Source organism: Paenibacillus sp. NPDC056722 (genome assembly GCF_042790635.1).
In the GTDB taxonomy this organism is placed as follows: Bacteria; Bacillota; Bacilli; order Paenibacillales; family Paenibacillaceae; genus Paenibacillus_AQ; species Paenibacillus_AQ agri.
On the sequence record NZ_JBHTYV010000003.1, the window covers coordinates 519,044 to 625,494 of the forward strand.

Sequence of the window (106,451 nt, forward strand, 5' to 3'; positions counted from 1 at the left end):
CTGGGCTCGTAGCCTCCGGAGTGAACTGGATCAATGGCGCACAGCTCGGTGCAGAACCCGTGCAATGTGTAGCGAAGTTCCGCTACCGTCAGCCGGACCAAGGCGTAACACTGACTGCCCGCGAAGACGGAACTGTGCATGTAGCGTTTGACGTCGAGCAAAAGGCGATTACGCCTGGACAGGCTGTTGTGTTCTACCAAGGCGAAGAGTGCCTTGGCGGCGGAACGATTGAATATGCAGAGAAAGTTGTGCCTTTGGTGCAAAACGTTTAAGGGGCGCGAGTTACAACATATTGCATAGATTACAAATAGACGTGAAGGCTGCAAAAAAAGGTGACTACGGACAAATCCGTTTGGTCACCTTTTTGCATACCAAAGTCCTTACTTAAAGAATTATTATACAAACTCCCCCATTTTCCCCTCCTTGCATTTGTTATATTTTTGTTCAGCTTAGCTACCAAGAAAATATTACTGTATCTTCCAATCCTGAAGCATGTAGAATAGTTATTAAGAACATAAATCGTTCAATTGCTATTACAAATCAGCTTAGCGCCGACCACTATGGACTAACAACTTACAAAGTTCTACGCAAGGGAATTAATTTGCCTTGGATTTGTTTTATTAAAAGCACTAGAGGAGTGAGGGCTGTAATATGAAGAGGATAGCTATTATATTAGACAAAAATCTAGAAATAGGCGCTGCATCAAATGTAGCTGCTTTATTAATGGGGCAAGCCTCTCTTGTTGAGCCAAGTCTATATTCAGAGAGACCTGTTTTGGATAAAGACAATGTTCAACATGCAGGTATACAATATAGCACTGTAATTCTTAAGGCTGGAGAAAATCAACTTCATACATTGATCAAACTGTTACCGATAGATGCTGCTGAATTAAAAAGCATAGTGTTCTCACAAATCGGACAATCTCTTAATAATGTCTTTGATCAGTATTCGCTAGAAATATCTTCAAAAGAAACGGAGGAAACAAAAATTGTTGGGGTTATTGTTTGGGGAGAAGAAGAGTTAGTCCGAGTGGCTACAAAAAAATATAGTGTATTAAAATAAGTATCAACTCTTTGATAATCCATATACAAATTCAGCAAAGTGTCTCCCTTTTCTATGAATCATATTTCTCAGGCGAGCATGATGTTATCACCATCTGGACTTTGCGACGCTCGATGTTAGAACCAAACCCAGTGCCACAATAAAATAGAATAGAGTAGTAACTAATAAAATTTGCAATCGATCCCCCATTTGAATTGCCATCAAATAATTGAAAAGCTGATGAATTAATATTGGAATGACGAGACTTTGATTCAACTTATAAAACATAGCAGATTTCAAAGGACTGAATCTTTTTTGTAACTCATTCTGTACAAATCCTCTCCACCCTAGCTCTTCTCCAAGTGGTCCATAAATAAGATTATTACCAAATACGATAAACAGTGTAGTCCATGAAGCAACTAATTGTTGGAGTATCGATACATTCCATATAACTTGTCTTACATATAGACTTCCTCCAAAAATAAGAAATTGGAGCAGAACAACACAAATTACCGTAGATATGCTGAGACTTTAACACAATCATCGCCAATCCGATTAGAAGAAAAAAACATAAAATATCCCGTAAGTCAAAGCAATATATTTTAATAAGATTCGCTTCAATTCGCTCCCTCACCTATGGATAGTGTCATAATAAAAAACCAAAAGAACAATTGTGCACATGTTCCGTTGGTTTTAAACTATAAACTATGGTGTTACCCCCAGGTCAACAGATCTTGAACGATATCACTGTTTTTCTTCAACTGGAATATATGATTTTAAAATTTCCGAGCTGTCACAATAGGCTGATAATAGCCTGAATCTGCTGGGAGATGCCACTCAATATCCTTGAACCCAGTCGCACTTAATGCTTCGTTAATATCCTCTCGCAGCAATGCTCTGTACTCAATTCTGTTATGTTTTGTTACCCATTCACCGTTAATTTCCTGCACAATAAATTGGTTTGTCGTATACGTTTTTCCGTCCCCCGCCCAATCCCATACCTGAAAAACGATACGTTTACCCTCATCGAAAACACGTGGCTGTGTGGTTGTCAGCCTCTCTTGTACCAATGCATCGTAGTCTCTTATGGTAACTACAAGCAAGCCATTCTGATTAAGCTTTGTATGGATATTTTCAAACGCTTTATTTAAATCGCCGTCTGTAAGAAGATGAGGAATAGCATTATCCGCCGACAGAACGATATCAAAAGATCCCGACACATCTTTATCCAACGAGCGAAAATCTGCTACGCCAAAGTTGATGTTAACCCCGCGCGATACTGCTTCTTCTTCGGCTCTTTTTACGGAAGCGGGACTTAGATCAGTCGCACTTACGTTATACCCGTACTTCGCCAACCCAATTGCTTGTGTACCTATGCCGCACGAACAGTCCAAAAGTGAAATGTGATGCGGGGGAGAAATAGCCAACTTGGATTGGATGATTTTGTCGAGAACCTCACCTTGCTGCGAAATTGCTTGATTCCAATCAACAAATATAAGATGATAGTCTTCTGCAATCTCATCATAGAACTTTAGAACAGAATCATTCAATTCAAGTCCCCCTATCAAATTGGTTATATTATATTAATTGTATCTATCTGGAGGAATTACTATGTCGTCTTTTGTAAGAATTGCTGAACCTGATGATTTAACAAGTTTGACAGAGTTAATGTATGAGTATGTCGACTTTTATCAAAATCCCCACCCGCCTATCGATAAAATTCATCAATTGATTAGAACCCTTTTTGACAAACAATTTGGCATTCAATTCGTTGCAGAAGAAGAGGGTAGACTCGTCGGTTTTGCTACTCTCTACTTTACTTTTAGTTCAATGAGAGCAGATAAAATTGCTGTAATGAACGACCTCTTCCTCAAGGAGCCTTATAGAGATTCAGAACTGGAGTCCCAACTCTATTTGGCATGTGAAAATTATTGTAAGGATTCGGGATATGCCAATATGACATGGATAACTTCTCTTCATAATAAACGCGCCCAATCATTCTTCCATAAAATGAACGCAATTCAAGGTAAAGATTGGGTACACTTCTCCGTTAATTAAGTCATCTGCAGTCAATAGACGTTACGAAGGAGAAGTTAGCGACCACGAGTGAATGAAGAAGGTTGCGCCAATCCACGTATAGAGATTAGAAGCATTTCTTTTTCGTTACTCCTAGTCTCTTTATTGCTTCTCCTTCAACAACGCCAGCTTATTGGCTAGCATACGGGCAAGAAGTGCCTGGGCTTGCTCCAATTCAATTTTCCTGAAGTCCATTTCCAACATCTTCTCGCGTAACAATTCAATGGACCGGGAGATCTCAAGTTTGCTCCCCTCTTTTTCCTCCATAACGGCTTTGATTTCTTTAAGCGTAAATCCCACAGCCTGCACACGTTTTATCAATTGAAGGTGTTCGACCGCTGCTTCGGTATAATCCCGATAGTTATTATCACCACGCACAACGTGGCGCATATTCAGCAAGCCTTCCTTCTCATAATAACGAATGGTCGGCGGCGTTAATCCGGTCTTTTGGGCCAGCACATGAATTCTCATCCTAACCTCCCCGATACACTTGACCTTAAAGTATACTTTATAGTTTATACTCTAGAGGCCGAAAGGAACCTTGTCAAACAAGTTCCTACAACGATTAATCAAAATGGGAGGAATGGGCATGAACAGTCAGAACAACCAATCGATGACTCGAGCCGTCGTCTTGGGCGGCGGTGGTGTGACCGGCATAGCGTGGGAGGTTGGGGTCTTAACGGGATTGCTGGAGTCTGGGGTCGATCTGTATCAAGCTGAGACGATCATCGGAACGTCCGCCGGCTCTTTTGTCGGAGCAGCCCTGGCCAGTGGGTATGACGTTAACAAACTGTTTGCGGACCAGTTGGAACCGAACCCGAACGAGATACCGGTCTCCGCGTCCAAAGAATTGATGCAAGCGTGGTACAAGGCTTTCGTCACCGGAGGAAGCGATCCGCGAAAAGTCGGAGCAGAATTCGGTCTTATCGCCAAAAACAATTCCCCCTCCGTGTCGCCTGAACAGCGGCGCGCCTTAGTCGAGAGCCGCCTTGTGACCAAAGAATGGCCACAACAATTGCAGGTAACCGCCATCGATGCCGATACCGGGCATCTTCATACTTTCGATCATGAGTCTGGAATTCCTCTACCCGATGCCGTGTCGGCAAGCGGGGCCGTTCCAGGAATTTGGCCGCTCGTCTCCATCGGTGAGCGCAACTGGACTGACGGAGGCATGGTGTCCACAACCAATGCGCGGCTGGCGGAAGGCCACCAACGGATTATCATTCTCGCCCCGATGCCAAAAGGTTATGGTTCCATTCCGGGAGCCGCGGAAGAGGCGGAAGGCTTGCATACAAATGCAGACGTTTATCTCATAATCCCAGATGAACACAGTGTTGCGGCCATCGGCCTCAACCCCTACGATTCAACGCGCTGCGGCATAACGGCAACCGCCGGCCGGGAGCAGGGCCGCTCCATTGCCGAAGCAGTTCGGACTATGTGGGAATGACAGAGAGGAGATAAGTACTTCTATCTGAGAGAGGATGGGCACTGTAATATTGAATTCATATTGCGCCCCTGGTAACAGCTTCGCAAGTACTACCCTTGGTCGAGAAAAAGGGGTCCCATCCAGATTGGATGGGACCCTGCTTCATTTTCTTACGGTTTGACGGTTCCGTTTATCCCCAATGTCATAGGACCGTAGCCGTTGTATTGTTCCATCAGAAGAATACTTAGAAGAACCTTCCCTGCTCCCCTATGTTTCATTAACTAGTTTTGTGTTCAGGGCTATTGCGCCTTCTTCTTTCTCGGCCTGCCCTGTACGTTTAATGAAGAAAGAAAGCAACAAGCCGGCAATTCCGATTCCAATAATGACAAGGTACGCATCATTAATCCCCTGAATAGTCGCCTCCATTAGCATATGCTCCTTCGAACCTGAGCCGCCTGTTGCCATCATATCTTGCAAATGAGTCTTGGTTCTGCTCGTCATAACCGTAACAAGCAAAGAAGTACCTATCGCACCAGCCACCTGCTTAATGGTATTGGAGATAGCTGTTCCGTGCTCATTCAGTTTTGCAGGCAGTTGGTTCAGGCCCGCTGTTGTAATTGGCATCAGAAACATAGCCATCCCGAAGCGCCGTCCTGTGGACATCAGAAGTAAATACGTATAACTGGTGGTATCGGTCAGATTAATGAACCCGATTGTTGTTCCGATCGTAATAACCATACCGATAATGGACAGCCACTTCGCTCCAAACCGATCGAACAGTCTGCCTGTTATCGGCATCATAATTCCCATGAGAAGCGCGCCAGGGAGCATCAGCAGCCCAGATTCCAGGGCTGTATATCCACGTGCAGACTGCAAATACAGCGGAAGCAGCATCATATCCGCATACATAACCATCGTAACCGCAATATTAATAACGGTTGTCAAGGAGAACATGCCGTATTTGAACGCCCTGAGATCGAGAAGCGGGCTCTTGGAGACCAGCTGTCTCCAGGTAAACAAAATCAAGGAGATTACACCTACAACAATAGATAAGACCACTTCCGTGCTTGACCAGCCCTTGCTTCCAGCACTGCTGAAGCCATAAAGAACGGTACCGAAGCCGATAGTTGAGAGAATGATGCTCCAAACGTCAAGCTTCGGATATTTTCGTTCAGCCACATTTTTCAGATAAATAAAGGCGATCGCAATAACGATTACAGCAAGCGGAATCATTCCATAGAACATCGTACGCCAGGAATAATGCTCCATGATATAACCGGCGAGTGTAGGACCGATAGCAGGAGCAAAAATAATAGCGAAACCGACCATCCCCATCGCGGCTCCCCGTTTGTCAGGAGGAAATACAGTCAGAATGACAGTCATTAGCAACGGCATGATAATTCCAGCGCCAGCAGCTTGAATCAGACGGCCTAGCAGCAAAATATCGAAGTTAGGTGCTACCGCCGAAACAATAGTTCCACCGAGGAAAATAACCATCGCAGTCTGAAACAGCTCACGGGTCGTAAACCGTTGCATGAGATATGCGGTGATAGGAATAAGAACCCCGTTAACCAACATGTATCCGGTTGTCAGCCATTGGGCCGTAGATGCCCCAATATTAAAGTCGATCATCAGCTCCGGTGTCGCGACGCTCATAATCGTCTGGTTCAAAACAGCGATGAACGCCCCCAGAATCATGACAAACAATAGCGGACCTTTCTTAATGGAGCTGCTGGCTAAAGATAAATTATTGCTCAGTTTTCTCATTCCCTTCAAATTCAGTGCGAAACTAATAGACACTGTGTAGTATAATAAACTCAACGTAAAGAATTATAGCCACCCCTCTTACAATTCACAAGCAACACTTTTCAAAAAAATGTATGTTAGTTTACAGCTGAACAGGATCTGTCGTTTATTCAGAATATTATTTACAAATCGTATATTTTTGTCGTACAAATTATTTACAGGGAAAGGAAATGAAAGCGTATGTCAACAAAATCACCGCGTACGGACCCGCGTGTACTACGCACGCGACAATTGATTCGAAATGCATTTATCGATTTGCTGCAGGAGATTGATCTTGAGAAAATAACCGTGAATCGTATTGCGGAACGCGCCACCATCAATCGTGTTACCTTCTATCTTCATTACCGGGATATTCCGGATATGATGGAGAAGATGGCAGATGATATGATTAATGCAATTGTTGCTATCTTTGAAGATGTTCAGCGTCAATCCCGTGTTGACTTTGAGAGGTTCGTATTGGTCAGTGTGCTTGAACATATCGCGGAGAATTCAAGCTTTTACAAGGTGCTGCTCGCTTCAAAACGCATACCGATCTTCTCCGATCGCCTAATGCAGCTGATGGTTGATGTCATCTCCAGCAGAGCAGAGAATCGAGACGCTTCCTTATCCGGTTCGGTTGTGAGCGTTCCTAAAGATATTGCAATCTGGTATGGCTCTTCCGCATTCATCGGTACAATTGTCTTCTGGCTTCGCAATGATATGCCCTACACACCGAATTTTCTCGCCAATCAGCTTTCTCTGCTGTTCCGTTTACATCAAAATACGACCAGTTCATAGAAGCGTCATCATATTCAAAAAAATAAGACACAAGAGCACTCGGGCTCTTGCGTCTTATTTACAAGCAAATAGGAGTTCGGCCGATATCCGCAGTAAAGACCGTTCCGTTCACGAAGCTGGAATCGTCTGAAACCAATCCAATTACAAGGCAACCTTGGTGATTTCTTCGGCCGAACCCGCACGTGGAATCACGCCCTCCGCCAGCTACGACAAGCTGATACCAGCCACCCTTTCGGCTCACAGCTTTGTCAGCATGTGAATGTCCTCAGGTTCTTTCATGAAGAGTTCCTCATCGACTTCTGACGCGATAGAAGAACCAAAGCTCGAATAGAACTTCACTGCAGATTCAGTTTCGGTGGAGGATATATATAAGTATTCCGCTCCTTTTTTGATGGCAGCTTTACTTAATTGGGCGAAAATTTGGCGGCCAATACCCTGTCTTCGGTATTCCCAGGTAACGTACATCAGGTCGATTTGAAGTTGATTATGATCTTTTCCCCGCAGCTTATGAGCCAGGACTCCGAACCCCACCAACTTACTCCCGTCGAATGCTCCAAATGCCACCCCACCATGGGTAAGCTCATATTCATATCGTGAAATAATCTCCTGATATTGGTCTTCCATCCAGTTAGGGCACTCATGGGGTGTCTTTAATTCTTCAAGAGTCCCCTCCCGATATCGGTACGTTAGTTCTATGGTTTCTGAGCGATCTATATCACGGATTCTATTAGCATCCTCAAGTTTCATTTGCACGATTGTAACCATAGTTTACCTCCTAAAGCACAATGTATTATTCACATAAGCATCAGCGTTAAAAATGAAGCCCCGCCCGTTGGAAACATCCTGCTGTAGGTTAAGGAAATCCCCACTCAGGTCTACCGCTCCCGCCGCAGCGCCTGATTGTGACGAATCTTCGCCTCATTGCCCTGCTCGGTGGCCTGATAGAACACCCTGCGGGCAATCGCCTTGGGCAGGTAATCTTGCTTCACATAATGACCCGGAAAATCATGCGGGTACTGGTACCCGGCGTGCCCCAGTGCAGATGCGCCTTTGTAATGCGTGTCCCGCAGGTGCAGAGGCACCTCGGCCGATTTCAGCTCTTCGATGCTCGACATCGCCTTGGAAATGGCTGTGTATACAGCATTGGATTTGGGACTCTCCACCGCGAACAGAATCGCCTGGGCGATGTTCAGCTTCGCTTCCGGCCAGCCGTTGTTGCGATAAGCCTCCAGGGCGCTGACAGCCTGCACCATGGCCTGCGGATTGGCGAGCCCGATGTCCTCGCTGCTGGCCGCGATCAGGCGCCGGATGAAGGTCATCGGGTCCATGCCGAGCTTCTCGACGGCATAGAGGAACCAGAACAGAGCGGCGTCACTGGAGCCGCGAATGCTCTTGTGAAAAGCCGACAGCACATCGTACTGCGTCGATTCATCCGCCTTGACGATCGGGCGGCGGATCGACTCCTCCGCGACCTCCAGCGTGATATGCACGCTGCCGTCGCTCTGAGGCGCTGTCGTAAGCGCAGCTAACTCCAGCGCATTCAAGGCCCGCCGGATGTCGCCATTCGCCATCGTGGCGATATGCTGTAGGGCCTCCTCATCCACTCGGAGGTCCATGAACCCCAGGCCCCGTTCCTTATCGTCCAGGGCCCGCTTCATCGCCGTAAGGCTATGCTCCCTCGTCAGCGACTCCAACTGGAACAGCGTGGACCGACTCATCAAGGCCCCGTTCACATAATGGAACGGGTTCTCAGTCGTCGCCCCGATAAAGATAATCGTGCCCTTCTCCACCGCGGGCAGCAAAGCATCCTGGCGCGAGCTGTTGAAGCGATGCACCTCGTCCAGGAAGAGAATCGTCTTCGTCCCGTACAGGGACTTGTTACTCTGCGCTCGCTCGATCACTTCCCGCACATCCTTGACGGAAGCCTCTACGGCATTCAAGCGCACAAACTCGCCCTGCGTGTGATGGGAAATAATATGAGCCAGCGTCGTCTTGCCGCAGCCCGGCGGCCCGTAGAGCAGAATCGACGAGACCTGATCAGCCTCAATCGCCCGGCGCAGTAGCTTGCCTCGACCTATGATATGCTCCTGTCCGATATATTCATCCAGATTCTCCGGGCGCATGCGATCAGCCAGCAGCCGTCCGTCCCCTCTACTCTCTTCAAACGAAAATAAATCCATAATCTCCACTTCCTTGCGATATTCTATATAGGTTGAACCTGACTATTTTAGTTCTCCTATCATACCATATCAGAGAAAAACATAATAAAGAGCATGACCTCGTCAACGGGACGGGAGCCATGCTCTTTGTTCAAAGTGCAGCCTAGCGGCTCAACGCTAGCCGCATTTTTGATATAATTTTACGGATACTTTCTTCCGATAGATGATATCTTTGCTGAAGCTCCGATACAGAGCATCCACTGCGGTGAGAACAAAAAATCTCTTCGTTACGGTTCGCAATCTCCTGTCTTGAACCACTGTTCTCGCCCCATCTGACACGCTGTTCCGACTTCTTGGGGATGTATAACAGTTCTCCCTGGATGTATCCCTGAAGCTCCTCTAGAAGCCTAGGGGGAAGAACATCCCTCCCATTTACATAACTCACGTTTCGTATCCTCCTTAAGTAGGTGTGTTCCTTGAGTTCCTGCCAACTTCGTGTTAAAGATAATCATGTCACGCTCTCCTTTCTTATTCTCAAATTTGGTAAATACCGTAATTTCATTATATTAAACCAGCCGTTAGGCGTCTATATTCAGATACAACAATCTTGTAATCGTTTTTATGTTAGTGTTTACAAACTTGGAGCCGGTGTCTTTAAAATACATTATGTTTATTATTCGTTATGTTTTTTTAAATAAGGAGGCCTTGCGGCCTCCCCTTGTATTGCGGTTTCCGTCGTTAGACGGAAACCACCTCGTATACTGAAATCATCGTAATCAGCCTCCTTCCAGAAGTAATCTTGCCCGGCCGGACACTTATTATTAAGCCATAGCCCCAGTGGAGTTACAAGTGCAAGAACAGTTTAAAACATTCTCCACCAAAGATATCCTCCACGCGCAGATCATTCCACTCCCTGTTTCAAAGCGTTCAATAGCTCCAAAGCTTCTTCATATTCCGGCTCCAATTCCAGCGCTCTGGTCGTATAATCCAGGGTGGCCGCCTCATCGCCTAGTTCGTAGTTACAGATGGCAAGACTATACAAGACAGGCACGACAGGCTCATCCGGGTTGGCTAGCACAGAGCGTTCCAGGAACTCCCGCGCCTGCGCAAATTGATCCATCTCGAACAGCAGCAGCCCGCAATCCAAGGCGAGATCATAGCTGGCCTCCATCGCGTAATGATTGGCCCACATGATCTGAATCCCTCTTTGCAAGTCGAGCAGTTCCTCGTCACCGCAATCCTGAAGCAGGGCTGAGATGTGCTCAGCGCTGTGGATGAACAACTCGGCATCATAGCCGCCAAGCCGCCAAAAGGCCAAAAGCTGACGAAGCTCCATTTCACCCAAATGCTGATCTACAGATCCCTTCAGACAATAAAAATCATCCGGACCAAAGCGGTCGATGAACCGCCGATAGGCTAGACGGGTCTGTACATAACTAGCCGGCTCCTGAAGCATGAGAATACAGCCGGCATTGATGTCTTTATAGTGGTGTTGTGTGAACAGCGACACGGCTCCTTTTTGCTCAAAAGCATGCTGGATCGCATGATAGTTCGCCGTCAGAGAGAAACATCCGTGGTGAATCAGTTCAGGGGGTGGTGCGAACTCCCAGTTCTCCAGCCGGTGATCGCCTTTATCTGCCGTGATCAGTAGAAAACCAGCCTGGGACAAGGCATTCAGACGCTCCATACACATAAGTCCTGCCGCAGGGAACAGAATATGCGAGTCCTCCAGCTTGTCCTGATATATTTGTATAACCCCTTGATAAGGGTGCGTATCCTCTTCATAGCTGGCTGCACGGCGGTATTGGAACTCGGGAACCACTTTTTTGAGCAGCTCAGATTGGCTAAGCCCTTCCACTTCCTCTGGAAATTTCAGTGCCACCTCGCACTCGAAAATTTTCCCTTCATCCACGTAAAGCAATTCTTGCGGGATACTGCAAAAAAAGTAATTGGCGATCACCAGCAAGGGCTGCTCCAAATCCCCTGGACGGATGACCACTTTACTCTGAGTCAGATGCAGCTCCGTATCATTGACAGCATCAAAACGGGCAAAATCCAGCAGCCCCTCATCTACCAACGACAGCAGGCCAGGATGCCGCTGCCAGGAGGCGACGTTTTTGGCAGCCAAATCACTCATAACATAACGAACGGGAGGCAAGGTAAGCCCTGCGTAATTCCTAATTTCGCGTAATTGACGAACGATATGAAAGGCCAGCCGGCCGGCGCCCGCTCCAAGCTCCAGAATGGTAACCGGCTCCGATACATGCCCTTGTGCGGCCCGATCCTGAAGAAATCCGAAAATCATCTCTGCGTAAGCTTCCGCAATCATAGGATTGCTCGTAATATACTGTGGTACTTCATCGTCTTCCCAAGCTTTCATACCCTTTTCTTCAAAATAAGCACGCTGCAGCTCCCAGATCGGGGCTTCACTGAAGCGGTAGAACTGTTGTCCATTGGTTGTCATTGATGTGTTACCTGCTCTCTATCATATTCCACTTATACCTACTTCTAAGGATTGATGATCCCGGCCGGCATGTCAACCGGTTCTTTTAGGATTTTAGTTTTATTTATATATAAGACAAGCGTACGGTTTGAATTTAAGATCTCAATTTAAGATCTGAACTTAGAATTTGAACTTAAAATTTGAACTTAAAATTTGAACTTAAAATCTTCACTTAGGATCTGCACTTAGGATCCGCACTTAGGATCTGAACCCAGAATCCGAACGTTTGGCGCGGTCATTCCTACGGTGGAAGGTATTAACTTCCGGTCAATGTTGTCTCAAGATTCCCTCTGTATCGCCGCTTCTATGTGGACGCATTAAAATAACAAACAAAGCCAAGAAAAAGGAGAATTTATATTTCGGCTTCCCGATCTGTAATTTAACGGCATTTTTGTACCTTAAATAATCTGTATTTAAGGGTTAGAGTTAATTAAAGGCAATTTTGTACCTTAATTATTCCATAATACCCCTTTAAAGCTAATTTTATCGAAAATAAGATACAAAAATGCCTCTATCTCCCTTATTTTCCTTCATCCAATAAATTCAAGGTACAAAAATGCTCTTAGTTGGGCGAGGGGACCTTTTTTCACAGTTAAACAGTTAAGAAGAAGGAGAAAGTAAGCGAGCGATTAGATTTGTGTTCTGAAACCCTGGCGACAGTTTCTTTTATTCGTCTTATATACAAAAAGGAACTAGCCGGGGCAATCTCCCCGGTAGTTCCTTGATAATTCACTTCTGCGGCGACGTCTCCGTCGGCCAGCCGATCAGGACCTCTCCTTCAGACGCCTGCACATAGGCCGGGAGTTCCCCGTCATGCAGCAGCCACAGCTCATGCAGCGCGCGTGTGCAGCCAACATACATCAGCTTCGCATCCCAGGCTGCTTCCCCATAGTGACCACGGTCCGCATCCGCCAGGATAACGGCGTCGAACTCCAGTCCCTTGGACAGGTACACCGGCAGTATGGATAGCCCGCCTTGATAAGCTGTCATGCTGCCGTCGATGAGATGGATGTCGCTAAAATGCTCTGCGAGCGCCGTATACAGCTCCGTGGCTTCCCGCAAACTACGTGTCAGCACAGCAACCGTACGATACTCCCGGCCAGACAGCGCAGCCAGCGCGGCTCTCAGGTCCTGGACGCGTGGATCCAGGTGCAGCTCATTTGTCTTCAACAAGTTGCCTGCATCAGGGACTCCTGCTTCTGAGTCACGTACTTCAGAACCGTCTGCTTTAGATCTGCCTGCATCAGTGGCACCTGCCTCAGATCTGCCCACTTCAGAGCCACCTACCTCAGAGCCGTCTACCTCAGACCTGCCTGCTTCTGAGCCACCTACTTTAGAACTCTGCACTTCAGGGCGGCCTGCTTCACCATAGGCAATGAGACGCACCGGGTTACCGCTACGGAAGACCGGCACGGCCAGCAGCGGGCTGTTCACACCTGCAGACAGGATGCCGTTCGCGAACTCGATGATCTCCATCGTCGAGCGATAACTGCGTGTAAGCGCATGGTAGGCCGTGTGCTCGGGATCGAAGAGCTTCTGCATCTCTTCCCAGCCATGTACACCCTTGTAGGCATGTATGCCCTGCGACAGATCGCCCAGGATTGTGAAGGAGTGACCGCGCACGTACAGATCCAGAATCGCGATCTGGAACGGCGAGAAGTCCTGCGCCTCATCAATCACGACATGGTCGAAGCGGCTGATGCCTTCGTTGCCGTTCAGAAGATAATGAATATACAGCAGAGGCGGCAAATCCTCTTCCCGAATAATACCCTTCTTCAGTTCCTTTGCCGTTTCCTTAAGAACACCAGCCGGAATGATCTCGGGTGGTTCTGCAGGCCAACTCTCCGGGGTCTTTGCCGCCCGGAAGATCTGCTTGTAGATGGTCAGAGGATCGTACTTGGACCATTTAGCGCTGTACGCTTTTTCCCGCTGAGCGCCCTTCTTCTTGCGTTCCTTCATAGCTGCTGCAGACGGGCTCTTCTTCAACTCCATCTCAATCCAGCGGTGGATCCGTGCCATCACCCGCTCCTTGCGCTTCGCCGGAGGGTACGGTGCGTACTCCTCATTATGCCAGCGCAGAATCATGGAGCGGCGCAGTACCGTACCTTCCCAAGGGATGAAATCTCCTTCTGGGACAGCGTCTGCTTCCAACAACTTAATGGAGTCCTCGATAAGACCCATCAGCGCAGTGGAACCTTTGAAGCGGCCCGGCGTCTCTTCCGTGATTTCCGGCATGCCGCCGGAAGTCTCGAACCAGCGGTTCAGCGTCTGCGTCGCATCCTGCTGCGGCAGCTCCAGCCCCAGCACCTCTGCCGCCCAGTCCGGGAACGTGTTCTGTGCAATGTTGCCCACACCAAGCTCTGGAAGCACATCAGAGATGTAATCAAGGAACATGCGGTTCGGAGCGAAAATAATCATTTTCTCCGCTGAGACCTGATCCTTGTATTGATAGAGCAAGAAGGCCAGACGGTGCAGGGCTACCGTCGTCTTCCCACTGCCCGCAACACCCTGAATAATCAGCGCGGTGTTCTTCGCTGCCCGGATGATCTTGTCCTGCTCTTCCTGAATTGTCGACACAATATCCCGCAGACGGTTATCCTTGTTCTCGCCAAGGCGGTAGACGAGGAATTCGTCCGATACCGCGGGACCGTCACTCTCCCGGTTAAAGGTGTCCGCTACCCGTTCGAGAATCTGCTTGCGGATCACCACGTTGCGCTTGAGGTAGACCAGCCCTTCTACCAATCCGTCCGGTGCTTCATAGGAAGCAGGCTCCGTCCCGCCGGTAAACGAATAGAACAGGCTTGCTACCGGTGCGCGCCAGTCGATGACTAGCGGACGGTCGCTTACCTGTTCGCGGTCTGCACCGATTTTGCCAATGTAAAGCGCCTTGCGTTCGTGCTCATCTGTACCTTGAAAATCAAGCCGTCCGAAATAAGGCTCCTGCCTTAGCTTGGTCAAATCCCTGCGTCTCTGCTCTCTGGAGGCCTCCAGAGCTTGCTCCGTGTAATCATGTCCAGTGTATACCGGCGTATTGCGGAGCTTCTCCAGCACAGCATCAATTTCTACAAGTGTTTTGTCCAGCCTGTCTTCTTCCTCTTGATAGGCACTTTGAAGATTGTCTTCCAATTTCAGTTACCTCCTAAAAGTATTATCGAGCCATGGTTGCCTTATTCCTCTTCTACATACAAAAAGGATTCTCATTGTAGCATAACCAAGGCCCGAAATCCATATGTTTCAAGCTGGACAAGTTGATTGAGGGATTATAACAGTGCGTGCAGGATAAAATTCGCTACAAATAGGGCCGCTATGGCGTACAAGGCTGGTGGGACATCTTTGCCTTTGCCCATCGACAGTTTTAGGATCGGGTAGGTAATGAAGCCAAACGCCATCCCGTCAACAATACTGTAAGTGAACGGAATCATGACCATAACCAGGAACGCCGGGAACAGCTCTGTCATGTCGCTAAAGTCCATCTCACGTACACTCTGCACCATCAATCCCCCAATAACCATCAGAATCGGGGCAATCGCGCTATCCGGCACATAAGCCAGCAGTGGAATGAACAAGAAGGTTGCACCGAACAGGATACCTGTGACCAGGGAGGTCAGACCGGAGCGGCCACCTGCCGCAATTCCGGCATTGGATTCTGCAGCAGCCACCACCGGACTACTGCCGAAGATACCTGCCGCAATGTTGGCGATGGAAAGCGCACGCAGGCTGCTTTTAAAGCGTTCTGGACGGTTTGCCAGCTGAGTCTGGGAGGCGATCAGACCGATATTTTCAAAGACAACAATCAATAGCAACAGGAAAATGGCAATCCAGAATACCAAACTAAGCAGGCCAGTCCACTGCATGCCGAAAAATACATTACTGTATCCGCTGAAAACATGTCCAGATTCCACATTCTCCGGTCCTTTGGTGGCACCCAGCAGATAAGCTAGTCCGGTACCTACCGCCATACTGATCAGCAGACCGCCGCTCGTACCACGGATGAACAGTACCAGTGCGAGCAGCAAAGTAATACATGACGTGATTACTGCCGGGTCACTGAAGTGGCCGATGGCCACGAAGGTCGTCTGATGGGCAATAACGATCCCACTCTTCTGCAGCCCGATAAAGGTCAGGAACAAACCGATGCCGACTGTGATGGCATGCTGCAGATTGTGCGGAATCGCTTCGCTCAAGATACGATAGAGCGAAGTGAACGCCACGATCGCAAACAATACGCCGGTTACGACAACTACAGCCAGCGCCTCCCGCCAATCCAGCTTCATGGAATGCACAAGGGTGTACGTGAAAAAAGCGTTGATCCCCATCCCCGGCACCACTATGATCGGCGTCTTGCCGGCAAAAGCCATCAAGAGGCAGCCTGTAATAGCCGTCAGCAATGTAGCTACCATCCCTGCCCGCAGCGGCATGCCCGCATCGTGCAGAATGGCCGCGTTGACCATTACAATATATACTGAAGCAAAATAGGAGAGAATACCGGCCGCCCATTCCCGTTTCCAGTCATGTTCAGGCAGTAAACCTACGCTATTTCGCCAAAAATTCGATTTCATTATTTATAAACCTCCGCTAATGTCAAGTCAGGTCCATCTCTATGCATTGCAAAAAAAGTCCTCAAGCCCTGACAAAAGGGCGTCAGCAGCCAGAAACCGGCTGTACGCCCTTTTGTCCATTTACTTTGATAATATTTAGTCTACCCTTTATTCACAGAAATCTTTCGGCCTAGATGCAGCTTCCTGGTAAGTAAGGAAATTAGAAGCTGACGCCTCCGGCCTCCAGCAGATCCTTCACGGTTACGCTGACCATAATAAGACCGGCTACAGGCGGCACGAATGAGTTACTGGCAGGCGGCTGCTTCGCTTTGCGTCTGTCCGGCGCGTTCTCGGGAACAATTTTATCCGTAACATCCTGACGCGGTTTCACTGGAGTCTCTGTAGAGAATACAACCTTAACACCCTTTTTGATGCCCTCTTTACGCAGCTTCTGACGGATAATCCGGGCGATAGGGTCATAGGTAGTCTTGGAGATGTCAGCAACCTGGAACCGGGTAGGATCCATCTTGTTGGCTGCGCCCATACTTGAGATCATCGGAATTCCCCGGGCCAGACATTCTTTGATCAGGTGGACTTTGTAGATGATCGTATCCGAAGCATCAATTACATAATCCAGCTTATATTTAAACAATTCTTCATATGTTTCTTCCGTATAGAACATATTCAGCGCAATAGCATCACAGTCCGGGTTGATCAACTTGATGCGGTCCACCATCAGCTCGGCTTTCTTCTGGCCTACAGTGGTAGTGAGTGCGTGGATCTGGCGGTTCACATTGGTGATATCCACCACGTCCTTATCAATCAGGATAATCCGCCCAACCCCGCTACGGGCCAGCGCCTCTGCCGCTATACCGCCGACACCACCGATACCTAGCACTGCTACGGTGCTGTTTTTCATAATATCCAGGCCTTCCGGCCCAATGGCAAGTTCTGTACGCGAGAACTGGTGCAACATATTTTTAACCTCCTTAACTAGCACTACGAAGCGCAAGATGCGCTTCGCAGTGAATGAATAATATGATTATTCTTTGTCTTTTTCCTTCTTCGGTTTCAGAGCCAGCTTGATGTGCAAATCTTCCAATTGCGAGCCTTCCACTGGAGATGGAGCATCCATTAGCAGATCGGTTGCACTTGCTGTTTTCGGGAATGCGATCGTTTCCCGCAGGTTGGTGCGTCCTGCGAGCAGCATCACGAGACGGTCAAGGCCGAAGGCAATTCCGCCGTGCGGAGGCGTACCGTATTCAAACGCGTCGAGCAGGTAACCGAATTTTTCGTAAGCAACTTCCTCAGAGAAGCCGAGCGCTTTGAACATTTGCTCTTGCACTTCACGTTTGTAGATCCGCATCGAGCCGCCACCGACTTCGTAGCCGTTCAGCACGATATCGTAGGCTTGGGCACGAATGGCACCCGGATCAGTCTCGAACAGGTGCAGATCCTCTTCACGCGGACGTGTGAACGGATGGTGCTCAGCAACATAACGTTTTTGATCTTCATCATAGCCCAGCAGCGGGAAGTCTGTTACCCAAGCGAATTTGAAGACGTTGTCGTCGATCAGGCCGAGCTGGCGTCCGATTTTGAGACGCAGCGCACCAAGAACATCTGCAACCACTTTTTTGTTATCTGCGGAGAAGAGCAGCAAGTCGCCTTCCTCAGCGCCAGTACGTTCCTTAACAGCAGCAATCTCTTCTTCGGAGAAGAACTTAACGATTGGCCCCTTGAATTCGCCATCCTTCACTTGAATCCATGCCAACCCTTTCGCGCCGTAACGCGCGGCATACGGTCCAAGATCGTCGATTTCTTTACGAGTCCAAGTACCACAGCCCTTAGCGTTAAGGCACTTCACTTCTCCGCCTTTTTCGATAACGGACGCGAATACCTTCACGCCGCTGGTCGCTACGATATCATTCATCTCGATCAGTTCCAGACCAAAGCGCAGGTCCGGCTTGTCGGAGCCGTATTTACCAATAGCATCAGCATATGTCAACCGTTGGAACGGAAGAGCGAGATCTGCACCAACAGTTTCCTTGAAGAGACGCTGCAAAAGCTTCTCCATCATGCCCAGCAGATCATCCTGGGACAGGAAGGAGGTCTCAATGTCGACCTGGGTGAATTCCGGCTGACGGTCAGCACGTAGATCCTCATCGCGGAAACAACGGGCGATTTGATAGTAACGCTCTATACCGCCCACCATCAACAACTGTTTGTAGATTTGCGGGGATTGCGGCAGACCGAAGAATTCCCCTTCATGCACCCGGCTCGGTACAAGATAGTCACGCGCGCCTTCCGGTGAGCTTTTAGTTAGAATCGGTGTTTCTACATCGATGAAACCTTCGCTGTCCAGGAAGTCACGGAATATTTTAGATGCTTTGGAGCGCAACAGCAGCGTCTTTTGCATCTCAGGACGACGCAGGTCGAGGTAACGGTATTTCAGACGCAAAGATTCGTCCACTTCTACACCATCTTCGATAAAGAACGGAGGTGTCTTCGCTGCGTTCAGCACTTCAATATCCGTGATTTGCACTTCAATCTCACCGGTAGGCAGATTCTTATTCACGGTTTCGTCATCGCGCTTAACCACTTTACCTTTAACAGCCACAACGTATTCGCTGCGTACTTTGTCAGCGATTTGCAGCGCTTCACCCGAATAATCCGGATTGAAAACAACTTGCACAATTCCGCTGCGGTCACGGAGATCAATGAAAAGTACGCCCCCGAGATCGCGGCGGGTCTGTACCCAGCCGTTAAGGGTAACGGTTTGTCCAATATGGTCCTGCGTTAATTGTCCACAATGATGACTTCTTTGCATGATTTGATCATATCCTTTCATGATTGAAATATCTCTTGTACTATGCTATTGCCTCAGACTATACGATGGACTGAGCAAGTTCATCCAGCTTGACGTTACGCTGTTCTCCTGTGTCCATCGACTTCAAGGCAATCACACCGGCCTTCAGCTCGTCTTCGCCCAAGATCGCGGTGTATCTGGCTGCCATGCGGTCTGCCGACTTCATTTGCGCCTTCATTTTCCGGCCCAGATAATCTCGTTCGGCAGAGTAGCCCTTGCTGCGCAGATGATACAGCTGCTTCGTAATCTCGAGATCAGCTTCTTCACTCAGCGCTACGAAATAGACATCCAGCGGTTTGGAAGATTCCAGTTCCACCTTCTGGTGTTCCAGAATGAGCAGAATACGCTCCAGACCGATCCCGAAACCGATACCCGGTTGATCCGGCCCGCCGATTTGTTCCACGAGCCCGTTGTAGCGCCCGCCGCCGCCTACTGTATCGATGGAACCGATACCGGCTGCTTTATATTCAAACGCAGTATGCGTGTAATAATCGAGTCCGCGCACAAGACGCGTATTGATGGAATAGTCAACGCCCATTGTATCCAGGTGCTGCTTAACCTTGGCAAAATGCACGGTGCACTCTTCATCCAGACTATTCAAAATGGACGGTGCATCAGTGAACTTATCCTGATCTACCTTGCAGTCCAGTACCCGCAGCGGGTTGCGCTCCATGCGCCGCTGGCAGTCACCGCAAAGATTGTCCTTCATTGGTCGCAGGAAGTTCAGAAGCTCCTCCCGATAGGCCGCACGGCTTGGCGCGTTACCCACAGAGTTGATCTCCACCCGCACATCCTTCAGACCCAATTCCTTATAGAACTCGTAACCCAAGGAAATGACCTCAGCATCAATCGCTGGATCCACGGCTCCGAACGCTTCTACTCCAAACTGGTGGAACTGACGGTATCTTCCGGCTTGTGGACGTTCATAACGGAACATCGGCCCGATATAATACAGCTTGCTGACATCCGGCTCGCCATAGAGCTTGTTCTGCACATAAGCGCGTACAACGCCTGCTGTGCCTTCTGGACGAAGCGCCAGATCCCGGTCGCCCTTGTCCTTGAACGTATACATCTCGCCTTCTACAATGTCCGTAGTTTCGCCTACGCCTCTTTCAAACAATCCGGTATGCTCGAACATAGGTGTGCGGATCTCCCGGTAGTTAAAACGGTGGCACAGCTCTCTGGCCTTCGCCTCTACAAACTGCCATTTCTCCACCGCGCCTGGCAGCACATCCTGTGTGCCTGTGGGTTTCTCGAATCTTTCTTTAGCCACTGCCTATCCCTCCTGAAAAAATACCCCTTATAGCCTTAATTTCTGCGTTAGTGCGCAGCATAACAAAAAATCCCTCGCCCTGTTTATCACAAACAGGGACGAGGGATTATCATAACCAATAATTCACCCGTGGTACCACCCACATTCCGGAGCAGGAGATTACTCTCACCACATCCGCTTCAAGCGGTTAACGCCCGCCTACGCGCAAACGGCTACTGATTGCAGCAGTTGTCAAATCCTGCCGATGTTCGCCGTGCGTTCTCGGGGAGGTCATTCATTCGCTCATCAACAGAATCCTTGCAGCCAGACGTAGCGACTTAATCGTCCTTGGTATGGACAATACCGACTCGTCAGGGGATTCCTCTCTGGGGTTGTGGGGGCCCGAATTACTTATTCCCGTCATCAAAGCACTATAATATAACTGTTATTGTTAGATTCTACTGAACCACTGCGCTAAAGTCAAGAAGGGAAATTAATAATTTTAAGATGAATGAGGGCGGAAAGTGAGCTTAATCGGCAAATTTCTCCTGTTACAAAAAAAATGACCCACAGCCGGTTGCTGCGGGTCCATCATCATATATTATTAAAAAGGGGGTCATGTCTTTATTATAAACACGCTATATTAAGGAATCATGTATGAAATGTTACGAGTACATTACAGAAAAGAAAGCGCTTAATTTTCAGGGACATACCCGTCTCTTTATCATAGCTTTAGCCTGACGTGACGGCAACCCTTGAGGGCCCTATTTTCAACCGAACCGACTTATAATCCAATTCAAAAGCGCCGGATAGCCCACAAAGGCCATCCGACGCTATATTGCTCATCACTCTAGAATGCAGCCGTTAATCAAACCGCTCCACATAAGCTTGCTTGCCTCGCAGGATTTGAATAACTTCGTTATATCGATCCTCATCCACCTTCAGCTCCATGATATAGCGGAGTTCCCCAAGCTCTTCGTCGCTAAGTTCAGCTTCTTCCCCAGTGCTTCCCTCAATCCCGCGGCTTTCAACATCGTCCACAGACTCTGGAATTCCAGTACTAGCAACCAGTGCAGCTCCGGCACCCGGTGACCCAGAGGTACCCGATGTACTGAATCCACCGGCTGCCAAGGCGGAATTCCCAAGTGGAATCACCGGTAGCAGAAAACGGCGGTCCTGTTCCAACCGATCATTGAGCGGCCATACCTCCAGCCCTTCCACGTTATAGGCGATAAGTGCTGTTTTGGCTCCTAGCGCATCATCTTCTGTCTTAAAATAAGCCTGTATTCTTCTAGGCATTGTTAATCCCTCCTTGAATATATGTTCAAGTCAGTCTGTAGTCTATAGCACTTTCAGCAGCTCACGCACGAATGCCGGCTCGTCTTTCGGTGTACGTGAAGTGATATAATTGTGGTCGACGACCACTTCTTCATCTTTAAATTCCGCTCCTGCATTGACAACATCATCCTTCAGTGGAGGATAGGAGGTTACCGTACGTCCTTTGAGCAGCTCAGCGCTGATCAGAATCTGCGGGCCATGACAGATGGCGGCAATAGGCTTGCCTGCGTTGTTGGTCTCTTTTACAAATCGAAGCACTTCCGGACTTAGTCGCAGGTTCTCTGGAGATGATCCGCCGGGAATAACCACAGCGTCATAATCGCCTGCGCGGACTTTTGAGATCGCCTTGTCGACTGTATACGAAGCTTTGCCCTGCTTACCCACCAGTGTCTCATTTTCCTTCAGACCTATGATCTCCGCCTGATGTCCTGCTTTTATCACTTCATCGTAAGGAACCTTCATTTCGGAATCTTCAAAATCACTCGCCAATAGAAATGCAACTCTACTCATGAGACAACTTCTCCCTTCTGCTTGTTCTTATGCAGCTGAACGGAACGATTGCGCTTGAAAGATTCTTGCTCTTCTACTATTACCCGGTCGATATGTTTTCTAACCCTGTCTTACAGAATGAACCTGTTATTAACCCCTTCGTGCGCCTCTATAGCCTCATAGAAAAAGCCGACTTACTACCCGTCTCAGGTACGCGGCAGCAGGTCACGACTTCTTCCCTTCAATACCTGAATCTCAGCCGGAGCTTCAGCTCCTTTTACAATTGCGCCTGCTTCAGCAGGGCTTCCTGTCGCCAATGTCGGGTTGCTTCTCCATACCCATGCCTTTTGAGATTGTCTCATTGCCGTAGCTCCTTGCAACTTGCCGTAATATCCATCCGCTTCTAGTCTAACCATACGAACAATGCCCTATCCGTACAAAAAAAGATGCCGCACACGGCTCCCAAAGGAACAGTAATGCGGCATCCGTCGATATTTTACTCGTCTCAAATGAAACAAAATTGTAGCGCTTGATTTAACCCCGGCTATCAAGGATTAACGTGACAGGCCCCCAGTTGACGAGCGACACATCCATCATCGCCCCGAACACCCCGGTTCCAACCTGCAGACCGCGGGCAACCAGCTCACGGTTAAAATAATCATATAACTGCTCGGCCTCAGCCGGCGCAGCGGCGGCCATGAAATTAGGGCGTCTGCCCTTACGGCAGTCCCCGTAGAGCGTAAACTGCGACACAGACAGAATCGCACCGCCAGTGTCAGTGACGCTGAAGTTCATTTTCCCAGCTTCATCCTCAAAAATCCGCAGTCCCGCGATCTTCTCCGCCAGATACGCCGCATCCTTCTCTGTATCACCATGGGTCACGCCGACCAGTAACATCAAGCCTTCACCAATCGCGCCGGTCACTTCGCCATTAACCGTTACCTTAGCTTCCTTGCAGCGCTGTACTACTACTCTCATTGCAGCTTTCAGCTCCTTGCCTTATTGCATGATCCGGTGGACCGTGTAGACATCCTTGACACGTTTGACCCGATCCACTACCGATTGCAAATGTTCAGTATTGCGGATCAAGACTGTCATATGAACCATGGCCATCTTGTTCTTATCGGATCGTCCGGTCACCGCCGAGATGTTGGTCTTGCTCTCTGCGACAGCCTGCAGTACTTCATTGAGCAGCCCGTTACGATCATGACCTGTAATCTCAATATCGACGCTATAATTGGCCTCGACGCTGCCTTCCCAGTCTACCTCAATCACCCGTGCCGCTTCTTCGCCCTCACCGTCGCCCGGAATATTCGGACAGTCTTGGCGGTGAACAGATACCCCGCGGCCGCGAGTCACATACCCGACAATGTCATCGCCTGGCACGGGATTACAACATCGGGCAAAACGTACAAGCAAGTTATCAATGCCTTTGACACGCACACCGTTAGTCGGCTGATTCCGCTTCTCGCCCGAGGATTTGATCTCCTTCATCTCAGAGGTCAGCTCCAGATGATTAGCAGTCTCTTCCTGCTCCTTGCGCAGCTTCTCGGTCAGCTTGGAGGCGATCTGCGCGGCCGTAATGCCGCCGAAACCTACAGCAGAGAGCATATCTTCAATATCGTTGAAGGCGAATTTCTTCGCAGCCTCAAGCAGCTTATCGTCGGAGATGTATTCAGACACTTCAACGTTCAAACGCTTCAGCTCACGTTCAATCGCTTCACGGCCCTTCTCGACATTCTCCTCACGCTTCTCCTTCTTGAACCACTGCTTGATCTTGCTCCGGGCATGGGAGGACTGGGCAATCTTCAGCCAGTCGCGACTCGGACCATACGAATGCTTCGAGGTCAGAATCTCCACGATGTCCCCGGTCTTCAGCTTATGATCAAGCGGTACAATTCTTCCGTTCACCTTGGCGCCAATGGTCCGGTTACCGACCTCCGTATGAATACGGAAGGCAAAATCAAGCGGAACAGAGCCGGCAGGCAGTTCAATAACCTCGCCTTTGGGAGTAAATACGAAGACGAGGTCCGAGAAAAAGTCCATTTTCAGCGATTCGACGAATTCTTCCGCATCCTTAGCCTCATGTTGAAGCTCAAGAATTTCCCGGAAGAATGGCATCCGGTTCTCGGGATTGCCGTTGTTGCCGGTGCCTTCCTTATACGCCCAGTGCGCCGCGATACCGAATTCTGCGGTACGATGCATCTCCCAGGTACGGATCTGAACCTCTGTAGGCTCCCCTCCTGGCCCAACCACCGTGGTGTGAAGCGATTGGTACATGTTCGCTTTGGGCATAGCAATATAATCCTTGAAACGGCCAGGCATCGGCTTCCAAAGGGTATGAATAATGCCTAGTGTGGCATAACAGTCTTTAATGTTATCGACAATGATACGAATAGCCAGCAGATCATAGATCTCGTTAAACTGCTTGTTCTTCGTGCTCATTTTATTATAAACGCTGTAGATATGCTTCGGCCGTCCGGACAGGTCACCTTCGATACCCATCTCGTCCAGCTTGGCCTGAATGCGGCCAATGACGCTCTCGATGAACTGTTCGCGTTCTGCCCGCTTCTTATGCATCAGATTGGCTATGCGGTAATACTGCTGAGGATTCAAATACCGGAGGGCAATATCCTCCATCTCCCACTTGATTGCCGAAATCCCCAATCGATCTGCAATAGGACAGAAAATCTCCAGTGTCTCATAAGAGATCCTGCGCTGGCTTTCCTCAGACTGGTACTTCAGTGTCCGCATATTGTGCAGACGGTCCGCCAGCTTGATGACAATGACCCGGATATCCTGCGCCATTGCAATGAACATCTTGCGGTAATTCTCGTTCTGCTGCTCTTCCTTGGAGCGGAAGCGGATGCGTTCCAGCTTGGTCAGACCATCAACTAGCATGGCGCAGGTGTCGCCAAAATTCGCACGGATCTGTTCGAGGGACACTGTCGTATCTTCCACAACATCATGCAGAAGTGCAGCAATAATGGAGATTACATCCATCTGCATATTGACGACAATATCTGCGACGGCAAGCGGATGCAGGATATACGGCTCCCCCGATTTGCGGACTTGCCCATGGTGGGCCTGTTCGGCAAATTCATATGCTTCCGTGATGCGGAGCAGATCTTTTTCTTTTATATATGCGCCAGCTTTGTCAATTAATCGCTCAATGCCCATTCTCGTCGTATCCGTTTCCTTTCTATAAGAAAAACTCCTTCCAGGAGTCTCTCGATGATGTAGTCGATAAAATAAACAAACCTGCAAAAATATGCATCGTCTGCAGGTTTCTCGATCGTTATGCCGCTTTCTGTGAACAACCTCTTACAGTTGAAAGTTGTCTATAATTATGACGCTTGCGAGGGATTACGTCAACACTTGCCATCGCATGGCATTAGTGTCAAGAGAAGTCACAATAACGTACAAATTGATGTCACTTGTGAAATTGTTGTTGTAAAAATGTCAAGTTCTATTTAATCTAGTAAAGGCGGTTTGCCAAGTAATGATTTATATTATGAAAAAGAAAGAGGAGTGACCACCATTGCAACGCGAAATTCAAGTTAACGAAAGGCTTCCCTGGGGGCCGGGCTTCCTTCTGAGTCTTCAGCATTTGTTCGCCATGTTCGGCAGCACGGTGCTGGTGCCCAACCTGTTCGGGGTAGATCCCGGTATGATTCTGCTGATGAACGGTATCGGCACACTCATGTACATTTTAATCTGCCGCGGTAAAATCCCTGCTTATCTTGGCTCCAGCTTCGCTTTTATTTCACCTGTTCTGGCCGTGCTGGCACAACATCAGGATGATCATCAACGTGGATATTCGCTTGCACTTGGCGCATTTATCGTCACCGGCGTGATTTTCATCCTTGTCGCGCTGATTATCCGTTTTGCCGGAACCGGCTGGATTGACGTAGTCTTCCCTCCAGCAGTCATGGGCGCTATCGTGGCCACCATTGGACTTGAACTGGTGCCGGTAGCCGCGCGTATGGCCGGACTGATCGGTCCTGAAGGTGCAACAGATTGGACACCAGACAGCAGTGCTATCATCCTGTCCATGGTAACCCTCGGCGTCACTGTGATTGGAGCGGTTCTCTTCCGCGGTTTCCCCAAAATCATTCACATCCTGATCGGGATCGTGACAGGTTACGGCTTGGCTTATCTGATGGGCAAAGTAGATACAGCAGCAATTGGTAATGCCCATTTCTTTGCCAGCCCAACCATCACTACACCTTCCTTCGACTGGGATGTTATTCTAACCATCATCCCGGTGTCCCTTGTTGTTATTGTTGAGCATATCGGACACTTACTAGTTACAAGCAATATCGTCGGCAAGGACCTGGCCAAGGACCCTGGCCTGGATCGCTCCCTGTTCGGGAACGGGATATCTACCATTATCTCCGGTTTTGTCGGTTCCACTCCTAATACTACTTATGGTGAAAATATCGGAGTCATGGCTTTGACCAAAGTTTACAGCGTATTTGTAATCGGCGGTGCCGCCATCATCGCCATTCTGCTCTCGTTCTCCGGCACCTTCTCATCCGTTATTGCCAATATCCCTCTTCCGGTAATGGGTGGTGTCTCCCTGCTGCTGTTCGGTGTTATTGCAGCATCGGGCCTACGTATCTTCGTAGAGCAAAAGGTCGACTTCTCCAAAGCAACTAACATGATTCTGGCAACTCTCGTTCTTGTTGTAGGCATCAGTGGTACAACCCTTACTATGGGCGGTATTCAACTGAAGGGAATGGCACTGGCAACGATCGTCGGTATGGTCCTCTCCCTGTTGTTCAAGCTCATTGAAGTGCTGGGACTTAGCAATGAAAAAGATAACGAAAAAGCTGCCTATTAATACGCGGGTAATACGCGGGTAAAATCACTTATAAAAAAGCGGACTGCTGTCATCTATCGACAGCAGTCCGCTTTTTATTTCCCGGGAAACGCTATTTCGTTTATCTCTTAGTCCTCATAGTTCAGCAAGGAGATGACTTCGATATCAGTCAGCTTGTTGCGTCCGGCCAGTTCAACCAGCTCGATCAGGAACGCTGCCCCGACAACTTTGCCTCCAAGCTGTTCGATCAAGCTAACTGAAGTAGCAATCGTACCACCGGTTGCCAGCAGATCGTCGGCGATCAAAACATTTTGCCCTGGCTTGATGGCATCGGTGTGTACAGCCAGCTTGTCCTTACCGTATTCCAGGTCATATCCAACTTCAATAGTCTCGTAAGGGAGCTTGCCGCTCTTGCGGATCGGCACAAAACCTACACCAAGTGCATACGCCAGTGGTGCACCCACAACGAAGCCACGTGCTTCAGGTCCGGCAATAATATCAATTTTCAGGTGGGCCACCAGGGCTTTCAGTTCATCGATCGCCTGACGGTAAGCCTCGCCATTGTTAAGCAGTGTTGTAATATCCTTAAAGCTGATTCCCGGTTGTGGGAAATCCGGAATCACGCGAATAATTTCTTTGAAGTTCAAGATTATCATCTCCTAAAAGTTTTGTATAGCATAGGCTGCGGTGATTTTACTTCGACAAAACTGGCTTCGGAAGCATATGCTGTTTGTGAGCGTATGCTTCGTTGGGGTACTTCGAACAAACTTACTTCGAAAGCATACGCTTAGTTTTGTGAGCATAGGCTGCATTGATTTAACATCGAACAAAATTACTTCGTAAGCATCTCTATAATCTCAGGACACACCTTGCCGGCGGGATTGCATAAAGTCCTGCACCTCTGACAGGCTGCCGTCCATGAAATACTCTTCCATCTGCGCTACCTGTCCCAAACGGATAAAATGCTGCGAAGCTGTAAGGCTCTTGGCAGCAGGCTGCGTAACAAAAGTGATCAGCCCTTGGTGTCGTTCGATAAAATCAAGCTCCTCGAACACATCCAGCATCATACTCAGCATACGTACGCTCAGCGGGGTCTGCCGGCTCAGACGCAGCAGTACCTCATGCTCTGGGGTTGCCGCAGCAGCGACGGAAGCAAGCAGCTTATATAAGGCCTTAAAATGATCACGGGTCGGAACCTGCAGACGTTCACGTCTCTCTCGGATCGAATGAAGCAGCGCCACATTATCGATAAGCGGAAAAGTCTGAAGTACCGCGTCCAGCTGTTCCGGCGACTCCGGCAGATCCAGCAGACAGAGGACAGAAACACGTTCCTCTTCCAGCTTATTCTGCTCATCGTCATGTGCGGAAATTCCGCCGTTCTCATCGTATGTCCAAAGAGACATGCCCTTCAACTCATCTGGCACAAGGGCTCGCTCCTTACGAGACACGACTACAGCCCGATACGGATCCGTTCCCGCATAGGGCGTCAGGCGCTCGCTGATCTCACGCGCTTGCCGAACCGCATCGGCAGCTCCGCGCAAATCGAACAGCTGAGTTTCGTGGACAGCCAGATCCTGCAGCATCAGCTGTGGCTTACGGGAGCCATTCCACTCGTTCACAGACAATTCGGCTAACACATCCACTTTAGTGCCACCTGGCAGAAGTGCGCCTAGCGCACCTTTGCCAAAAGCAACCGCCTCAATAATATGCTTGCCTTGCTGCAGAACAATTTTGAGATGCTTGCCTTCGGCGCCCATGGTCCGTGTCTCTTTGACCATAGCACCACGTAGAATAAACTTCGGCAACGGGTTACTCATGCCGAACGGCGCTAGCCGTTCCAGCTCATCCGCCGCTTGAAGCGACAGATCGGCGATCGTTGCTTCACCATCTGCTGATGTTACCGCCACAAAATGCTCAGGTGTCAGTACACGGGAAGCATAGTCGTTCAGTGCATCAGCGAAGGCACCAAGGCCATCGCGATGAAGGCTCATACCGGCAGCCGAAGGATGCCCCCCGAAATGATCCATCAAGCTGGAACAGAAAGATAAGGCCGCATAAATATCGAATCCAGGAATCGAGCGGGCTGAGCCCTTGCACATCCCCGTCTCGGGATGGATGTCCAGAATGATTACCGGCCGGTAGTAGCGTTCCAGTAGCTTGGAGGCAACGATGCCTACCACACCTACATTCCAGCCTTCCGAAGCCAAAACGATCACATCGGGAAGCCCTTCAACTGCGATTCTTTCCTCCAGCTTGGCTGTGGCTTCAACCACGATTCTCTCTACAACCAGCTGACGCTCCTTATTCAGCAGGTCCAGCTCATCCGCCAGCTCACGCGCTTCTTCTGCATGCTCTGTGGTCAACAGCGAGACAGCTCGCCCGGCGTGATCAAGACGGCCGCTGGCGTTGATACGCGGCGCCATGCCAAAAGCAATGTTCACCGCGCCTACTGTATTCATAGTTACCCCGCTAACCTCAAGTAGCGCGCGAATGCCAGGGAAACGGGAATTACGCATGGAGAGGATCCCCCTGCGTACAATCTCCCGATTCTCCCCCAGTAAAGGCATAAGATCCGCCACAGTACCTATGGCAGCGATTTCGGTCCATGCCTCCGGTATGTCCCCACCAAGGAGTGCCTGTGCCAGCTTAAGTGCAACACCTACACCAGCCAAACCTTTGAAGGGATAAGGGCAATCCGGCAGCTTGGGATTAATCAATGCGTAGGCCTCTGGCAGAAGTGCCGGCGGCTCATGGTGATCCGTTACGATCACATCCATGCCCAGTTCCTTGGCATAAGCAATCTGCTGATAAGCACTGATACCTGTATCTACAGTAATAATCAGGGAGACTCCCTGTTGCAGCGCCCAATCCAGGGCATGATTATGTAAACCATAGCCTTCGTTTGAACGATGCGGGATATAAATGTCATAGGAAGCGCCCAGATAACGCAGCAGATGAATCATCAGCGCTGTGCTGGACACACCATCGGCATCATAATCACCGTAGACCAGAATATGTTCATTTTCTTGCAATGCCTTTCTAATTCTCGGAACCGCTTCAGTCATCCCCTTAAGTAAAAACGGGTCGTGCTGCTCCTGCCCGCCACCGTCCATAAATACCAGCGCCTCTTCAGGCGTTGCCTTGCCTCTGGTAACTAACAGTGACGACAAAAGCGGAGAAATAGAAAGGCTCCGGGCCAGTTCCCTTACTGCATCGGGATCGGCTGCCGGAGAATGCCATCTTGTTTTAGAATGAAGCACGGATAACTCACCTTTCTCTTACCTTGGCAAACTATTGAAGCAGGGTGGGCAGATCATCATCCACCAGCTCATGATTGCTCTTGTAAGGATAACCCGGATCATACGGTACGACATCCATACGCACCTCGCCCACGTGAACAAAACGTTGCAGCAGCAGCTTTCTGGCACATTCCGCAATTTCCTGGGCTTCTAGCACTGTAATGCGCGGGTTAACACTGATTTTGACCTCCAGGTTCACATAACGCCCCTGCTCCATCGCCTTCAGATGCTCCACACGGATTACCCCATGCACTCGCTGTACGGTATCAATAAAGCTGGCCGCATCTTCCGAGGGAAGCTCCTGAGTCTTTTTTCCATAGACCGAACTGGCAATCAGGCTATATCCTTTACGCAAAATCAGAAATCCCGTCAGCAACGCCGCAATAGGGTCCATATACAACAGCGGATGCCAGCCAGAGTAGCTGCCAGCCATCGCAAGTGTAATCCCGATCAGAACAGTGATTGAAGTATACAGACTGAAACGGTGGCTGTCGGCATAAGCAGCATGGCTACCATCGCCCAGCTTCTTGAAATGACGATATTGATACTGGAACACAATTTCTTTCACCAGAATAGATAATAGAACTGTTACAAGTGCGTAATACCCGGGTGTAGTTAAATGTCCATAAGTCAGATCACGAATTGAGGAAAAAACAACCTGTAACCCGCCCATTAAAATGAGCACGGAACAGGATATGGCCAAGATTGGCTCCTTACTTCCCTGCCGGGCACCAGCCGTGGATCGGGAGGAAGCTTTGCTGTTCTTTTTCTGTCCAGAACGCCATGGAAGAGTATTTGCCAGCTTGGCTGCGGCGTCAGCTCCAGTATATAAAGCATCCCCCATTAATGCCTTGCTGCCTGAGATGTAACCCACACTTCCCTTGGCTATGGCCAGAGCGACATCGCTGACGATTCCGGTCCAGGCGACCGTCTCATTCTGCGTTGATTGTTTGTCATTCATGCGAGGCCCTCCTTGCTGCTGCATATCATCTCATGATGCATAAAAAGCGCATGGCGTGCAGCTCCGAAGATTTCGAAAGCCGCGTCGCCTTTGACGCGGCTTTCTTTACAGTCAGGTTTTAGCTTTAAGCCGTTTTGTTGGCCACTTTCGGCTTCTGACGCTTCTTGAGAAGCAACCAGAGTGGGCTCGCAATAAAGATGGAGGAGTAAGCTCCGAAGAGCAACCCGACAACCATGGCAAGCGAGAACATCTTAATGGATTCTCCGCCCATAATCAACAGGAAGAATGCCGCTACAAATACCGTAAATGCTGTATACAGGGAACGCATGAGCGTCTGAGTGACACTCTTGTTCACAAGAGCTTTCATGTCCTCATAAGTTTTCTGCTTACCGAATCGCAGATTCTCACGGATACGGTCAAAGATTACGATCGTATCATTGATGGAATAACCGATGATCGTAAGCACCGCGACAATAAAGGTCAAATCCACTTCCAGACGGAAGATGGAGAAGACTGCCACAACCATGAATGCGTCATGCAGCAGCGAGACAATCGCAGCCAAGGCAAAACGCCATTCAAAACGGATACTTACATAAATGATAATCCCGAGACAGGAAATAAGTACTGCGTAAATGGCGTTGCGCGCCAATTCTTTTGCCATTTCCGTATCCACGGTGTTGATTTCGAAGGAAGCCTTGTCATCCAGCTTGGTAATTCCAGCCTTCAACGCTTCACTTTGATCCTCAGTCAGCTCTTTATCATAACGGATATTGACCCGTTCCTGACCAAGAGAGATACTCGGTTCATGAGTGACACCCAGGTCCTTGATTGCCGCTTCAACTTGTTCTTGCGTAAGATTCTTGGACAGGGAGATATCCACATTGGAACCTGCCTTGAAATCAACACTGTAATTCAATCCAAAAGTTGCCAGGAAGATCAAGCCGGCCACAGTCAACGCTATGGAGAAGATATAGAAATATTTACTTAGATGTACGAAATCAAACTCTCTCTTAAAGTGCACGGATTTCACTCTCCTTAACCCCGAATTGCTTTGGTTTGCTCAGCTTACCGGCTTTGACAAGCAGATTGAGCAACCAGCGGGAGAAGTAAAGGTTCGTGGCAATACTGAGCACGATTTCCACAATCAGAACCAGTGCAAAACCTTTAACAGCACCTGTTCCGTAAGCGAACATTACAGCCGCAACGATAATAGTGGTGATATTGGCATCCATTACAGTACGGAATGAAGATTTACTGCCTGCTTTTACAGCAGACATAATGCTTTTTCCGTTGTAAATTTCTTCTCTGATCCGCTCATTGGTAATGATGTTCGCATCAACTGCCATCCCTATACCGAGAATAAACGCGGCGATACCGGGAAGGGTGAGGGTAAAGTCAGCCCAAACGAAGACAAGAATTAGAAGCCATGTATGAAGGATCAGCGCGAAGCTGGCCAGAAGACCTGGCAAGCGGTACATGCCAATCATGAAAATAAGAATTATCAGGGAACCGACAAGACCGGCTTTGATCGTTTGCTCAAGAGACTGTTTACCCAGTGTGGCGCCTACGCTTTGGGAGTATTTCTCCGTCAGCTTCAGCGGAAGAGCACCGAGATTAATCGTATCAGCCAATTCACGCGCTTCTTGGAGAGTATAACTGCCGGAGATTGAAGCACTGCCGTCAGTCAATTCAGCTCTAACCTGAGGATCTGACAACAAGTTCTCATCCAGGTAGATGGCAAGGTTCTTGCCCAAGAGTCGCTTCGTAATCTCAGTGAACTTAGCCTTGTCCTTCACTTTGATGCTGATGATCGGCTGGTTCAGGTTGTCACGACCGACCTCTGCAGCACCTTCGACAAAGTCACTGCCCACCAGTTCAATCTTGCTGTACTTTCCGGCAGGATCACCTTCAGCAGCACTGCGGAAAGTCAAGACGGCAGGTTCTTTCATCTTCTTGCGGACTTCAGCCTCATTGGTCACACCCGCAATTTTCAAACGAATACGGTCCGTTCCTTCCGTGGTAACCTCTGGCTCACTAGTTCCGAGCGCATTGGCCCGTTTCTCCAGACTCTCTGCAGTTTTTTGCAGTGAAGCCCGGGTCAGTGCCCCTCCGGCCTCCATCGGCTCAGCGTGATACAGGATCTCGAAGCCGCCCTTCAGATCAAGACCCAGACGGACCTTGTCCAACAGACCAGGGGTAGTGAATACCATGACGCCTGTTAAAACGAGCACGGTAACGATAAAGCTCATAAGTCTCTTCATGCTCTTGCTAGTTCCCCTTTCATAACTCAATATTCCTATTATAGCCACGCGCCAAATGACCGTCAATTCATGTAAGAATGGGCAAGGCTATATTCACACAAAGAAACGGCGGGCTCTCCCCATTTGGCAAGCCATCCGTTTTTCAGTAGGAAATGTGAAATTAAATCACTTCATAACTTTACCGCTTTGTGAAGTTGTTTGCAAAGAAAAATGTTTCCTTGCATCAAACCATTCCCCTATACGCTGCAACAGTCAAATAATTCATGTAACTATTGGCTTTTAAGGAATATATATCATTGACTAGCTTGTAAAGCGGCGGCTGTCCTTCCTTTGCGTAATTACGGCTGACACACTCCCAGATATCTTTGCCAGTAACATATTCGTAGCCAAGGAGTCGGAATTCCTCCGCTTTGCTGCAGCACATGGCTTCGATTTCCTCACTAAGCTCGTCATAAATCCATTGCCCCGATTCCACGTGTTGACACCTCCAGGTCGCTCGTATACGCATGTTCATCCTATCTATTCGACCTTCTCCCCTGCCTTTCCTTCTTCCTTCAAAAAGTTATGTATCACAATGCTTGTCATGCCGGCATAGGGGTTCAGCATATCCATAGAACAAGCCCATTCAAGTGCTTTAAAGGTGAGTCGCCACCAGCGTCCCATTTCATGCCGGGAAGAAGGAATGTTCTTTGAAGAAACTAAGCTCCTTAAACAAACAAAGCTTTATACAAGGCACGTTAATTCTGCTGGCTGCAGGAATAATCAACCGCATGCTTGGCTTCATTCCCCGGATTGTCCTTCCGCGCGTGATCGGGGCTGAGGGTGTGGGTCTCTACCAGCTTGGCTATCCGTTCTTCATTCTGCTCGTTACCGTGATTACGGGGGGGCTGCCGCTAGCGGTCGCCAAAATGGTGGCGGAAGCAGAGGGCCAGAACCGTCCAGACAAATCAAAGCAGATTTTGCGGACAGCACTTGCGCTCAGTCTGGCTCTGGGTATATTTTTCACAATGGTTGCCTTAGCCAGCGCTTCATGGGTTTCCAACGTTCTGCTGACAGACAACCGGGTCTTCTATACATTCATTGCCATGATTCCGATGCTGTGTATCATTGCTGTATCTGCAGTCTATCGCGGGTACTTCCAAGGCCGGCAGAATATGATTCCTTCCGCGCTTTCCTCCGTGCTGGAGTCCGTGATCCGGATTTTTGCTATGCTCTGGTTTTCCTGGCTGTTGTTGCCCAAGGGAATCGCTTTTGCGGCGGCAGGAGCTATGATCGGGGTCACCGTCGGCGAAATTGCCGGTATGCTCGCTTTACTGTGGCAATATTATTTCATTGTCAGAAAAGACAGGCCTGAACCCGGACCGCAGCCGGAAGACTCTACTGATGCAACTGTCCCTAAGAAAGAACCTTCCGAAGCACAGCCTACGGGTTCCTTGCTAAAGCGACTGCTTGGTATTTCCATTCCAGTGACCGCCGGGCGGCTGGTGGGCTCCGTATCCTATTTGCTGGAATCAATCATCACAGCCCGCAGCCTTGCTCTTGCCGGGATCGCTACAGCCGTTGCCACTGCACAATATGGCGCACTGCAAGGGATGGTTATTCCGTTGCTACTGCTGCCGGGAGCGCTAACTTCATCCCTGGCGGTATCGTTGGTTCCTTCCTTGTCGGAAGCCGCTGCCCGCAAAGACTTGTCCATGATCCATAAACGGATGCATCAAGCGCTTAGACTTGCCCTTGTCACAGGTGCTCCTTTTGCTGTTCTTATGTACATCCTGGCCGTTCCGCTCTGCAGTCTGCTGTACGGAAACGCGGATACCGCCCCCATGCTGCGCCTAATTGCACCGTTTGCTGTATTCCTGTATGTACAGGCACCCCTTCAAGCAGCACTTCAGGCCATGGACCGGCCGGGGAGAGCACTCGTTAACACCCTGATCGGAGCTGTGGTCAAAATCCTGTTAATTCTGCTGCTGGCCTCACAGCCACAGTATGGGATCTATGGGGCTATTATCGCAATTATTGCCAATAGCATTCTTGTAACACTACTACACGGGTACAGTGTCGTCTCGCTAATCTCCTTATCCCTGCGCATTAGGGATTTGTTCAAAATTGCCGCAGCTATGATTATTATGGGTGCCGGTGCCCAGTTTGCGTATACCTCTATTCCTGTTGCCGGAGCACAGTGGATCCAGTTTATTTTTGCCGCTACTGTTGGCCTCTTGATCTACCTCGGTATCTGCCTATTATCAGGACTCGTCTCGGTCCGCGATATGGATCGCCTGCCCTTTATCAAGCGTTGGCGCTAAAGAACTTCAGTGGTAGAGCCGGGAGACATAGATTTTGCCCTGGTGATCCACCGAGCACAGGAAGACATCACGAAAGTCCGATACTCCCTTTTGCCGAATCTGCTGTCTCAGCCAAAATCTTGTTTTCCCAATCATCTCCAGGTTCGTATCCTGTACCTTTCCATCCATAATTAGTGGAATCGGAAGTCCTTCATACCTGATTTTGTCCTTGGGAAGCTTCACAGTCTTGGAGTTGTTTGTGCTTGCGCCTGAACTGTCTCCGGCTTCACTGCCCTGTTCTTCCGAACTGCTCGATGATTGGGACGATGAGGAGCCGTTCTTGTTCTTCTCAATAATCGTAAGCTGGCCACTGGCTTCCAGAATGGCAAATTCTACATCGGCAGGATTATCAATATTCTGGCCGCGCAATTGCAGCAGCAAGTCATCAATGTTGTACCTCTGTTTGCGCATCTCGCCACGGTGTAATTTGCCATCGGAAATCAGGATGCTCGGCTTACCATCCATAAACAAACGCAGCTTACGGCTTTTCAGGCCAAGCTGGGCCACTAGCACCTGAATCAGGACGAGTGTGGCCATAGGCACAATCCCTTCATACACCGGTCTTTTAATATCATCTATAACAAACACTGCAATCTCGGCAATCATGATCGAAATCGTCAAATCAAACACCGACAGCTTTCCGATTTCTCTTTTCCCCATTATCCGCAAGCACAGAAAAATGAAGAAATACATCAGCACGGTCATGAGAATGTGGTATGTGATCTGCTGGAACATATTGCTTCTCTCCTTCCGCGTTTACCCGCAGTGAACGTCCCCGCAGGTCATTAATGTATACCCTATTCTGACCGCTCGGGTCAGGGAACATTCGGAAGCTGGCTTATTAATTAATGGTAAAAGTAACGACAGTCTCATTCTTGTACTAACGGGGCAAGCCTGCCCATACAATGAGTAGTAGCTTGTATTGCCATCATAAAAATGCTTAGGAGGTTGTACCATGCATGTAATCCGGCGCCTGTTCTCATGGAGAATAGCCAATCCTGTATTATCTGGCTTGAGCCGATCGTTCCTCTGGATGCTGGTGGGCGCGTTTGTTCTTTCGCTTCTGCTTTGGGGTAGCGGGCTGGAAGAAAAGGACCTCTCCCTGTACACCTACATTGTACATGCAGTAGCCATCGCCTTTGGCGGGCTTACAGCAGGCCGCAGAGCCAGCAGCAAGGGTTGGTATAAAGGGAGCTTGACCGGGCTTTTCTACGGTATTATCGTGCTAATCATCGGTTTTCTGGCACTTGACAGTGCGCCTTCAGGATCGGATTTGCTCTGGACTTTGGCAGCTGCAGCAATCGGCGCGCTCGGCGGAATGTTTGGGGTTAATTTACAAAAAGCATAAATTTAAGGATTTTTTAAAAAATCGGAACTGCTCCCCTTAAAATATGTTAAACTGTGTTCACTGACTTCAAAAGGGATCAAGGAGGCTTCGATTGCTTTGCTTTACCAATCCATGGATCATATCGTGTTATACACTGTTGTTCTTGTTATTGCACTGGTCTGGATCGGCTCACGCCGCAATCCATTCACCGCATTAATTGAGATCGGAAGAGAACTATTAGGCTCTTATAAGTTTTTACTGCTTTTTGTAGGTTTGTTCGGAGTACTGGCCCTCAATAAATACGAGTTGCAGATTGAGAAGAAGCTGAATATCACTTCGGATTTCACTCCATCTATATTTGGACTGGAGGGACATTTTGTCCAGAGCGTGCAGCATTTGTTCTATAGCCCCTGGCTGACACCTATAATCGTCTTCTTCTATATCTTTATGTTGCAGGCGGTGTTAGCGGCTTCCCTGGGCGTCTACCTGCTCGACAATAACCGTGTGATGCTCTATGCTACCTGCTACGCTATTATTTTGAACTATGCCATCGCTATTCCGTTCTACCTGTTCTTCCCGGTGAATGAGGTGTGGTCATATGCTCCGGCAGGCGTTAGATTTGTCATGCTGGATGTGTTCCCTAGATTTGAGCAGGAATACAGACCGCTTTCAGGGCTCGACAACTGCTTCCCGAGTCTTCATACTTCCATTTCTGTTACGATGGCATTGTTGGCTTACCGTTCGGGCAACCGCCGCTGGATGGCAATCACCACCCTGTCTGCCGTTGTCATTGTATTCGGAATCTTCTATCTAGGTATTCATTGGCTATCCGATATGCTCGGCGGTACCGTACTTGCGATATTATCCGCTACAGTCGGCGTTCAACTGGCTAAGCTAACGCTGCGAACCAGTTCGGAAAGACTAACTTTCCGCAGCCGTGCCAACCCTATGCGTTAATACTCCAACAAGTTCATATGAGAATAGCAAAAAGCGGCATTTCCTCTCTACCGAGAAGAAATGCCGCTTTTATATGAATCTTCCTACTCTTTCGATTCCGTATCGGTCGCAACCGCATGGCTGACGGAACCACGGTCAAATGTAAGCTTAGTCACATCATTGACCTTGAGAACCGCGATGTCGTCGGAGATTTCTACAATCGTTCCGTGAAGACCACCGATTGTAACAACCTTATCCCCTTTTTTCAGCGCTTTCAGCATCGTATTGCGAGCTTTAGTTTTCTTCTGCTGAGGACGGATCAGAAGGAAATAGAAGACTACGAACATCAGTACAAAAGGTCCTACCAGACCCAGAATGCTCCCTCCGGACTGGCCTGCACCTGCTGCTAACTCAAACATAATTCTCCCCCCTTTCAAATGACTGGCAACGCACAATTCCGTTTCTAGAAGCCTTTAAGATTATCGTTTAAGCCGTATTGTGCAAAAAACTCATCGCGAAAATCAAGCAGCCGATCTTCTCTGATGGCTTCACGCACTTTACGCATCAGTTCCAACAGGAAGTGCAAGTTATGGTATGTCGTTAACCGCAATCCGAACGTTTCGTCTGCCTTAATCAAATGGCGCAAATAAGCGCGGGAATAATTCTGGCAGGTGTAACAGTTACACTCGGGATCCAGCGGCCCAAAATCACGGGCATACTGAGCGTTGCGTACAACGAGTCTTCCTTGGCTGGTCATCGTTGTTCCGTTGCGGGCTATACGGGTTGGCAGAACACAGTCGAACATGTCCACACCCCGGATCGCACCTTCCAAGAGCGCATCCGGCGAACCCACACCCATCAAATAGCGGGGTTTCCCTTGCGGCAGCAGCGGAACTGTGTAATCCAGCACTTCATACATTAGCTGCTTGGACTCTCCGACGCTGAGCCCCCCAATAGCATACCCCGGGAAATCCATGGAAGTCAAATCAGCGGCGCTCTGGCGACGCAGATCTTCATACATGCCTCCCTGTACGATGGCGAACAGCCCTTGGTCCTGAGGACGAGCATGGCTCTTGAGACAACGTTCTGCCCAGCGGGTAGTCCGCTCGAGCGATTTTTTAACATAATCGTATTCCGCCGGGAACGGCGGGCATTCATCGAAGGCCATCATAATGTCCGAACCAAGCGCATTTTGAATTTCCATCGCCACCTCAGGGGAGAGGAATTTCTTGTCTCCATTCAAATGGGAACGGAATTGTACGCCTTCCTCGGTGATTTTGCGCATGTCGCTTAACGAGAAGACCTGAAACCCGCCGCTGTCGGTCAGAATCGGGCGATCCCAGTTCATGAACTTGTGCAGACCACCAGCTTCACGAATAATATCGTGCCCCGGGCGCAGGAACAAATGGTAGGTATTGCTCAAAATAATTTGAGCATCCATCTGCTTCAACTCTTCTGGACTCATTGTCTTTACTGTAGCTTGGGTGCCTACAGGCATAAATGTTGGTGTCTCAATGACACCGTGAGGCGTGTGGACTCTTCCGAGTCTTGCGCCGGATTGCTTGCACGTTTTGATGTGCTCATACGTAATTGCTGCCATGATTAACCCATCCTCTTACTTAATAAATAAACATCGCGTCTCCAAAACTGAAAAACCGGTATCTCTCGGCAATCGCCTCTTCATAGGCGGCCAGAATATGCTCACGACCTGCCAATGCGCTGACTAGCATCACCAGTGTTGATTTAGGGAGGTGAAAGTTCGTGATTAGTGCATTAACGACATTGAATTGATAACCTGGATAAATGAAAATATCTGTCCATCCGCTGCATGCTGTTAGCGGTCCCCCCTGACACTGCCGCCCAACTGTCTCCAGTGTACGGCAAGAGGTCGTACCTACAGCTATAATTCGTCCCCCGCGCTCCCGAGCAACATTCAACGTATCTGCTGTCTCCTGCGACATGACGAAGTACTCGGCATGCATGACATGCTCCTCGACCTTCTCTACAGACATCGGACGGAATGTGCCCAGTCCAACATGCAGCGTAATGTAGGCAATGGATACACCTTTGGCTGCAATCTGCTCCAGTAGGCTGGTGGTAAAATGCAGACCTGCCGTTGGCGCAGCAGCTGAACCTTCATGCTTGGCATACACTGTCTGATACCGCTCACGGTCATCCAGCGTCTCCTTGATATACGGTGGAAGCGGCATCATTCCCAGCCTGTCGAGAATCTCCTGAAAGATCCCTTTATAAATGAAGCGGAGTGTCCGTCCGCCCATGTCAGACTCGTCTTCCACTACTGCCCGCAGTTCATCGCTGAATACGATAACTGCCCCGCTCTTCAGCTTCTTGCCGGGCTTCACCAATGCTTCCCAGCGATCCTCCCCGAGGTTCTTCAGCAGAAGCACTTCTGCCTTTGCCCCGGTGTCTTCCTTAACACCAAACAGACGGGCCGGAATGACTCTGGTATCATTCAGAACCAGTGTATCTCCCGGCTGCAAATATTCGATCATATCGCTAAAATGCCGGTGATCTGTCTCACCTGTCTCCCTGTTGACCAGCAGCAGCCGCGAGGCACTACGGTCAAGCAGCGGAGTCTGGGCAATCAGCTCTTCAGGCAGATTAAAATCATAATCTTCTACATTCATTGTGCGTCTTCATTCCTTAACTATAGTAACGTTACGATAATAGTGTTGCAATATTTGCTTGTAATCATACCCGCTGTCAGCCATCCCCTTCACGCCCCACTGGGACATGCCCATACCGTGGCCAAAGCCTTGGCCGATGAACAGGAAGCCAGACCCGCCAGTAACTACTCTAGCTTTGGCATCGCCGCCCATAACCACCGTACCAGTGGCAGAAGACGTTACTTTTCCATTTGCAGAGAGAACACCAGCATTGCTTCCACTACCAACGGTAGAGACTGAGCCGTCAGCGCCTAGTACAGTATAACTGCCGGTTGGCACAATATCAAACAATGTGCTAGGCAATCCGTTGAATGCCGAACGGAACATATCCGGATATTTCACCTTCAGAATCTCGCCATTAGCCTTCACCTCAGTAGCTCTTCCCGAAGGACCGCGCTGAGTTACCTGAAGACTGATGATTGACGAAGGAAGCGCATTGCTTGTCTTGCCTTGCAGGCTCTTCAACAAATCAGCTGAAGAATAAGGACCCTTCACCCATGAGTAGCTGCCGGATTCATACACCTTGTCCAGCACCACAGCATTGTCTCCCGGGTTCAGCTTACCCACCGGATTAGCATCACTTTGGATGATCGGCAGGGGACGAATATTCACGTCCTTCGTGGTCGCTGTAGCCAAATCAAGTCCAGCTGCCGTTTTGCTTCCCGTTAATTTGATATTGTCTTCCCGGGCATATCCAGCGGTTCCATTAGGCAGCAGAACATAATACCACTGTTTGGACGCTACGGATGCAACGTCTTCCTTGCTCGGCACACTGACAAACACGTCACTGCCGTTCCCCCACACCTCGGAAGGATCAGCCGTTACACCGCCGCTGTTGGAGGAGAATAGGGCTTCTACAATCTGGGCGCCACTCTTCAACACTTCACCAGCTGTTGCGTCTACCGCTTTGGTGATGGCAGGTGCCTCAGCCCCAATTCCGTTGTATACCTGGCTCAGTGTAGTGTCCACCACATTCGCCACGTCAAATTTGTTGCCTTGGGCCAGAGCATAACTGCGGGCTGCGACAGCCTGCGCCTTCAGAGCCTCTTCCGGCCAGCTTGAAGAGACTTCTCCGCCAACAACAGCATACAAATATTGCTCCAGTGACACTTCATTAATCACTGCGAGCGATCCGTTCAATCCACTAAGCTCCAGATTACCCCGGTACACACGTTTGGAGCGCTCTACAAGCTGGATGCCAGCATCATTGCCAGTAGCAAGGAATTTGGCTCCGCTACCGTACACAACATAGTGGGGAACTTGTCCCGCATTGGTAAGATCCAGGCCCGCATCACTACGCACGATTAATCCGGCTGTTGAGACTGCACTGGTGGACAACGTAATCTGTGGCAGCGCTACATTCACCGCAGCAGCCAACGCCGCCAAATTCGTATCATTTACAGCTTCTCCAACCCAGACCTCGACCCGCGAGCTGCCATCTTGTGCCGATGACAATACCGGCCAGGCATCGAATCCCGCCGCTGCCAAACTGACAATCACCGCGTCGGCCTCGTCCTGGGTCGCAAAGGAACCAGCAGACAAATGCTTAGTGCCTGTCACTGCCGGTGTCTGCCCTGGCGGAATGGACAATCCAGCTTTAGTTACTCTGGACAATCCATCCTTCGCTGCATTTTCACTGGCATACACTCCAGTGTACAGCTGGTACAGGCTGGACCCATTTCTCGTCACCACAAACAGCTGAGGCTTGTCAGAAGTTGATTGCAGCTTCTTGGCCGCATCGGCTGCCGCCTGCCAAGACGGGGTTTCCAGCACTTTCACCCGAAAACCGTCCAGGCTGACACGAATACTGCTCTTGGCCGGAACAGTCGCGAGCGGTGCCCCGCCCCCTTGCGAGGTCACAAGATTAAAACTTTGGTCTGACTGTAGCGTTGCCGCCGCCACCGTAGATTTATATTTGCTGCCGATATCGGCGTACAGTGCTACACGAATTGTTGCACCGGGTGCAGCCTCACTGCTCCCGGCAGGGATCAGGAAGCTTCCCGCAGCTAGTGCTGATACCAGCATTCCCCGGCCCAGCACCTTCAGCGCTGAGAATTTCCTTCTTCCATGCTTCATTCAGCATCCTCCTTCGTACAGGGAATTAAAAACTCATGATTGCTCCGGAGGGAGCGGAATGCCCAAATGATGATAGGCAGCCGGCGTGACAATCCTGCCGCGTGGCGTCCGTTGCAGAAAGCCAATCTGCAGCAGGTAAGGCTCATATACATCCTCTATGGTCTGACTTTCTTCTCCAATAGTAGCGGCTATGGTATCAAGTCCAACAGGACCGCCGCGGAAACTCGTAATCATAGAGTGAATCATCTTATGGTCAATGCTGTCCAGTCCACGCGGGTCGACCTGAAGCATACGAAGGGCTTCAGCCGCAATGTCAGGTGTAATAATTCCGTCGCCGCGCACCTGGGCAAAATCACGGACGCGCTTCAGCAGACGGTTGGCAATCCGCGGTGTTCCGCGTGCCCGCAGGGCCACTTCCTCAGCAGCTTCTCCCTGAATCTCAATACCCAGCAGATCCGCATTGCGGGAGACGATAAAGCTCAGCTCATCGATGGAATAGAATTCAAGCCGGCTGACCACGCCGAAGCGGTCGCGCAGCGGCGCAGACAATAGTCCTGCCCGCGTCGTCGCGCCGATCAGCGTGAACGGAGGCAGGTCCAGACGCACGGAACGCGCACTTGGTCCTTTGCCGATCATAATATCCAGCGCAAAGTCCTCCATAGCTGGATACATAACCTCCTCCACCGTGCGATGCAGACGATGAATTTCATCAATGAACAGCACATCGCCCTCCTGCAGATTGGTCAGCAGCGCGGCCAAATCTCCCGGCCGCTCAATCGCTGGTCCTGAGGTTGTCCGCAAGTTCACACCCAACTCGTTAGCAATAATGTTCGCCAATGTCGTCTTACCAAGACCCGGCGGGCCATAGAGCAGCACGTGGTCCAGCGCCTCGTTTCTCATCTTGGCCGCCTCAATATAGATCTTCAGGTTCTCCTTAACCTGACCCTGTCCGATATATTCAGCCAGATAACGGGGGCGCAGGCTCAGCTCCACAGCCTGTTCTTCCATCATCAGATTGGCAGATATGATCCGGTCGTCCATTCTCTCATCACTTCCAGTTCTTTAAAAGATGCCCGCAGGCAGGCTTTACTTCGCCACGTACAGCAGCTTCAGCGCCTTTTTCATCAATACATCGACACTTCCCGTATCGGATCCCTCTTTCTTCAGGGCTAACCATACACGGTCCAACTCGCTCTCGGTATAGCCAAGTGCCTTCAAGCCGTCTCTGGCCTCGTCCCACGGCAAAGCATCGCTGCCTTCTTCCTGCGGAACCGCAAAGAGACCTGTCTGCATGGAAGCCATGCTAAGTCCATCCAGCTTATCCTTCAGATCAAGGATCATGCGCTGTGCCGTCTTCTTCCCGATCCCTGGCAGCTTCGTCAGGAACGTAATATTCTCCTGGTAAATCGCTGAAATTAGCTGATCCGGGGTACCCCCTGTCAGAATACCAAGCGCCACACGCGGGCCAATACCAGATACCTCAATCAGCTTACGGAACAGCCGCTGCTCTTCACGGGTAGAGAAACCGAACAGCAGGGTAGCATCCTCACGGGTCACATAATGAATAAAGATCGTTACAGGTCCCTCTGTCTTGGCAAAAGCATAGGGATTCGGGCAGAACACGCGGTATCCCACCCCCTGCACATCCAGCACCACATATTCGGATTCCAGGTATACAACCGCACCTCTTAAGAAATCTATCATTTTCGCAATACCTCATTTAATTTGGAATTAAGACTGTAAGAGTGGGCATGACATACAGCAACCGCCAACGCGTCCGCCACGTCATCGGGCTTGGGAATCGCGGTCAGCTTCAGGAACATCTTCACCATCTCCTGTACTTGGCGCTTCTCTGCCTTACCATAGCCTACGATCGCTTGCTTAACCTGCATCGGCGTATATTCTGCTATAGGGAGCCCGCGCTGAATCGCCGCCAGGACCATCACCCCACGGGCCTGCGCGACGGGCAATGCAGTGGTTACGTTGCGGGCGAAAAACAGCTTCTCCAGTGCCACCGCATCAGGCTTGTATTTCTCCATAAGCTGAGTAATACCCTCGTAGACATGCAGCAGCCGCTCTTCTTCCGGCGTATGCGCCTCTGTCTGGATACAGCCGTATTGCACGGGCGTCACCTTATGGCCTTCCTTATCCACAAAGCCGAAGCCGACTATAGCGAGCCCCGGGTCAATTCCTAATATGCGCACACTTCTCTCTCCTCTATGGTCAATAAGAAGCCGGGCTCCGTCCCTCGGCTCCAGCACTAAAGCGAACATATGTATTCCTTCTAACCATTATAGCAAAAATAGACTCCGCGGTGAGGAGAAAGTTTCCCTGCTCCCAGAAAAGGGGTCTTTCGGCCCTATACAAGGGGGTGATTGCCGCGCAAATTGACGGGAACACACAACAAAAAAGACCTGCGGGTATCACCCCAGGCCTCGATACAGTACTTCCTATTAACAGTCCGCCATAACAGAAGCTCTGACTTATTCCTTATTTTGCATAACCTGCTCCGAATTATCCCGTGCGTAATCACTGAAGGTGGACAGCACACTGTTGTACTCTTCGATGTCCTGCACCCGGATTCCATCCTGCAGCTGCCTCCAGATGTCCTCCGGCAAAGAGGATTTCATGGAACCCATATCCATTTGAAAAAACGTCTTCAGAACCTCATCCTGGCCTGGAGGACCCTTGAACAGCGTTAAGTTACCATGCTCGTCCACGCCAAAGTAGGCTTCTTTCTTGACGGCTGGCGACAGGTCAGCGATTCTCTTTTCCAGCCAAAGATCTCCGGCAGCACTGATTCTAGCCTCCCAGGATGGATGCTTGGCGATCAGTTCTTTAAGCTGAACCGGGTTCATCTGGCCGGGTAGATTCTGAATCTCCTCACCGGATACATAGCTGATCTTCAGATGAACCGTCCTGCTGAGTCCACTCTGCTGTATCGTTTGGAGAACTTGTTGTCGCCGCGGACTGTAGCCACCCTCTTCATCGCCATCTCCTTCCCGAAAAACTGCCGTTACCGGCTCCTCTCCGGAATGTTCCCCGTTCTCAACCGTACCGCGCAGACGCTCCAAAGAATCCGCTACAGAAGCCGATGGTTCCTCCAGCAGTTCGCTCATTTCGCCGGGAAGCTGCATTCCGCGCCAAGCCAATATCGTTATAGCGACACAGGCCGCTCCTACCCACAATGCCTTTTTCCAACGTCTCCATCTACGCCAAAGCTGTTTTTTCAAGCGAGAAGCATTCACGTTAATCCCTTCATTCTGGTTTTTTCCTATTGTGACCTGTGAAGGAAGCCTTTATGCATGATTGGGAATGCCGTGCTGTGCAAATGCTTTGAATTACTAAATATTGTTTGCTATACTCTTACTGATTGATTGCAGGCTTAAATTTATTTACAAAGGGGAATTCCTTGATGATTATCCAACCAAAAACACGCGGTTTTATATGCACAACAGCCCATCCCGAAGGATGCGCCAAACAAATAGAGAAGCAAATTAAGTATGTACAGTCCCAGAAGAAAATCTCCGGCCCAGCCAATGTGCTGGTGATCGGTGCTTCGACTGGTTATGGCCTGGCCTCGCGGATTGCCGCAGCTTTTGGTGCAGGCGCCAACACGATCGGAGTTTTCTTCGACAGACCGGCTGAAGGCTCGCGTACAGCCTCCGCAGGCTGGTACAATTCAGCAGCTTTTGAGGAGCAGGCTAACGAACTCGGGCTGAAATCCTTCAGCATTGTCGGCGATGCTTTCTCCGATGGCATCAAGGAAAAAACCATTGAGCTGATCAAAAACGAATTTAAGAACGTAGACCTTGTTATTTATAGTGTGGCTTCCCCGCGCCGCACGCATCCGGTTACCGGAGAGACCTTCTCCTCAGTAATTAAGCCAATCGGCACAGCATACAGCAACAAAACTATGAACTTCCATACCGGTGAAGTATCCGATACAACGATCGAGCCGGCTACAGAAGAAGAAGTTCGTCAGACGATTGCCGTTATGGGCGGCGAGGACTGGAGCATGTGGATTGATGAGCTGTCAAAAGCCGGTGTGCTGGCAGATGGTGCTACAACGGTGGCCTACTCTTACATTGGACCAGAAGTTACTCACGCTATTTACCGTGAAGGAACGATCGGTAAGGCCAAAAATGACCTGGAGCAAACGGCAGTCAAATTGAACGAGCAACTCGGAGCTAAAGGCGGTCGTGCCTTCGTATCCGTGAATAAAGCGCTGGTTACTCAATCCAGCTCAGCTATTCCTGTTGTTCCGCTTTACATTTCCGCACTGTACAAAGTAATGAAGGAAAAAGGAATTCACGAGAACTGCATCGAGCAGATCTATCGCCTGTTCTCCGACCGCTTGTATGGTGAAGGTCCGGCAACTGCCGACGGCAGCACGCTGATCCGTATTGACGATTGGGAAATGCGTGAAGATGTACAGAAGGAAGTTATGGACCGCTGGAACAAGCTTGAGACTGCTAATGTGTCTGAACTTGCTGATCTTGAAGGCTACCGCGAGGATTTCTTTAACCTGTTCGGTTTCCAGACCGAAGGCGTGGACTATGACGCTGAGTCAGATCCTGCTGTAGAGCTGCCAAATTCATATTAATCCGCTAAAAAATAAAGAGTCCGGCCTGGATAATCAGGCTGGACTCTTTTTGATGAGGAAGTCTACAGCAACGTACCGTTGTCAGCACTTGCTTTTTATAGAACGACAGTTATTTTCTCAGCCAACGTGGACAGCTTCTGACTCTGCAAATGCTGCTCCATCTTCTGTTCTCCCTCCACCATCACCTGTTGAATCAGGCATTCCGAGGAATGGTCAAGACTGCATTCGAACAAGGAAGCCGTGCCTTCAATAGCATGAATCACGTCAAGGAATGAGATATCTTCCTTCTTGCGCTTAAGACGATAACCTCCGTTCGCTCCGGAAGCGGATTCGATAAGACCGCCTTTAACCAGCTTGGTCAAGATTTTGGACAGATACGTAGGGGACACGCCTTGTCTTTCTGCAAGCTGTTGGACGCCCACGGGTTTATCCGTGCCTGCCGCCATCATAAACAACATCGTATGCAGCGCGTAATTGGTAGCTTTTGAGTATTTCATGTAACACCTCAATTACAGACTTTGTTCGTCTATAATAACGCCGAATCAGTAAGGGGTCAACATGAGAGCCAGCTTTGCCAGGTCAGCTCCTTATTCAATGAATTTTTTTGCCCCTAACCGGCCCAGAATATTTGATCATGCCCCCCCGAAAGAGATATAATAAAAGATAGTGATGCACATTCAATGTTGAAAGAGAGCGAAAACTATGGGACGTAAGTGGAATAATATTAAAGAGAAAAAAGCATCCAAGGATGCCAATACAAGTCGTATATATGCTAGATTTGGCCGCGAAATTTATGTAGTAGCCAAACAAGGCGAGCCGGACCCTGAATCCAATCAGGCTCTGAAATTCGTCCTTGAGCGTGCCAAGACCTATAATGTTCCCAAAGCCATAATTGACCGTGCGATTGAAAAAGCCAAAGGCGGTTCCGATGAGAACTATGACGAGCTCCGCTATGAAGGCTTTGGCCCGAACGGCTCCATGGTCATTGTCGATGCACTGACCAATAACGTGAACCGCACCGCTTCTGAAGTACGGGCAGCGTTCAGCAAGAACGGTGGCAACCTTGGGGTAGCCGGTTCCGTTAACTATATGTTTGATGAAACCGCAGTAATCGGACTGACCGGCAAAACCGCCGAAGAAGTCCTTGAGCTGCTGATGGAAGCAGACGTTGATGCCCGCGATATCCTGGAAGAAGAGGAAGCTGTGATCGTATACGCTGCTCCCGACCAATTCCACGCGGTGCAAACCGCGCTGAAGGACGCCGGCATTACCGAATTTACGGTTGCCGAAATCACGATGCTGGCTCAGAACTATGTTGAGCTGCCAGCCGATGCCGAGGCTCAATTCAACAAAATGATCGACGCGCTGGAAGATCTCGATGATGTTCAGCAAGTCTATCATAACGTAGATTCCGAGGAATAGAATCACACTATACATTAGAACAGGCTAAGAAACCGCTGAACGGCGGTTTCTTAGCCTGTTTTTTATACACATGGTAGTGGATAATAATTGATAAAGAGCATCTATTTCTTTAAAGCATGCTCCTCCAACCCAAAATAGACATCGGCATTGTTATAGCAAATATCCTCGACAATGCGGCCCAGGAACGGGATGTCATTCGGCACTTCGCCGTTCTCTACCCAGCCTCCCAGGATGTTGCACAGGATACGGCGGAAGTATTCATGACGAGTATACGATAGGAAGGAGCGCGAGTCCGTCAGCATACCGATAAAGCAACTGAGCTGGCCCAGATTGGACAAAGCCGTCAGCTGTTTGGTCATCCCTTCCTTCTGGTCGTTGTACCACCAACCGGAGCCGAACTGGATTTTGCCTCGGATGCCGCTCTGCTGGAACGATCCGATCATCGCAGCCAGTACATCATTATGGACCGGGTTCAGGTTGTACAGAATAGTTTTCGGCAATTCATTACTCTGTTCCAATCCATCCAGCAATCTGTAGAGATTATCGGCATAGTTGTTGTCGCCTATTGTGTCGAACCCGGTGTCAGGCCCTAATTGGCGGAACATCCGGGTATTGGGATTACGGATCGCGCCAATATGCAGCTGCATCGCCCAGCCGAACTGTGCATACTTCCGGCCCATCGCCAGAAACAGCGACGTAGCATATTGGTCACACTCCAGGCTGCTCAGAGACTCGCCTTGCAGACGTTTGGAGAAAATAGACTCTAGCTCCTCAGCCGAGGCCTCGGCATACGGCAAGTGGGTAAAGCCATGATCGGAGATCATACAGCCGAACTGGTTGAAATACTCTATACGTTCCAGTAAGGCTTGTTCAATTAACGCATAGGACTGAATAGGATACCCTACTGCCTGCTCCAGCACCCCTATATAATCCAAGAAGCCGGGGGAACCGATTTGCAGTGCTTTATCTGGCCGGAATGTAGGCGTAACGGCGGTTTTGAAATCCTTCTGCTCCGCAATTTGCCGGTGATAGCGTAAATCATCCGCCGGATCATCGGTGGTGCAGATCCATTTTACATTGGAACGGGTAATCAGCTCTTGGGTGGTGAAGTCAGGCTGAGCGATGACCTCATTGCACTTCCTGTAGATCTCCTCCCAATTATCCGCGGTCAACAAATCGTCCACACCAAAGTAAGTTTTCAACTCCAGGGCCGACCAGTGAAACAACGGGTTTCCGATGGTAAAGGGCAGCACCTCGCTCCATTTGGCGAATTTCTCTTCAGGAGAAGCATCCCCGGTGATATATTTTTCATCGATACCATAAGTTCTTAAGGCTCGCCATTTATAATGATCCCCGCCCAGCCAAATGTCCGTAATACTCTCAAAACGCGCATTCTCCGCAATCGCCTTGGGGTCCAGATGGCAGTGGTAATCGATGATGGGCAGTTCCTTCGCATACTCATGGTATAGTCTTCGGGCCGTCTCTGATTGCAGCAGAAAATCCTCATGAATGAAAGTTGTCATCGTCTGCTCTCCTTTATTCTTCTTAAGAATATAACGACTTCTTGACCGCTTCGGCCAAGCCGTTGATATAGACAGCGCCCAGCGCCCGGTCATATAATCCGTATCCTGCTCTTCCCGTCTCTCCCCAGATCATGCGTCCATGGTCCGAGCGGAACGGCCCGTCAAAACCATACTCGACATAAGCTTTAACAATCTCATAGAAATCCAGTGATCCCCATTCGGATAGATGCCCGGACTCGTGGAATGACTTCTCACCCGTAATCTTGATATTCCGCAAATGAGCAAAATGCACCCGGTTCTTGATTCCTCCGAAATACTTAACCATGTCGACAAAATCATTGTTCGGATCACAGCCCAGCGAGCCAGAGCATAAAGTCAGCCCGTGATACGGGGAGTCGTACAGGTTCAGGAACCGTTCAAGATTAGCCTTGTTCGTGATGATACGTGGCAGACCGAAGATGGACCATGGCGGATCATCCGGATGAATAGCCATTTTAACCTGACTTTCTACGGCAACGGGTAGAATTCCTTCAATAAAGTAGCCGAGATGCTCCCATAGCTTCTCTTCATTCATCTCTTCATACTGATCCAGAACCTTCCCAAGTCCCCCTTCTCCGTAAGAAGTATCCCAGCCCGGCAACGCCAGTTCACCCAGCTTCGGGTCCATTCTCCGGATGATTTCTTCCTCATAGATCAGAGTGGTAGAGCCATCCGGCAGCTCGAAGGACAGATCCGAACGTGTCCAGTCGAACACTGGCATGAAGTTATAGCAGATCACGGGAATACCCGCCCGGCCCAAATTGCGGATTGTCTCTTTATAATTCTCAATGTAACGGTCACGTGTAGGCAGCCCCAGCTTAATGTCCTCATGTACGGGAACGCTTTCAATAACCGAAATCTTCAGACCTACAGACTCGACTCTCTCCTTCAAAGCCGTAATTTTCTCCATCGGCCACACTTCACCTACCGGCACATCATAGATTGCGGTGACAATGCCTTTCATCCCCGGAATCTGAGCAATATACTCCAGCTTGACGGGGTCCTCTTCCCCATACCAGCGGAACGACATTTCCATTTTTATTGGCCTCCTTATGCACGGATTCGAACACTTGTATACTAGCATACAAGATAAGGTGGAGCAATATAATAAATGCACTTCAGCTAAAAATAGTTCAACATACAGAGATCCCTGAACTCACGTCAAAATAGTGTGCAAAACGGCTGTCATCCCGGTACAATTCCTCCCATTGGTTCATCGGCTCGAGGATATGCTGTTCGACGGCATGCTCAATCTGCTCGGTCTGGCCCTGCTCGATAAGCCCGATCATCCGGCGATGCTGAGTTACTGCCTCTGCGAAGCTGTGCTCCATTTCGGAGAGCAGTCTGATGCGATTGTAGTGAGTACTCAGGCGGGTGATGGATTTCCACACATTCTCCAAATGATTGCCCCGATAGATGATCTGATGAAATTCCGTATCCAGTTGATGAAAATCAAGCTCCTTGCCTTTCTTGTCGATCAGCAGCTCCTGCAGCCCGACATTCTTCTTAAGCTCCAGCAGTGCCTCTGCCGGGAACGACTGACAGGAGCCGAGCAGGACCTCTTTTTCCAGCGTAAAACGCATAAAAGCAGCCTCTTCAATCAGATGGCCCTTGATTTTGGACACATAGGTGCCAACTTGCGGAACTACATCAATCAGATGCTCCTCCTTCAGCTTCGCCAGCACTTCCCTGACCGGTGTACGGGAAATCTGCAGCGCATCGGCAAGATCAATCTCACTGATAACCTGACCTGGAGCCAAGGTGAGCGACATCATATTTTCACGAATAACTCTATAAGAATAATCTTTATTGTTCTCACCGACTAATCTTGGGGATATCTTCATCATCAGCACGACACTCCTTCATCTACATCAACCTGCACAAATCAGTATTCTTTATTCTCTTAGGCCGATCTGGCTAAAAGACTCAGTACATCATTATAGCAAATCTTCGCAGATTCTAGCCAACTGTTCTCATAGCGGGCTCATGCTTATCTCCAAAAAAGCCCCGCAGGAGGAACCTCCTGTGGGGCTTGCAGCAAACTTTGAAATTCGTCTACCTTAATCCTATAGCGGGCTGACCGTGATACGTTCTAGGCTGATTTCGCCATGTCCGCCCGAGAGTTTGATTGTATTGGCTTCTCCCGGCTGCAAATAAACGGTGATATCAGCAACTCCGCCGAATTCCTGCGGCCCGCCCGTAGACAGTGCATTCAGCAAGGAATAGTCCTTGTCGTTGACAGTCAGCTGTAATTTGGCCAGACGTTCAGCAGTAGCATAGTGAAGCTCGATGGATGATCTGCCGCCCTCGCCTCCATCCACATTTTCGAACAGCACGTAAGAGCCTTCCTGCTCCAGATCGGTCACCACGCTCTGACCTGATTCCAGCTTGCGAATTTCCGCACCGCCGAACACCTTACTCTCCGCTGCCGGATACGACTTCTGCTGAGGATTGACCGCCGGGGCCGGACCAACGGATGATACGCCTTCCAGGGTCTGCACAACGGTCTTGATGGAACCATCTTCGTTAAAATCCAGATAGTCGATACACACGCTGCGCAAATTGCCTTGCCCGGAAATCGCCTGATTATGATAGAACAGATACCATTGTCCTTTGAATTCCACCACCGAACCATGCGTTGTAGAGCAGCCGGTCGGCTCCAGGAAAATACCCCTGTACGTCCACGGTCCAAGCGGGTTCTCGCTGGTCGCGTATCTCATGCGATTGTGATCTTCTAAATTGTCCGCATAGGTCAGATAATAGAGGCCGTTTCTTTTAAAGACCCACGCCGCTTCATGAAAATCCTCCAACCCTTCCATTTCCTTCATTCCGTCCTTCAGGGATACCATATCTTCATTAAGCTCCCCGCCCAGACAGACACTGCCACCCCCGTAATACATGTAGGCGCTATTGTCGTCGTCCACGAGCACACACGGGTCAATCAAGGCAAACCCGCCCAGACCTGGAACATATCCCTGATCGGTAAATCCGCTTGCCGGCTTGTCGCTGGTAGCAACTCCGATCTTCCAGGAATCATTCCAGTTCGAATCGCTCGGATGCGGATAGTAGAAGTAATAGGTTCCGTTCTTGTAGGCACAATCGGGAGCCCACATGAATCCGCCCTCCGGACGGCCCCAGGACACATCATCCGAGCCGAGGATTTCGCCCTCATCCACCCAGTGGACCATATCCTCCGAAGAGAATACATGATATCTGTCCATAAGATCACAGCCTCTGGCCGGGTCCATATCATGGGATGCGTAAATATAGATTTTGCCATCATTCCATACATGGGCCGACGGATCTGCCGTATAGATGGAAGTAATCGCCGGGTTCAGGGATGTTGTCTTTTGCCGCTTAATTTGTAAGCCTTGATTGCCAGTAGTCATAATAAGTCCTCCTGAAGTTATACTTTTTGCATATAATATGTGCTTCATGCTAAGGCCTTCGCCGTGCAAATCTAGCATCCACGAAGGCCTTGTTTATTCACTTACTGATGGCTCGTAGGATGATTCACCGTCAGTGGAATCTGCCCTTTGAGCAAACGGTTGATGTCTCCACTCAGCCTGAGATAGAAGTCCGCGGATACCGCCACACCATCGGCATCTAGCGTCAGGAAGTATTGATTGGTCGGAATCATCGAGCTGTTCTCTGCGGCTTTTGCGATGGCAGTTCCCTCGTCATATTCGTCGAACATAGCAACATAGCCAGTGTTGATGCCCAAGCTCTTAATGTTGTAAGCTTGCTTCCACATATAATCACCATGCGCACGCGGAATCTGATTCTTCTGCTGGCCGGTCATATTGGACCAGGCGAATCCCGGTGACATTACCGGCTGATAGTCAATTCCATTCTGCTGGGTAAAGGTCAGGTCCGGCTGCAGCTGATTATTCTTGAAGTTATCCACTCCATCCATACCGAAGCGTCCCACAGACCACGGCGAGATCATATCCAGTGATTTGTACACGTTCAGAAAGTCGGATCTGGAGTCATTGTTCCCGGTTCTCCAATAGGTAGGCACGCCACCAATGACGTAAATGCCCTGGTTCTTGAACCAGCTGATCAGATCAGCCGCCTCTGCCGCAGTACCCGGACGGTCCGTGAAGCCGATGCCCCAGATACAGACAACCGTCTTGCCGTTCTGCTTAGCATAGGCGGAGGAAGAAGGCAGGTGCATGTTGTTGACGATATTAGTCGTCCAGTCATGCTTGACTGCATTGACCCAGTTGCTAGCATTCATACCGGTAATGTCATACATGACGTAGAATTTGCGGTTGTAGAACTCTGCCGCGTTCTTCACTTTGACAGCTACGCTATCACGGTTGGTCTTCCAGTTATTAGGCGTATCACTCTCTTCAGCGCCGAACCGCTGCAGTGCCGCGCCGTCGATATTGTAGCTCTGCATCCATTCAAAATGCTTGTTGACCGTCTCCTGATCGTAGGAGGAGAACAGTTTAGCTGGCGTACCGTTGCCGAGATTAGCCAAACTGGTTTGATATAGCTTGGAGTATTCACGAAGATCCGGGTACAGCTCAAAGTTCACATTTCCGCTGGCCGACGGTGCACTGCTGTTCTTGGACCAGTGCACCCAGCCGCCATTTGGCGAACCGTCACCTGCTGCGTTGAACCAGCCCTGATATCCTGCATACAGCTTGCCTACAACATCCCCGCCGCCACCACCTGTGGAGCCCGCGTTGAACTTGAACCAGAGCAGATTGAATAAATTCCCGCTGCCGCCGGTAAATTTAAGATAGAGCGTATGCACACCGCTGGCACCGCTGATCGCACCGGACTTCGTTACCCAGGACTGCCAGCCCCCGGTACCGGGTACAGCAACGGTTCCCACGAGCGTTCCGTTAAGACTGTCCAGACGGACCTCAATATTTCCGCCGCTGTTGTTGCTGGCAACTCTAACATCTATTGAATTGGCACCGCTTCCAAAATCAACATTGTTGAAGACGATATAATCCCCATTGTCGATAAAAGCAACATTCTGCCCGCCTTCGGTGGAATTCTCCAGCTGGATTCCGGATTGGCTGTTGTAACTGGAAGCGGCCGTTTGATTAAACGCCGAAGCCGCCAAGACGACGGAAGGAGCAAAGGAAATGCACACCGTAAGAATCAATAAAGCCGCGCTTGCAAAAGCCAATAACCTTTTGTTTTTTTGCACAAAATTTAGCATAAGATCCTCCTGTTCTTTGGGTTTCCTGCTAATTACTGTCCAAATAAGGCCTGAGACAAGCTTTGAAAGAGAACGGACTCACATTCTGGATTATTCTTGCGGACGTTATTTCCCTTCACTACACCTCCTCTTTAGGTGTATCAGCATTTTCTTACAAAAATAGGTGATTTACCAGTTACAGCATACCCTTTCCCACTATTAGACTCCATGTGATGATCATAAACAAAACAGGGAATTCCAAAAGAAACTGGACGAGTGCTACTCTAGTTCCGCACCACTCCAGGAATGCTTGGGACGCCAATCAAGCACCTTCTGTGCCAGACTGTTACTGACGATAGCTTCTCTATTGTGGAAAGGTACCCGCAGATCAGTCACCCCGGGGTAAAAGGTCTCCAGCAGCTTTTGCGTCTTCCACTCACTTAACGTATCGTTGCCGGTAATGTTCAGGTGTATGGCTCCCGCATAATCCGTATGAAGAGCTGCCAGACTAGCATCCACCGCATCTCTGATATCGATATAGCTCCACAAAATTTGCTTGAAGGTCTCAGGCTTGGCCGTAGCCATATGCCGATACTCTCCCGGGCCGACAATCATCGAGTACCGCAGTGAGATTACTTGCATCCCGGTTTTCCGGTGGAACATCTCCGCGGTCAGTTCGTTGACAACCTTGGAGAGCCCATAACACTCCTGCGGTTGCTGAGGGTGTCCCTCATCCACCGGGAAATAATCCGGCGAGAACGGCTGTGGCGCCCAAGCAAATCCATACGACGATTCGCTGGAGCCCATGACCACTTTTTGAATGCCTAATATAGAAGCTGCCTCCAGCACATGGTACCCGGCTAACGTATTATTGGCGAAAATATAGGCATGAGGAAAATGGATCGGTGCAGGAATCGCAGCCAAATGAATGATGGCATCGGCTCCGGCAAGCGCCCCCACTACCTGTCCAAAATCATTGAGATCCACCTTGATTTGCCTGCAGTGAATCCGGTCTGACAAGTGATTGTCCAGCGATACTACATCGTAGCCTTGCTGCTGCAGCTTGCTGATGACCTGTGATCCAAGCTTACCGCCTCCGCCTGTAACCGCAATGGTTTTCATTTCTTCCAACCCTCCTTTTACTGTGTTTGGATATGTGAGATCATGCACCGTACTGTACTCATCTGTGTACTTTGCTGTACTTGTTACGGACGCACCAATGTTCCGTCAGCCTTGCGGTCCAGTGGATACGGACGGTGATATCGGCTCACATTACATGAATCTCCCAGCAGCCCCTGCGCTTTCACTTCATCCAGATCAAGGCCCAGTCCAGGTTTATTCGATGGATACAGATATCCGCCTTCTCTAATGATGTGTCCCGGGAAAGCCTCCAGTTCGTGCGCCTTGAAATGGTTGACCTCTTGAATACCGAAGTTCCAAAGTGCCATATCCAGGTGGACTGCAGCCGCCTGGTTGACGGGATCATTCTCTCCGCCTTCCTGCCAGGCCGTGCGGACACCGTAGGCCTCGCCAAGTGCAGCAATCTTGCGGCAGGCACTGATTCCACCAGCCTTGGACACTCGCACCCGGATGAAATCAATCAGCTTTTCCTGAATCAGTCCGGTCCATTCCTGCGGATTCACGAACAACTCTCCCACCGCCTGCGGCGTCGCACTCTGCTGGCGCAGTTGCCGATACCAACCGATCTGTTCCGGTGGAAGGGCATCTTCCAGGAAGAACAATCCGTAGGGCTCCAGCCGCTTCGACAACTGAATGGCATGAATCGGGGACAGATGTTCATGTACATCATGCGTGTATTGAATCCCTGTGCCGAATTCCACACGCAGCTTCTCGAACATGTCCGGGATGGTATTCAGATACGTATGCTCATCAAATACAGGACCACTGCTCCAGGACTGGCGTGGCAACTTCGCTTCCTTGCCGCTGACAAAGCCCCCGCCACCGTAACCGCCCATTTGAACACGAATCACCGTATAGCCTTCTTCTATAAAACGCTGGACATCCTCCTTAAGCTCGTTGATATCCGCACCTCCAGCATGTCCGTAGCATGGTACTGCCGACCGGCAGGCTCCGCCGAGCAGCTGATAGACCGGGAGGTTTGCTTCCTTACCCTTGATATCCCACAAGGCCATATCAATTCCGCCAATAGCGGTATTGAGGATTGCCCCGTTTCGCCAGTACCCGCTCATATGCATCAGATGCCACAAGTCTTCTATATTGGAAGCCTCTCGCCCAATAAGCAGCGGACCTAACAATTGCTCAATGACCTGCACCACTGCTTCAGGATTATAGAGATCAGAGGCGGAGCCCAGTCCATATAGACCGTCCTGATCCGTGGATACCTTCACAATCGTCCAGCTTCCATCATGCCTGGTGCGGATGCATTCGATACGTGTAATTTTTGCCATCAGATCACCATCCCTCTTTTGTGTCGTGTCTATTTTAATGCAATCTTCCGCACATCCAAACGGGGCATTATTAAACTTTCCATCCCATTTCTATCTTTCTACTGTACCCACCCCTCTGGCTTTACCTGGGAATTTGTTGTATGTTAAAATTCAAAGTAAATAGATCACTCTTTACGTAATTACCAAAACTAATACTCAGGGGAGAAGGCGCTATAATGGCAGAGAAAAAAGCAGTACAAGTAACCGGATGGAATTTCGATAACAGTTATGCCGCTCTTCCAGAAATGCTTTTTACCAGACAGCATCCAACCCCTGTACGAGACCCTAAATTGGCCATTGTGAACCATGCACTGGCCTCATCCTTAGGCTTGAACTCCGAATACCTGGAGAGCAGTGACGGGCTGGCGGAACTCGCCGGTAATGAGGTGCCTGAAGGCTCCTCACCGCTAGCACAAGCGTACGCCGGACATCAATTCGGACGTTTCAACATGCTGGGCGATGGACGGGCACTCCTTCTTGGGGAACAGATTACTCCTTCCGGGGAACGGTTTGATATTCAGCTTAAAGGCTCCGGCCAAACCCCCTACTCCCGCGCAGGAGACGGGCGAGCCGCACTCGGACCGATGCTGCGTGAATATATCATCAGTGAAGCTATGTACGGACTCGGTATTCCGACGACACGAAGTTTGGCAGTTGTAGCGACCGGCCAGAATATCACCCGTGAATCCGAGCTGCCAGGTGCTGTTCTGACCCGGATTGCAGCCAGCTATCTGCGCGTAGGTACCTTTCAATATGTTGCAAAATGGGGCACGATCGAAGATCTCCGCACATTAGCTGACTACACCTTGCATAGACACTACCCTGAAGCGGAAAAGGAAGAGAACCGTTATCTTGCTCTGCTGCAGGGTATCATTCAACGACAAGCTTCATTAATTGCGCAATGGCAGCTAGTTGGCTTTATCCACGGGGTTATGAACACAGACAACATAGCTCTTAGCGGCGAAACTATTGACTATGGCCCATGCGCTTTCTTGGATACTTATGATCTCGGCACTGTATTCAGCTCTATTGACACCGGTGGCCGCTATGCTTTTGGTAACCAGCCCAATATTGCCGCATGGGATCTGGCCAGATTTGCCGAAACACTGCTCCCTCTGCTGCATGAAGATGCGGAGCAAGCCGTTAAGCTCGGGGAAGAAGCCATTTCCCAATTCGCTGTACTCTTTGATAAGCATTGGCTTTCCGGTATGAGAGCGAAGCTGGGCTTCTTTAATGAAGAGTCTCAGGATGAGGCGCTGATCGAAGATTTGCTAGGGATGATGCAAAAGCAGGGTGCAGACTACACCAATACCTTTTTGGCGTTAACTAACGACAAGTTGGAGGATACCGTCTTATTTGGTACAGCGGAGTTTGGGGAATGGGTTGAGCGGTGGAACGCAAGAAAAAGCAGACAACCGGAATCAGACGCCGCTTCCCAGGAGCTGATGCGAAAGACTAATCCGGCAGTCATTCCCCGCAATCACAGAGTTGAAGAAGCGTTGGAAGCTGCAGTGACGCGCGGTGACTATTCTGTTATGACACAGCTTCTAGAAACCCTTTCTGATCCTTTTGCCCATACACCCGAGCAAGCCAAGTACTGCAAACCCGCTGATCCATCAGAACTTCCTTACCGGACATACTGCGGGACCTGATTTTACTTTTTGGGAAATATAGAATAAAACCAGAAGGCCGTCTTTCCTTTCTTAAGGAAACGGCCTTTTTTGTCTAGTGAAGCTGATCGTTAGTTTATAGATGCTCAAATTCCAATGCAAACGTTTAGTGGAAAAGATATACTAATTATATTAGGTGAAAATAAAATTCATACAGAAGACCAGGCAATCCAAACAGAAGACTAAGCGTTATTCTGGTTACTATAAATGAATCTCGGATGGAATTATCCCCGGAGTCGGTGGAGCGGGTTAAAGTAGCCCATCTTGGAAGCTGGGGCTTTAGGACGTAAATCTCCCCCTCCCCCTTACCATCTTTCTTAATAGTGAAAAAGGGGCCTCCGCCCCCAACTAACGGCATTTTTGTACCTTAATTTCCTTAAATATAGGTAAATGAGGGAAATAGGTGCATTTTTGTATCTTATTTTTGAAAAAGTACGCCGGGAAGAGGCACTATGGAAGATTTAAGGTACAATATTGCACTTAATCTCCACAAATCCTTAACTGCAGAGTATTTAAGGTACAAAAATGTCGTTAATTTCACTTCGAGGATCAATATTAGAAGGAGCAAAGGGCGAAGTTGGAACTGTAGAAGCGAAACTCTCGCCTGAAAGCTTTTCGCGGGAAAGATCGCACCCATCAGCACAGACTGTCACCAAACTTTAATTGCCAGAAACGGTTATAAAGAGGGCCTCTGTCGACGACCGCAATCGGAAGACCCAACATTCCACCGAAGTGACGATCGATCCCTTACCCGTACATTCGTATCTTCAGTTCGTTTTATTTTATATACTATAAAACTTACAACGGAGTGATGCTGTAAATGGAATGCTTAGGCTGTAGAATTGCTAATAATATTGAACCAGACTTAAACATTATCTATGAGAACGAACTTATTACTTGCGTACTCGATATCGCCCCGTTTAATGAAGGACATACCCTGATCCTTCCTAAAAAGCATTACTTGGATGTCGAAGAAATAGAATCCGCGACTGCATATGCGATCATGGATGCTTCAAAGCGACTTTCAGCAGTCTTAAAGGACTTGTTCAAACCTGATGGTATAAGCATTTGCCAAAATGGTGGAAAATTCAACGACCTTACTCATTACCATATGCACCTTATACCCAGATACGAAGGGGATGGTTTTTCCTGGAGCGAACCCTTGCACCCGCATGGTGCTGATAAACGATTAAGCCAAACGAGAGAAAAGATTCTAAAGTCATTAAATGAGGAGTGAAGGAGGCAGTTCATTTGGCCCCACCATCCATACGGGTATGGCATGAGAAGATCCGCCACAAAACAAGCCAGCCCCTCAATATCATTATCAGCTCGCTGGAGGAAGGCTATCCGGCTCATTGGCACAAAGAGCTTGAGATTGTATACATCCTGGGGGAAGGCATGCAGATCGGCATCGGCGGAGAGATCTACACACTGCGGACAAGAGACATTCTACTTATTAATTCCTGCGAGGTACATCAAAATTTCGCCAATCCGAACGGATGCGCGAAGATCATTCTTCAACTGGATAAGCTTCCGTTTGGAGCTTGGGGCGACCTTATTTTCAACCAGAAAATAGTTCAGCCCCAGCTCCGCCCTGCCGTCACCGATGAACAAACTAATACGTGGCAGGCAACGCTGCACGGTGAGCTCGAAAGACTGATCCTCAACATTCAGCGTGAATGGGAAGGCCAAAGCGACGGCTTCGAACTGGTCATCAATGCCCGGATGCATGATCTGATGGCGCTGCTCCTTCGCCAAGTTCCCCGGGAGATCTACAGCAAAGAGGCACTGACCAAACGCAAAATCCGACTGGAGCAGCTCGACCGGCTGGAAGGCGTACTGAACCATATCGAGAATCATCCCGGAAGTGAAATGACACTCAAGCAAGCAGCGGATATTTCCGGCTACAGTATCTATCATTTCACCCGGCTCTTCAAAGAAGCTACCGGTGTCACCTTTGTTGATTATATAAACATCTTTCGAGCGAACTATGCCGGACAGCTGCTGCTCGGTAGCGACATGAGCATTACTGAGGCGGCTTACAGAGCAGGATTCAACAGCATCGAGACCTTCAACCGTGTCTTTAAAAAAGTGAACGGATGCACACCTACCCTCTATCGCAGCAAAATATGACAAGTGATCATCAATCCCTGACAGGTAAAGTCAGGGTCTTTTTTTTATAATTCAAAGAAACAAGAATCAGTCGCAATACACTTCAGATTGTACAAGGAGGTAATATACAGTGAGCATATCCACAGAGCATTCAAATGCACCTTACCGAAACCCGGAGCTTCCGGTGGAAAATCGGGTGGAAGATTTACTGCATCGTATGACATTGAAGGAAAAGGTCCGCCAGTTGGACCAATACTTCGGGGCTTCTTTTATGAGCGCAAGACATCCGCAGATGCATACCGTCATGGCCGATGATTCCGAAATACTCTGGGAGAAGATTGAGGAGTTGATTGGCGAAGATGGCATCGGCTGTCTGCACGACCTTTACGGCACTACCAAGGTCAATAACGCGATCCAAAAATATGCCGTGGAGCAGACCCGGCTCGGTATCCCGATCCTATTCAGCGAGGAAGCACTGCATGGGCTGCTGCGCCCTGGATGTACCGTGTATCCGCATGCCATCACCATGGCATCTACGTGGAATCCCGAACTAGTAAAACAGCTCGGAACCGAGATTGCCGCCGAAACGCGTAGCCTCGGTATTCACGAGACCTTCGGCCCGGTGCTGGATCTCGCCCGTGAACCCCGCTGGGGACGCGTGGAGGAAACCTATGGCGAAGACACTTATCTGTCCTCCAGGATGGCAGTTGCCATGATCAAGGGACTTCAGGGAGATGACCTGGCTTCTGGGCGGAATATTGTTGCCGAGCCGAAGCATTTTGCCGTACATGGCATTCCTGAGTCTGGGCTGAACCATTCCCCGGCCTCCATTGGAGCTAACGATATGCATACCTATCATATGCCTGTCTTTGAGGCTGCTTTTGTGGAGGGCGGTGCGATCAATGCTATGTGTTCCTATAATTCCATTGATGGTGTTCCCTGCTCGGCAGATTATAGCCTGCTTACAGAGATCCTGCGCGGAGCATGGAATATGCCCGGCTTCGTGAGATCCGACCTGGGAGCGATTGCCCGCCTGCAGCATGCCCATTACACGGCCGATACCGAGAAGGAAGCGATTCGCCAAGCGCTGGAAGCCGGGACCGATATGCAATACTACGATTATCCACATGACGTTTACCAGGAATCTATTATGGAGTTAGTCACCAGCGGAGATATCCCCATGGATACCGTGGATACAGCAGCCGGGCGAGTGCTCAAAGTGAAGTTCATGCTCGGACTGTTCGAGAACCCTTATACGGATGAGGATCTGAGCAAGACAGTGATTCGTCAGGCAGCGCATGGTCGGACATCACTACAGACAGCTCGTGAAGGCATTTGTCTGCTGAAAAATGATCAAGGTCTGCTCCCGCTAAACAAAAATTTGGGCACTATTGCCGTCATTGGTCCTAGCGCCGCTACAGCCAGACTGGGCGACTACACGCCGTATATCGAAGGGTTTGAGCCGGTTACTGTACTAGAAGGGATTCGAAAAGCTGTTAGTTCAAAAACCAGGGTTCTGTATGCTAAAGGCAGCAGCATCCTGGATGACGAATTGGAGCCTATTCCTCCTGTAAACTTCACCCACAGCTCCGGCGCCAATGGATTGCTCGGCGAATATTTCAATAATCCGGATCTGGAAGGATCCCCTGTCCTGACCCGGACAGATAAGACAATTCATTTCAATTGGGCTATTTCCAAGCCGGATGAAATCGTCCGCAATCATGATTTCTCGGTACGCTGGAGTGGTAGCCTTATTCCTCAGCATGATCTCACAGGTTATATCGGACTTTCCAGTCAGGACAGTATGCGGCTGTGGCTGGATGGAGAATTGCTTGTAGATGGCTGGGGTCAGGGACACAGCGCCCGCCAAAACGTGCCGGTAGCACTGAAGGCTGGACAGGAATATGCGCTGCGCGTGGAATATTGTAAAGATACAAATGGCGTCGAGGTGCTGCTGGGCTGGAATGATGCAGCAGAGTTCATTCAGGAGGCTGCTGCTACAGCTGCACAAGCAGATATCGCCATCCTCGCACTCGGTGATTCCGAACGAACCTGCGGGGAAGGCATTGACCGGTTCAGCCTGGATCTGCCGGGAGCACAGCTTCAGCTTCTGAAATCTGTGTATGAGACCGGCACACCGGTAGTTCTCGTGCTTCAGAACGGCCGCCCGATAACCCTTAGCTGGGAATCGGAGCATATTCCGGCCATTTTGGAAGCCTGGTACCCTGGCGAAAATGGCGGTCATGCGATCGCTGAAGTCCTGTTCGGCGATTATAATCCTGCGGGACGTCTGCCAATCTCTTTTCCTAAGACCCTCGGCCAGATTCCGGTGTACTACAATCGCAGACGCGGCGGACAAAAGCATTATGTCGGCGGTGACAACCAGCCGCTATATCCTTTTGGCCACGGACTTAGCTACACTACTTTTCAGTATGACAGCCTGCACTTCAAATCAGCGTCCATTCATCCCGACGAGGATCTTCATGTGACTCTGAATGTGACCAACACTGGAAGCCTGGCCGGAGACGAGGTCGTTCAGCTCTACATTTGTGATGTACACAGCTCTGTCGCCCGGCCTGAAAAGGAACTGAAGCGTTTCCAGCGGATTCACTTGCAGCCAGGAGAGCAGCACACGCTATCCTTTACACTGGCGCCGAAGGACTTAAGCTTGTTGAATCGAAATCTCGAGTGGATCATCGAGCCCGGCACCTTCCGGGTGATGATCGGCCGCAGTTCTGCCGACATCGCAGTTTCAGGTGAATTTATAGTTGTCTAGCGTGTGACTTCCCCCCGTAATAGAAACAGCGGCAGCCATGGACGAGAGAATAAAGTCCATGGCTGCCGCTGTAACATTGAGCTATCGTTTCCCGTTAGCTCAATAGTCTTATGTTTTAATTAGAGTCGCTGCTTATAGTTGTGAGGCTTGCCGAACACCTAACGCAGTGACCTCCCGACGGGCTTAGGGGGCTGGATGTGGTCACCCGCTTCTCAGAGTGACCCGGAGCGTCAATATGGTGTTAGCCGAAGGAAGTTCTGGAAGCAGCCATTGCATTTAAGGCGTTCTCAAAATAGCTATATACTTCATCTGCAATTCCCAGAAACTCTTCAACAAGTACATTACTATCCAAGTAACAAACATACAGATAATCAACTAAAGCAGAGTCAATCTCACAATAGTTTAATATGGCATTCTTCATCTTAAAAATGTCATCTTGCCATACACCTGTATCTTCTAAAACCAAAGAGTATAATGCACGAATTAATCTCTTAGAGTAACCTTTAATATATCTAGTTTTCATTGTGTTATCACTAGCATTAGAAAGTAAACTATGTATACGATCTACTTCCTCCTTGGTCTCTGTATTTAAGTCTAAAATGAACTCTGGAGAAATAATTATCGGTGGTACTTTTTCACCAACGTCATGACCATATATGCAAACACAAATTATCTTTACCCAAAAACCTCACTCATTTGGTTTACTTAATACATCGTCAATCGAGCAAATTATCGTATCAATCTTAGTTACTACTGGATATTCTTCCAAAAGCCTGTCTTTAATATTTGACAATCTTTCGTAATCAATATCTTTGGGATTTACACATACAATAGTAAAGTCTGCATCTGACTTAAAAGGTTTAGCAGTTCCTTTTGGAATCGAGCCACACATATAAATGCTATTAATCTTACCTTTAAATTCGGTAAGTATATTATCTATATACTTATCAACAAAATCCTTATATTCACTTTGTATTACAATTCTATTTATAACTTTTTCTAATATCATATAGACTCCTCCTAAACTAAGAACTTCTTTCGGCTAAAGTCTTTTTGCGAACTTCGTAAATTCGTCATGACTTAAGTTATTCGCGAAATCATTCAACTATCCTGCCCATAAGAGTAATGGCGATCGGCCTGTCTAATCCTTTATTGGGTTCTCTGCGAGCGGAGACAAACTCTCTTCATTTTCAAAACTGTAAAAGCTAACAGAGCAGCGATTCTCCCGTTATTGAGAAATCGCTGCTCTGCGTTTTTGACCATTCGTTAGAGCTATGCTCTTGGGATCTCCTCTTTTCCGCATATTACTTAAACCCCTCGAACAAAAAGCGCCCTGAACAGCCGATAAACGGACTGTTCAGGACGCCTTTTTTAGACCTTTAACCTTTAACCTGTAACCTACACTGTCTTCCTATTCAAACATTTGAAAGTCGGGCATTACAGGCTATAAATCCGGTACAAAAGCACTGCAGTCTCCGCACGCGTCAGCTTGCCTTTAGGATTCAGGCTGTTACCGCTACCCTGCAGCAGACCGGCTTCCACCAGTGTTCCAATGCTGTCTCGGGCATAGCCCGCGATACTGCTGGAATCCTTGAAGTCGCCCAGTGTGCTTGTGCCGGCTTGCGCCAGCTCAATCTTCTGGAGCTTCAGTGCACGGTCAATGAAGACCGCTGCCTCTTCTCGGCTGATGGCCGCATTCGGCAGGAATGCACCATCACCGGAGCCCGTTGTAATGCCAAGTGCCTTGGCAATACTCACTGCTTCGGCGTAGTAAGCGTCTTGCTCCACATCACTGAAGTTATCAGTGGTGGTTGCGGTCAAGCCAAGAGTGTCCACGAGCAGCTTCACGAAGTCCGCCCGTTTGATCTGTGCCCCTGGATTGAAGGCTGAAGCAGACACGCCTTGAATGATTCCTTTAGCTGCGAGTTGTTCAATGGCTTCTTGCGCCCAAGGAACACTGCTCAAATCTGCAAAAATTGGCGCGGTTAAAACAACCGCATATTGACCTGTTTCTGTTACCTTGAATTGAACCGTGCCATCTGCGTATTTCGCACCAGCTACGGCAACACCCTGCTCATCCTGCAGAATTTTCCAAATCCCAAGGCCAGATGCTTGGGCTTGCTCGGTGCCAGAGAGCACGTAAGGTAACGACAGAGTAAGCTTCGAATTCTTGTCGCTCCACGCAAGAGTCTTGTTCCCCGACAAGATGGACAGTTCTACTGCCGGGCGACTACCCAGTTTAGATTGCAGGTCCTTGCTCCATTTTGTGCGGTCAGCCTCTCGCAAGGAGAAGGTTACTGTCGTATCCAGCTCCTTACTCAGGGATGCCAGCAGATTGCCCGGCAGAGTAAGTGTTCCCGTCGGCAGTACAAGCTCCAGCACTTGATCTGGAGAACCCGCTGCAACGAAGGCAGTAGGAAGCTCAATACTATAGCCTTTGGCTCCGCTGGCTGTTGCTACCTGAACAGATACATGTTTTACCCCATTCTTATCAGGCTTAGCCTGAGCAAAAGCGCTTGTAAGCTCCGATGATGTCACAACAGCCTTCGCCGATTGCGCTGCGCTATCCACTACAGGTACGGTCTTTACTTCGACAGTTCCATCTCCCCGCAGAGTGATGGATGTCTTACTTCCGGAAGCCGCAGGGACAGAGGATGAGGATCCCGAACTTGGATTGCTGGTAGACGGCGTTTCCGTGCCGGGTTCCGGCTTTTGTCCCCCCGGATCAGTGCCCGGATTTGGATTCCCTGGATTTGGATTCCCTGGGTCAGTGCCCGGATCAGTGCCAGGTCCGGGATCGACCGAGCCTCCGATCGCTGCCAACCGGGCAATCAATGCAGTCTTCACCGGACCTTCAGGCAGCAGACTAACAAAATTGGCTGCTGTATCCTTATGGGTGATATCCTTATGCGTCTCTGCTTGTGTAACCTGTGCTGTTGCCGATTGCTCCAGCAGACCGGCATAATCGCTGTCCAGCAGAATCAGGTCCCCATACAGTGTTGCATCCTTGCTGGAGCCAATACCTTGATTGTATTCCATGAATCCGGCACGACCTGCTCCGTCGTTCTCGTTGATCAAGAGCGTGAAGCCGATCACATCGGAAGGCGAGAAGGTATATCCCGGCTTGTGCAGCTCACTGAACGGAATCTTCAGGTTATAGGTGGTCAGATGGGTGGACTCGTCACGGGTAATGTCTGCCTGGGCATTATTAAACGCCCCGGTTTGCACCCCTTCCGGTGCTCTCCATCTCCACTTAGTAACACTACCTTGATTATTCAGGGCAAAGCCCAGCTCATTTACATTTTTGCTGGCCGATCCATCTTTCTTGGACAGATCAATGCCAAGCTGGATGCTGTCGCCCTGCCAGATATCCCCGCCACTCCAGGTCTGTGCATGCACATCGTCCTTCACAACAATCGTGGTGTACAGATTCTGGGTATCCCAGCTTACAGATGCATGGGCGCTGAGATCGTCTGGACCTTTCCATTGACCACCTACACTGGAATATTGGTCAATGCTGGACAGTTCAATCGTCGGAGTAACCGCCGATTCCGCTCCATTACGCTCAGCAAAGGACTGTGCCAGTCTGACAGAAGTTGTATAAGTGTAGCCATCATCCAGTGTGACACGGTATTTCAGTGTGTCACTGGACAGGAATGGCAAGGCAATCTCCAAGGACTGTCCCAGAGCAATACCTTCAAATCGGACAGGCTTGAGCTTCCCGGCATATCCGGCAGGCTGCAGTAACTCCAGACGCCCGCTCAGCGGCTGTTCTTCTGTTACATTAGTTACGGTGAGCACGCTGTTCGCCTTGTCTGGTTCACTAGCATTGAACGGACTACGTTTAATGCCCAGGGCAACCGGAACCAGATTGGTGCCAAATACTTTACTCACAGCTTCGTTGACTAGCTGCATGCCGCCTTTGAAAAGGTTGTTAGAAATCACCAGCTTGCTAATATCCGGCCCAGCATAGACATGTGTAGTGCGCGGCTGCTGGAAGTAGGAATTGTATAATGCGGTATCCCCGCCCAGAGCATTGATTCCCCGTTCTCCAACAGTAGTGAAGTTAGCTTGCTGAATACGTACGGTTCCCGCGTGAATATCGAAGGAACGGGTCGTATCTCCCCACATAGAAGTGTTGAAGAGCGTAACTTTGGAGTCAAAGCCTTCGCCGACTACGACATATACTTTATCCGAGCTGCTCATCGATACAAGCTCGGTATTGATCAGGGAAAGTCCTGCTGGACCCGCACTGTCAATAACGGCACCTTTTTTACTACCGTCCGTTCCGTGACCGATGACAACGGCTTCCGGACCAGAGCCGTTCTGCTCCTCGAAATGAATGCCATACATTGAACCGTAAACAAAGGTATTGAAGATGGTCTCCTGCTTCACATGTCCTACGCGGAAGGCATCCAGATGATCCTTCTGGTAGTTCCAGACTTTATTGAAGTCCTCGTCGCTTTCAGGATGATTCGGATAATTGTTTCTTCCATAATAGTGCGGGTTAAACTGGACATTGCGGACCATTCCGCCTTCTGCCCCGCCGCCGAGGAAGATCCCTTCTTTAAGCGGAGAACCGGCGACATAATCAATATAATGTCCACTGGTATCATAGCTGCCAAAATCAATCCCTTGATAAGAGTTGATCAAAGTCGTATTGATGGCGTACACGCCATGGCCTTTCCCCTGAATCGTCCAGGAATAAGGCTTCACTGTGTTCCAGTTCTGCTTGTCATAATAAACAGACAAGCCTCTGACCCCCGAGAAAGCTTCCAGAGTGATCAGTGGTGTGCCATCGGGATCATTTTCCCCATAATTGGTGAAGAACACCGTTCCGCCACCAATCGTATGATGGGGCACATCCCATGATCCTCTTAGCTCAACACCACTTGGCACAGTAATAGGCGAGTTCAACCGGTAGATCCCTGCTGGCAGATACACGGTGCCGCCGCCGGCAAGCTTCGCATCATTAAGGGCCTGCTGCACAATGGCAGCGGCGTCGATTTGGCCGCTTTTATCAGCTCCGTAAGGTTGTTCAGTTACATTGTATAATCCGTTTGTTGCCGGCTTCGGCTGCTGTGCCAGATCAAGAGCTGCTACTTCTGGCAGTGCCTCCAGGCTGTACTTGTCATCCTGGTGAATGTTCAGCTGCGCGCCCTCGCTCTCATTCTTCACCTGAAGCTCACCCTGATAGCCAGAATTGACAGCGTTCACTTCTGCCACAGTACCCTGTAGCAAAATGTGGTTCGACGGCTTGTCGAAGGTGGACTGGCCGAGAATAAGCGAGCCGCCCTCAGCCGTAATGGCATAGCCGCCAGCCTGGTCATCCCAGTTCTCGAAGGTGCTATTCTCAAAAGAAAGAATTCCTGTCCCTTCATTAACGACTGCGTGATGTGGCTGACCGCCGATCGTCACCTGATTGAACTGGACGATGGAGCGGAACCCAGGCGTAGCTTGAATGGCGATCGGATGGGGTCCGACATCGGCTTTAAAGCTGCTGTCAGTCACCAGCAGACCATAATCATTGACGCCTTCAATCTTGAGCGCTACCTGGGAATGCTCAATATTGATTTTGTAGAGCTGGGCATTTGCCGTTTCCAGGCTATCCGTTCTGGTAGTCACGCGCATCCCTGTCTTGAAACCTGACAGATAGATGTCCGACATATATTCCCAGTCCGAACGGCCCATGACAATCCCTTCGGCATGGCCTGTAAGATAATTCGTCAATTGCTCCTTCTGCGGAGACCCGGCCAGACCGGAACCGGACCAATAATCAGGAGCTAGACGAACATGCTCAAGGCGTCCGATATCTGTGGTGAAATCCAGGAAAATCCCGGTGTTCAGTACGGTACCGAATACATTTTTGACATAATGAAGCTCATTCCAGATCGGACCGATTTTGATACCATTATAGGAGTTGACCATTGTCACATTCTGAATGGTAGCGCTATCACCTGAGAGCTGCTCAAAGGTCCATGGATAGAGGACCGGCTGCTCTGCCGATTGCTCCGGATACCAAACCGATAGATTCGTAACACCACTGGAAGGTGCGAGCTGCAGGAAACTTGGCGCTTCAGCATCTCCTCTACCACCGTAAGCTTCGAGAACCGTACCCTTTACTTGCTTATTAACAGTGTCCGGGTTTACCCAGTCACCGCGGAGTGTAACGCCAGTTGGAATAATGAGATTACTGGTAATCTTGTAATGGCCTTCTGGCGCAAAGACTACCCCGCCCCCACGGTTGCCTGCTGCGGTCAAGGCATCCTGGAACGCCTGCGTATCATCCTTAACGCCATCCCCGACAGCACCAAAATCCTTGACACTGCCATCGGCTATAACTACATCCTGTGTTGCATAATTCGTTGTGTATACCTTGGTCTGCGCATCCACAGCAGTGCGCGGAGCTTTCGTGATCGTTACCGAAGCCAAGATCAGTTCCGGATTACCTGCCGGAGCACCTGCGCCACTAACACCAAGCCGGAAGTCTCCGCCGTTAGTGCCGTTACCAAAATAAGCATCGCTTAATTTGTAGGTATGTGTCTTCCAAGTATTTGTATTTTTATAAGTGAATAATGGTGCATCTTTAAAATGCGCTGAATCTGCATCATACTGCAGAACCATGCTACCATTGCCGCGATCGTAGTATTCCACTGTTACAAATACATCCTGATCGGTATTCTGATACAAGTAATCGTCGCCCACATTAAAATAGAAGTAGAGGACGTTCTGTCCCGGATCCGACGAGCTTACATTTTGATTCGTCTGCCAGTAAGTTTTGCCGTCCCTTGTTCCAGTCAAAAGACCTGTAGCTGGTCCATCTCCAGGTCTCGCGGTAATACCGTTAGAGTCGACTTGCGCCCCCAACTTGATAGCGACCTGTTTATTTGAATCCGCTTTCAGTTTCTTGGAAACTGTCACACCAGCAACCTTAAGGTCCTTGTTAGCCGCAGCATCAATGCCCCCGCCTTCCACACTGAGCCGCATATCCGCTCCGTTCGTGCGGTTTGCAAATTTGGCATCCTTCAGTGTGAAGGTATGACTTTTCCAGGTCTTGGAGTCGCCATACTGAAACACAGTTCCATCTTTGAAGGCTGCCGTCTGGGCATCATATTGCAGAACAAACTTTCCGCTGCCCTCGTCATAATAATCTACAGTGACATCCACATCGTAATCATTGCTGTCATACAAATAATCGTTGTCCACGTCCAGATAGATGTAGCTTGTACCGAGGTCCTTGCCAGTCTCCCAATAGGTGACTCCGGTAACCGTTCCGGTCTTCAGACCATCGGTAGTATCACCTGCCCTAGCGGATAGCCCCTCCTCAACCGGTGTTTCTCCCAAGCTAACATGCACAGCGTTGGCGTCAGCCTTTACCGTGCCCAGAGGAAGCTGGATACTGGACACCAGCAGCAGGGCCGCAAGTACCCGTGATACCTGTACCCGGAGCTTGACCCATGATCGATTTGTACTCACAAACGCACCTCCAATAGTTTATTGGTCATACCTTCCCGCGGATAGACAATGACGCTATGACTAAAAAACAGGAAGCACACCCCAAGGCGGCTTCCTGTTTGCCGCAAGCTTTATTTTTTGGCAGCAAGATAGGCATCAATTTGTTTCTGTGTTTCAGAGATAATTTTATCGAGTCCGTTCTTCTTTTGAGTCTCAACATAATCGGCTACAGATTTCTCAACATCTTTCACCATACCATATTCGATCGGTCTGCTAATCTCATCGGTAGCTTGGTCACGCTTGGCCAGCTCATTCTTCATGCTGTCTTCAGCAATGAACAATCCGTCGATTGGCGAGTTCACATTGTTCGGCTGGTTAGCGAAATCTGCTTCCTTCACCCAGAAATCTTTAGCATACGTTGTAGTTGGGCGCATAAATTGCGGCTTCCAGAACGCCCATTGTCCGCCCCACTCCATATAGTTACTTGTAGAGGACTGCATACCTTCCGGATAATCCGCAGCATCTCCGTTCAGGACATAAGTTTTGCCTTCGATACCATATTGCAGCAAGTCATACAGCGTTTGATCGGTTTCTACCATATCGAGGAAACGCAGCACACGGTCTGGATTCTTGGAGTTCACATTGATCGCTACTACGTTAGCAAGAGCGGTACGGTTAACGTATTTCTTATCAGGATAAAGGAGCGACATTCCTTGTTTAAAGGAAGAATCGGAGAAGCCTGGATCAGCGTAAGCCCATTCATGAGAAGTTACGGTAAAGAGCAGCTTGCCGTTTCTCCACTGGTCTTCAGCGCCTTCTTTATCAATCATGGCATCTCTGTTGATCAGCTTGTCATCATACCATTTCTTCGCCAGCTGCGAAGCCTCCAGGAAGAACGGTTGTTGTTCAACTGGTTGAACGGTAATCTTCGGATCATTCAGGTAGAAGCCCAGACCGTGGAAGTTCAAGTCCACCCATTCATCACGGATGTAATAGAGGGACAACGGTGTAGTACGGGACAGCTTATCGTTCGGGTAAGCCTTTTTCAGCTCACGGAGCAGATTGTCTACATCTTCAATCGTTTGGATAGAATCCGGCGCAATGTTAATGCCTGCCTTCTCGGCAAGATCTGAACGCCAGCCGGCAAATTTACGTTCATTCATTTTCATCGTCCATGGCAATCCGACAATTTGGCCGTTTACTGTTGCTGCGCCCAATGTACCCTGCTCTTCGTATTTCTTCTCCAGGTTAGGTGCGTACTTCGGCAGCAGATCATTCAGGGCCATATAGGAACCTTTAGCCGCCATTTGCTTGTAGGAGAGCCAGTCGCCGTCAAAGTTCATGTCCCAGCTATCGCCGGATGCGGCCATAACGAGCATTTTCTCCTTGAAGTCACCAAACGGGATAAAGTTGATGTCAAATTTGACATTCAGGCCTTTGGCTTTCACATACTCACTGATTTTGGACCAGACTTCATCTGTGGCAGCCTTCTTATCACCGCCGAAATAGAATTTAAGGGTAACTTCATTCTCAGTCTTCGTTGCTGCTGTGTCACTTCCTCCGCCAGCATTCGTCTTTTCGCCTGCATTTGAAGTGGTATTGTTGTTACTACCGCCACATGCGGACAAGACTAAACTGAACAGCAGAAGTGCCGTTAGGATTAGCTGAAATCTACCGATGCTTTTGCGCATCCAAATCTCCCCTTTTTGAAATGTAATTTATACTATACGACCGTGGTCGGCATAGTTAACCTTTTACAGCCCCAACCATGAGGCCTTTTACAAAGTAACGCTGTAAGAACGGATAGAGGAAAATGATCGGGCCAATCGTGATGACTGTGAGCGCCATCTTGATCGACTCGGAAGGAATCTGGGTCGAGATCCGCTGCATCGCCGCCGCATTACTGGAGCTCTTCAAGAACTCGACATTGGAGATCAGTGTGCGCAGCAACAGCTGTAATGGCTGAAGCTCCTGCTTATCTACGAACATCAGACCGAGGAACCAGTCGTTCCAATAGCCCAGGGCTACGAACAAACCAACGGTGGCTAGAACGGGTAAGGCCAGCGGCATGATCAGCCGGGCATAGATGCGGAATTCACCAGCACCGTCCATTTTGGCCGATTCGTGCAAATCTTCAGGTATGGAGAGCATAAAGTTTCTGATGAGGAACATGTTGAAGGCATTAGCCAGAGACGGCAGAATAAGTGCCCAAATCGTATCTTTCAAGTGCAGGTATCTGACGATAATAATATACCAAGGCACGAGTCCCCCGCTGAAGAGCATGGTGATAATGACGAAGATCGAAAGAATATTCCGGTATTTAAAGGAACGGCGGGCCATAACATAAGCGCCCATACTCGTCAGGAACAGGGACAATACGGTACCGACGATTGTAACGAATGTGCTGACCCCGTAAGCCTGGAATATACGGTTGGAGCCAAGCAGCAGGATCCGGTAGGAGTCAAAAGTAATCGTCTTCGGCCAAAGAGAATAACCATACTGCATGATGTCCTTCTCTGTACTCAGTGAGCCTGAGACTACCATCAGGAACGGGAATAGGCAGGCCAGACTGAACAGGCCGATGACCAGAGCAATAAGAAACTGGCTGAGGGAAAATTTTCGTGCTGACATCGTGTGGGATGACCTCCTAAAAGTATGATGTGCCTGGTATCCGAAGTGCCTCCATTAGATTAGCTAGCACCTCGGACACACAGCCTTTAGAATATCGCTGAGTCTTTGTCAATTTTGCGTGCCGCATAGTTGCTGCCAAGCACCAGGAAGAAGGCGACAAAGGACTGAAGGAAGCCCGCAGCGGAAGCCATCCCGATGTCACCGGATTTACGCAAGCTCCGGTAGACGAAGGTGTCAATAACATCCGTGGTCGGGAAGAGCAGTGAAGCATCCCCTACCATGGCATAGAACATGCCGAAGTCCGCATTCATGATTCTTCCTACCGCCAGAAGGGTCAGGATGATGATCGTTGGCCGCAGCATCGGAATACTGATATAACGAATCTGCTGCCATCTGGAAGCTCCGTCAATTGAAGCGGCTTCATAATAAGAATTGTCAACAGAGGTTAAGGCCGCCAGATAAACTATCGTGCCGTAACCGGTTATTTTCCAGCGTGCTGCAATGGTCAGAATGGCTGGCCACAGCTCGGCCCGGCTATAGAAGTCTATCGGCTGCAGATGCAGGTATTCCAGAAAGCGGTTGACTGCACCGTTCTCAAAGTTCAGCAGGTTGTAAGCAAATACGCCTACGACGATCCAGGAAATGAAGAAGGGTAGAAAGGTCAACGACTGGGTAATCCGTTTGAAATACTTGTTACGCATCTCATTCAGCAATAGAGCAAATCCTACTTCAAACACTAACCCTATAGCAATGAAGAGCGCATTGAGCAGAATCGTGTTGCGGATAGCCCGAAAGGCTACCGGTGAAGAGAATACATAATCAAAATTGCTGAGCAGCGGGTTCATCCATTCACTACCAAAAATCCCTTTGGAGAAATCGAAATTTTTGAAAGCGATGACAAGACCCGCCAGCGGCAAATAGTTAAAAAGCAAGAATAGTACCCCGACGGGGAGGAACATGAGCAGCAAGGTGCGATTCTTGTACAGTTCCTTGAACACTCCGTTTAGTTTCATATCGACTTCCCTTTCGCTGTTTGGATGACTTAATTGTAAAAGAGAGCGATACACACTTCTATGAGTCATTCTTGCACTTTGTAGTTTCCTTTTGTCCTGATGACCCTATTACAGGTCATGATCCCCCAAACAGGAAGTAGCGGATCTCCCTGACGAGGAGACCCGCTACTATGCTTGCTTTTACAATTCTAACAGTCTATCGGCTGTCGTCCGGTCTAGGTAATTCCACCTCTATCTTCTTGGGATGGCGAAGCAGTATGCGGGTACCGCCTTGTGGGCCGGTCTCAATCTGCAGCTTGTAGTCAGAACCGAAGTATAGCTTCAGACGATCATTTACATTGCGGAGTCCTACCCCCCGGCGTGTGGCTGTATACATTTCCTCAGCAGGTACTTCATGCTCCAGTTCCTCTATAATTTGCTGCGGAATGCCTTTACCGTTATCGGTAATCTCAATGATCATATCCTGCCCTTCGCTCCGCGCGGACACAATGATCTTGCCTTTCTCAAAATCACTCCGTACGCTGTGCTGAATCGCGTTCTCCACCAGAGGCTGCAGCAGCAGCCGCAGGAATGGCGAATCGAGCAGCTCTTCATCAATAGAATACAGAATGCGAATAACGCTGCCCATCCGGGCCTGCTCAATCAGCACATAGGCCTTGACCTGCTCGATTTCACGCCGCAGAGTCGTAATTTCCTTGCCCTGATTCAGACTCAGCCGAAGCAGATTACCGAGTGCAGATACCATTTCACTAATATCGCTGCGTCCATGGTTCTCCGCCTTCCAGCGAATGGATTCCAGCGTATTATAGAGGAAATGCGGATTGATCTGGTGGCTTAGCACCTGGAATTCCAATGCTTTCTTCTTCCGCTCTGAACGCCACGCATCCTGAATTAACACATCAATCCGCTGAACCAGACTGCCAACCCCGCGGTACAGCCAGCCCACCTCGTCCTTCCGGGGCGAGTTCAGTATAATATTATGAAAATTACCGTCCTCCATTCTCCGCATCAACCGCACCAGACGCGCAATGGGTTGGGTAAAATACACCGTAATATAGAAAACAACGGCAATGCAGCAGATTAAATAGATGATCAGAAAAATAATCAACAGCCGGTTGATCTCATCATTCGTCCCGGTTAGCTCCTTGAGCAGCGTCAGGCTGACAATCGCCCAAGGCTCACTACTCAGTCCGACATAGGTTGCAAGATAGGTGTTGCCGTCGATCTTGATGGTCTGGGAGCCTTCCGGACTTTGTTGTAGATGTTCTATGAACGATTCCGAAGGAAAAGCTGTACCTGCCCACTCATTAGCAGATGAATCATAGTAAATGGTGCCGTTCTTATTCATAAGAAGCAGCTTCTGATTCTTCAATTGCTCCGTGGGTGAAAAATAACGCTTCAGATGATCCTCCGAGACTTCCGTGACGACCACACCGCGGGGGTTCCGGTCATAAAGGCCTGAGAAGCGTTTGATATAGGCGAGCAAGGGCCGTCCATACTTGCCTTGCTCCGGCAAGAACTGCTTCCAGATCGGCCCCACACTCTCCTGAGGTCTCTGGAACCAGTCCTCCTCAGATACAAGATCAGCCGATTCTCCCAGCGTGTTCATATAAGAAGGGTACAGGGCTGGATTCATCGGGTAGACTCTGACCCGAAAAGCGTCGATCTGCGGGGTTGCCTGGTAGAGTAGCGTCAGCAGGTTTACTGTGAAGGCCTCCTCTTCAGCGGCATTAGCTGGCGGGTCGACCAACAGATCCTGCAGGCGTTTATTGCCGATAAGCGTATTGACCTGATCATTAAGTTTATTGAGATAGATTTCAAAATTTTTACGGGCCTGCTGGAGATAGCTTAGTGAAATCTTAGTATTGGTGTTGGTGATACCCTCAATAGATTTAATATGTGCATAGTAAGCAAAGATAAGGAACGGCATTATAATGATCAAAAAAAACACCAGAATAATCCGGTTCCGAAACGATGCTCCGAGCCGCAGAGAAAAACGATTCACTGCTTCAGCCCTCCCTTCCTTGCATGTCGATAACAATCCCCGCAATAGTTTGCGATCCACTCATTGTGACAGCGGATACATTGATTATAATTATGCTGTAGCGTCCATCATCTTATGGAAAAGAGGAATCGCATTGACAGCACCCAGCAAAACGGTTGTACATGTCATCTCCCACACTCACTGGGACAGGGAATGGTATATGCCCTATGAAGCCCATCACGTCAAACTCATCGAAACGATAGATACCTTGATTGAAACGTTCGAGTCTGATCCTGAATTCAAGAGTTTCTACCTTGATGGACAAACCATCGTGGTGGAGGATTATTTGCAGGTCTATCCCGAGAAGCGCGAAATTATCCAGCGCCTATGCGATGAAGGCAAGCTATCCCTCGGTCCATGGTATATCCTTCAGGATGAATTCCTGACGAGCGGCGAAGCCAATGTCCGTAATCTGCAAATCGGCCACCGTGACGCCAGCACGTTCGGTCCGATCTCGAAGCTCGGCTATTTCCCGGATTCCTTCGGCAACATGGGCCAGGCTGCGCAAATCCTGCAGCAGGCTGGTATCAGCACATCCGTGTTCGGCAGAGGTGTGAAAGCCACTGGCTTCAACAACCGTGTAGAAGATGCTTCCGGCCTGGAATCTCCATACTCCGAGCTGATCTGGCAATCTCCGGATGGCTCCAGTGTTCTCGGCATCCTGTTCGCCAACTGGTACAACAACGGTATGGAAATTCCTGTTGACCCCGAGGCGGCCAAGGCTTACTGGGATATTCGTCTGGAGCGTGCCCGGCAGTATGCCTCCACCCGGCATCTGCTGCTGATGAATGGCTGTGATCATCAACCCATCCAGACTGACCTGTCCGAAGCCCTACGTGTTGCGCGCGAACTCTACCCCGACTGCGAATTCATCCATTCGAATTTTGATGATTACGTGAAGGCCCTGAAGGAAGAGCTTCCGGAAGATCTGACCCTCACTACCGGCGAGCTGCGCGGGCAGCATACTGACGGCTGGTATTCGCTAGTGAATACAGCATCAGCGCGCGTATATATCAAGCAGCTCAATCAACAGAATCAGACGCTTCTGGAAAAAACGGCAGAGCCGCTGGCTGCCCTGGCACATGGGCTGGGCAAAGCCTATCCGCATGGTCTGCTGCAATATGCCTGGAAGACCCTGATGCAGAACCATCCGCATGACAGCATTTGCGGCTGCAGCGTGGACGAAGTGTATCATGAGATGAAAACCCGGTTCGCGAAGAGCATGGAAGTCGGTTCATCCCTCGCCACCGAGAGTGCCAAATTCATCAGTTCCAAGGTGGATACATCTGTATTCGCATCATACGGAGACCAGGCCGTCCCGTTCGTGGTCTATAATACAAGCGGCTACACGACCAGCGGTGCAGTGACCGTTGAAGTGGAATGGTCCCGTCGTTTCTTCAACCAAAGTGAAGATCCTGTAGCTGTCTTCAACGAGGTCGCCGGCCGTACGCATGGCGAAGGTTATCTGGTTGATGCGGCAGGTCTAAGAATTGATGTCACCGCCGAAGATCTGGGCGTACGCTTCGGCTACGAGCTGCCCGGCGACAAGTTCAGACAGCCTTACATGGCCCGGGCTCTGCGCCTGACCTTTGAGGCGACGAATCTTCCTGCATTGGGTCTGGCCTCCTACGCGTGGATTCCAAGCAAGGATGCCCAAGTGGAACAGGAGCCGCAGGATGTCTATCTGGTCACCGGTGACTTGACTATGGAGAACGAGCATCTCCGGGTCAGCCTGGAACAAGACGGCAGCTTCTCGCTTCTTGATAAAATCAGTGGCCAGCTGTACAGCGGCCTTGGCATTTATGAGGATGTCGGCGACATCGGGAACGAATATATTTTCAAACAACCTATAGGCGATACAGCCATCACAAGCCGTGGTGTACAGGCCGAGATTACGTTGACCGAAGATACGCCTTACCGTGCTACTTTTGAAATCCGCCACACGCTGGAGATTCCGGCTTCGGCTAATGAGTTACTGCAACAGGAAGTAGAGACGATGGTAGAGTTCAGGCAGCGCCAAGCGATCCGATCACAGCAGCTTGTCCCGCTTCATATCGTCACCCGCATCAGCCTGGAGCGTAGCAGTCATGCTCTGCAGGTGCATACCACTATCGACAATCAATCGAAGGATCACCGCCTGCGGGTCCTGTTGCCATCCGGCGTCCAGTCGGCTGTGCATTATGCCGACTCTGTCTTTGAAGTAGCTGAACGCCAGACCGTACCCGCACCAGAGTGGGAGAACCCGAGCAACTGTCAGCATATGCAATCGTTCGTCGATGTGCATGGAGACGGCAGAGGCTTGACTGCCGCCGGTAAGGGCTTGAACGAATACGAAGTTCTGCGTGATGCCGAAGGCACGATTGCCGTTACACTGCTTCGCAGTGTCGGAGAGCTGGGCGACTGGGGCGTCTTCCATACCCCTGATGCCCAGTGCCTTGGAGCAAATGAAGCAGAGTGGAGCATTATTCCGCACCGTGGCGGGGACACTCGCTTCGATGCTTATCGTGAAGCCTATCGTTTCGCCGTTCCGCTCATCACAGCCCAAACGGACATTCATGAAGGCGAACTGCCGCCCGTACACAACTTCCTCACTTGGGAAGGAAAAGGGCTTGCCTTCTCCAACCTGAAGCTCAGCGAAGGCAGCGGTGACCTGATGGCCCGCTGGTACAACCTCGCGGATACGCCGTCCGAACTGAGCCTCCAAACTAGCGGGGATACCGTGCTCTATGCCAGCAATATCATGGAACAGCACACCTCGGACGTGCTGGAAGAATCGCTCCCAGTGAGCAAAGCAGGCATTGTGACTATCGGAATCTCATCCCGATAACCTTTTTCTCCCGTCCTAAATGATTCATATGGTCTACCTTTGAATTAGTTTGCATCAACTTCGAGGCTGTCGATTGGAGAAATCGACAGCCTCGAAATCATTCCTCAGCCATCCCCAGCTGTCTTCTAAATTCCTTCGGTGTGCAGCCTACCTGCTTCTTGAACAGCTTCGAGAAATGCACCGGGTCTTTATATCCAACCTGATAGGAAATCTGATAGATTTTAAATTTCACATCGTACAGCATTTCCTTGGCTTTTTTGACACGAATCTCCGTCAGATATTCGAGAAATGTCTTATGCAGTTCCTTCTTAAAAAGCTTGCTAAGCCACACCGGTGTTACGTGAACAGCAGAAGCAACGCTCTGCAGTGTGAGGCTTTCGGCATAATCACGGTGCAATATTTTCTCCGCTTCGCTGACGATCTGGCTTGGCGTCTCCGAGAGCTTGCGGAAATCGGCAGCAATCTCATGCAAAAACGCTTCAGTCTGCACACGCAGGGCTTGTAGTGTATCGTACTGCTCCAGCAGCTCCCAGACCGCAATCGGATTACTCCTCCAGTTCTTAAGAACCGTCCCCTCCGCCCCTCTGCGGAACACTTCGAACAGCCACTCAAAAATTTTCTGCTGAATATCCCTCAGCTGTGTAAGCTGCCAGGAATGGACCATCTCGATGAAGCTGTCCATTGCCCTTGAAATATCGGCATCCGTCCCGTAGCGGACCAGATCAAGCATTTCTTCTGGCTCCTGAAGAGACAGGTCCTCATTTTCACCATCATAAAAAAGCCCCTGCTCTGTAAACAGCCGGTTGCCGCCATAGACCGCCTTCTGCTCCATTACACTCAATGCCTCAGTGTACATGTGATAAAGATTCCGGGTGTTACCCGGCTTGGTCAGCATCCCCGCACTGGCTGTGATTTTGACAAATTCATTGATTCTCTGGATCAACAGTTGTGCCATACCCTGGGCAAATTCCGTCTGCTCCAGCTGCGAGCTGCCGAGTACAACGATCCAGCGGTTGTGGTTATCCTTATAAAGAGCGGACGGATGCGGATATTCCTCCTCCAGCGTCTGATGAACGACATTTCCGATCCCGAACAAGATCAGTTCCTTCTCATGCGGATTCCGGTTCTCAATCGCCTTGAGATTATCGGCCTCGATGACTATCAAGAACATGGGCTCACTCAGCATCCATTCGAGCTCCAGCGTCTGCAGGCGGTGGCATCTGCGCATCTCCAGATTAGGATCGTAGACATGCTCGATCATTTCCTTCAGCAGTTCCTCCCGCATTTTGGGAATGGCGAAGACGGCCTGGTTCCGTAGCATCTGGCGGTTGCGTTGATCCATCCTTCTGCGGTTGATCGTCTCGACCGATTTATCCACCATTTTTCCCAGTTCATCCAGGTTGATCGGCTTCAAGATGTAATCGCATACACCTGACTGCATGGCTTGCTTCACCAGTTCAAAATCATCATATCCGCTGACAATAATCTTCTCCGGTTTATAATCCTCCACAGGGGACAGAGCGCTCAGGAACTCCAAGCCCGACATGCGGTTCATTTTGATATCCGTAATGATCAGATCCGGTCTGGCCTCAAGCGCCGTGTGCAAAGCAACATCCCCGTCCTCCGCCACCAGAATCTCCGTAATATTGTAGTCCTCCCAAAGAAAGCGGTTACGCAAACCTTCACGAATCTCATATTCATCATCCACTATAAGTACGCTAAGCATCTGTTCACCTTCCCGATTCGCTTTTTTATACCTCTGTTTCCTGTGGCAACATTATGCTTTAGTTTCATACTACCTGACAGCGGTTTGGAATGCACGGGGGTAATCCTGAACTTTTATGGGTGAATATTAAATTGCACGGATAATCTCTTTCAAAAAAAGTTTAGTCATTTGTTACCAAGTGACTCTCAAGCTCACCGTTCTCGTTAAAATGGAGTCGTAACAAACGATCATCTACGCCAAATCCTGCTCTACCCAAATAATAAACATACTGGAGGGATGGTTCATCCAATCTTTGTTCGGGCTCTCCAAGTAACTCGATAATCTCGGGCTCCGTTTTCCCTTGTAGTTCGTGCTCATTTATCAGACTATACACCATGCTATTTCTGTTCTCTGGTTTCTTTAACCAAGTTTCTTTATTAAACTGATTACTGCATGAACACATAATTAATAGGATTAAAAGTGAGAGAAATATCTTCTTCATCGGACCCATCCTTTCAATCTCAGATCATACTGTGAATATCAAATATAAACAATATAATTTAACATAGCCTATTAAAAAATAAAACGGCATTGTCCTGAGGGACTTTTGCCGTTCATTTTTATACTCAAATACGCTGTACTTCATATCCAAAATTTATGTACCCGCTGATCAAGAACGGACTGATGACACCGATAAAGCCTTGAGCTTATTAACAATGGCGCCCTCGCAGTCGCCTCCCAGTGAAACCGATTCCGAAGCATAGGGAGCAAGCTCCTCGTGATGTCCGATCATAACGGCATGCCGGGCCTGCTGGAACATGGAAATATCATTGGCATCATTGCCAAAAGCAATAAATTCCTGCTCCTGTACCCCAAGCCGTTGTAATGCATTCCATTTATGGATGTTTTGCGGGCTGATATCTATGACATTTTCATTGCGGTGCCTGTGAATGACCACACCAAGATCTTTCAGGGATTCCGCCAGCCCTTCCATATCGTCAGCAGTCAGAATCAGAATCTTCACGATGGATTTCAGTGAACCTACAGGAAGGCGCTGGGCCAGCTTGGAGGGGTCCACATTATTCAGAATGGGATGGTCGTACGGGCCGGTGTAAGCATAATCCCAATCACTGTCGATCAGATAAGTAGCCTGATATTCTTCAATCAGCCTAAGAATCTCCTGCACATCCTCTTGAGTAAAAGCTTCGGCATGCTGAACCTGACCTTCCTTGGACACTAACGACCCGTTGCCGCCAATAAGCGCAAAGGAATGAAAGCGTTCATGCAGAACAGGCAGCATATCACGAATCGGACGAGCTGAGGCAAATATCACTTCATGCCCTTCATGTGTCAATTCTTCCAGACAAGCCAGGATAGTTTCAGATACCGGTTGGCCTTTGAAGCAAATGGTACCATCCAAATCAAAGACAAATTTCACTTTATTTCCCTCCAAAACAGATGAATTCATGTAATTTATTACATCAATCCTACCGCTATTTTCAGAGAAAATAAAGGATAGATTGGGGCATCTTTCAGGGGAGTGATGGAGATGTTGACCCCCTTTGTCTGCCAGCTCGTCAGGCCGATTCAGGAGAGTAATTCAAAAAGGGACGTGATTGACAATTCAAATCAATTACAGTACCTTTAGTCAAAAAAAGAACACACCCGAGGTGAAACCACAGATGGCTACAGTTAATTTGCAGCATGTGTCTAAAGTATTTACATCCCAGAAGGAGAAGGTTCAGGCTCTGGAGAACGTCAACCTTTCCCTGGAGCCCCATGAATTTGTAGCCATTATCGGACCCAGCGGCTGCGGCAAAAGCACCCTGCTGAAGATCGTTGCCGGCCTGGATACCGGGTATGAAGGATCTGTCGAGCTGGATGGCAAGCCTGTTACAGGACCGAGCATTCAGAAAGGCGTTATTTTTCAAGAGCACCGTTTATTTCCTTGGCTGACTGTCGAAAAGAATATTGCCGCTGATCTATCCCTGAAAGACCCTGAGGTCAGAAAAGCTGTCGATGAAATGATTCAGCTGGTCAAGCTTGGCGGATTCGAGAAATCTTTTCCCAAGCAATTATCCGGCGGTATGTCCCAACGCGTAGCCATTGCCCGGGCATTGATCCGGAATCCGAAGGTTCTGCTGCTGGACGAGCCCTTCGGTGCTCTTGACGCTTTCACGCGTAACCATATGCAGGAAGCACTGCTGGATATCTGGCGCAGTAACCGGACCACTATGCTGCTCGTGACCCATGATATTGACGAGGCCATCTTCCTTGCCGACCGGATTGTAGTCATGCAGTCCAAGCCGGGCCGAGTGAAAGAGATTATCCCCATTAACCTGCAGCATCCCCGTTCCCGCGTCTCCGGGCCATTTCTGGAGTACCGTAAACGGGTACTGGAAGCCCTGAGTGACTCTCAGCAGACAGAACCTGCATACAGCATCTAGCAAGAACATCTTAATTTCTCTAATTCTAGTTCACGTCTCGCCCATACCGGGTGAGGCGTTTTTTTATAATCCCAAGCGCTCGATCTCCTGCTGCAGATGCCGGAGCAGCTCCTGATGGGCGATAGAGAAATGCTGCCGCTTCGAGCGGGCATAGCCCAGCTGGATTACCTCCTGGTCCAGTTCCTTCGCTTCCAGCGGAATCGCTACAATATCCCCGCTCAGAATCAGCGGATCGTTCATAATATTGAACTCCATGAAGATGCTGATCACATCCCCTTCGGCAATCGTCCGCTTCAGTACCTCCTGATTGGTCGACGTGAACAGAACCTGCACAGGGCCGTATTTCAGCATGAGCTTTTTCATAAAAAGCCGGGAGAAACTGCCGTTCACGCTGACAAAGGTCTGGTCCAGAATATCCTCTATTCCCAGCTTGCTTTTTGAAGCCAATACAGATTTTCTGCCCACACAGACAATCAGCCTCGTCTCTACCATCGTTGTCAGCCATAAATCTTTAATATGCTGGCTGTGCTCAGCATGAAAGTAGATCAGTCCCATATCGGTGATGTCCTGGCGGATATCCTCTAGAATCTCTACCGAATCCTTCTCGGTAATCTCCAGCTTGACGTAAGGGTTGCTCGCTTTGAATGACATGATGGCTTTGGGCAGAATCGCGATAAAGTTGGGGCTGACAGAGAGGCGGATATCGCCATGGATCTGCTCTTTTTGGCCAGAAACCTCGTCCTCAAACTCCTGAACCTTCAGCAGAATTTCACTAGCCTTGGCAATCAGTATCTTTCCCCGCTCGGTAGGCAGCGTCCCGTGCCGCGTTCTGCGGAACAGTTCGAACCCCACCTCTTTTTCCAGCTTCATGATGGCTTTACTGATACCAGCCTGCGAGATATGCATGGTCTCCGCTGTAGCAGAAATCGATCCTGTCTTCGCTACATTTACAATATATTCTATTTGTTCAATATTCACTTGAAATTCGCCTCGTTCCCATAACCATTGGTTATATAAACATCATTCAAAGTTATTTTACTTGTTTAATCGGATATAGTAAAGTGATCTTTAACTTAGACAAAGGGGACTCGTACTATCATGAAAAAAAATACATTCGCAATTCTATTGGTTGCCATAAGCATGCTGCTGGTGCTCGCTGCCTGCGGTAAAGACAATAATTCCGGCAGCAACACCACCGCCTCCGGAAACAATAAAGGGGGAGCCTCCGCTTCAGAAGTCACTGTCAATATCGGCGTCCAGCACGCCGTTGCTCCGCTGGTTCTGGCTCAGCAGCAGAAATGGTTCGAAGAAGAATTCGCCAAGCATAACGCCAAGGTAAGCTGGGTAGAAGTACCAGGTGGACCGGCGCAATTCGATGCGATTCTTACGGATCGCCTGGATCTCGCGGTAACCGGTAATACGACCGTTATCACTGGACAAATATCCGATATTCCTTTCAAAGAGATTGCCATTGGCAGCACAGGCTCCAAAAATGTTGGACTGCTGCTACCCAAAAACAGTACGATTACCGATCTCAGCGAACTAAAAGGCAAGAAAATCGCTGTAGCCAAGGCAACAGCAGCGTATGACATTCTGTTCAGATTACTGGACAAAGCTGGCCTGACCGCAAATGATGTGGAGCTTATCCAGCTCAGTGCAGATGAAGCCAAGGCAGCGTTCGTCGGAGGATCTGTAGATGCATGGGCCATCGGCGAGCCTTACCTGTCGACAGCAGTTGTAGATGAAGGCGCCAAGGTCTTGGCAGACGGCTCTTCCATTAACTACATCAGTCCTGCATTCCATATTGTCCGCACCAAGTTTGCCGATGAACATCCGGATCTCGTAGTTGCTTATCTCAAGGTACTGGAAAAAACACTGCAGTGGCAGACCGATCACCTGGATGAAGCGGTAAAAATCTACGCTGAGGGCACTAAGCTGAATCCCGAGGTTGTTAAATCCGTCATCTCCAATGTCCAGTTCGCGACTGTCCCGATCTCTGATGATTTTGTCAAAGCTCAAGGAGAGCTGGCAGCATTTCTGTTAAAAGAAAAAGCAGTAAATAAGTCTGTTGACCCTTCCAAGGTCGTGGATAACACCTTCATCAATCAAGCACTGGAAGAACTGAAGAACGATAAATAACCGTTAGGAGAGACAGCTATGAGCACAATCACCATCCCTATTCAAGAACTCAAAGACATGGGTAAAAAAGTCCTGCTGAAATACGGTGCTACCGAGCACGAAGCAGAGATTATCGCCAGTGATTATCTGGATGCCGATTTGAGGGGCCGCTCGTCGCACGGTTTTACCTTCTTTAAGCAAGCGGTCGGCTCTCTCGAAGGCAGAGGAAAATATGAAGCCGCTCCGCTGGAAGGCTCCTATCTGCATGTAGCCGGAAATTACGATCTGGGCCATATCGTGGCCCGGGAATCGATTGATCTCGCCCTTCCGGCACTCGCCGAGCGCAAAGTGATCACCATCGGCCTCACTGATGTCTCCCGTTTCAACTGCCCGGGCATTATTGCCCGGTACGGAGCGGAACGCGGCGCGATTACGCTGATCTCCGCTTATGGCGGAATGAGCGTGATGGCACCACCCGGAGGCAAAGGCGCTGCTGTGAACAACACCCCGCTAGCGATTGCCATTCCACATACAGATCCGTTGTTTGTACTCGACATGGCTGTGTCGGAACGGGCGTGGGGCCATCTCAGCATTGCCAAATTCAAAGGGGAAACTATCCCTGAGCATTGGGGCGTGGATGAAGAAGGCCAGCCGACTGAGAATCCTGCGGATGTCAAATGGCTCTCCCCGCTTGGAGGCTACAAAGGCTTCGGCCTGGCGCTCGCATTGGAAATTCTCAGTGGAGCTCTTGTCAACGTGCCTATCGGGGCCAAAGGACTCAAGAAGAATCGCGGAGCTTTCATCCAATTGATCGATCCTACCATTTTCGGTCATACTGTGGAATCCTTCACCGCGCAGGTCACTGGCTTCCTTGGCGAATTGGCAGATATTCCGCTGGCAGAAGGCCATGACGGTCCAATTACCTATCCTGGACAAGCTTCGGAACAGCGCTATCAAGAAGCACTGGCCTCCGGTGTCATTACGCTGCACCATTCTGCTATTGATTACCTGCGTAACGAGCTATGAAAACACAGAAATCTTATGTGAAATATATATACGGCAGCCTGCTCCCTCTACTTATTGTGGTGGTGTGGCAGTTGATCGGGGAGCTTCATCTGCTGCCTCCCCAGCTGCTTCCCACACCGCTCAAGATCGGCAGAAGCTTCATTGATCTGCTCTCAAGCGGTGTGTTGCTGTCCAATATCGGGATCAGCATTTATCGTGCCCTGATCGGATTTCTGATCGGCGGCGGGCTGGGCATCGTATTCGGATTATTAGTTGGCTTCTATAAAAAAACGGAATGGACGCTGGACCCGACGCTACAGATGATCCGTACGGTTCCGCATTTGGCCATTATGCCGCTGTTCATCCTGTGGTTCGGCTTTGGGGAGTTCTCGAAGGTGCTGCTGATTGCGATGGGTGCCTTTTTCCCCATCTACCTCAATACCTACATGGGCATTCGCAGTGTGGATTCCAAGCTGTTCGAGGTGTCCCGCATTCTGGAGTTCAGCCGTTTCAAGCAGATTACCCGGCTCATTCTGCCGGCTGCCATGCCCAATCTGTTGCTCGGTATCCGCTTGTCCCTGGGTACGGCCTGGCTGAGTCTGATTGTTGCCGAGCTAATGGGGGCGAACGCAGGTGTAGGTTATATGATTTCGGATGCCCGCCAGTTTGCCCAGACCGAGGTTGTTTTCGTCGGCATCGTTATCTTCGCCGGGGTCGGTAAGCTGACTGACTCTCTTGTACGCAAGCTTGAGACTCGCCTGCTGCGCTGGCGGGATAATTACAACGGCTGACCGTCTTACAATTCTTACATTTGCACGTACAGGGAAGAAAAACCAAACAGGCGTAGCCTCTCGCTCCTATGCGAGAGGCTACGCCTGTTTATATATAGTAAAAGTCCGCTGCGGAATGATGTCATGACGATGCCTCTTTGCCCAATATCATCTCTATGGCTTGCATGATAGAATTCAAATATAGCATTCCTATTTGAAAACAACAGATCACCATCTTTTATCGGGAGGCATCTAACATGTCAGAAAAGCAAGCTCCTGAATTCCCTGCTCCGCATCACGAGGCGGGAGAACGTCAGGACCTATGGGTGACGATGAGTGACGGGGTGCAATTAATGACCCACGTATGGTTAAGTAAGGGCGAACAGCCCGCGCCAGTGATAGTGGTGCGCAATCCTTATATAGGCAGAGAATTCCGGCCAGACCCCGAAGTCGTGCTGCTCTCTGCTTATGGATACAATGTCATCATCCAGGAGTGCAGAGGACGCGGTTCCTCCGAAGGGCGCTGGGTGCCGTTTGTGCATGAGAAGCAGGATGGCCTTGATACGCTGGATTGGATCATCGCCCAGTGTTGGTGTAACGGGAATATAGGCTTATACGGCGGTTCCTATCTCGGATTTAACCATTGGGTGCTCGCAGACAGCCTGCCGCCCGAGGTCAAGACGCTATATATTTCCGTGATCGGTACTGAACAGCAACGCTTCATCTATATGGACGGGATGTTCCGTCCGGATATCTATACCAGTTGGACGGTTACCAACGCTGGCGCCAATCTTGGAGGCCGCAGTCCCCGGGAGCTGGAAAAGCAGGCGCGCGAATTCCGTCCTCCCCTGGAGATGGATGTGACTCTGCTCGGTAAACAGCTGGATTGGTATCGTGATTTCCTGTTGAACCCTGGAGGCGGAGAGAAGCTATGGCAGGAGGGCTTCTGGCGGGAGTTCCAGCATATTCCTTCCCGTCTTACCGTTCCGGTCTGTATGGTCGGAGGATGGTTCGATATTGCGCTGGAAAGCATGATGCTGAGCCACGAGCAGATTCCACCGGAGATCCGGGACCGCAGCCGTTTTATCATCGGTCCTTGGGTGCATTCGCTAGCGCCGCACGGCGACCGTGATTTTCCGGGTGGAACCGTTAATGGTGGCAATGGCGGCTTCCGTGAGGTATTGGGATGGTTTGATTACATGCTCAAGCAGGCGGCGTACGAAGAGGAGCTCGGCACAGTCAAGACCTATGTAATCGGCGCGGATGGCTGGAAAAATTGGACGTCCTGGCCGCCGCTGGTGCAGAAGCGAACCTGTCATTTAGGGCAGCACAACACCCTTGGCGATATGCCCGAAGCGGATGAGCACCAACTAACCTACACTTACGATCCGCTTGATCCAGTGATTACTATAGGTGGAAGCGGTCTCTTATCCACCTTTGAACCCGGGCCCGGCCAGCCCCGCACCGCTTGTGCACTACAGCCGGAACCTGGCTATCGCCAGGATGTCCTGAGCTTTCTCTCTGCACCGCTGGAGGAGAAACTGTACCTCGCAGGTTCCATCGAAGCGGTGCTGCAGGTCAAGTCAACTGCTGAAGATACTTCGTTCACGGTCAAAGTGAGCGAGGTTCTGCCGGACGGCAGAGCCTACAATATCGCTGACGGGATAACTTCATTGGCGTACCGGAACGGTTCACCAGAGGCACTGTCTTATTCTCCCGGCTCACTCGAAGAGATAACGTTCCAGTTATGGCCGATCACCTGGGCACTGAGACCAGGCTCACGGATCAGGGTCGATATTTCCTCTTCCAACTTCCCGGCTTACCATGTTCATCCTAACCAGGCCGGCAGCTGGTCCACGATACAGGAGACAGTGACTGCCGAGCAGACGATTTGCTGGGGGGGAAGTCACAACGCTTATATCCAGCTTCCGGAATGGAAACCACAATCTTAACCGTCTAAATGTGCAGATCAAAAGCGGCTCTGATCAAACGTAGTGAACGTTTGATCAGGGCCGCCTGTTTTAGTGAGCTTTGAACGCATTGATGTTCTACAAATGCTAATGTCTTGGAAGAACCGTGTAGCTTGAGTCTGCCGTTACAGCCCAGCTCACGGAGCCGTTTTCGTTCCGCGTAACGGCTGCCGGTTGTCCATTGCAGGTGATTTCCACATCGCCATCACCAGGTACACGTAGCACACATTCCCCGTCGCTGTGGGCATGAATGATAGCCTGGTTCAGTTGTCCCTGACTCCAGATCATATCCACGACATAACCGCCCCTGACCCGTAGTCCCCGTACCTCGCCTTCGGCCCATGCTTGCGGAAGTGCCGGAAGCAGGTGCAATTCTCCGGCATGGCTTTGCAGAAGCATCTCGGAAATCCCGGCTGCTCCGCCAAAATTCCCATCAATTTGGAAAGGCGGATGATTGTCAAGCAGGTTTGGCAGCGTGGAATGAGCCAGCAGCGCCTGGACATTCTCCCACGCCTTCTCTCCATCCGCAAGTCTAGCCCAGAGATTAATGATCCAGGCCCGGCTCCAGCCGGTGTGGCCTCCGCCGTGCGCCAGCCGCCGCTCCAGCGTCACCCGCGCCGCTTTCATCCATTCCGGCGTTTCCCTCGCGGAGAAACGGGTACCAGGATGCAGCGCGAACAGATGTGAAATATGCCGGTGGCCCGGCTCAGCCTCTTCATAATCCTCCAGCCACTCCTTCAGCTGACCATGCTTGCCGATCTCCGGCTCCGGCAGTCTTTCACGCAGCGTATGCAGCCGCTTAGCGAAAGCAGCATCCACCCCCAGAAGATCCGCTGCCTCAATGCAGGCGCTGAACAGCTCATGCAGAATCTGGCTGTCCATCGATGGACCTGCGCAGAGGATCCCCGCAGTACCATCGGGCAGCAGATATGTATTCTCTGGAGAGACCGAAGGCACGGTAACCATACGTCCGTCCGGCAGCTCCATCAAATAGTCTTCGAAGAACTCCGCTGCCTCTTTAAGTATGGGATATGCGCGCCCCAGAAAGGCTGCATCTCTGCCGAATTGGTAATGCTCCCACAAATGCAGGCTCAGCCAGGCCGCACCCATTGTCCAGTAGGTAGCTGGAATATAATGATCCTGCGGCGCCGTATCGCCCCACAAATCCGTATTATGATGAGCTACAAAACCTTTGCAACCATACATGTCCCGCGCCGTTATCCTGCCCGGCTCGCGCATGCGCTCAATCATCTCGAATAGAGGTTCATGGCAATCTGCCAGATTGCCTGATTCTGCAATCCAGTAATTCATCTGGGTGTTGATATTAATCGTATATTTGCTGTCCCAAGGAGGCAGAAACTGATCATTCCAGATCCCCTGCAGCGTGGCCGGCAAGGAGCCGGGTCTGCTGGAAGCTGCAAGAAGGTAACGTCCGAATTGATAATAAAGCGCGATCAGGCTGAGGTCCTCTTCACCACTGCGGATACGTTCCAGACGGACATCCGTTGGCAGGTTATCCCCTTGCAATTGGCCCACTTCCGCCGCTGCGCCTAGCCGGATCGATACCCGCCCCATCACAGACTCCATATCCAGGGTATGCCGCTCCTTCAGTGCAGCATATTCCATTTTCCCCGCCGTTTCCGCGGCCTTCAAAGCTTGCAGCTCCGGCTGGGAATAGCGGTAGGAGGTTGCCGCTGTCAGGTACAGAGTCACAGTGTCAGCCTGCTCAACGACAACGTGTTCTCCAATGATGGCAGCCTTGCCGCCACCCTCGGCTTTCACACGCACTACGGTGCGAAAATCCACACCACCTGCGCCGCCCTCATTCCCCCGCATAAGCAGCGTATGATCATCGGCTTGGACAAGCTCGTCATAGTAGCGATTGTTGCTCCCCCGCTTCAGCCGGGCTTTGAAGCTCACGGCTCCTGGAGCATTGGCCGTGATGCGCACAACCATCACCTGATCAGGATGACTGACGAAGATCTCCCGTTCATAACCTACACCATCCACTTCGTAATGGACGCTGGCAATTCCATCAGCCAGATTCAAGTGACGTGAATAATTCGCAATTTCTCTGCCATGCTCAAACACCAGCGCCAGTTCTCCAAGTGGAACATAATGGCGCTGGCTTTCCGGAACACCCGACAGGGCCAGGACAGCCAGTTCCTGTGCTTTTCCTGCTTCGCCCCGCAGAAGCAGCCCCCGGACTTCCGCCAGCTTTGCCTTGGCATCCGGATTGTTGCGATTCCGCGGGCCACCGTACCACAGGCTGTCTTCATTCAACGCGATCCTCTCTTCCAGCGGATCACCATAGATCATCGCGCCAAGCCTACCATTACCTACAGGTATGGCGGTCTCCCATCTGTCACTCGGAGAGGTAAACCATAACCTCAGTTCGACGTTCCCTTTCTCTTGTGAAGCTGAACTCATATGAATCATTCTCCTCTCGAATTTCCGGTTGCTGTTGTACCCGGATTTCTTCCTTATAAATCGCTGCTAGCGGTTGAAACCTTGCGACAGTCTGTGCTTTCGCGGTGCTAACCTTCCTGCGGAAAGCCATCAGGCGAATTATCCTGCAGCGACAGCTCTCGATATGCTGAAGGCGTCAGGCCCACTTGCTTCTTGAAGGCGGAATAAAAGTGACTGCTGTTGGTGTATCCGCACAGTTCAGCCACATCGCTCACCCGGTATTCATCGCTGCGCAGCAATTCCTTGGCCTTGTCTATTCGCACCTTGCGGATGTACTCGCTGGAATTGATTCCTGTGACTTCTTTGAAAATCTTAGATAAATAATTAGGCGTATAGCCGGCCCGCTCGGCCAGAACCTCAACACTCAAATTATTGTCGTGATAGTTCTGCTGGATGTAGTGCATAATCTCTTCGACCTTGCGGTAGAACTTGTTCTCCTTCAACTGCTTGATACTGTCCAAGCTGCTGCTGTAATGGTCGAATTGTCTAAGCAGCCATTCCATGGCCTGCTCCAGCGTTTCCATCTCGGTAAAGATCAGATTCAGTTCCCCATATAGCACACCAAGACGTTTGTTCTCGTCGTTAATAGTCTGGTTCATCTGGGTGATGCAGACCAGAAAGAGATGGAAAAGCGCCTGAATAGCGTCAGAGTACACGAACCCTTTTAGCACATAAGCTGCACCACCCAAACTCTCCTGGAATCCAGCTCTGTCGTTCGTAGAAATACAAGAAATCAGCTTCTTCTCCATCTCCGCCGGAAGTCCATAACTGCGGGTAAGTGTCTCATCAACCTCTGCCTGATGAATGATCCGGCCAGAGCCTAGCACAAACCGTTGCTGAAGCATCTCCAGACCCTGTGCATAGGCTAGCGCACAATTCCGGTCCTGACGTACATCGCTAAGCCCGACACTAACCGTGATCCCATGCGACGCAATGAACCTCTGAATACTCTCCAATAACTCCAGCAGATCCTCGAAGTCCTCTGTTCCTTCCTCACTCTCGTTAATTAGAACAGCTATCTCTCCCTTGGGCATCCTTACAGCCTCATAAGCGTAATCATTTTGAAGACGTTGACTGATACTCTCGAACAGCAGCGATTCGAACAGGGCCGCCTCCTTCCCATCTAACTGTGAATAGGCATCGATCCTGAACAGACACAGACGGAACCGGTCCAAACAAACCACAAGTCTGTAATCGCCTGTATGAGTCTCTTCTCGTTCATCAGATCCCCCATCGGTCAGCAGGCTGCGCAAATAACTCTCTTTCACAATCCGCTGATTGCTCCGATTCTCGTTTTCCAGTGAACGCATATGCAGCAGTGTTTCTGTATACACCGATTGAATAAAAGAGATATCTCCGGTATGTCCGCCCTCCACATGGAACGGGGAGCGTTTGAACAATTCCGTCAACTTCTCCACCGGGATGTAGAGCCTCTTAGAAATCAAAAAAATAGCAGCGAGACACATCAGGAGCACACTTAAACAGACAGCGAGAAAACCATTGCGTTTATCCTGAATTGGCTTGACCAGCGTGGAATAGGGTGCCTTGCTCAAAATATACCAGCCGGTGGTTTGATTCTGTACAAAAGCGACAAGCGATCGGGATGCTCCTTCCTTATCGGAGAGGTTGCCCTTGGGCGCAGATTGTTGCAATACGGTGGCAAAAGCAGATGTGTCCTTGATGTCCCCGCCAATTCTCTCCGGGTCCGTATGTGCGAGCAGCGTTCCCTGAGCGTCGGCAATCAGCAGTTCATTGCCTGAGTTTGCGAGGTAATCGTGAATAAACAAATTCTCGTCTATATTAATAATTACCGTTTGCTGCTCACCACTGATGCTAAGGTTCGTATATTCGATACTGATGGTGTAATCTTTCTTATTGGTCAAAAAGTCTTGTTTGTTCCCCGTAGGAACCAGCCGGGTTAAATAGATGGTCCGCTTGTTGCCCACACTTTTGCGGTAATTCGACCCCTGCCTTAAAAAGCCTGCGGCATCAAAGCCAAGCTCGCCCTCACAAATGAATTCTTTAATCGCTGAGTTGTAAACAAAAATGGAATGGATGTAGGGGTTAATTTGGCGGATATTACGGATCTGGATGCGGGCCTGGTTGCTGGTCAAGGCATCACTGCTGCTTAACGCCAGGAAATAATTGATGTTGTCATTGATCTCCAAATTCAGAAAGATCTGATCCATCTCACGGAAGAGATTGTCGATATTTCCGCTTAAAGTTTCGAGGCCCTTGATTTGTTCTCGTGATAGCTGATTAAAGAGCGTCTTGGAGTAGAGGTTGGAAAAAACAAGGGTCATCGTCACGACAAGAACCATCGTCAATGCCATGAAGGATAACAGCATCCGGACAAATAAAGAATCCCGCCTGAGCTTTGCCACCGACAGCCCGCCTCTCTCTTTAAGCGCTTTCAATTATTGGATTCAGTATAGACGAAAAGGATCGCGAATGGCAATGATATCGCCACCCGCGATGATGATTTTGACGCAATAGCGTTAATCCAGCTTAGTTTGCTGCGAGAAATTCATCCAGCTGTTTTTGGACCTCAGCCACAATCTTGTCGGTCCCGGCATCCCTCTCCTTGGCGATAAAATTGGCAACATCTTTGTCCACATCCTTGATGTTGATTCCGCACATCAGCAGATTGCCCAGCTCACTGCGCAGCTGCTCCCGTTTTGCAGCCTCGGTCTTGATCGGTGTCTGATCAGGCACGAAGTATTTGACCGTCGACGTAATCTGGTTCGGACGATTAATGAAGGCATCATAAGTCTCATAGTATTTCGGCGTATGCTGCTCATCATACTTCTGGAACTCCTTACGCCAGAAGCCCCACTGTCCCGGCCAATCAAGATAGTTGGTCGGTTGGCCATTACCTTGCCCATCCATGTACTTCACGTTATCGCCATCCAGCTTGTAGGTCTTATCCAAAATGCCATAAATCACAGCATCATACACCTTCTGGTTCGTCGACAGCTCCTCCAGGAACATGAGCACCCGTTCCGGGTTGGCTGCATTTTTGTTGATCGCTACAATATTATCAAGCGGTGAAGCGATCACCCATTTCTTATCCGGATAGAATTCCGACCAGGTCTTCACAGCTCCTTCAGCTTCCACAGACGGCTTGAACGTGTTAGGGTTCTCCAGAATTCCTCCGTCAATCTGGTTAATAGCAGCGCTCAGCGTTCCGGCCGAGAAGTCACCTTCCGTTCCTTTGGTGGCCAGCAGGTTGCGTGGAATCAGGCCAGCCTCGTTCCACTTCTTAGCATAGAATACGAGTTCCTTGAAGGCTTCAGTCTGTTCCCACGGGATGACCTTATGCTCGGGATCATCAATCTTGACGACCAGGCCCATTGAGTTCAGGTTCTCGTATTCATACTTTTGCAGAAACACCTGGGCAACATCGCTGTACCAGTTATCCGGCCGCCAGGAGATAGGGAGAATTTGCGGCGAAGCCTTTTTAGCAGCATGGAGGTACTCATCCAGTTCCTCAACCGTTTCTACCTTGTCTTTCATGTAGCCTCCTTTTTTCGCCAGATCACCCCGATACCAGACGATAGGCTTAATACTTTTCTTCAGTGTCCAAGGCGCCCCGTACACCCGTCCCTTGACCTTGATCGGGTCCAGCAGATTCTGTTCTTTGTACGTTTCAGTCAGCTTCGGTGCATATTGTGGCAGCAGATCGGTTAGATCCAGGTAAGAGCCGCGATTCATGGCGTTGGAGAAATCATTCCAGTTCGCATCAAAATTAAGATCATAATTATCGCCCGAAGCCTGCAACAACTTCATTTTATCCTTATAGTCATTCCAGTTGACAAAATTGATCTCGAACTTGGCATTTAAGGTATCCTTGGTCAGCTCTGACACATACGACCACACCTCATCAGTCGCCTGCGGCTTATCTCCCGGGAAATAAAAGCGCAGCGTAACCGGCTTCAGCTCTGTCTTTTGTCCTTCGCTTGTTTTAGTACCTTCTGTATTACTTGGGGTGCTTGCACTCTCTTTGTCTCCGCCGCCGCAGCCCGCGAGCAGCCCTCCTGCCAGCAGCACCGTCAATCCCAGCGCAGCCGATCTCTTTCCTTTGACCATTGCCGTTCCCCCTATTAACAATTTTGTGAATATGCTCAGCGGCACCATTGCCGTTCAAGCCTTCATCAACCTGCCAAACACGCGAATGTCTTACCCTTTAATCGCCCCCAGCATCAATCCCTTGACGAAATACTTCTGGAGGAACGGATACAGAAAAATAATCGGACCGATTGTAATCATCGTGGCAGCCATCTTGATACTTTCGCGCGGCATCATCTGGTCAGCAGTCGTGGCCAGCACGCTGGAATTGGCCAGATAATCCACATTCGAGATAATGGTCCGCAGAAGCAGCTGCAGCGGCTGCAGCTCTACCTTGTCGATTAGCATCAGCCCCAGCCACCAGTCATTCCAGTAGCCCAGAGCTATAAACAAGCCTACAGAGGCAAACACCGGTGTCGATAGCGGCAAAATGATAGATATCAACGTCCGGAACTCTCCGGAACCGTCGATTTTGGCGGATTCATGCATTTCCTCCGGGATCGAGGAGAAGTAGCTGCGCATCAGGAACACATTGAACCCGTTAACCATCGAAGGCAGAATAAGTGCAGCCATATTGTTGTGAAGATGAAGATATTTGACGCAGATGATATACCATGGAACCATTCCGCCGCTGAAGAGCATTGTGAGCAGCACGTAGGCGGAGATAAAATTACGGTATTTCAGCCTGCGCAGTGACAGCGGGTAAGCAATCATGGCCGTAATCGCCAGACTGGCAATGGTACCAATCACCGTGACCAGACTCGTGACCTTGTATCCATTCAGGATCACACTCATCCGCTGGAACAAATACTGGTAAGCCGCAAAGTCAATATTTTTCGGAAACAGATTATACCCGCTGGTGAGAATATCCATTTCCCGGGTCATAGAGCTGGATAGAATGATGATAAACGGGATGACACAGAACAGGGCGATCAGCGTGACGATCAGATTTAGAAACGCTTGGCCCCAGGAAAAGGATGTGCTGATTTTCATGCAAGTACCTCCATTATGCACCTCATTTTTTTAAAAGAGCGCTGCGTCGCTTTCATACTTGCGGGCCAGCCGGTTGCTGATATAGACAAGCGCGAAGGCCAGTACCGACTGATAGAAGTTCGCCGCTGCGGCCATTCCCATATCCCCGGCTCCCTTCAGGCTGCGGAAGACAAAGGTGTCGATGACATCCACTGTAGAATAGATCTGAGAGTTATCGCCGACAAGGGAGTAGAACATTCCGAAATCAGAGTTCATAATGTGGCCGATACCAAGCAGGGTCAGCACGATAATGGTTGGCCGCAGCATCGGAATGGTAATATGAATGATCTGCCTGAACTTGGTAGCCCCGTCAATCCGGGCCGATTCATAAAGCGTATTGTCAATCCCCATCAGGGTCGCCAGGTAGATGATGCTGTTATAGCCGATGCTTTTCCATACAAAAATTATGGCGATTATAAAAGGCCAAGCCATTGGACGCGAATACCAGTCAATCTTATCAAAGCCCCATCTCACCAGCAGCTCGCTTAACATTCCGTGCTCATAGCTCAGGATGTTGTAAGCGAACACGCCCACCACAATCCAGGAGATGAAGTATGGAAGCAGCGTTAGTGATTGAGAAACCCGCTTGAACCAGACCGACCGGATCTCATTAAAAAGGATCGCCAGCGCCACATTAAGGAAGGTGCCAACCGCGATGAACAATAAATTCAGCAGGATGGTATTCCGGGTTACCCGGACCCAATTGGATGAAGTAAAGAAGTATTGAAAATTCTCATAGACCGGGTGTGCCCAGGAGCTGCGAAATATCCCCGTACTTAAATTGAAATCTTTAAACGCGATAATAATGCCGGCCATCGGAAAATAACTGAATACCAGCAGCAGTAGCATCGCAGGCAAGGTCATCAGATACAAGACCTTGTGCTTATTCAGTTCTTTGAGCAAAGTGGAACCCCCTCTACATTTCATGAATCCGCTTACAAGTGGAATGCTATCATAGCTATAACGCATTTTAAACTTTCGATTGCTGTGATTTTGTTATCATTTCTACGATAAGAAGGCACCAATTTCTATGATTTTATTGCTTTTTGATCTCAAAAATCATGATATATATGTGACACCAGTTATGGTTTCCCCGAACCTTTATAGGTGACCTTATTATTGTTATACTGAGGAAGCCTTACTTATAAGGAGAGCAGACATGAATCTATCCTATAACTCTTCCCCTGATTCCGATCCCGGCACAGGCGGCGATAATGATACTTTGATCCAAACTCTGCTGGAGCAGACCTATGCTTTACAAAAAAAGTTGCAGCAGGAGGATGACGAGGAAACCGCATGGATGCTAGAGCATACGGACATTCCGGTCCTTAAAGAGCTGATCAAGGAACTGACGATCATCATGCTGCATGTGCTGGATGCCATCGGCCAGCTTGAACCGGTTAACGGGATTACCATCTCGAAGCAATTCGGCTTTCCAAAGGGCCGCGTCTTCAAAATCACCCGTAAATGTGTTTTTCACTTCATTTGATGATGTTTAAATTGACTCCCCCGCCTCTTCCCCAAATTTATCACGGTGTCCTCATGGACACATGAAAGACATACCCGCAGGTTATACTTTTTTTCAAGCTGAATTAAAAGAGGGATTCCATGAATAAAAAAGTGCTTCTCGTTGAGGATGAAATCCGTATTCGTGAAGTCATTGCCGACTATTTTATACAAAGTGATTGGGATGTCTACGAAGCTGGCAACGGTCAAGAAGCCTTACTCCGTTTCGATGACCTGCAGCCGGACCTCCTGATTCTGGATATCATGATGCCGGAAATCGATGGCTGGGAAGTATGCCGGCAGGTTCGCAGCCGCTCAGAGGTGCCTATTATTTTGCTGACGGCCAAATCCGGCGAGGATGATAAAATATTAGGCTTTGAGCTGGGTGCCGACGATTACGTCACCAAGCCGTTTAGTCCTAAGGTGCTCGTGGCCCGGGCGAATGTTCTGATGAAAAGAGTCGAGGGTCTTTCCAAAGCTCAGCCGTCACTCTTAACGTTCGGCGGTGCGGTACTGAACACGATGGCCCGGCGGCTGGAAGTGAACCATGTGGAAGTGGAGCTGGCTCCCAAGGAGTATGAACTGCTTCTTTATTTGATCAAAAACAAAGGGATTGTCATTTCACGCGACACTGTACTTGACCGGATATGGGGATTGGATTTTGAAGGTGATTCCCGTGTCGTGGATACCCATATCAAAAAACTGCGGAGCAAGCTCGGAACGGAATCACGTCATATCCGTACTGTAATCGGTACCGGCTATAAGTTCGAGGAGGAAGAATGAAGAAGCGTGGCGTCACCTATAAGCTGTTTATCATGACCGTTGTTTTTTTCCTGTGCTTTTACGGCATGGTGATCCTCAGCCAAATGCTGTTCTTCGAAGGCTTCTACGAGAACCAGAAAATCTCCCGGGTAGAAAATCATTTGAAGACTTACGCCGCAAACTACGCCTCAGAAGAGAATCGGAGCATGAGTCAAATTTCCAAGGACACGGCCAAGTTCATCATTCAGAACAAAAGCCAGCTGGCCATTCTGACCCTGGAAGGCAAAGTGAAGCTAGGCGACCCCTTCCATATCACGTTGAAAAAAGAAAATGGGCAGCTCGTTACGATCAACCTGTCCCTTTTTATGAATATGTATGGCACGGAGCTGAAGAATGCCCAGATACAGCAGGGCGATCAGCTAACCATCTTCGGTGAGAACGATATCGTTGAAGATTCGCAGATCCATGTGCTTTATCCGATAAACATTTACAAGCAAGGCGGACCGGTAGTTGGAGAACCTTCTGCAAAAGTGATAACTGGCGAAGACGAGTTTGGGGAAACAGAGACCATTACGGGCACAGTTACAGAGATTGTACTCCCTGATCTGAAGACATGGAACCCCCGCCAGGTTCTTATGCTGTCTGCTATGGAGGAATGGTTCCCTCTAACTCCAACCCTGCTTGAGAAGCTAAAAAAACTGGAGGTTCAGCAAGCAGATTGGACAGAACCCTGGACCGGCGTCCGCAGTTCCGTTCTGCTCTACCCTGTGAAGATGAAGAACGGCGACATTGACCTGTTGTTCACAGTGACTTCGCTCCAGGAGGTCAGTGAGACGAATCAGGCCCTGCAGTGGTTCTATGTCTATCTCGGCATCGGCGGGTTCATTCTAATCCTGTTTCTGTCTCTCTTCTTCTCAAAAATCGTGACCCGTCCGCTTATCTCGATTAACAATGCAGCGAAGCGAATGGTCAATCTCGACTTCACTGATCACGAGCCTATCCGGCAAAATGACGAGCTGGGCAGTCTTTCGTCCAGCATGCACACCCTCTCGCGCAAGCTGGACAGCGCGCTAGGGGAGCTTCAGGAGGCTAATCAGCAACTGGTGAGCGATATGAAAGAAAAGCAAAAAATGGAGATCGCCCAGCAAGAGTTTTTCGCCAATGCATCGCATGAGCTGAAGACCCCCATCAGCATCATTAAGGGCTTCGCGGAAGGGTTGCAGGACGGGGTGAGCGCTGGCAAGCAGGATCACTACATCGGCGTCATTATCGAGGAATCGGACAAAATGGAGATGCTCGTTCAGGATATGCTGAATCTTGCGACCTTGCAGTCCGACACTCTCAAGCTCCGTAAAACAACCTATATGCTCAGCGAGCTGGTGGAAGATGTAATGGGCAAGCTCGTCTATTTATTGAAGCAAAAAAATCTCGAGGCTGTGATTATTCCTTCCAATGAGCTCCCGCTCTATGGCGATTTAAGGTGGATGGAACAGGTAGTCTCTAACCTCGTTACCAATGCGATCCGTCATGCGGTGGAAGGCAGCACGATTACTATAAGTATCAAGGGCTTGGAAGAGTCCTCTATTTTCTCCATTGAAAATACCGGCGAGCAAATCCCGGAGCATCAGTTGGAGCAAATCTGGGAGCGGTTTTTCCGGGCTGAGCCTTCACGCAGCCGTCAGACTGGCGGGACAGGACTTGGGCTTGCCATCGTCAAGCGGATTCTGGATCTGCACGGCTGCCGGTATGTAGCGGAGAACACGGGGATGGGCGTACGCATCGTCATTACCTTTGATCATTAATCATTTTTCAATATCATCTTTTTTTACACGAAAGGCGTGAAAATAAACATGAAATGGATTTGGTTACCCTCAGCTTTCACTGTAATCAACTTGGGAGCAGGGGCCTTATCATTATTTTTTACCATTCGCGAAGAATATATGGTCGCATTTGCACTGGTGATGGTTGCAGCCGTATGTGATGTGCTGGATGGATTGTTGGCTCGTCTACTGCATTGTCCCAGTGATTTTGGCAAACAGTTGGACTCACTCGCAGACATCGTTTCCTTCGGGATTGCCCCGGTATTTCTGATCTTAATGTACAAGCTGGAGGATTCTGTGTGGCTCGGACCGCTCGCGGCGGTTGTATTCCTGGTATGCGGGGCGCTCCGGTTGGCAAGATTTAATATAAGTGCTCCCGTCAGAGGGTTCGTCGGTCTGCCCATTACCGCTGCCGGAGTAATACTGTCTCTTACAACATTACTCGGTGACCGGGTGAAGCCTGAAATGACACTGCTTGTGATGGGCTTGCTGTCTGTTCTGATGATAAGCAGAATTCCGTTTCCATCCTTTAAAAAAACTTACGCCAGGAAGTGACTGCAGCATGGCATGGATTATGGATATGATCACTCAATATGGATATTTCGCGATTTTTGCGCTGCTTGCGCTTGGAATTATAGGCATTCCGGTTCCCGATGAAATTCTAATGCTGTTCGTAGGCTATCTGTGTTCTGTAATGGTCCTTGATTTCTCGATTTCCGTGCTGGTCTGCTTCATCGGAGCGGTCACAGGTATGCTCACTAGCTATACCCTGGGCAAAAAACTGGGACAACCACTGGTTGACAAGCATGGCAAGTGGATCGGCCTCACCACCAAACGGTTTGAGATTGTCAAGCGCTGGTTCGCAAAGTTTGGTCTCTGGACGATCCTACTCGGATACTTCGTTCCAGGCCTGAGACATGCTACTAGCTACATCTCCGGAATTAGTGCCATGCCCTTTCGGAAATATTTCCTTACCGCCAGCCTAGGATCACTGGTGTGGGTTCTGGTATTCACCTCTATCGGTTATTATATGGGGGCCAACATATCCTTTGCCGGACTGTAAACAGCACTCACTGCTGGCCTTGCCGGGGATACGAAAATCTGTTCATACATTCTCTGCTATACAATAATATACAGAATGATTCACTATGAAAACGAACAATCCGTCTTTTATTGACGTCTGCTTCCTTTGAATTTAGAATAAAGAAGAAGCATGAGCTTGAAAGGCGGTGTTGAAGATTCGTAAAGGTGAGAAAACGAAACAATATGTGATCGAGAAAACCTCCCTGCTGCTTAATCAGCGCGGTTACTTATCCACCTCCCTGGCCGAGGTTACGGATGCGACCGGACTGCAAAAAGGCGGCTTATATAATCATTTCAGAGATAAAGAAGACCTGATGATCGAGTCGTTCAAATACAACTGCACACTGATTACTGAACAGATGGAGCCGGCCATCGCCTCGGCATCAGCAGCAGCCGATAAGCTGAATGCCTTTGTCGAGACTTATCTCGACCTCGATTTTCCAGGTGGCTGTCCTATTGCCAATGCTGCTGTAGAAGCCGAAGCTGTTTCCCCTCCCCTGTTCCAACATGCACAAGAAGCGATGGACAGAATGCTGGTATTACTGGAAGATATCATAAATACAGGAATCGCCCAAGGGGAATTCCGATCGGATGCCAATACCCGTAATACGGCCGTAGTCATACTCTCGCTGATCGAGGGAAGTCTGCTCATGAACAAGCTTCTTCCGTTCTCCCCGCTCCAGTTGATCAAAGATCAACTCGCTCGTTATATCGATGAGGTACTGAAATAAACCGATGTTGGCAATAAAAAGAGACCTTACGACTTCAGCCGTAAGGTCTCTTTTGACGGATAACGTGACCGTGGCGGGGCTTACTCCGCGATCAACGATACCTTTTCCCACGCCACAACTTCTTCGATTCTTTTGCCCAGCTCATCCCGGATACTATAGGTTGCCATAGCACCTACCGGGAAATGCAGGGGTGGGTTCTCACTGTTGATCATAGCAATAATGGATTCTACCGCTTTACCCTGATCGCCTATTTTCAAGGCCTCATAGCTCTTGTTGAAGGCTTCATACACCGGTGCATATTCGTCGGTAGATTGGCTTTGTTTTTGGGAAGATCCCATGAATTCCGTCAAGAAGACGCCCGGTTCCACAATCGTAGTCTTAATCCCGAACATCGCCAGCTCAGCTGCCATTGCTTTGGAGAAACCTTCCACTGCAAATTTGGATGCCGCATATACACTGTAAGTTGGAACAGCCCACACTCCAAAGACCGAAGACAAGTTCACATAATGCCCCGACTTCTGCTTCTTGAAGACCGGAAGAGTGGCCCGGATAACATCCAGCATACCGAACACGTTCACATCAAACTGATCTCTGATCTGCTCATCCGTATATTCCTCCAGCATTCCAAATAGCCCGTAACCAGCGTTATTAACGACAATATCAATCCGGCCGAATACGTCCACGGCCTCTTTCACCGCTGCTTCAATCTGTTCTTTCTTCGTGACATCGAGTGCAGCAATGTGCACATTCTCCGGCGATTTTTCTTTCAAATCAGCGATGGAATCAATGTTCCGTGCTGTAGCAACAATTTTATCTCCAGTGTGAAGCAATTGCTCCACGAATTTCCGCCCAAACCCTGTTGACGTTCCTGTAATAAACCACACTCTGCTCATTCTAATCTCTCCTTATGATTTTTTATAATATTAGGAAATTATGAATCTATAAATAAAAGACAGACCGTTCATATTTTTAATTATAGGTAGAGATATTATTAAAGTCAAATGTAATTCCTCCGGCCCCGAAGTGTAGCGTTCATGCCGATGACTCTGGTCACTTCACACCCGAACATACGTATGGTAGGATACCTATAAAAAGCATTCCGAAGGAGAGAGGATACGATGAAGAGTGTAGCTGTTTTTTGCGGATCGAGTGAAGGTGCATCCCCTGTCTATAGAGAAGGCGCACAGAAATTAGGTCATGAACTTGCAGAGCGTAACATCACCCTGATCTATGGCGGAGCCAGTGTAGGCTTGATGGGCGCCGTAGCGGATGCTGTATTAGAGAACGGCGGGAAGGTAGTCGGCGTCCTGCCGCATTTTCTGCAAACCCGGGAAATTGCCCACAACCACCTGACGGAGCTGATTGTTGTCGATTCGATGCATGAACGCAAAGCCAAGATGGCAGAACTCGCCGATGGCTTCATCGCTTTGCCGGGAGGACCAGGCACGCTGGAAGAATACTTCGAGATTTTCACCTGGGGCCAGCTTGGACTTCACGATAAACCACTGGGTCTGCTAAACATCGAACATTACTACGACGCTTTAATTACCATGTTTGATCATATCGCTGCCGAGAAATTCATGCAGGAAAAATACCGTTCCATGGTGCTGGTCGATACTACTGCAAAGGGAATTCTGGATCAGTTCGCGGCATACAATCCGCCGGCAGTCAAAACCTATCTCACCGAAGACCGGACTTAATCAGAATAAGGCCGTCCGGAGAACGTTATTGACGAAGGGGTTGTCCGAAAAAGGATTTGAACCTTCGTGCGCTTGTAGCGCAGAATGGTGGATTGGTCAGAATCCATGCAGATCCTCACACCCTAACTTGGGAACTGGGATCTGGGATGTGGTTCTGGGATCTGGGATCTGGGCATAGCTCTGATTTAACAGGAAAATGTACCGTTAATTCTCCCCTTTCAAGCGTTTTGCCCGGATTAAAGGGAATTTCTCCAGTTATTTTTCCCCTTTATCAGAAAATCGAAGGGTATCCTAGAGATTAACGGGAATTTTTCCCGTTATTTTGTTGGAACACGCCATTTTCGAAAAATTAACGGGAGAATTTCCCGTTATTTAGACGCTGCATAACGGGTAACACCCATTTTTACTTTACGAGACCTGCACGTCTGAAGGCCGAGTGGTTTGGGTTTGGGTTTGGGTTTGGGTTTGGGTTTGGGTTTGGGTTTGGGTTTGGGTTTGGGTTTGGGTTTGGGTTTGGGTTTGGGTTTGGGTTT

Annotated in this window: 83 protein-coding genes and 1 pseudogene (1 of these 84 cut by a window edge); 28 read left to right on the top strand and 56 right to left on the bottom strand. The window is 49.5% G+C overall.

The window, feature by feature from the left end; all coding sequences use genetic code 11:
- On the top strand, nt 1-272 hold the 3' portion of the coding sequence (gene mnmA / locus ACFRAM_RS10965) for a tRNA 2-thiouridine(34) synthase MnmA (protein ID WP_379465868.1). It extends 853 nt beyond the left edge of the window; 272 of the gene's 1,125 nt are visible here — the last part of the coding sequence; its start codon lies beyond the left edge, outside the window; it ends in the stop codon at nt 270-272.
- Nucleotides 273-651: 379 nt separating this feature from the next.
- A complete protein-coding gene (locus ACFRAM_RS10970) occupies nt 652-1,062 on the top strand; it encodes a DUF2000 family protein (protein ID WP_379465869.1) in 411 nt (136 codons plus the stop codon).
- Nucleotides 1,063-1,149: 87 nt separating this feature from the next.
- On the opposite strand, the gene ACFRAM_RS10975 is transcribed toward ACFRAM_RS10970, so the two are convergent.
- Both ACFRAM_RS10975 and ACFRAM_RS10980 read right to left on the bottom strand, forming a co-directional pair.
- The gene (locus ACFRAM_RS10975) at nt 1,150-1,563 is read right to left on the bottom strand and encodes a CPBP family glutamic-type intramembrane protease (protein WP_379465949.1); all 414 of its coding nucleotides are present in this window, start codon (nt 1,561-1,563) and stop codon (nt 1,150-1,152) included.
- Nucleotides 1,564-1,817: 254 nt separating this feature from the next.
- Entirely contained in the window at nt 1,818-2,591 is a 774-nt protein-coding gene (locus tag ACFRAM_RS10980; protein ID WP_379465870.1) for a class I SAM-dependent DNA methyltransferase, read from the bottom strand.
- Between the two features lie 61 nt (nt 2,592-2,652).
- On the opposite strand from ACFRAM_RS10980, the gene ACFRAM_RS10985 reads away from it, so the two are divergent.
- Complete coding sequence (locus ACFRAM_RS10985) at nt 2,653-3,099, top strand: GNAT family N-acetyltransferase (protein ID WP_379465871.1); 447 nt, start codon at nt 2,653-2,655, stop codon at nt 3,097-3,099.
- A 120-nt stretch (nt 3,100-3,219) separates the two neighbouring features.
- On the opposite strand, the gene ACFRAM_RS10990 is transcribed toward ACFRAM_RS10985, so the two are convergent.
- Complete coding sequence (locus tag ACFRAM_RS10990; protein WP_379465872.1) at nt 3,220-3,588, bottom strand: MerR family transcriptional regulator; 369 nt, start codon at nt 3,586-3,588, stop codon at nt 3,220-3,222.
- A 118-nt stretch (nt 3,589-3,706) separates the two neighbouring features.
- Here ACFRAM_RS10990 and ACFRAM_RS10995 point away from each other — a divergent pair, with 118 nt between their 5' ends.
- The gene (locus ACFRAM_RS10995; protein WP_379465873.1) at nt 3,707-4,564 is read left to right on the top strand and encodes a patatin-like phospholipase family protein; all 858 of its coding nucleotides are present in this window, start codon (nt 3,707-3,709) and stop codon (nt 4,562-4,564) included.
- Between the two features lie 246 nt (nt 4,565-4,810).
- Here the strand turns inward: ACFRAM_RS10995 and ACFRAM_RS11000 are convergent, their stop codons facing one another.
- On the bottom strand, nt 4,811-6,310 hold the full coding sequence (locus tag ACFRAM_RS11000; protein WP_379465874.1) for a DHA2 family efflux MFS transporter permease subunit: 1,500 nt from the start codon (nt 6,308-6,310) through the stop codon (nt 4,811-4,813).
- A gap of 219 nt (nt 6,311-6,529) precedes the next feature.
- Here ACFRAM_RS11000 and ACFRAM_RS11005 point away from each other — a divergent pair, with 219 nt between their 5' ends.
- The gene (locus tag ACFRAM_RS11005; RefSeq protein ID WP_379465875.1) at nt 6,530-7,126 is read left to right on the top strand and encodes a TetR/AcrR family transcriptional regulator; all 597 of its coding nucleotides are present in this window, start codon (nt 6,530-6,532) and stop codon (nt 7,124-7,126) included.
- 237 nt (nt 7,127-7,363) lie between these two features.
- Here the strand turns inward: ACFRAM_RS11005 and ACFRAM_RS11010 are convergent, their stop codons facing one another.
- The 14 genes from ACFRAM_RS11010 to ACFRAM_RS11075 all read right to left on the bottom strand — a co-directional run bounded on the left by ACFRAM_RS11010 (nt 7,364) and on the right by ACFRAM_RS11075 (nt 25,451).
- The gene (locus ACFRAM_RS11010) at nt 7,364-7,891 is read right to left on the bottom strand and encodes a GNAT family N-acetyltransferase (RefSeq protein ID WP_379465876.1); all 528 of its coding nucleotides are present in this window, start codon (nt 7,889-7,891) and stop codon (nt 7,364-7,366) included.
- Between the two features lie 110 nt (nt 7,892-8,001).
- Nucleotides 8,002-9,306: a replication-associated recombination protein A gene (locus ACFRAM_RS11015; protein ID WP_379465877.1), complete on the bottom strand. Its 1,305-nt coding sequence runs from the start codon at nt 9,304-9,306 to the stop codon at nt 8,002-8,004.
- Between the two features lie 142 nt (nt 9,307-9,448).
- Nucleotides 9,449-9,730: a CD3324 family protein gene (locus ACFRAM_RS11020; protein ID WP_379194896.1), complete on the bottom strand. Its 282-nt coding sequence runs from the start codon at nt 9,728-9,730 to the stop codon at nt 9,449-9,451.
- A 456-nt stretch (nt 9,731-10,186) separates the two neighbouring features.
- Nucleotides 10,187-11,749: a tetratricopeptide repeat protein gene (locus tag ACFRAM_RS11025; protein WP_379465878.1), complete on the bottom strand. Its 1,563-nt coding sequence runs from the start codon at nt 11,747-11,749 to the stop codon at nt 10,187-10,189.
- Between the two features lie 768 nt (nt 11,750-12,517).
- Nucleotides 12,518-14,914, bottom strand: a complete 2,397-nt coding sequence (locus ACFRAM_RS11030; RefSeq protein WP_379465879.1) for a HelD family protein — start codon at nt 14,912-14,914, stop codon at nt 12,518-12,520.
- Nucleotides 14,915-15,048: 134 nt separating this feature from the next.
- On the bottom strand, nt 15,049-16,347 hold the full coding sequence (locus tag ACFRAM_RS11035; RefSeq protein WP_066364425.1) for an NCS2 family permease: 1,299 nt from the start codon (nt 16,345-16,347) through the stop codon (nt 15,049-15,051).
- Nucleotides 16,348-16,546: 199 nt separating this feature from the next.
- Nucleotides 16,547-17,302 carry a tRNA threonylcarbamoyladenosine dehydratase gene (locus ACFRAM_RS11040; RefSeq protein ID WP_175370488.1) on the bottom strand — a complete coding sequence of 252 codons (756 nt, stop codon included), beginning with the start codon at nt 17,300-17,302 and terminating at the stop codon, nt 16,547-16,549.
- A 66-nt stretch (nt 17,303-17,368) separates the two neighbouring features.
- Nucleotides 17,369-19,153 carry an aspartate--tRNA ligase gene (gene aspS, locus ACFRAM_RS11045; protein WP_066364430.1) on the bottom strand — a complete coding sequence of 595 codons (1,785 nt, stop codon included), beginning with the start codon at nt 19,151-19,153 and terminating at the stop codon, nt 17,369-17,371.
- A gap of 58 nt (nt 19,154-19,211) precedes the next feature.
- On the bottom strand, nt 19,212-20,465 hold the full coding sequence (gene hisS, locus ACFRAM_RS11050; protein WP_379465880.1) for a histidine--tRNA ligase: 1,254 nt from the start codon (nt 20,463-20,465) through the stop codon (nt 19,212-19,214).
- Between the two features lie 843 nt (nt 20,466-21,308).
- Nucleotides 21,309-21,743: a hypothetical protein gene (locus ACFRAM_RS11055; RefSeq protein ID WP_379465881.1), complete on the bottom strand. Its 435-nt coding sequence runs from the start codon at nt 21,741-21,743 to the stop codon at nt 21,309-21,311.
- A gap of 42 nt (nt 21,744-21,785) precedes the next feature.
- Nucleotides 21,786-22,292 carry a type 1 glutamine amidotransferase domain-containing protein gene (locus tag ACFRAM_RS11060; RefSeq protein WP_379465882.1) on the bottom strand — a complete coding sequence of 169 codons (507 nt, stop codon included), beginning with the start codon at nt 22,290-22,292 and terminating at the stop codon, nt 21,786-21,788.
- Nucleotides 22,293-22,477: 185 nt separating this feature from the next.
- Nucleotides 22,478-22,633 (bottom strand): hypothetical protein, encoded by a 156-nt coding sequence (locus tag ACFRAM_RS11065; protein WP_175370493.1) that lies wholly within the window; start codon nt 22,631-22,633, stop codon nt 22,478-22,480.
- Between the two features lie 172 nt (nt 22,634-22,805).
- On the bottom strand, nt 22,806-23,249 hold the full coding sequence (gene dtd, locus ACFRAM_RS11070; RefSeq protein ID WP_175370494.1) for a D-aminoacyl-tRNA deacylase: 444 nt from the start codon (nt 23,247-23,249) through the stop codon (nt 22,806-22,808).
- 21 nt (nt 23,250-23,270) lie between these two features.
- Entirely contained in the window at nt 23,271-25,451 is a 2,181-nt protein-coding gene (locus tag ACFRAM_RS11075) for a RelA/SpoT family protein (RefSeq protein ID WP_379465883.1), read from the bottom strand.
- Between the two features lie 361 nt (nt 25,452-25,812).
- On the opposite strand from ACFRAM_RS11075, the gene uraA reads away from it, so the two are divergent.
- Nucleotides 25,813-27,117 carry a uracil permease gene (uraA, locus tag ACFRAM_RS11080; protein ID WP_379465884.1) on the top strand — a complete coding sequence of 435 codons (1,305 nt, stop codon included), beginning with the start codon at nt 25,813-25,815 and terminating at the stop codon, nt 27,115-27,117.
- 107 nt (nt 27,118-27,224) lie between these two features.
- Here uraA and ACFRAM_RS11085 read toward each other — a convergent pair whose 3' ends face one another.
- The 6 genes from ACFRAM_RS11085 to ACFRAM_RS11110 all read right to left on the bottom strand — a co-directional run bounded on the left by ACFRAM_RS11085 (nt 27,225) and on the right by ACFRAM_RS11110 (nt 34,092).
- Entirely contained in the window at nt 27,225-27,743 is a 519-nt protein-coding gene (locus ACFRAM_RS11085; protein WP_066364443.1) for an adenine phosphoribosyltransferase, read from the bottom strand.
- A 210-nt stretch (nt 27,744-27,953) separates the two neighbouring features.
- Complete coding sequence (gene recJ / locus ACFRAM_RS11090; RefSeq protein WP_379465885.1) at nt 27,954-30,356, bottom strand: single-stranded-DNA-specific exonuclease RecJ; 2,403 nt, start codon at nt 30,354-30,356, stop codon at nt 27,954-27,956.
- Between the two features lie 31 nt (nt 30,357-30,387).
- Nucleotides 30,388-31,356, bottom strand: coding sequence for a cation diffusion facilitator family transporter (locus tag ACFRAM_RS11095; RefSeq protein ID WP_379465886.1), 969 nt, complete (start codon nt 31,354-31,356; stop codon nt 30,388-30,390).
- A gap of 124 nt (nt 31,357-31,480) precedes the next feature.
- Nucleotides 31,481-32,377: a protein translocase subunit SecF gene (gene secF, locus ACFRAM_RS11100; protein WP_175370499.1), complete on the bottom strand. Its 897-nt coding sequence runs from the start codon at nt 32,375-32,377 to the stop codon at nt 31,481-31,483.
- The gene (gene secD / locus ACFRAM_RS11105; protein WP_379465887.1) at nt 32,367-33,617 is read right to left on the bottom strand and encodes a protein translocase subunit SecD; all 1,251 of its coding nucleotides are present in this window, start codon (nt 33,615-33,617) and stop codon (nt 32,367-32,369) included. The genes secF and secD overlap by 11 nt, the downstream gene beginning before the upstream one ends.
- Nucleotides 33,618-33,840: 223 nt before the next feature.
- Nucleotides 33,841-34,092: a post-transcriptional regulator gene (locus ACFRAM_RS11110; RefSeq protein ID WP_312876302.1), complete on the bottom strand. Its 252-nt coding sequence runs from the start codon at nt 34,090-34,092 to the stop codon at nt 33,841-33,843.
- A 214-nt stretch (nt 34,093-34,306) separates the two neighbouring features.
- Between ACFRAM_RS11110 and spoVB the strand changes: the two genes are divergently transcribed.
- Entirely contained in the window at nt 34,307-35,920 is a 1,614-nt protein-coding gene (gene spoVB, locus ACFRAM_RS11115) for a stage V sporulation protein B (protein WP_379465888.1), read from the top strand.
- 6 nt (nt 35,921-35,926) lie between these two features.
- On the opposite strand, the gene ACFRAM_RS11120 is transcribed toward spoVB, so the two are convergent.
- A complete protein-coding gene (locus tag ACFRAM_RS11120) occupies nt 35,927-36,694 on the bottom strand; it encodes a YetF domain-containing protein (RefSeq protein ID WP_379465889.1) in 768 nt (255 codons plus the stop codon).
- Between the two features lie 220 nt (nt 36,695-36,914).
- Here ACFRAM_RS11120 and ACFRAM_RS11125 point away from each other — a divergent pair, with 220 nt between their 5' ends.
- On the top strand, nt 36,915-37,307 hold the full coding sequence (locus ACFRAM_RS11125) for a TIGR04086 family membrane protein (RefSeq protein WP_066364459.1): 393 nt from the start codon (nt 36,915-36,917) through the stop codon (nt 37,305-37,307).
- Nucleotides 37,308-37,403: 96 nt separating this feature from the next.
- The gene (locus ACFRAM_RS11130) at nt 37,404-38,243 is read left to right on the top strand and encodes a phosphatase PAP2 family protein (RefSeq protein WP_379465890.1); all 840 of its coding nucleotides are present in this window, start codon (nt 37,404-37,406) and stop codon (nt 38,241-38,243) included.
- An 83-nt stretch (nt 38,244-38,326) separates the two neighbouring features.
- Here the strand turns inward: ACFRAM_RS11130 and yajC are convergent, their stop codons facing one another.
- The 8 genes from yajC to ACFRAM_RS11170 all read right to left on the bottom strand — a co-directional run bounded on the left by yajC (nt 38,327) and on the right by ACFRAM_RS11170 (nt 46,233).
- Nucleotides 38,327-38,641: a preprotein translocase subunit YajC gene (gene yajC, locus ACFRAM_RS11135; protein WP_379465891.1), complete on the bottom strand. Its 315-nt coding sequence runs from the start codon at nt 38,639-38,641 to the stop codon at nt 38,327-38,329.
- 44 nt (nt 38,642-38,685) lie between these two features.
- The gene (gene tgt / locus ACFRAM_RS11140; protein ID WP_175370530.1) at nt 38,686-39,825 is read right to left on the bottom strand and encodes a tRNA guanosine(34) transglycosylase Tgt; all 1,140 of its coding nucleotides are present in this window, start codon (nt 39,823-39,825) and stop codon (nt 38,686-38,688) included.
- A 16-nt stretch (nt 39,826-39,841) separates the two neighbouring features.
- Nucleotides 39,842-40,870, bottom strand: coding sequence for a tRNA preQ1(34) S-adenosylmethionine ribosyltransferase-isomerase QueA (queA, locus tag ACFRAM_RS11145; protein WP_379465892.1), 1,029 nt, complete (start codon nt 40,868-40,870; stop codon nt 39,842-39,844).
- A gap of 9 nt (nt 40,871-40,879) precedes the next feature.
- A complete protein-coding gene (locus tag ACFRAM_RS11150; protein WP_379465893.1) occupies nt 40,880-42,985 on the bottom strand; it encodes a SpoIID/LytB domain-containing protein in 2,106 nt (701 codons plus the stop codon).
- A 33-nt stretch (nt 42,986-43,018) separates the two neighbouring features.
- A complete protein-coding gene (gene ruvB, locus ACFRAM_RS11155; RefSeq protein ID WP_175370507.1) occupies nt 43,019-44,026 on the bottom strand; it encodes a Holliday junction branch migration DNA helicase RuvB in 1,008 nt (335 codons plus the stop codon).
- Between the two features lie 45 nt (nt 44,027-44,071).
- Nucleotides 44,072-44,689 (bottom strand): Holliday junction branch migration protein RuvA, encoded by a 618-nt coding sequence (gene ruvA, locus ACFRAM_RS11160; RefSeq protein ID WP_379465894.1) that lies wholly within the window; start codon nt 44,687-44,689, stop codon nt 44,072-44,074.
- Nucleotides 44,686-45,189, bottom strand: coding sequence for a crossover junction endodeoxyribonuclease RuvC (ruvC, locus tag ACFRAM_RS11165; RefSeq protein ID WP_379465895.1), 504 nt, complete (start codon nt 45,187-45,189; stop codon nt 44,686-44,688). The genes ruvA and ruvC overlap by 4 nt, the downstream gene beginning before the upstream one ends.
- 279 nt (nt 45,190-45,468) lie before the next feature.
- On the bottom strand, nt 45,469-46,233 hold the full coding sequence (locus tag ACFRAM_RS11170) for a BofC C-terminal domain-containing protein (RefSeq protein WP_379465896.1): 765 nt from the start codon (nt 46,231-46,233) through the stop codon (nt 45,469-45,471).
- A gap of 167 nt (nt 46,234-46,400) precedes the next feature.
- Here ACFRAM_RS11170 and fabV point away from each other — a divergent pair, with 167 nt between their 5' ends.
- Entirely contained in the window at nt 46,401-47,591 is a 1,191-nt protein-coding gene (gene fabV, locus ACFRAM_RS11175) for an enoyl-ACP reductase FabV (RefSeq protein WP_379465897.1), read from the top strand.
- A 95-nt stretch (nt 47,592-47,686) separates the two neighbouring features.
- Here fabV and ACFRAM_RS11180 read toward each other — a convergent pair whose 3' ends face one another.
- A complete protein-coding gene (locus ACFRAM_RS11180) occupies nt 47,687-48,088 on the bottom strand; it encodes an RrF2 family transcriptional regulator (protein ID WP_175370511.1) in 402 nt (133 codons plus the stop codon).
- Between the two features lie 205 nt (nt 48,089-48,293).
- Here ACFRAM_RS11180 and ACFRAM_RS11185 point away from each other — a divergent pair, with 205 nt between their 5' ends.
- On the top strand, nt 48,294-49,013 hold the full coding sequence (locus ACFRAM_RS11185; protein ID WP_379465898.1) for a YebC/PmpR family DNA-binding transcriptional regulator: 720 nt from the start codon (nt 48,294-48,296) through the stop codon (nt 49,011-49,013).
- A 101-nt stretch (nt 49,014-49,114) separates the two neighbouring features.
- On the opposite strand, the gene uxaC is transcribed toward ACFRAM_RS11185, so the two are convergent.
- The 7 genes from uxaC to ACFRAM_RS11220 all read right to left on the bottom strand — a co-directional run bounded on the left by uxaC (nt 49,115) and on the right by ACFRAM_RS11220 (nt 58,165).
- Nucleotides 49,115-50,536 carry a glucuronate isomerase gene (gene uxaC / locus ACFRAM_RS11190; RefSeq protein WP_379465899.1) on the bottom strand — a complete coding sequence of 474 codons (1,422 nt, stop codon included), beginning with the start codon at nt 50,534-50,536 and terminating at the stop codon, nt 49,115-49,117.
- Between the two features lie 22 nt (nt 50,537-50,558).
- The gene (locus ACFRAM_RS11195) at nt 50,559-51,611 is read right to left on the bottom strand and encodes a mannonate dehydratase (RefSeq protein ID WP_379465900.1); all 1,053 of its coding nucleotides are present in this window, start codon (nt 51,609-51,611) and stop codon (nt 50,559-50,561) included.
- A gap of 97 nt (nt 51,612-51,708) precedes the next feature.
- Nucleotides 51,709-52,422 carry a GntR family transcriptional regulator gene (locus ACFRAM_RS11200; protein WP_379465901.1) on the bottom strand — a complete coding sequence of 238 codons (714 nt, stop codon included), beginning with the start codon at nt 52,420-52,422 and terminating at the stop codon, nt 51,709-51,711.
- Nucleotides 52,423-52,641: 219 nt separating this feature from the next.
- A complete protein-coding gene (locus tag ACFRAM_RS11205) occupies nt 52,642-53,964 on the bottom strand; it encodes a family 43 glycosylhydrolase (protein ID WP_379465902.1) in 1,323 nt (440 codons plus the stop codon).
- A gap of 101 nt (nt 53,965-54,065) precedes the next feature.
- Entirely contained in the window at nt 54,066-55,757 is a 1,692-nt protein-coding gene (locus ACFRAM_RS11210) for a carbohydrate-binding protein (RefSeq protein WP_379465903.1), read from the bottom strand.
- Nucleotides 55,758-56,015: 258 nt separating this feature from the next.
- Nucleotides 56,016-56,858 carry an NAD-dependent epimerase/dehydratase family protein gene (locus ACFRAM_RS11215; RefSeq protein ID WP_379465904.1) on the bottom strand — a complete coding sequence of 281 codons (843 nt, stop codon included), beginning with the start codon at nt 56,856-56,858 and terminating at the stop codon, nt 56,016-56,018.
- A gap of 83 nt (nt 56,859-56,941) precedes the next feature.
- Nucleotides 56,942-58,165 carry an enolase C-terminal domain-like protein gene (locus tag ACFRAM_RS11220; protein WP_379465905.1) on the bottom strand — a complete coding sequence of 408 codons (1,224 nt, stop codon included), beginning with the start codon at nt 58,163-58,165 and terminating at the stop codon, nt 56,942-56,944.
- A gap of 215 nt (nt 58,166-58,380) precedes the next feature.
- Between ACFRAM_RS11220 and ACFRAM_RS11225 the strand changes: the two genes are divergently transcribed.
- From ACFRAM_RS11225 to ACFRAM_RS11240, 4 genes are all read left to right on the top strand, one after another.
- The gene (locus ACFRAM_RS11225; RefSeq protein WP_379465906.1) at nt 58,381-59,856 is read left to right on the top strand and encodes a protein adenylyltransferase SelO; all 1,476 of its coding nucleotides are present in this window, start codon (nt 58,381-58,383) and stop codon (nt 59,854-59,856) included.
- 838 nt (nt 59,857-60,694) lie between these two features.
- The gene (locus ACFRAM_RS11230) at nt 60,695-61,111 is read left to right on the top strand and encodes an HIT family protein (protein WP_379465907.1); all 417 of its coding nucleotides are present in this window, start codon (nt 60,695-60,697) and stop codon (nt 61,109-61,111) included.
- Nucleotides 61,112-61,125: 14 nt separating this feature from the next.
- The gene (locus tag ACFRAM_RS11235) at nt 61,126-62,007 is read left to right on the top strand and encodes a helix-turn-helix domain-containing protein (protein WP_379465908.1); all 882 of its coding nucleotides are present in this window, start codon (nt 61,126-61,128) and stop codon (nt 62,005-62,007) included.
- Nucleotides 62,008-62,116: 109 nt separating this feature from the next.
- The gene (locus tag ACFRAM_RS11240; RefSeq protein ID WP_379465909.1) at nt 62,117-64,762 is read left to right on the top strand and encodes a glycoside hydrolase family 3 protein; all 2,646 of its coding nucleotides are present in this window, start codon (nt 62,117-62,119) and stop codon (nt 64,760-64,762) included.
- A 241-nt stretch (nt 64,763-65,003) separates the two neighbouring features.
- Here ACFRAM_RS11240 and ACFRAM_RS11245 read toward each other — a convergent pair.
- From ACFRAM_RS11245 to ACFRAM_RS11270, 6 genes and pseudogenes are all read right to left on the bottom strand, one after another.
- A pseudogene (locus ACFRAM_RS11245) lies at nt 65,004-65,771 on the bottom strand (nucleotidyltransferase domain-containing protein).
- A gap of 428 nt (nt 65,772-66,199) precedes the next feature.
- Nucleotides 66,200-72,238: an S-layer homology domain-containing protein gene (locus ACFRAM_RS11250; protein ID WP_379465910.1), complete on the bottom strand. Its 6,039-nt coding sequence runs from the start codon at nt 72,236-72,238 to the stop codon at nt 66,200-66,202.
- A 110-nt stretch (nt 72,239-72,348) separates the two neighbouring features.
- A complete protein-coding gene (locus ACFRAM_RS11255; protein ID WP_175370048.1) occupies nt 72,349-73,908 on the bottom strand; it encodes an extracellular solute-binding protein in 1,560 nt (519 codons plus the stop codon).
- 55 nt (nt 73,909-73,963) lie between these two features.
- Complete coding sequence (locus ACFRAM_RS11260; protein ID WP_175370047.1) at nt 73,964-74,848, bottom strand: carbohydrate ABC transporter permease; 885 nt, start codon at nt 74,846-74,848, stop codon at nt 73,964-73,966.
- A gap of 86 nt (nt 74,849-74,934) precedes the next feature.
- Nucleotides 74,935-75,861: an ABC transporter permease gene (locus ACFRAM_RS11265; protein ID WP_066364530.1), complete on the bottom strand. Its 927-nt coding sequence runs from the start codon at nt 75,859-75,861 to the stop codon at nt 74,935-74,937.
- Nucleotides 75,862-76,057: 196 nt separating this feature from the next.
- The gene (locus tag ACFRAM_RS11270; protein WP_379465911.1) at nt 76,058-77,866 is read right to left on the bottom strand and encodes a cache domain-containing sensor histidine kinase; all 1,809 of its coding nucleotides are present in this window, start codon (nt 77,864-77,866) and stop codon (nt 76,058-76,060) included.
- A 133-nt stretch (nt 77,867-77,999) separates the two neighbouring features.
- Here ACFRAM_RS11270 and ACFRAM_RS11275 point away from each other — a divergent pair, with 133 nt between their 5' ends.
- The gene (locus tag ACFRAM_RS11275; RefSeq protein WP_379465912.1) at nt 78,000-80,732 is read left to right on the top strand and encodes an alpha-mannosidase; all 2,733 of its coding nucleotides are present in this window, start codon (nt 78,000-78,002) and stop codon (nt 80,730-80,732) included.
- Between the two features lie 97 nt (nt 80,733-80,829).
- Here the strand turns inward: ACFRAM_RS11275 and ACFRAM_RS11280 are convergent, their stop codons facing one another.
- Nucleotides 80,830-82,458 carry a response regulator gene (locus ACFRAM_RS11280; protein WP_379465913.1) on the bottom strand — a complete coding sequence of 543 codons (1,629 nt, stop codon included), beginning with the start codon at nt 82,456-82,458 and terminating at the stop codon, nt 80,830-80,832.
- 649 nt (nt 82,459-83,107) lie between these two features.
- Nucleotides 83,108-83,875 (bottom strand): HAD-IIB family hydrolase, encoded by a 768-nt coding sequence (locus ACFRAM_RS11285; protein ID WP_379465914.1) that lies wholly within the window; start codon nt 83,873-83,875, stop codon nt 83,108-83,110.
- A 244-nt stretch (nt 83,876-84,119) separates the two neighbouring features.
- Between ACFRAM_RS11285 and ACFRAM_RS11290 the strand changes: the two genes are divergently transcribed.
- Nucleotides 84,120-84,884 (top strand): ABC transporter ATP-binding protein, encoded by a 765-nt coding sequence (locus ACFRAM_RS11290; protein ID WP_379465915.1) that lies wholly within the window; start codon nt 84,120-84,122, stop codon nt 84,882-84,884.
- Between the two features lie 63 nt (nt 84,885-84,947).
- Here ACFRAM_RS11290 and ACFRAM_RS11295 read toward each other — a convergent pair whose 3' ends face one another.
- On the bottom strand, nt 84,948-85,862 hold the full coding sequence (locus tag ACFRAM_RS11295; RefSeq protein WP_379465916.1) for a LysR family transcriptional regulator: 915 nt from the start codon (nt 85,860-85,862) through the stop codon (nt 84,948-84,950).
- A gap of 120 nt (nt 85,863-85,982) precedes the next feature.
- Here ACFRAM_RS11295 and ACFRAM_RS11300 point away from each other — a divergent pair, with 120 nt between their 5' ends.
- From ACFRAM_RS11300 to ACFRAM_RS11315, 4 genes are all read left to right on the top strand, one after another.
- Nucleotides 85,983-87,023: an aliphatic sulfonate ABC transporter substrate-binding protein gene (locus ACFRAM_RS11300; protein WP_379465917.1), complete on the top strand. Its 1,041-nt coding sequence runs from the start codon at nt 85,983-85,985 to the stop codon at nt 87,021-87,023.
- 18 nt (nt 87,024-87,041) lie between these two features.
- Entirely contained in the window at nt 87,042-88,028 is a 987-nt protein-coding gene (locus tag ACFRAM_RS11305; RefSeq protein ID WP_379465918.1) for an Ldh family oxidoreductase, read from the top strand.
- Entirely contained in the window at nt 88,025-88,798 is a 774-nt protein-coding gene (locus tag ACFRAM_RS11310; protein WP_379465919.1) for an ABC transporter permease, read from the top strand. Before ACFRAM_RS11305 ends, ACFRAM_RS11310 begins: the two co-directional genes overlap by 4 nt.
- Nucleotides 88,799-89,034: 236 nt before the next feature.
- Nucleotides 89,035-90,729 carry a CocE/NonD family hydrolase gene (locus tag ACFRAM_RS11315; protein ID WP_379465920.1) on the top strand — a complete coding sequence of 565 codons (1,695 nt, stop codon included), beginning with the start codon at nt 89,035-89,037 and terminating at the stop codon, nt 90,727-90,729.
- Between the two features lie 105 nt (nt 90,730-90,834).
- On the opposite strand, the gene ACFRAM_RS11320 is transcribed toward ACFRAM_RS11315, so the two are convergent.
- The 5 genes from ACFRAM_RS11320 to ACFRAM_RS11340 all read right to left on the bottom strand — a co-directional run bounded on the left by ACFRAM_RS11320 (nt 90,835) and on the right by ACFRAM_RS11340 (nt 99,219).
- Nucleotides 90,835-93,177, bottom strand: a complete 2,343-nt coding sequence (locus ACFRAM_RS11320; protein WP_379465921.1) for a glycoside hydrolase family 95 protein — start codon at nt 93,175-93,177, stop codon at nt 90,835-90,837.
- 107 nt (nt 93,178-93,284) lie between these two features.
- Nucleotides 93,285-95,600 carry an AraC family transcriptional regulator gene (locus tag ACFRAM_RS11325; RefSeq protein ID WP_379465922.1) on the bottom strand — a complete coding sequence of 772 codons (2,316 nt, stop codon included), beginning with the start codon at nt 95,598-95,600 and terminating at the stop codon, nt 93,285-93,287.
- A gap of 124 nt (nt 95,601-95,724) precedes the next feature.
- Entirely contained in the window at nt 95,725-97,305 is a 1,581-nt protein-coding gene (locus ACFRAM_RS11330) for a DUF3502 domain-containing protein (protein WP_175370038.1), read from the bottom strand.
- 90 nt (nt 97,306-97,395) lie between these two features.
- A complete protein-coding gene (locus ACFRAM_RS11335) occupies nt 97,396-98,277 on the bottom strand; it encodes a carbohydrate ABC transporter permease (protein WP_175370037.1) in 882 nt (293 codons plus the stop codon).
- Nucleotides 98,278-98,307: 30 nt separating this feature from the next.
- Nucleotides 98,308-99,219 (bottom strand): ABC transporter permease, encoded by a 912-nt coding sequence (locus ACFRAM_RS11340; protein WP_379465923.1) that lies wholly within the window; start codon nt 99,217-99,219, stop codon nt 98,308-98,310.
- 256 nt (nt 99,220-99,475) lie between these two features.
- Here ACFRAM_RS11340 and ACFRAM_RS11345 point away from each other — a divergent pair, with 256 nt between their 5' ends.
- The 6 genes from ACFRAM_RS11345 (at nt 99,476) to ACFRAM_RS11370 (ending at nt 104,218) form a co-directional block, all read left to right on the top strand.
- A complete protein-coding gene (locus ACFRAM_RS11345; RefSeq protein WP_379465924.1) occupies nt 99,476-99,805 on the top strand; it encodes a hypothetical protein in 330 nt (109 codons plus the stop codon).
- Nucleotides 99,806-99,924: 119 nt separating this feature from the next.
- Nucleotides 99,925-100,605, top strand: coding sequence for a response regulator transcription factor (locus ACFRAM_RS11350; RefSeq protein ID WP_175370034.1), 681 nt, complete (start codon nt 99,925-99,927; stop codon nt 100,603-100,605).
- Nucleotides 100,602-102,386: a sensor histidine kinase gene (locus tag ACFRAM_RS11355; protein ID WP_379465925.1), complete on the top strand. Its 1,785-nt coding sequence runs from the start codon at nt 100,602-100,604 to the stop codon at nt 102,384-102,386. The genes ACFRAM_RS11350 and ACFRAM_RS11355 overlap by 4 nt, the downstream gene beginning before the upstream one ends.
- A gap of 48 nt (nt 102,387-102,434) precedes the next feature.
- The gene (gene pssA / locus ACFRAM_RS11360; protein WP_175370032.1) at nt 102,435-102,959 is read left to right on the top strand and encodes a CDP-diacylglycerol--serine O-phosphatidyltransferase; all 525 of its coding nucleotides are present in this window, start codon (nt 102,435-102,437) and stop codon (nt 102,957-102,959) included.
- A 7-nt stretch (nt 102,960-102,966) separates the two neighbouring features.
- Nucleotides 102,967-103,467 carry a DedA family protein gene (locus ACFRAM_RS11365; protein WP_175370031.1) on the top strand — a complete coding sequence of 167 codons (501 nt, stop codon included), beginning with the start codon at nt 102,967-102,969 and terminating at the stop codon, nt 103,465-103,467.
- 169 nt (nt 103,468-103,636) lie between these two features.
- The gene (locus ACFRAM_RS11370; protein ID WP_379465926.1) at nt 103,637-104,218 is read left to right on the top strand and encodes a TetR/AcrR family transcriptional regulator; all 582 of its coding nucleotides are present in this window, start codon (nt 103,637-103,639) and stop codon (nt 104,216-104,218) included.
- A gap of 80 nt (nt 104,219-104,298) precedes the next feature.
- Here the strand turns inward: ACFRAM_RS11370 and ACFRAM_RS11375 are convergent, their stop codons facing one another.
- Nucleotides 104,299-105,111, bottom strand: coding sequence for an SDR family NAD(P)-dependent oxidoreductase (locus tag ACFRAM_RS11375; protein WP_379465927.1), 813 nt, complete (start codon nt 105,109-105,111; stop codon nt 104,299-104,301).
- 225 nt (nt 105,112-105,336) lie between these two features.
- On the opposite strand from ACFRAM_RS11375, the gene ACFRAM_RS11380 reads away from it, so the two are divergent.
- Nucleotides 105,337-105,918 carry an LOG family protein gene (locus ACFRAM_RS11380; RefSeq protein ID WP_379465928.1) on the top strand — a complete coding sequence of 194 codons (582 nt, stop codon included), beginning with the start codon at nt 105,337-105,339 and terminating at the stop codon, nt 105,916-105,918.
- Nucleotides 105,919-106,451 lie beyond the last annotated feature (533 nt).

What these genes read in the sequence shown, in the direction of transcription:
- ACFRAM_RS10990 (WP_379465872.1), bottom strand. Translation starts at nt 3,588, where the DNA reads ATGAGAATTCATGTGCTGGCCCAAAAGACCGGATTAACGCCGCCGACC.
- ACFRAM_RS11035 (WP_066364425.1), bottom strand. Translation starts at nt 16,347, where the DNA reads ATGAAATCGAATTTTTGGCGAAATAGCGTAGGTTTACTGCCTGAACAT.
- ACFRAM_RS11040 (WP_175370488.1), bottom strand. Translation starts at nt 17,302, where the DNA reads ATGTTGCACCAGTTCTCGCGTACAGAACTTGCCATTGGGCCGGAAGGC.
- ACFRAM_RS11055 (WP_379465881.1), bottom strand. Translation starts at nt 21,743, where the DNA reads ATGCCTAGAAGAATACAGGCTTATTTTAAGACAGAAGATGATGCGCTA.
- ACFRAM_RS11025 (WP_379465878.1), bottom strand. Translation starts at nt 11,749, where the DNA reads ATGACAACCAATGGACAACAGTTCTACCGCTTCAGTGAAGCCCCGATC.
- ACFRAM_RS11300 (WP_379465917.1), top strand. Translation starts at nt 85,983, where the DNA reads ATGAAAAAAAATACATTCGCAATTCTATTGGTTGCCATAAGCATGCTG.
- ACFRAM_RS11375 (WP_379465927.1), bottom strand. Translation starts at nt 105,111, where the DNA reads ATGAGCAGAGTGTGGTTTATTACAGGAACGTCAACAGGGTTTGGGCGG.
- ACFRAM_RS11265 (WP_066364530.1), bottom strand. Translation starts at nt 75,861, where the DNA reads ATGAAACTAAACGGAGTGTTCAAGGAACTGTACAAGAATCGCACCTTG.
- ACFRAM_RS11310 (WP_379465919.1), top strand. Translation starts at nt 88,025, where the DNA reads ATGAAAACACAGAAATCTTATGTGAAATATATATACGGCAGCCTGCTC.
- ACFRAM_RS11185 (WP_379465898.1), top strand. Translation starts at nt 48,294, where the DNA reads ATGGGACGTAAGTGGAATAATATTAAAGAGAAAAAAGCATCCAAGGAT.
- ACFRAM_RS11320 (WP_379465921.1), bottom strand. Translation starts at nt 93,177, where the DNA reads ATGAGTTCAGCTTCACAAGAGAAAGGGAACGTCGAACTGAGGTTATGG.
- ACFRAM_RS11210 (WP_379465903.1), bottom strand. Translation starts at nt 55,757, where the DNA reads ATGCTAAATTTTGTGCAAAAAAACAAAAGGTTATTGGCTTTTGCAAGC.
- ACFRAM_RS11000 (WP_379465874.1), bottom strand. Translation starts at nt 6,310, where the DNA reads ATGAGAAAACTGAGCAATAATTTATCTTTAGCCAGCAGCTCCATTAAG.
- ACFRAM_RS11290 (WP_379465915.1), top strand. Translation starts at nt 84,120, where the DNA reads ATGGCTACAGTTAATTTGCAGCATGTGTCTAAAGTATTTACATCCCAG.
- ACFRAM_RS11335 (WP_175370037.1), bottom strand. Translation starts at nt 98,277, where the DNA reads ATGAAAATCAGCACATCCTTTTCCTGGGGCCAAGCGTTTCTAAATCTG.
- ACFRAM_RS11125 (WP_066364459.1), top strand. Translation starts at nt 36,915, where the DNA reads ATGCATGTAATCCGGCGCCTGTTCTCATGGAGAATAGCCAATCCTGTA.
- ACFRAM_RS11365 (WP_175370031.1), top strand. Translation starts at nt 102,967, where the DNA reads ATGGCATGGATTATGGATATGATCACTCAATATGGATATTTCGCGATT.
- ACFRAM_RS11305 (WP_379465918.1), top strand. Translation starts at nt 87,042, where the DNA reads ATGAGCACAATCACCATCCCTATTCAAGAACTCAAAGACATGGGTAAA.
- fabV (WP_379465897.1), top strand. Translation starts at nt 46,401, where the DNA reads ATGATTATCCAACCAAAAACACGCGGTTTTATATGCACAACAGCCCAT.
- ACFRAM_RS11330 (WP_175370038.1), bottom strand. Translation starts at nt 97,305, where the DNA reads ATGGTCAAAGGAAAGAGATCGGCTGCGCTGGGATTGACGGTGCTGCTG.
- ACFRAM_RS11260 (WP_175370047.1), bottom strand. Translation starts at nt 74,848, where the DNA reads ATGTCAGCACGAAAATTTTCCCTCAGCCAGTTTCTTATTGCTCTGGTC.
- yajC (WP_379465891.1), bottom strand. Translation starts at nt 38,641, where the DNA reads ATGTTTGAGTTAGCAGCAGGTGCAGGCCAGTCCGGAGGGAGCATTCTG.
- ACFRAM_RS11380 (WP_379465928.1), top strand. Translation starts at nt 105,337, where the DNA reads ATGAAGAGTGTAGCTGTTTTTTGCGGATCGAGTGAAGGTGCATCCCCT.
- pssA (WP_175370032.1), top strand. Translation starts at nt 102,435, where the DNA reads ATGAAATGGATTTGGTTACCCTCAGCTTTCACTGTAATCAACTTGGGA.
- ACFRAM_RS11005 (WP_379465875.1), top strand. Translation starts at nt 6,530, where the DNA reads ATGTCAACAAAATCACCGCGTACGGACCCGCGTGTACTACGCACGCGA.
- ACFRAM_RS10970 (WP_379465869.1), top strand. Translation starts at nt 652, where the DNA reads ATGAAGAGGATAGCTATTATATTAGACAAAAATCTAGAAATAGGCGCT.
- ACFRAM_RS11215 (WP_379465904.1), bottom strand. Translation starts at nt 56,858, where the DNA reads ATGAAAACCATTGCGGTTACAGGCGGAGGCGGTAAGCTTGGATCACAG.
- ACFRAM_RS10995 (WP_379465873.1), top strand. Translation starts at nt 3,707, where the DNA reads ATGAACAGTCAGAACAACCAATCGATGACTCGAGCCGTCGTCTTGGGC.
- ACFRAM_RS11350 (WP_175370034.1), top strand. Translation starts at nt 99,925, where the DNA reads ATGAATAAAAAAGTGCTTCTCGTTGAGGATGAAATCCGTATTCGTGAA.
- ACFRAM_RS11015 (WP_379465877.1), bottom strand. Translation starts at nt 9,306, where the DNA reads ATGGATTTATTTTCGTTTGAAGAGAGTAGAGGGGACGGACGGCTGCTG.
- aspS (WP_066364430.1), bottom strand. Translation starts at nt 19,153, where the DNA reads ATGCAAAGAAGTCATCATTGTGGACAATTAACGCAGGACCATATTGGA.
- ACFRAM_RS11355 (WP_379465925.1), top strand. Translation starts at nt 100,602, where the DNA reads ATGAAGAAGCGTGGCGTCACCTATAAGCTGTTTATCATGACCGTTGTT.
- queA (WP_379465892.1), bottom strand. Translation starts at nt 40,870, where the DNA reads ATGAATGTAGAAGATTATGATTTTAATCTGCCTGAAGAGCTGATTGCC.
- ACFRAM_RS11315 (WP_379465920.1), top strand. Translation starts at nt 89,035, where the DNA reads ATGTCAGAAAAGCAAGCTCCTGAATTCCCTGCTCCGCATCACGAGGCG.
- ACFRAM_RS11220 (WP_379465905.1), bottom strand. Translation starts at nt 58,165, where the DNA reads ATGGCAAAAATTACACGTATCGAATGCATCCGCACCAGGCATGATGGA.
- ACFRAM_RS11150 (WP_379465893.1), bottom strand. Translation starts at nt 42,985, where the DNA reads ATGAAGCATGGAAGAAGGAAATTCTCAGCGCTGAAGGTGCTGGGCCGG.
- secD (WP_379465887.1), bottom strand. Translation starts at nt 33,617, where the DNA reads ATGAAGAGACTTATGAGCTTTATCGTTACCGTGCTCGTTTTAACAGGC.
- uxaC (WP_379465899.1), bottom strand. Translation starts at nt 50,536, where the DNA reads ATGACAACTTTCATTCATGAGGATTTTCTGCTGCAATCAGAGACGGCC.
- ACFRAM_RS11345 (WP_379465924.1), top strand. Translation starts at nt 99,476, where the DNA reads ATGAATCTATCCTATAACTCTTCCCCTGATTCCGATCCCGGCACAGGC.
- ruvB (WP_175370507.1), bottom strand. Translation starts at nt 44,026, where the DNA reads ATGGACGACCGGATCATATCTGCCAATCTGATGATGGAAGAACAGGCT.
- ACFRAM_RS11010 (WP_379465876.1), bottom strand. Translation starts at nt 7,891, where the DNA reads ATGGTTACAATCGTGCAAATGAAACTTGAGGATGCTAATAGAATCCGT.
- ACFRAM_RS11095 (WP_379465886.1), bottom strand. Translation starts at nt 31,356, where the DNA reads ATGAATGACAAACAATCAACGCAGAATGAGACGGTCGCCTGGACCGGA.
- ACFRAM_RS11060 (WP_379465882.1), bottom strand. Translation starts at nt 22,292, where the DNA reads ATGAGTAGAGTTGCATTTCTATTGGCGAGTGATTTTGAAGATTCCGAA.
- ACFRAM_RS11180 (WP_175370511.1), bottom strand. Translation starts at nt 48,088, where the DNA reads ATGAAATACTCAAAAGCTACCAATTACGCGCTGCATACGATGTTGTTT.
- ACFRAM_RS11255 (WP_175370048.1), bottom strand. Translation starts at nt 73,908, where the DNA reads ATGCGCAAAAGCATCGGTAGATTTCAGCTAATCCTAACGGCACTTCTG.
- ACFRAM_RS11205 (WP_379465902.1), bottom strand. Translation starts at nt 53,964, where the DNA reads ATGACTACTGGCAATCAAGGCTTACAAATTAAGCGGCAAAAGACAACA.
- ruvA (WP_379465894.1), bottom strand. Translation starts at nt 44,689, where the DNA reads ATGATAGATTTCTTAAGAGGTGCGGTTGTATACCTGGAATCCGAATAT.
- ACFRAM_RS10985 (WP_379465871.1), top strand. Translation starts at nt 2,653, where the DNA reads ATGTCGTCTTTTGTAAGAATTGCTGAACCTGATGATTTAACAAGTTTG.
- ACFRAM_RS11200 (WP_379465901.1), bottom strand. Translation starts at nt 52,422, where the DNA reads ATGATGAAGATATCCCCAAGATTAGTCGGTGAGAACAATAAAGATTAT.
- ACFRAM_RS11075 (WP_379465883.1), bottom strand. Translation starts at nt 25,451, where the DNA reads ATGGGCATTGAGCGATTAATTGACAAAGCTGGCGCATATATAAAAGAA.
- ACFRAM_RS11065 (WP_175370493.1), bottom strand. Translation starts at nt 22,633, where the DNA reads ATGAGACAATCTCAAAAGGCATGGGTATGGAGAAGCAACCCGACATTG.
- ACFRAM_RS11280 (WP_379465913.1), bottom strand. Translation starts at nt 82,458, where the DNA reads ATGCTTAGCGTACTTATAGTGGATGATGAATATGAGATTCGTGAAGGT.
- ACFRAM_RS11120 (WP_379465889.1), bottom strand. Translation starts at nt 36,694, where the DNA reads ATGTTCCAGCAGATCACATACCACATTCTCATGACCGTGCTGATGTAT.
- dtd (WP_175370494.1), bottom strand. Translation starts at nt 23,249, where the DNA reads ATGAGAGTAGTAGTACAGCGCTGCAAGGAAGCTAAGGTAACGGTTAAT.
- ACFRAM_RS11195 (WP_379465900.1), bottom strand. Translation starts at nt 51,611, where the DNA reads ATGGAAATGTCGTTCCGCTGGTATGGGGAAGAGGACCCCGTCAAGCTG.
- ACFRAM_RS11225 (WP_379465906.1), top strand. Translation starts at nt 58,381, where the DNA reads ATGGCAGAGAAAAAAGCAGTACAAGTAACCGGATGGAATTTCGATAAC.
- ACFRAM_RS11230 (WP_379465907.1), top strand. Translation starts at nt 60,695, where the DNA reads ATGGAATGCTTAGGCTGTAGAATTGCTAATAATATTGAACCAGACTTA.